The organism is Kitasatospora sp. NPDC042419, from assembly GCF_056437345.1.
On the sequence record NZ_JBWKAW010000001.1, the window covers coordinates 1 to 113,987 of the forward strand.

At 73.4% G+C, this 113,987-nt stretch carries 101 protein-coding genes and 2 pseudogenes (1 of these 103 running past the window's edge); 57 read left to right on the forward strand and 46 right to left on the reverse strand.

Annotated features, from left to right (window positions below; translation table 11 throughout):
• The coding region (locus tag AC067J_RS00005; RefSeq protein ID WP_478295642.1) for a reverse transcriptase/maturase family protein at positions 1-1,605 on the reverse strand (1,605 nt) is incomplete at its 3' end.
• A gap of 421 nt (positions 1,606-2,026) precedes the next feature.
• Complete coding sequence (locus tag AC067J_RS00010) at positions 2,027-2,617, reverse strand: ATP-binding protein (protein WP_478295643.1); 591 nt, start codon at positions 2,615-2,617, stop codon at positions 2,027-2,029.
• On the opposite strand from AC067J_RS00010, the gene AC067J_RS00015 reads away from it, so the two are divergent.
• A complete protein-coding gene (locus tag AC067J_RS00015; protein WP_478295644.1) occupies positions 2,549-2,746 on the forward strand; it encodes a Scr1 family TA system antitoxin-like transcriptional regulator in 198 nt (65 codons plus the stop codon). The genes AC067J_RS00010 and AC067J_RS00015 overlap by 69 nt on opposite strands.
• A 2-nt stretch (positions 2,747-2,748) precedes the next feature.
• Positions 2,749-2,988 carry a DUF397 domain-containing protein gene (locus AC067J_RS00020; RefSeq protein WP_478295645.1) on the forward strand — a complete coding sequence of 80 codons (240 nt, stop codon included), beginning with the start codon at positions 2,749-2,751 and terminating at the stop codon, positions 2,986-2,988.
• 66 nt (positions 2,989-3,054) lie between these two features.
• Here the strand turns inward: AC067J_RS00020 and AC067J_RS00025 are convergent, their stop codons facing one another.
• Together AC067J_RS00025 and AC067J_RS00030 are read right to left on the reverse strand one after the other, a co-directional pair.
• Positions 3,055-4,284: a GNAT family N-acetyltransferase gene (locus tag AC067J_RS00025; protein WP_478295646.1), complete on the reverse strand. Its 1,230-nt coding sequence runs from the start codon at positions 4,282-4,284 to the stop codon at positions 3,055-3,057.
• Positions 4,285-4,593: 309 nt separating this feature from the next.
• Positions 4,594-5,103, reverse strand: coding sequence for a hypothetical protein (locus tag AC067J_RS00030; protein WP_478295647.1), 510 nt, complete (start codon positions 5,101-5,103; stop codon positions 4,594-4,596).
• Positions 5,104-5,224: 121 nt separating this feature from the next.
• On the opposite strand from AC067J_RS00030, the gene AC067J_RS00035 reads away from it, so the two are divergent.
• On the forward strand, positions 5,225-5,665 hold the full coding sequence (locus AC067J_RS00035; RefSeq protein WP_478295648.1) for a hypothetical protein: 441 nt from the start codon (positions 5,225-5,227) through the stop codon (positions 5,663-5,665).
• A gap of 12 nt (positions 5,666-5,677) precedes the next feature.
• Here the strand turns inward: AC067J_RS00035 and AC067J_RS00040 are convergent, their stop codons facing one another.
• Positions 5,678-6,523, reverse strand: a complete 846-nt coding sequence (locus AC067J_RS00040) for an SDR family NAD(P)-dependent oxidoreductase (RefSeq protein WP_478295649.1) — start codon at positions 6,521-6,523, stop codon at positions 5,678-5,680.
• Between the two features lie 168 nt (positions 6,524-6,691).
• Here AC067J_RS00040 and AC067J_RS00045 point away from each other — a divergent pair, with 168 nt between their 5' ends.
• On the forward strand, positions 6,692-7,321 hold the full coding sequence (locus AC067J_RS00045; protein ID WP_478295650.1) for a TetR/AcrR family transcriptional regulator: 630 nt from the start codon (positions 6,692-6,694) through the stop codon (positions 7,319-7,321).
• Between the two features lie 28 nt (positions 7,322-7,349).
• Here the strand turns inward: AC067J_RS00045 and AC067J_RS00050 are convergent, their stop codons facing one another.
• Positions 7,350-8,051 (reverse strand): hypothetical protein, encoded by a 702-nt coding sequence (locus tag AC067J_RS00050; RefSeq protein WP_478295651.1) that lies wholly within the window; start codon positions 8,049-8,051, stop codon positions 7,350-7,352.
• A gap of 288 nt (positions 8,052-8,339) precedes the next feature.
• On the opposite strand from AC067J_RS00050, the gene AC067J_RS00055 reads away from it, so the two are divergent.
• The 4 genes from AC067J_RS00055 (at position 8,340) to AC067J_RS00070 (ending at position 12,209) form a co-directional block, all read left to right on the forward strand.
• Positions 8,340-9,545: a cytochrome P450 gene (locus AC067J_RS00055; protein WP_478295652.1), complete on the forward strand. Its 1,206-nt coding sequence runs from the start codon at positions 8,340-8,342 to the stop codon at positions 9,543-9,545.
• Positions 9,546-9,715: 170 nt separating this feature from the next.
• On the forward strand, positions 9,716-10,876 hold the full coding sequence (locus AC067J_RS00060) for a type III polyketide synthase (protein WP_478295653.1): 1,161 nt from the start codon (positions 9,716-9,718) through the stop codon (positions 10,874-10,876).
• Positions 10,873-11,622, forward strand: coding sequence for an NUDIX hydrolase (locus AC067J_RS00065; protein WP_478295654.1), 750 nt, complete (start codon positions 10,873-10,875; stop codon positions 11,620-11,622). Before AC067J_RS00060 ends, AC067J_RS00065 begins: the two co-directional genes overlap by 4 nt.
• Positions 11,623-11,792: 170 nt before the next feature.
• On the forward strand, positions 11,793-12,209 hold the full coding sequence (locus tag AC067J_RS00070) for an SHOCT domain-containing protein (protein ID WP_478295655.1): 417 nt from the start codon (positions 11,793-11,795) through the stop codon (positions 12,207-12,209).
• A gap of 120 nt (positions 12,210-12,329) precedes the next feature.
• Here AC067J_RS00070 and AC067J_RS00075 read toward each other — a convergent pair whose 3' ends face one another.
• On the reverse strand, positions 12,330-14,813 hold the full coding sequence (locus tag AC067J_RS00075; RefSeq protein ID WP_478295656.1) for a Tex family protein: 2,484 nt from the start codon (positions 14,811-14,813) through the stop codon (positions 12,330-12,332).
• A gap of 223 nt (positions 14,814-15,036) precedes the next feature.
• Positions 15,037-15,609, reverse strand: coding sequence for a hypothetical protein (locus tag AC067J_RS00080; RefSeq protein ID WP_478295657.1), 573 nt, complete (start codon positions 15,607-15,609; stop codon positions 15,037-15,039).
• A gap of 63 nt (positions 15,610-15,672) precedes the next feature.
• Between AC067J_RS00080 and AC067J_RS00085 the strand changes: the two genes are divergently transcribed.
• Positions 15,673-16,584 (forward strand): aminoglycoside phosphotransferase family protein, encoded by a 912-nt coding sequence (locus tag AC067J_RS00085; protein ID WP_478295658.1) that lies wholly within the window; start codon positions 15,673-15,675, stop codon positions 16,582-16,584.
• A 166-nt stretch (positions 16,585-16,750) separates the two neighbouring features.
• Here AC067J_RS00085 and AC067J_RS00090 read toward each other — a convergent pair whose 3' ends face one another.
• From AC067J_RS00090 to AC067J_RS00100, 3 genes are all read right to left on the reverse strand, one after another.
• A complete protein-coding gene (locus AC067J_RS00090) occupies positions 16,751-17,899 on the reverse strand; it encodes an FHA domain-containing protein (protein ID WP_478295659.1) in 1,149 nt (382 codons plus the stop codon).
• 101 nt (positions 17,900-18,000) lie between these two features.
• Positions 18,001-18,645, reverse strand: a complete 645-nt coding sequence (locus AC067J_RS00095; RefSeq protein WP_478295660.1) for a tetratricopeptide repeat protein — start codon at positions 18,643-18,645, stop codon at positions 18,001-18,003.
• A gap of 166 nt (positions 18,646-18,811) precedes the next feature.
• Complete coding sequence (locus AC067J_RS00100) at positions 18,812-19,828, reverse strand: zinc-dependent alcohol dehydrogenase family protein (RefSeq protein WP_478295661.1); 1,017 nt, start codon at positions 19,826-19,828, stop codon at positions 18,812-18,814.
• 145 nt (positions 19,829-19,973) lie between these two features.
• Between AC067J_RS00100 and AC067J_RS00105 the strand changes: the two genes are divergently transcribed.
• The 7 genes from AC067J_RS00105 (at position 19,974) to AC067J_RS00135 (ending at position 25,423) form a co-directional block, all read left to right on the forward strand.
• Positions 19,974-20,318 (forward strand): ArsR/SmtB family transcription factor, encoded by a 345-nt coding sequence (locus AC067J_RS00105; protein WP_478295662.1) that lies wholly within the window; start codon positions 19,974-19,976, stop codon positions 20,316-20,318.
• 154 nt (positions 20,319-20,472) lie between these two features.
• Positions 20,473-21,237 carry a tyrosine-protein phosphatase gene (locus tag AC067J_RS00110; protein WP_478295663.1) on the forward strand — a complete coding sequence of 255 codons (765 nt, stop codon included), beginning with the start codon at positions 20,473-20,475 and terminating at the stop codon, positions 21,235-21,237.
• Positions 21,238-21,564: 327 nt separating this feature from the next.
• On the forward strand, positions 21,565-21,966 hold the full coding sequence (locus tag AC067J_RS00115; protein WP_478295664.1) for a hypothetical protein: 402 nt from the start codon (positions 21,565-21,567) through the stop codon (positions 21,964-21,966).
• 224 nt (positions 21,967-22,190) lie between these two features.
• Positions 22,191-23,057, forward strand: coding sequence for an ATP-binding cassette domain-containing protein (locus AC067J_RS00120; RefSeq protein WP_478295665.1), 867 nt, complete (start codon positions 22,191-22,193; stop codon positions 23,055-23,057).
• Between the two features lies 1 nt (position 23,058).
• Entirely contained in the window at positions 23,059-24,402 is a 1,344-nt protein-coding gene (locus tag AC067J_RS00125) for a DUF7224 domain-containing protein (RefSeq protein ID WP_478295666.1), read from the forward strand.
• Complete coding sequence (locus AC067J_RS00130; protein WP_478295667.1) at positions 24,399-25,004, forward strand: hypothetical protein; 606 nt, start codon at positions 24,399-24,401, stop codon at positions 25,002-25,004. The genes AC067J_RS00125 and AC067J_RS00130 overlap by 4 nt, the downstream gene beginning before the upstream one ends.
• 128 nt (positions 25,005-25,132) lie before the next feature.
• Positions 25,133-25,423, forward strand: a complete 291-nt coding sequence (locus AC067J_RS00135; protein WP_478295668.1) for a hypothetical protein — start codon at positions 25,133-25,135, stop codon at positions 25,421-25,423.
• Between the two features lie 512 nt (positions 25,424-25,935).
• Here AC067J_RS00135 and AC067J_RS00140 read toward each other — a convergent pair.
• Positions 25,936-26,766, reverse strand: a pseudogene (locus AC067J_RS00140) (pentapeptide repeat-containing protein); the annotation flags it as partial.
• Between the two features lie 272 nt (positions 26,767-27,038).
• Here AC067J_RS00140 and AC067J_RS00145 point away from each other — a divergent pair.
• Entirely contained in the window at positions 27,039-28,667 is a 1,629-nt protein-coding gene (locus tag AC067J_RS00145; protein WP_478295669.1) for a DUF2079 domain-containing protein, read from the forward strand.
• Between the two features lie 102 nt (positions 28,668-28,769).
• Positions 28,770-29,288, forward strand: coding sequence for a MarR family winged helix-turn-helix transcriptional regulator (locus AC067J_RS00150; protein WP_478295670.1), 519 nt, complete (start codon positions 28,770-28,772; stop codon positions 29,286-29,288).
• 398 nt (positions 29,289-29,686) lie between these two features.
• On the opposite strand, the gene AC067J_RS00155 is transcribed toward AC067J_RS00150, so the two are convergent.
• Together AC067J_RS00155 and AC067J_RS00160 are read right to left on the reverse strand one after the other, a co-directional pair.
• Complete coding sequence (locus tag AC067J_RS00155) at positions 29,687-30,421, reverse strand: SGNH/GDSL hydrolase family protein (protein ID WP_478296336.1); 735 nt, start codon at positions 30,419-30,421, stop codon at positions 29,687-29,689.
• Positions 30,422-31,234: 813 nt separating this feature from the next.
• Positions 31,235-31,585 (reverse strand): annotated as a pseudogene (locus tag AC067J_RS00160) (winged helix-turn-helix transcriptional regulator); the annotation flags it as partial.
• A gap of 97 nt (positions 31,586-31,682) precedes the next feature.
• Here AC067J_RS00160 and AC067J_RS00165 point away from each other — a divergent pair.
• The 4 genes from AC067J_RS00165 (at position 31,683) to AC067J_RS00180 (ending at position 34,223) form a co-directional block, all read left to right on the forward strand.
• Complete coding sequence (locus tag AC067J_RS00165; RefSeq protein WP_478295671.1) at positions 31,683-32,897, forward strand: pyridoxal phosphate-dependent aminotransferase; 1,215 nt, start codon at positions 31,683-31,685, stop codon at positions 32,895-32,897.
• Between the two features lie 191 nt (positions 32,898-33,088).
• On the forward strand, positions 33,089-33,313 hold the full coding sequence (locus AC067J_RS00170) for a type II toxin-antitoxin system VapB family antitoxin (RefSeq protein ID WP_478295672.1): 225 nt from the start codon (positions 33,089-33,091) through the stop codon (positions 33,311-33,313).
• A 3-nt stretch (positions 33,314-33,316) separates the two neighbouring features.
• A complete protein-coding gene (locus AC067J_RS00175; RefSeq protein WP_478295673.1) occupies positions 33,317-33,742 on the forward strand; it encodes a PIN domain-containing protein in 426 nt (141 codons plus the stop codon).
• 148 nt (positions 33,743-33,890) lie between these two features.
• On the forward strand, positions 33,891-34,223 hold the full coding sequence (locus AC067J_RS00180; RefSeq protein ID WP_478295674.1) for a YnfA family protein: 333 nt from the start codon (positions 33,891-33,893) through the stop codon (positions 34,221-34,223).
• Here the strand turns inward: AC067J_RS00180 and AC067J_RS00185 are convergent.
• Positions 34,154-34,582: a hypothetical protein gene (locus AC067J_RS00185; RefSeq protein ID WP_478295675.1), complete on the reverse strand. Its 429-nt coding sequence runs from the start codon at positions 34,580-34,582 to the stop codon at positions 34,154-34,156. The genes AC067J_RS00180 and AC067J_RS00185 overlap by 70 nt on opposite strands.
• A 155-nt stretch (positions 34,583-34,737) precedes the next feature.
• Here AC067J_RS00185 and AC067J_RS00190 point away from each other — a divergent pair, with 155 nt between their 5' ends.
• Positions 34,738-35,397, forward strand: a complete 660-nt coding sequence (locus tag AC067J_RS00190) for a ThuA domain-containing protein (protein WP_478295676.1) — start codon at positions 34,738-34,740, stop codon at positions 35,395-35,397.
• A 181-nt stretch (positions 35,398-35,578) separates the two neighbouring features.
• Here the strand turns inward: AC067J_RS00190 and AC067J_RS00195 are convergent, their stop codons facing one another.
• From AC067J_RS00195 to AC067J_RS00210, 4 genes are all read right to left on the reverse strand, one after another.
• A complete protein-coding gene (locus AC067J_RS00195) occupies positions 35,579-39,019 on the reverse strand; it encodes a SpaA isopeptide-forming pilin-related protein (RefSeq protein WP_478295677.1) in 3,441 nt (1,146 codons plus the stop codon).
• Positions 39,020-39,223: 204 nt separating this feature from the next.
• Positions 39,224-39,475, reverse strand: coding sequence for a hypothetical protein (locus AC067J_RS00200; protein ID WP_327676138.1), 252 nt, complete (start codon positions 39,473-39,475; stop codon positions 39,224-39,226).
• 198 nt (positions 39,476-39,673) lie between these two features.
• Entirely contained in the window at positions 39,674-40,084 is a 411-nt protein-coding gene (locus tag AC067J_RS00205; RefSeq protein WP_478295678.1) for a (2Fe-2S) ferredoxin domain-containing protein, read from the reverse strand.
• Positions 40,081-42,114 (reverse strand): heavy metal translocating P-type ATPase, encoded by a 2,034-nt coding sequence (locus tag AC067J_RS00210; protein WP_478295679.1) that lies wholly within the window; start codon positions 42,112-42,114, stop codon positions 40,081-40,083. Before AC067J_RS00210 ends, AC067J_RS00205 begins: the two co-directional genes overlap by 4 nt.
• 91 nt (positions 42,115-42,205) lie before the next feature.
• Between AC067J_RS00210 and AC067J_RS00215 the strand changes: the two genes are divergently transcribed.
• Complete coding sequence (locus AC067J_RS00215) at positions 42,206-42,556, forward strand: ArsR/SmtB family transcription factor (RefSeq protein ID WP_478295680.1); 351 nt, start codon at positions 42,206-42,208, stop codon at positions 42,554-42,556.
• 81 nt (positions 42,557-42,637) lie between these two features.
• Here AC067J_RS00215 and AC067J_RS00220 read toward each other — a convergent pair whose 3' ends face one another.
• Positions 42,638-43,057, reverse strand: coding sequence for a winged helix-turn-helix transcriptional regulator (locus AC067J_RS00220; RefSeq protein ID WP_478295681.1), 420 nt, complete (start codon positions 43,055-43,057; stop codon positions 42,638-42,640).
• A gap of 112 nt (positions 43,058-43,169) precedes the next feature.
• Here AC067J_RS00220 and AC067J_RS00225 point away from each other — a divergent pair, with 112 nt between their 5' ends.
• Positions 43,170-43,826 carry an NADPH-dependent F420 reductase gene (locus AC067J_RS00225; RefSeq protein ID WP_478295682.1) on the forward strand — a complete coding sequence of 219 codons (657 nt, stop codon included), beginning with the start codon at positions 43,170-43,172 and terminating at the stop codon, positions 43,824-43,826.
• A gap of 183 nt (positions 43,827-44,009) precedes the next feature.
• On the opposite strand, the gene AC067J_RS00230 is transcribed toward AC067J_RS00225, so the two are convergent.
• Positions 44,010-45,665, reverse strand: a complete 1,656-nt coding sequence (locus AC067J_RS00230; protein ID WP_478295683.1) for an FAD-binding dehydrogenase — start codon at positions 45,663-45,665, stop codon at positions 44,010-44,012.
• 364 nt (positions 45,666-46,029) lie between these two features.
• Between AC067J_RS00230 and AC067J_RS00235 the strand changes: the two genes are divergently transcribed.
• Positions 46,030-46,974 carry an SGNH/GDSL hydrolase family protein gene (locus tag AC067J_RS00235; RefSeq protein ID WP_478295684.1) on the forward strand — a complete coding sequence of 315 codons (945 nt, stop codon included), beginning with the start codon at positions 46,030-46,032 and terminating at the stop codon, positions 46,972-46,974.
• Between the two features lie 159 nt (positions 46,975-47,133).
• Here AC067J_RS00235 and AC067J_RS00240 read toward each other — a convergent pair whose 3' ends face one another.
• Together AC067J_RS00240 and AC067J_RS00245 are read right to left on the reverse strand one after the other, a co-directional pair.
• Positions 47,134-49,557, reverse strand: coding sequence for an endonuclease/exonuclease/phosphatase family protein (locus AC067J_RS00240; protein ID WP_478295685.1), 2,424 nt, complete (start codon positions 49,555-49,557; stop codon positions 47,134-47,136).
• Between the two features lie 410 nt (positions 49,558-49,967).
• Positions 49,968-50,954, reverse strand: a complete 987-nt coding sequence (locus tag AC067J_RS00245; protein ID WP_478295686.1) for a helix-turn-helix transcriptional regulator — start codon at positions 50,952-50,954, stop codon at positions 49,968-49,970.
• 544 nt (positions 50,955-51,498) lie between these two features.
• Here AC067J_RS00245 and AC067J_RS00250 point away from each other — a divergent pair.
• From AC067J_RS00250 to AC067J_RS00260, 3 genes are all read left to right on the forward strand, one after another.
• Positions 51,499-51,711: a hypothetical protein gene (locus AC067J_RS00250; protein WP_478295687.1), complete on the forward strand. Its 213-nt coding sequence runs from the start codon at positions 51,499-51,501 to the stop codon at positions 51,709-51,711.
• Positions 51,712-51,718: 7 nt separating this feature from the next.
• Complete coding sequence (locus AC067J_RS00255) at positions 51,719-51,991, forward strand: hypothetical protein (RefSeq protein WP_478295688.1); 273 nt, start codon at positions 51,719-51,721, stop codon at positions 51,989-51,991.
• A 403-nt stretch (positions 51,992-52,394) separates the two neighbouring features.
• Complete coding sequence (locus AC067J_RS00260) at positions 52,395-58,637, forward strand: DNRLRE domain-containing protein (RefSeq protein WP_478295689.1); 6,243 nt, start codon at positions 52,395-52,397, stop codon at positions 58,635-58,637.
• 70 nt (positions 58,638-58,707) lie between these two features.
• Here the strand turns inward: AC067J_RS00260 and nicT are convergent, their stop codons facing one another.
• Positions 58,708-59,811: a Nickel transporter NicT gene (gene nicT, locus AC067J_RS00265; protein ID WP_478295690.1), complete on the reverse strand. Its 1,104-nt coding sequence runs from the start codon at positions 59,809-59,811 to the stop codon at positions 58,708-58,710.
• A gap of 270 nt (positions 59,812-60,081) precedes the next feature.
• Here nicT and AC067J_RS00270 point away from each other — a divergent pair, with 270 nt between their 5' ends.
• Positions 60,082-61,146, forward strand: a complete 1,065-nt coding sequence (locus AC067J_RS00270) for a hydrolase (protein ID WP_478295691.1) — start codon at positions 60,082-60,084, stop codon at positions 61,144-61,146.
• A 189-nt stretch (positions 61,147-61,335) separates the two neighbouring features.
• Entirely contained in the window at positions 61,336-63,195 is a 1,860-nt protein-coding gene (locus AC067J_RS00275; protein ID WP_478295692.1) for a CocE/NonD family hydrolase, read from the forward strand.
• A gap of 42 nt (positions 63,196-63,237) precedes the next feature.
• Here the strand turns inward: AC067J_RS00275 and AC067J_RS00280 are convergent, their stop codons facing one another.
• The 3 genes from AC067J_RS00280 to AC067J_RS00290 all read right to left on the reverse strand — a co-directional run bounded on the left by AC067J_RS00280 (position 63,238) and on the right by AC067J_RS00290 (position 66,141).
• Positions 63,238-64,212 carry a phosphotransferase family protein gene (locus AC067J_RS00280; RefSeq protein ID WP_478295693.1) on the reverse strand — a complete coding sequence of 325 codons (975 nt, stop codon included), beginning with the start codon at positions 64,210-64,212 and terminating at the stop codon, positions 63,238-63,240.
• A gap of 89 nt (positions 64,213-64,301) precedes the next feature.
• Positions 64,302-65,603 carry a hypothetical protein gene (locus AC067J_RS00285; RefSeq protein ID WP_478295694.1) on the reverse strand — a complete coding sequence of 434 codons (1,302 nt, stop codon included), beginning with the start codon at positions 65,601-65,603 and terminating at the stop codon, positions 64,302-64,304.
• A complete protein-coding gene (locus tag AC067J_RS00290; protein WP_478295695.1) occupies positions 65,593-66,141 on the reverse strand; it encodes a SigE family RNA polymerase sigma factor in 549 nt (182 codons plus the stop codon). Before AC067J_RS00290 ends, AC067J_RS00285 begins: the two co-directional genes overlap by 11 nt.
• 99 nt (positions 66,142-66,240) lie before the next feature.
• Here AC067J_RS00290 and AC067J_RS00295 point away from each other — a divergent pair, with 99 nt between their 5' ends.
• The gene (locus AC067J_RS00295; RefSeq protein ID WP_478295696.1) at positions 66,241-66,978 is read left to right on the forward strand and encodes a DUF6461 domain-containing protein; all 738 of its coding nucleotides are present in this window, start codon (positions 66,241-66,243) and stop codon (positions 66,976-66,978) included.
• Between the two features lie 7 nt (positions 66,979-66,985).
• Positions 66,986-67,456 (forward strand): SitI3 family protein, encoded by a 471-nt coding sequence (locus AC067J_RS00300; RefSeq protein WP_478295697.1) that lies wholly within the window; start codon positions 66,986-66,988, stop codon positions 67,454-67,456.
• Positions 67,457-67,753: 297 nt separating this feature from the next.
• Here AC067J_RS00300 and AC067J_RS00305 read toward each other — a convergent pair whose 3' ends face one another.
• The 4 genes from AC067J_RS00305 to AC067J_RS00320 form a co-directional block, all read right to left on the reverse strand.
• Positions 67,754-67,939 carry a hypothetical protein gene (locus AC067J_RS00305; RefSeq protein ID WP_478295698.1) on the reverse strand — a complete coding sequence of 62 codons (186 nt, stop codon included), beginning with the start codon at positions 67,937-67,939 and terminating at the stop codon, positions 67,754-67,756.
• Entirely contained in the window at positions 67,927-68,196 is a 270-nt protein-coding gene (locus tag AC067J_RS00310; RefSeq protein ID WP_478295699.1) for a hypothetical protein, read from the reverse strand. The genes AC067J_RS00305 and AC067J_RS00310 overlap by 13 nt, the downstream gene beginning before the upstream one ends.
• 97 nt (positions 68,197-68,293) lie before the next feature.
• A complete protein-coding gene (locus tag AC067J_RS00315) occupies positions 68,294-70,123 on the reverse strand; it encodes a reverse transcriptase/maturase family protein (RefSeq protein ID WP_478295700.1) in 1,830 nt (609 codons plus the stop codon).
• Positions 70,124-70,544: 421 nt separating this feature from the next.
• Complete coding sequence (locus AC067J_RS00320; protein WP_478295701.1) at positions 70,545-71,003, reverse strand: ATP-binding protein; 459 nt, start codon at positions 71,001-71,003, stop codon at positions 70,545-70,547.
• Between the two features lie 318 nt (positions 71,004-71,321).
• On the opposite strand from AC067J_RS00320, the gene AC067J_RS00325 reads away from it, so the two are divergent.
• The 6 genes from AC067J_RS00325 to AC067J_RS00350 all read left to right on the forward strand — a co-directional run bounded on the left by AC067J_RS00325 (position 71,322) and on the right by AC067J_RS00350 (position 75,741).
• Positions 71,322-72,170, forward strand: a complete 849-nt coding sequence (locus AC067J_RS00325; RefSeq protein ID WP_478295702.1) for a helix-turn-helix domain-containing protein — start codon at positions 71,322-71,324, stop codon at positions 72,168-72,170.
• The gene (locus AC067J_RS00330) at positions 72,167-72,394 is read left to right on the forward strand and encodes a DUF397 domain-containing protein (protein ID WP_478295703.1); all 228 of its coding nucleotides are present in this window, start codon (positions 72,167-72,169) and stop codon (positions 72,392-72,394) included. Before AC067J_RS00325 ends, AC067J_RS00330 begins: the two co-directional genes overlap by 4 nt.
• Before the next feature lie 73 nt (positions 72,395-72,467).
• Entirely contained in the window at positions 72,468-72,692 is a 225-nt protein-coding gene (locus tag AC067J_RS00335) for a DUF397 domain-containing protein (protein ID WP_478295704.1), read from the forward strand.
• Between the two features lie 61 nt (positions 72,693-72,753).
• On the forward strand, positions 72,754-73,560 hold the full coding sequence (locus AC067J_RS00340; protein ID WP_478295705.1) for a class I SAM-dependent methyltransferase: 807 nt from the start codon (positions 72,754-72,756) through the stop codon (positions 73,558-73,560).
• A gap of 103 nt (positions 73,561-73,663) precedes the next feature.
• Positions 73,664-74,200 carry a hypothetical protein gene (locus tag AC067J_RS00345; protein ID WP_478295706.1) on the forward strand — a complete coding sequence of 179 codons (537 nt, stop codon included), beginning with the start codon at positions 73,664-73,666 and terminating at the stop codon, positions 74,198-74,200.
• Between the two features lie 332 nt (positions 74,201-74,532).
• Positions 74,533-75,741: an FAD-dependent oxidoreductase gene (locus AC067J_RS00350; RefSeq protein WP_478295707.1), complete on the forward strand. Its 1,209-nt coding sequence runs from the start codon at positions 74,533-74,535 to the stop codon at positions 75,739-75,741.
• Positions 75,742-76,007: 266 nt separating this feature from the next.
• Here the strand turns inward: AC067J_RS00350 and AC067J_RS00355 are convergent, their stop codons facing one another.
• The gene (locus AC067J_RS00355; RefSeq protein ID WP_478295708.1) at positions 76,008-76,481 is read right to left on the reverse strand and encodes a carboxymuconolactone decarboxylase family protein; all 474 of its coding nucleotides are present in this window, start codon (positions 76,479-76,481) and stop codon (positions 76,008-76,010) included.
• 190 nt (positions 76,482-76,671) lie between these two features.
• Between AC067J_RS00355 and AC067J_RS00360 the strand changes: the two genes are divergently transcribed.
• Entirely contained in the window at positions 76,672-77,562 is an 891-nt protein-coding gene (locus AC067J_RS00360; protein WP_478295709.1) for a prohibitin family protein, read from the forward strand.
• A gap of 145 nt (positions 77,563-77,707) precedes the next feature.
• Here AC067J_RS00360 and AC067J_RS00365 read toward each other — a convergent pair whose 3' ends face one another.
• Entirely contained in the window at positions 77,708-78,478 is a 771-nt protein-coding gene (locus tag AC067J_RS00365; protein ID WP_478295710.1) for an alpha/beta fold hydrolase, read from the reverse strand.
• Positions 78,479-78,584: 106 nt separating this feature from the next.
• Positions 78,585-79,532, reverse strand: a complete 948-nt coding sequence (locus tag AC067J_RS00370) for a MerR family transcriptional regulator (protein ID WP_478295712.1) — start codon at positions 79,530-79,532, stop codon at positions 78,585-78,587.
• A gap of 72 nt (positions 79,533-79,604) precedes the next feature.
• Here AC067J_RS00370 and AC067J_RS00375 point away from each other — a divergent pair, with 72 nt between their 5' ends.
• Together AC067J_RS00375 and AC067J_RS00380 are read left to right on the forward strand one after the other, a co-directional pair.
• Positions 79,605-80,378: a maleylpyruvate isomerase family mycothiol-dependent enzyme gene (locus AC067J_RS00375; protein WP_478295713.1), complete on the forward strand. Its 774-nt coding sequence runs from the start codon at positions 79,605-79,607 to the stop codon at positions 80,376-80,378.
• A 634-nt stretch (positions 80,379-81,012) separates the two neighbouring features.
• Positions 81,013-81,603, forward strand: coding sequence for an NUDIX domain-containing protein (locus AC067J_RS00380; protein WP_478295714.1), 591 nt, complete (start codon positions 81,013-81,015; stop codon positions 81,601-81,603).
• Between the two features lie 150 nt (positions 81,604-81,753).
• Here the strand turns inward: AC067J_RS00380 and AC067J_RS00385 are convergent, their stop codons facing one another.
• Complete coding sequence (locus tag AC067J_RS00385; RefSeq protein WP_478295715.1) at positions 81,754-83,304, reverse strand: putative Ig domain-containing protein; 1,551 nt, start codon at positions 83,302-83,304, stop codon at positions 81,754-81,756.
• A gap of 497 nt (positions 83,305-83,801) precedes the next feature.
• On the opposite strand from AC067J_RS00385, the gene AC067J_RS00390 reads away from it, so the two are divergent.
• Positions 83,802-84,359: a Uma2 family endonuclease gene (locus AC067J_RS00390; protein WP_478296337.1), complete on the forward strand. Its 558-nt coding sequence runs from the start codon at positions 83,802-83,804 to the stop codon at positions 84,357-84,359.
• Between the two features lie 38 nt (positions 84,360-84,397).
• Here AC067J_RS00390 and AC067J_RS00395 read toward each other — a convergent pair whose 3' ends face one another.
• The 4 genes from AC067J_RS00395 to AC067J_RS00410 all read right to left on the reverse strand — a co-directional run bounded on the left by AC067J_RS00395 (position 84,398) and on the right by AC067J_RS00410 (position 87,715).
• Positions 84,398-85,210: a hypothetical protein gene (locus AC067J_RS00395; RefSeq protein WP_478295716.1), complete on the reverse strand. Its 813-nt coding sequence runs from the start codon at positions 85,208-85,210 to the stop codon at positions 84,398-84,400.
• 174 nt (positions 85,211-85,384) lie between these two features.
• Positions 85,385-86,152: a DUF2071 domain-containing protein gene (locus AC067J_RS00400; protein WP_478295717.1), complete on the reverse strand. Its 768-nt coding sequence runs from the start codon at positions 86,150-86,152 to the stop codon at positions 85,385-85,387.
• The gene (locus AC067J_RS00405; RefSeq protein ID WP_478295718.1) at positions 86,149-86,481 is read right to left on the reverse strand and encodes a metalloregulator ArsR/SmtB family transcription factor; all 333 of its coding nucleotides are present in this window, start codon (positions 86,479-86,481) and stop codon (positions 86,149-86,151) included. Before AC067J_RS00405 ends, AC067J_RS00400 begins: the two co-directional genes overlap by 4 nt.
• 253 nt (positions 86,482-86,734) lie before the next feature.
• A complete protein-coding gene (locus tag AC067J_RS00410; protein WP_478295719.1) occupies positions 86,735-87,715 on the reverse strand; it encodes a hypothetical protein in 981 nt (326 codons plus the stop codon).
• 203 nt (positions 87,716-87,918) lie between these two features.
• Here AC067J_RS00410 and AC067J_RS00415 point away from each other — a divergent pair, with 203 nt between their 5' ends.
• Together AC067J_RS00415 and AC067J_RS00420 are read left to right on the forward strand one after the other, a co-directional pair.
• A complete protein-coding gene (locus tag AC067J_RS00415) occupies positions 87,919-89,025 on the forward strand; it encodes an alpha/beta hydrolase (protein WP_478295720.1) in 1,107 nt (368 codons plus the stop codon).
• 279 nt (positions 89,026-89,304) lie between these two features.
• Positions 89,305-92,022, forward strand: a complete 2,718-nt coding sequence (locus AC067J_RS00420; RefSeq protein WP_478295721.1) for an ArnT family glycosyltransferase — start codon at positions 89,305-89,307, stop codon at positions 92,020-92,022.
• A 119-nt stretch (positions 92,023-92,141) separates the two neighbouring features.
• Here AC067J_RS00420 and AC067J_RS00425 read toward each other — a convergent pair whose 3' ends face one another.
• From AC067J_RS00425 to AC067J_RS00435, 3 genes are all read right to left on the reverse strand, one after another.
• A complete protein-coding gene (locus AC067J_RS00425) occupies positions 92,142-93,791 on the reverse strand; it encodes an alpha/beta hydrolase (RefSeq protein WP_478295722.1) in 1,650 nt (549 codons plus the stop codon).
• Positions 93,792-93,914: 123 nt separating this feature from the next.
• Positions 93,915-94,679, reverse strand: coding sequence for an HNH endonuclease family protein (locus tag AC067J_RS00430; protein ID WP_478295723.1), 765 nt, complete (start codon positions 94,677-94,679; stop codon positions 93,915-93,917).
• Between the two features lie 275 nt (positions 94,680-94,954).
• Positions 94,955-96,172 carry a GTP 3',8-cyclase MoaA gene (locus AC067J_RS00435; RefSeq protein WP_478295724.1) on the reverse strand — a complete coding sequence of 406 codons (1,218 nt, stop codon included), beginning with the start codon at positions 96,170-96,172 and terminating at the stop codon, positions 94,955-94,957.
• Between the two features lie 146 nt (positions 96,173-96,318).
• Between AC067J_RS00435 and AC067J_RS00440 the strand changes: the two genes are divergently transcribed.
• The 5 genes from AC067J_RS00440 (at position 96,319) to AC067J_RS00460 (ending at position 101,562) form a co-directional block, all read left to right on the forward strand.
• Positions 96,319-96,936, forward strand: coding sequence for a nucleotidyltransferase family protein (locus AC067J_RS00440; RefSeq protein ID WP_478295725.1), 618 nt, complete (start codon positions 96,319-96,321; stop codon positions 96,934-96,936).
• Between the two features lie 189 nt (positions 96,937-97,125).
• Entirely contained in the window at positions 97,126-97,995 is an 870-nt protein-coding gene (locus tag AC067J_RS00445; protein ID WP_478295726.1) for a hypothetical protein, read from the forward strand.
• A 197-nt stretch (positions 97,996-98,192) separates the two neighbouring features.
• Complete coding sequence (locus AC067J_RS00450; protein ID WP_478295727.1) at positions 98,193-99,023, forward strand: hypothetical protein; 831 nt, start codon at positions 98,193-98,195, stop codon at positions 99,021-99,023.
• A gap of 212 nt (positions 99,024-99,235) precedes the next feature.
• Complete coding sequence (locus AC067J_RS00455) at positions 99,236-100,273, forward strand: (2Fe-2S)-binding protein (RefSeq protein WP_478295728.1); 1,038 nt, start codon at positions 99,236-99,238, stop codon at positions 100,271-100,273.
• Between the two features lie 215 nt (positions 100,274-100,488).
• Positions 100,489-101,562 carry a DUF2637 domain-containing protein gene (locus AC067J_RS00460; protein WP_478295729.1) on the forward strand — a complete coding sequence of 358 codons (1,074 nt, stop codon included), beginning with the start codon at positions 100,489-100,491 and terminating at the stop codon, positions 101,560-101,562.
• Positions 101,563-101,696: 134 nt separating this feature from the next.
• On the opposite strand, the gene AC067J_RS00465 is transcribed toward AC067J_RS00460, so the two are convergent.
• Positions 101,697-103,973 carry an ATP-binding SpoIIE family protein phosphatase gene (locus AC067J_RS00465; protein WP_478295730.1) on the reverse strand — a complete coding sequence of 759 codons (2,277 nt, stop codon included), beginning with the start codon at positions 103,971-103,973 and terminating at the stop codon, positions 101,697-101,699.
• A gap of 261 nt (positions 103,974-104,234) precedes the next feature.
• Positions 104,235-104,732 carry an ATP-binding protein gene (locus AC067J_RS00470; protein ID WP_478295731.1) on the reverse strand — a complete coding sequence of 166 codons (498 nt, stop codon included), beginning with the start codon at positions 104,730-104,732 and terminating at the stop codon, positions 104,235-104,237.
• 502 nt (positions 104,733-105,234) lie between these two features.
• Between AC067J_RS00470 and AC067J_RS00475 the strand changes: the two genes are divergently transcribed.
• From AC067J_RS00475 to AC067J_RS00485, 3 genes are read left to right on the forward strand one after another with little or no spacing between them, the layout of a single operon-like run.
• Positions 105,235-105,945 (forward strand): urease subunit gamma, encoded by a 711-nt coding sequence (locus AC067J_RS00475; protein ID WP_478295732.1) that lies wholly within the window; start codon positions 105,235-105,237, stop codon positions 105,943-105,945.
• The gene (locus tag AC067J_RS00480) at positions 105,942-107,663 is read left to right on the forward strand and encodes an urease subunit alpha (RefSeq protein WP_478295733.1); all 1,722 of its coding nucleotides are present in this window, start codon (positions 105,942-105,944) and stop codon (positions 107,661-107,663) included. Before AC067J_RS00475 ends, AC067J_RS00480 begins: the two co-directional genes overlap by 4 nt.
• A gap of 32 nt (positions 107,664-107,695) precedes the next feature.
• The gene (locus AC067J_RS00485; RefSeq protein WP_478295734.1) at positions 107,696-108,739 is read left to right on the forward strand and encodes an agmatine deiminase family protein; all 1,044 of its coding nucleotides are present in this window, start codon (positions 107,696-107,698) and stop codon (positions 108,737-108,739) included.
• A 54-nt stretch (positions 108,740-108,793) separates the two neighbouring features.
• Here the strand turns inward: AC067J_RS00485 and AC067J_RS00490 are convergent, their stop codons facing one another.
• Positions 108,794-109,018, reverse strand: a complete 225-nt coding sequence (locus AC067J_RS00490) for a hypothetical protein (protein WP_478295735.1) — start codon at positions 109,016-109,018, stop codon at positions 108,794-108,796.
• A 210-nt stretch (positions 109,019-109,228) separates the two neighbouring features.
• Here AC067J_RS00490 and AC067J_RS00495 point away from each other — a divergent pair, with 210 nt between their 5' ends.
• Positions 109,229-109,837, forward strand: a complete 609-nt coding sequence (locus AC067J_RS00495; RefSeq protein ID WP_478295736.1) for a TetR/AcrR family transcriptional regulator — start codon at positions 109,229-109,231, stop codon at positions 109,835-109,837.
• Between the two features lie 34 nt (positions 109,838-109,871).
• Here the strand turns inward: AC067J_RS00495 and AC067J_RS00500 are convergent, their stop codons facing one another.
• On the reverse strand, positions 109,872-111,671 hold the full coding sequence (locus AC067J_RS00500) for a protein phosphatase 2C domain-containing protein (protein ID WP_478295737.1): 1,800 nt from the start codon (positions 111,669-111,671) through the stop codon (positions 109,872-109,874).
• A gap of 281 nt (positions 111,672-111,952) precedes the next feature.
• On the opposite strand from AC067J_RS00500, the gene AC067J_RS00505 reads away from it, so the two are divergent.
• The 3 genes from AC067J_RS00505 to AC067J_RS00515 all read left to right on the forward strand — a co-directional run.
• Positions 111,953-112,516 carry a hypothetical protein gene (locus AC067J_RS00505; protein ID WP_478295738.1) on the forward strand — a complete coding sequence of 188 codons (564 nt, stop codon included), beginning with the start codon at positions 111,953-111,955 and terminating at the stop codon, positions 112,514-112,516.
• Positions 112,517-112,658: 142 nt separating this feature from the next.
• A complete protein-coding gene (locus AC067J_RS00510) occupies positions 112,659-113,339 on the forward strand; it encodes a DUF3105 domain-containing protein (RefSeq protein WP_478295739.1) in 681 nt (226 codons plus the stop codon).
• Positions 113,336-113,987 carry the 5' portion of a DUF305 domain-containing protein gene (locus tag AC067J_RS00515; RefSeq protein ID WP_478295740.1) on the forward strand. Its footprint extends 59 nt past the window's final position, so the window shows 652 of its 711 coding nt (coding positions 1-652); it begins with the start codon at positions 113,336-113,338; the stop codon falls past the right edge of the window. Before AC067J_RS00510 ends, AC067J_RS00515 begins: the two co-directional genes overlap by 4 nt.

Consider the following 113,987-nt stretch of genomic DNA (forward strand, 5'->3'; position numbering starts at 1 on the left):
CCCGGCCAGCACCCGTCTTACCAACTCGCGTTGGCGTGGGTGGTGTTGGGTGGGGTCGCGGTCCAGGATGACCGCCCACTTCTGCCTCTTGAGCGGAATGCCGCCGAACTGTGCGACGAGCGGTCTCGTGCCTGCTGCCCGGATGATGCTTGCCTGGATGCACTTGCGAGGCCCGGCCGGTGTGTCGATGGTGGCTTTGTGCTTGCGGGCCATCTTCGACATGGTCGACCGGTGCTTGTTCGCAAGGGAGCACAGCAGCGAGGACTGCATCACCCAGTGCAGCCGGTTCAGTCGAAAGACGTCACTGGCCAGCAGGTAGTAGTTCACGATTCCGCGGTACCTGGCGCCGTAGATGTTGACGATGGTGTAGTCGTCGTATCTGAACATCGACGGCATTCGCGTGGGTCTCCCGCGTTCCATGTACGGTGCGCAGTGGGTTTTCACGACGTCTCTCGGGACGTGCAGTTGAACGATTCCGTTGACCGATCGGCGCTGCCGGCGGCTTCCCTTCTTCGGTTCTGATCTGCGGTCGTCCCGTCGGACGCTGATCTCGTAGCCGAGGAACCTCGCCCTGCCGGTCTTGGCGTGGGTGACGAGCGTTTTCTCCTGGGACAGTTCCAGCTTGAGGTCGTCATGGAGGAAGTTTCCCAGTCGCTGTTTGATTTCTTCGGCTTCCACTTTGGGTCCGGCGAATCCGATGAGGGTGTCGTCGGCGTATCTGATGTACCGCAGACGGCGGTACCCCGGGTCGTTCATGTCCTGACTCGGGAGTGAGCGCAGTTGTTTGCCCAGCGTGCGGGCTGCTGCGCGGTCGCCGCATTTGCGTGCACGTCGGATCGCAGTCGACATCCTGGTGTACTCGGGGTTCCTAGTCCTGAGTGCACCTCGGCTGTATTCCGGGATGAGGATCTTCTCGACGAAGGAGTCCAGCTTGTGCAGGTAGATGTTGGACAGGATCGGGGAGAGTACTCCGCCTTGTGGAGCGCCACTCAGGGTGGCGTTCCATTTCCAGTCCTCCAGGTATCCGGCTCGGAGCATGTTCCGCACGAGCCGCAGGAACCGGTTGTCGTGGATTTTCTCGCCCAGGATGTCGAGCATCACTCGATGGTCGAGCGAGTCGAAGCACTGGGCGATGTCCCCCTCGATGAACCAGGTCGTCCCCAACCACGTCTGAGCCACGTCGCGCAGGGCGGTGTGGCATCCGCGTCGGGGACGGAAACCGTGCGAGTGGTCGGAGAACTGGGGTTCGTAGTACGCCTCCAGCAGGAGCCGCATCACCTCGCCGACCAGTTTGTCCGTCCAGGACGGCAGGCCCAGCGGCCTACGCTTCCCGTTCTTCTTCGGGATGTAGGTCCGTTTGACGGGCCGGAATCGGAATCGCTCGTGGCGTAGCGCATCGGTGATGCGCCCGATTTTGGCCAGCGACATACCGTCGGCGGTTTCCCCTGTGACCCCGGGTGTCATCGCCCCCTTGTTGGAGTAGATGCGCCCGTAGGCCAGCAGATACATCTGCGGGTTGAACATCTGTCGATAGATCTCGTTGCACGGCAGACCGCGTCTGCCGCGTTCACGGAGGACACCAAGCACCGTTTCGGAACTCTGCATTTCGCATACCTCTCGGTCGGTTGATGTCTAGTCACCTGTGCCCCTTCGCCCTGTGGACGGCTTTCCCGCCCTCCCTGGCAGGTCGTTACTCCTGCGACTACTACGGGCACTCCGTCACCATGGGGCTCGCGCCCTTTAGGTGATCCTCTGTTCGTCCTGGCTGTACGTTCTAGCGCGACTTAGGTGCCCCACTCATCTCCTTGAATGTCCTCACTGGACATCGCTCCGCTCCCCGGAGGTGTGCCAACGGGCTGAAATCATCGACACAGGGACCGGCGCCGGTTTCGGGCATCTTTCCGACGGATTCGTCTTTTAATCGACTGGAGATTGGGATTCAGGCAATCCAGCTTTCACCGTATCGCGCGGGTCTCGCGGCACCCCGCCCCTAATGCCTGGGCCCGGTCGCCGCTTTTCTGGCATGCTACGGTCCCCTTTGTCTTTCGGCTCCGGGTAAGCCATTTGACCCAGGAATATCCTCCGAATTCCTCCCGGTTGCACCGGGAATACAGACAGGCGCTTCCAGAGCGCACTCGGCCCACACGGTCTTGGCGCCCGGCTCGCGGGGGACGCTGCCCCAGCGGTCGGCGAGGGCGTCGACCAGGGTCAGGCCACGACCGGACAGGGTGTCGGTCGGGCACTCGGCGACGGGGAGGACGGGGTGGCGGTCACCCCGGCAGTCGGAGACCTCGATCCGGAGCACGGAGGTGCGCGAACGGCGCACGGTGGTGAACGAGAGGGCGAGTTCGAACCCGCGCCCCGGCACGCGCCCGTGGATCAAGGCATTCGCCGCCAGCTCGGCGACGATCAGGAGCGCGGAGTGATAGGCCTCCTGAGAAAGGGAGTTGACTCCCCAGGAGGCGAACTGTTGTCTGGCGATCCGGCGCCCCGCATGCGTGGCCTGGAGCTCCAGGTGATGCCCTTGGGGCGGACACACCACGCCGGCATGGGGGGCTCGTTCATCCTCCTTACCCCCAAGGGGCGTTCCCAGATCGCCTTCGCCGAGGTTCAGCACGTCAATCGACTGATCACCGACCCCGAGGTGGTCCGTATCATGAACGGACGGTACAGCAGCATCAGGGCGCAGGCTCTGGATCTGACGGAGTCGCTTGCCTTGATCGAGACGATCTTGGGAGAGCGGTAGGCATGGCCGAGTTGACGTGGTTCAAGAGCAGCTACAGCGGCAACGAGGGCACGGCCTGCGTCGAGGTTGCTTGGCACAAGAGCAGCTACAGCACCAACGAAGGCGCTGCCTGCATCGAGGTCGCCGAGACCACCACTTCCGTCCTCGTCCGTGACTCCAAGGACAAGAGCGGCCCCCGCCTCACCTTCACCCCCGACAGCTGGCAGGCGTTCCTCACCTTCGCCGCCACCGCCGAGGTCTGAGCAGCAGAACGGCCCGCCGCTCCGGTCGACTCCGGAGCGGCGGGCCTTCCTCGTCCTGCCGTGCCGTCAGAACCAGTGCAGGCAGTGCGGCGGCTGCTCCGTGCGGAAGAGGGTGTCGGCGACCGCGGCCGCGCCGGGGCGGTGGGCCTGGATGCGGCCGGCGCGGACGAGGGTGCTCGGGGTGGTGCCGCCGAGGTAGACCGAGCCCAGGTCGCTCACGTCGAGGCTGAGATCCGGCTCACGGTCCGTCTCGACGCACTCCGCCTTGCCGTCCCGGACGGTCAGCAGGTACCGGTTGCGCTCACCGAGGAAGGTGTCGTCGACGTCGAGCACCAGCTCCCCGTCCGCGTACCACTCGCGTGCGGCCAGGGCGCGCGGGACGTCCAGCAGCCGCACCCAGAGCCAGTCGTCCTCGGCGCCCGTCTCGCCGGCGCGGATGTCCGCCAGCTGCCAGCGCAGCGGGTGCCAGGCCGGGACGTGCTTGAACACGACCTGGCCGATCAGGTCGTGGCCGAGCACGGCTTGGGCCAGTGCCGTGAACACGTGGTCGTCGAGGGCGATGACCTCGTCCACCGTCAGCGTGCTCGTCCTGTTCACCCGGTCGGGGTCGCCGAGCGCGTAGCTGGCGTAGCCGTCCGGGGTGCCGTCGGCGTCGCGGTGGACGACGACGTAGCGCGGCGCCGGGGAGATCGGGGCCTGTCCGGCCCGCAGGGCCCACCAGCGGTGCGGGCGGGAGAGCGCCCCGGGCTGGGTGCGGCGGTAGCGGTCGTAGAGGTCCTCCAGGATCTCCCGGCAGTCGTCGCTCCGCAGCAGTTCGACGGAGCCGGTGTCCTCGCCGCCGACCCTCGGGGTCGCGAGGGCGGCCCGGTGGCGCGGTACGGTCAGCCGGTTGGTGTACGTCGCCGGTCCGTAGCCGAACCGGCGGTAGATCACGGCCTCCGAGGCCAGCAGTACCGAGAGGAACTCGCCCCGCGCGCGGATGTCGGCGAGCTGGCGCCGCATCATCGCGGTGAGCGCGCCGCGCCGCCGGTGTGAGGGTGCGACACCGACGCCGGTGACGCCGGAGACCGGGACGACGGCGCCCCCGGGCAGGGTGAGTTCGAAGGAGTACGCAGTGGCGGTGCCGACGGGCCGCCCGTCGTCCGTCACCGCGAACAGGCCGCGGTCCAGCTCGAACGCCGACCACCAGGCCCCGCCGCCGTCCTCGGTGGTGGTACCGGGGAACAGCCCGAACGCCGAGTGCATCGTGGCGATGAACACCTCACGGTCCTGCTCGGTCGTGGCACGAATCTCCATCGGTTCTGCGGCCTCCCCTGATCGTCCGCGCCACCTCCCGTGGCGCCGCCACAGTCCAGCCGCGCCAACCGTCCAGGTCAAGCGAATTACACCTCCGGTCTCCCTCCCCTCATCCGGGCCTCAGGGGACCCGGGCGGCCTCGCGGAACCGGCCGTCCGGCCGCACCCGGACGGCTCCCGCCCTCTGCCCTCCCCCCTCCGCCCTCCGCCCTCCGTGCGCCGCTTCGACCTCGCCCCGCGGCCGACACGGCCCGTACAGGGGGATGGTGTACCAGCACTGGTGGCACCGGTGACACGGTGCCCCGCCGGGTCACGCGCGCCGGAGGACCGGGCGGGCGAGCAGGCCCAGCAGCGCGCCGAGGGCGAGGCCGAGCAGCGCCGCGAGGGCGTCGCGGGTGTCGCAGGGGTGGCCGAGGGCGGGGACGGCGTACTGCACGGCTTCCAGCCCGGCGGGCAGGAGGCCCGCTCCGAGGAGGAGGGCGGCGGCGCGGCCGCGGGAGCCGGTGAGGGCGGCGGCGAGGCCGATCGGGGCGAAGAGCAGGGGGCCGAGCCACTCGGCGGGCGGGCGCGGGCCGAGGCCGGCGAGGGTGCAGTGCCGGACTGCGTCCGCCCAGGGGAGGCCCTGCCAGAACGGGCGGGGGTGCTCGGGCAGCAGGGTCAGGGTCGCCACTCCGCCGAAGGCGAGCAGCAGGACGAAGCCGACCGCCCAGTGGGTGCGCAGCAAGCGCCCGACCTGGCGGTTCAGCAGGGCGGCCGGTACCAGGGAGGCGAACAGTCCGGGCCAGAACATCGGCAGCCCGTCCAACACACTTTTGATCACTTCCGCACGGACGCCGTCACCGGCCGCCCGGTTCTGCCCGGGGCCGAGTTCGCATCCGACCGATCCCCGACCTGACGAACCATTAGACTCGGCCGACGTGTTCGAGGAGGGGGATCGACCGATGAAGCACCGTCCGTTCGTGGCCGGGGCGGGCGCCGCGGCCGTCGCGCTGCTCGCCACCGCCTGCTGGCCGAACGTCGGAACCGGCCCGAAGGAGGCGCCGGAGCAGCCCGCGGCCCACGCACCCTCCGCGATGCCGGCGGCACCCGGGGTCGAGGACGGCGCGGCCGCCTTCGCCCGGTACGTCGAAGCGCACGGGACGGCGGAGCAGCGGGCGGCCGTCCTGGGCCACGTCACCCGGCTGAACCGCTCCGTACCGCAGGACGACCACGTCAACACCTACCTGGCCACCGACCACCCGGAGGCGGTGGACGCCCGGACCCGGGCCATCGTCCGCGCCTACCTGGACTGGGCCGGGCCGGGCGACCCGGCCCGGATGCTCGTCCTCTACAACGCCTCCGGCGCCGTCATGGGCGCGGTCCGCGTCGCCGACTGGCGCTGATCGCACCGCTCTTCAGGCCACCCGCTCGCCGCTCGGGTCGCGGCGGTCCGCCCCACTGCCCGCCCCGCCGCCCGCCATGGCGTCGCGGACGCCCCGCGAGAGGCGTTCGGCCATCGCCGCGACCATGGTGCGCGGGCGGCGCGGGGTCAGGTGGGCGCTGAGCTTGTTCGCGAGGCCGGGGACGACGTAGGAGCGGTCGGCGTCGAACGCCCGCAGCGCCGCCCGGACGACCGGTTCGGGGGTCGTGAAGCTGCCCGTGACGGCGGCCTTCCTCGTCCCGATGACGTTGAAGAACTCGGTCTCCACCGGCCCGGGGCAGAAGGCGAGGACGCGGATGCCGCGCCGCCGGTACTCCTGGCGCAGCGCGAGGCTGAAGTTGAGCACGAAGGTCTTCGAGGATCCGTAGACGGCGAAGTACGGGGTGGGCTGGAAGCCCGCCGTGGAGGCCACGTTGATCACCCCGCCGCGGCCGCGGGCGAGTATGCCGGGCAGCAGTTCGTGGGTGAGGTCGACGAGCGAGACGACGTTGACCATCAGCTGGTCGTGGTCGCGCCGCCCGTCGATCGTCTCGAACGGGCCGCAGGTGCCGAAGCCGGCGTTGTTGACCAGGAGGTCCACGGTCAGGCCCCGGTCGGCCAGTCCGGCGCCGACGCGGCGGGCGGCGTCCGGCTCGGCGAGGTCCTGGACGAGGACGTGGGCGGTGATCCCGTGGGCCTCGCCGAGCCGCTCGGCGAGGGCTTCGAGGCGGTCGGCGGAGCGGGCGACGAGGACGAGGTCGTGTCCGCGCGCGGCGAGCTGGGCGGCGAACTCCGCGCCGAGGCCGGAGGACGCGCCGGTGATCAAAGCGGTGGTGCGCACAGTGGTGCTCCTTCTCCCGTGGACCGTGCGGAGCCGGGTACGGCGCTCCGCTATCTGTGACACCACAGTATCGAATGAAGGCAGATCTGCAACACTGATGTGTCAGTTATTTGCGAAGCGGCTCCCCCGCTGTACCGTTTCGGGGTACGACCGAGCTGGAGGCAACAGATGAGCAAGACGGCCGGCCGCCCCCTGCGCGCCGACGCGGAGCGCAGCGTCCGCGCGATCCTGGCCGCCGCGGAGCGCGTCCTGGCCGAGAACCCCGGCGCGTCCATGGAGCAGATCGCGGAGGCCGCCGGGGTCACCCGGACCACCGTCCACCGGCGGTTCGCCAACCGGCAGGCGCTCGTGGACGCACTGGCCACCGAGGCGGCGGCGAAGCTCGCGGAGGCCATCGAGGACGGGCACCCCGAGACCGCGCCGCCGCTCGTCGCGCTGCACCGCGCCACCGCCAACGTGCTCCGGGTCAAGGGCGCCTGGGGCTTCGCCCTCGGGCCCGCGGCCGCCGAGAGCGAGCAGGCCGTCCGGACGCACCAGGAGATCGCGCGCCGCTGCACCGAACTGCTCGGCCGGCTCCGCTCCCAGGGCGTGATCGCCCCGGACGCCGACCTGGAGTGGGTCCGCCGGGTCTTCTACGCCCTCATCGGCGAAGTCCTGCACGGCGAGGCGCCGCACGGCGCGCACGCCGCCGACGCGGCCGCCGGCCCGGGCCCCGACGCGGCCGCCGACCCCGAGGCGCTCGCGGCCAGGATCGTCGACACCCTCCTCCACGGCGTCGGCCCGCGCACCCGCCACTGATCCCGGGGCGCACTCCGCCGAACTCCCGTCAGTGGCAGGCCTGCTGCGCCTGCTCGGCCCGCACCGTCTCCACCAACCGGGCCGCTGCGCGCTTCTGGGCGTCCAGGGCCGAGGCGTCGGGCCGCGGGGGATAGATGCTCAGATCCAGCATCACATTGACCAGGGCCACCCGGGTCGGATCCCCCTCGCAGAAGTCCATCACCGCGGCGCCGCCCGGATCCGCCACGACACCGCGCCCGGCCAGTTCACCGGCAGGAGTCTCGTCGGGCGAACCGGTGGCATCGGCCGACTCGCCCATCACCCGGACAGTGACGGCCTCCTCGCCGTCCACCTTGATCACACAGGTCCGCAGAACGCCCTCGCCCTCGCCTTCGCCGACCGGCGTCTCCCTCCGCTCCTCGGTGCCCGCACGGCCCTTCGGCAACAGGGCGTCGAGCGGGGTCCCGGCCTCCCGCTTCAGCCCGCAGAGCGTCTGCTTCACCACCGGCCCGTCGTCGGCACCGACCAGGACCACGCCGCCGGCCACCGCCGCGACCAGGGCGAGGGCACCGCCGCCGAGCACCCAGCGACGGGCCGTCGGACGACGACGCCCGCCGTCCGCCGACTCGACCACGTCCGCCGGCTCGACCACGCCGACCGGCCCGCTAACGTCCACCGACTCGCTCGCGTCCACCGCGTCGGCGGACCGCGCTATCGACCCGGTCTGCTCGACAACCGGTTCACGCTGCATGGGGGCACTCCCTCTCGCGCCGGGAACCCGCCCGCGCATCAGCCTTGATCAACAGTGAGGCGCAGGCTATCGGACCGACCCGACGCCCCGGGAAGCATTTCCGGGCCGGCTCGACCCCGGAGCCCGGGCGCCCAACTGCCAGCTGTCGCACGATAATCATTTATCTCCCTCAATCGAGGGAACTATCGCTCTTGTCCACATTTTCTCGGCCAGGTGGGGGAACATCAGCACGTCCGCGCCCGAACGATCCCCGGTCGGGCGGCAGCACCCCGGCCCCTGGATCAGCCCGTGACTACCTCCGCCCCCGTGTGGGACTGCCCCTTCAACCACACCGACGGCCTGGAGTTCGACCCCCTCCTCAAGCGCCTGCTCACCGAGGAGCCGATCGCCAGGATCCGCCTCCCGCACGGTGAGGGCGAGGCCTGGCTGGCCACCCGCTACGAGGACGTCCGCATCGTCACCACCGACCGCCGGTTCAGCCGCGCCGCCGGCATCGGCCGCGACCTGCCCCGGATGACGCCCGCCCCGATCGCCCAGGTCGAGTCGATCAACCTGATGGACCCGCCGGCCCACAACCGGCTCCGCCGGCTGGTCGCCAAGGGCTTCACCAACCGTCAGGTCGAGCGGATGCGCGCCCACACCCAGGGCGTCGTCGACGGCTACCTGGACGGCATGGAGGAGCACGGGGCACCCGCCGACCTGGTCCACCACCTCTCCAGCCGGCTCCCGCTCACCACCATCTGCGAGCTGCTGGAGATCCCCGAGCAGGACCGCGCCGAACTCCGCGGCCACGCCGTCGCGATGATGTCGATGGGCCCCGGCAGCGGGGCCGGCCAGGTCACCGCCAAGGCCGCCCTGCGCGCCTACTTCGCCGACCTCACCGCGGCCCGCCGGCGCGACCCGGGCGAGGACCTGATCAGCGCGCTCGCCACCGCCCGCGACGGCGCCGAACTGCTGGACGACGACGAACTCGCCGTCATGGCCATGGTCCTGCTCGTCACCGGCCACGACACCAGCACCTACCAGCTGTCCAACATCACCCACACCCTGCTCACCCACCCCGAGCAGCTCGCCAAGCTGCGCGCCGAGCCGGAGATGCTGCCGCGCGCCCTGGAGGAGCTGCTCCGCTTCATCCCGTTCCGGCAGGGCGTCGGCATCGCCCGGGTCGCCACCGAGGACGTCGAGCTGGGCGGCGTGCTGATCCGCGCCGGCGAGCCGGTGCACGTCTCCTACCTGGCCGCCAACCGGGACCCGGCGATGTTCGAGCGGCCCGACGAGCTGGACCTCGACCGCGGCAGCCCCAACCACATGACCTTCGGCTACGGCACCCACCACTGTCTCGGCGCCCACCTGGCCCGGATGGAACTCCAGGTCGCCATCGGCACCCTGCTGCGGCGCTTCCCCGGGCTGCGACTGGCCGTCCCGCCCGCCGAGCTGGACTGGCAGACCGGCTCGATCTGGCGCTACCCGCAGACCCTCCCGGTCGCCTGGTGACCGCCTCCCCACCACCGCACCACCCCGGCACCGACCCACGCCGCCGCCCGGGCGAGAGCCCCCGCGGCACCGCGCCGACCTGCCCGCGCGGCGGCGCCCGTCCGACGCATCCGTAGGCCACCGCCCGCGCCGACCCACCGCCCCGCCCGGGCCACCAGGGGAGTCCACCCATGGCAACACTCTGCCGACCCGCCATCGCCGTGCCCGAGCACGTCATCACCCTCGACGAGACCCTCGACCTGGCCCGCACCCTGCACGCCGACCACCCCCAACTCGGCCTCGCCCTACGGCTGATCGAGAACACGGGGGTGCGCACCAGGCACCTCGTCCAGCCCATCGAGAAGACCCTGGACCACCCGGGCTTCACCGTGCGCAACACCGTCTACGAGCGCGAGGCCAAGCGCCGCGTCCCCGAGGTGGTCGAGCGCGCGCTCGGCCACGCCGAACTCGCCGCCCGGGACATCGACCTGATCCTCTACGTCTCCTGCACGGGCTTCATGATGCCCTCGCTGACCGCGTGGCTGATCAACACCATGGGCTTCCGCTCCGACACCCGGCAGCTGCCGATCGCCCAGCTCGGCTGCGCGGCCGGCGGCGCAGCCGTGAACCGGGCGCACGACTTCTGCCGCGCCTACCCCGGCGCCAACGTGCTCATCGTGGCCTGCGAGTTCTGCTCGCTCTGCTACCAGCCCACCGACATCGGCGTCGGCTCGCTGCTCTCCAACGGCCTGTTCGGCGACGCGATCGCCGCCGCCGTGCTGCGCGGCCGCGGCGGCGCCGGCATCCACCTGGAGCGCAACGGCTCGCACCTCGTCCCCGACACCGAGAACTGGATCTCCTACGGGGTCAAGGACACCGGCTTCCACTTCCAGCTCGACAAGCGCGTCCCCGGCACCATGGAGATGCTCGCCCCCGCCCTGCGGGCGCTCGCCACCGACCACGCCTGGGACGTCTCCGGCCTCGGCTTCTACATCGTCCACGCCGGCGGCCCGCGCATCCTCGACGACCTCTGCCACTTCCTCAACCTGGAGCCGGCCGCCTTCCGGTTCTCCCGCGCGACCCTCACCGAGCGCGGCAACATCGCCAGCGCCGTCGTCTTCGACGCACTGGCCCGGCTCTTCGAGGAGGGCGAGGTCACCGAGGGCACCCAGGGGCTGATCGCCGGCTTCGGCCCGGGCATCACCGCCGAGATCTCGCTTGGCAGTTGGGTCGGCGCCCCGCTGGAGGCCGTGGTCCCGCGGCGGCCCCGCGCGATCGACGCCGCGGAGCTGACGCTGGCTCACCCGACGACCCCCCTGCTGCGCCCGGCCGGGACTACGATCACCGAATGACCGATACCACCGATACCACCGACCGCACCGACGCCACCGCCAGAGCCGACCGGAGCGCCCGGATCCCCCGGACCTCCGCCGCCGACCGAACCGCCGCAGCGACCGTCGCAGGGACCGCCGACGCCGACCCCGACGCCGACGCCGACCCCGTTGCCGACGCCGGTCCTGCCGCCGGGACGACCACCGGAACGGACCGGGCCGCCGAGCTGGCCGCCCTCTTCCCCGCACTGCACGCACCGCAGTACTGGACCTGGGGCCGCTACGACGCGCAGTTCTCGACGGCACTGCCCCCGGACGAGCTGGTCACCAACATCCACGTGGTGGGCTTCACCAACGACGGCCTGGTGGTGCTCTGCCGCGACGAGCGCGACCACTGGTTCCTGCCCGGCGGCACCCGCGAGGCCCGCGAGTCCGTCGAGTCCTGCCTGGTCCGCGAGCTGCGCGAGGAGGCCGGCGCCCGGCTGCTCGGCGAGCCGGTCTGGCTGGGCGCGCACCGCTGCGTGACCGAGGACGCCGAGCCGTACCGGCCGTGGCAGCCGCACCCCGAGAAGGCCTGGCTCTGGGGCTGGGCGGAGGTCGCGGTGGACTCCCAGCCGACCAACCCGGACGACGGCGAGCAGGTGGTCGAGGTCCGGGCGGTGGAGCCGGCCGAGGCGCAGCGGCTGCTGCTGGACGGACACGAAGCCTGGTGGGGCGAGCTGATCGGCCTGGCGGTGGAGCTGCGGGAGCGCCCGCCGACCCGCTGAGGATCCGCCCTCCGGGGGCCCTCCGAGGGGGGATCCCCCTCCCCGCCCGCATGACCGGCGATATTCCCGCAGAGCTCGAAGATCACCGGAATGGCTCAACAGCGGACCATGATGTCCGATATGCGGTGGTATGACTCAAGAGAACTCGGGTCTGCACCGACGGGAGCGTCATGGACAACTACCCGCTGCTCAATATCTTCTGGACGATGCTGGAGCTGTTCCTCTGGATCCTCTGGTTCTTCCTGCTGTTCAAGATCATCACCGACATCTTCCGCAGCCACGACATCGGTGGCTGGGCCAAGGCCGGCTGGCTGATCCTGGTGATCCTGCTGCCATTGATCGGCGTGCTCATCTACGTCATCGCACGCGGGAAGGGCATGGGCGAACGCGACGTCGCCCAGGCCCAGAAGTCCGAGGCCGCGTTCAAGAGCTACATCCGGGAGGCCGCCGCGGACGGCACGGCCCCGGGCGAGGGCCCGCCCGGCCGCAGCCACGTCGACGACCTGGCCAAACTGGCCGACCTCAAGTCCAGCGGGGCCATCTCGGACGAGGAGTACCAGAAGGCCAAGGAGAAACTCCTGGCGTGAGCGGGCCGGCGCGAGCGGACCGGTGTGAGCAGGCCGATTCACGGGCCGGCGTGAGCGGACCGACGGCCCCGGGCCGGCGGACGGGAGGACCCCGTCCGCCGGCCCGGGGCCGTCCGGACCTCAGCGCCTGCCGGAACGCCGGTCGCCCGACCCCCGGCCCTGCTGCTCACCGCCGGTCAGCCCGGCCCGGCGCAGCGCGTCCGCCATGGCACTGTTGCCCACCGGGGCCGGAGCGCCGGACCCGCCGGACGCGCCGCCCGACCCGCGCCGGTCCTGGCGCGGCGGCCGCCCGCCGCCGGCCTGCCGCTGGCGGCCGCCCTGCTCACCGGGGCCCCGGCGCTCGCCGCCGCGCTCGCCCCCGCGGTCGCCGCCGCGCTCCCCGGGCCCGCGCCCGACCTCGTCGTCCAGCCGCAGCGTGAGCCCGATCCGCTTGCGCGGCACGTCCACCGAGGTGACCCGGACGGTCACGATGTCGCCCGGCTTGACCACCTCGCGCGGGTCCTTGACGAAGTTCCGCGACAGCGCCGACACGTGCACCAGCCCGTCCTGGTGGACGCCCACGTCCACGAAGGCGCCGAACGCGGCGACGTTGGTCACCACGCCCTCCAGCACCATGCCGACCTCCAGGTCGCCGATCTTGTCGACGCCCTCCTTGAAGGTCGCGGTGCGGAACGCCGGGCGCGGGTCGCGGCCCGGCTTGTCCAGCTCGCCGAGGATGTCGGTGACGGTCGGGATGCCGAAGGTCGCGTCGGCGAAGTCGCCCGGCCGCAGGGCCCGCAGCCGGGTGCCGTTCCCGATCAGCTCGCGCAGCTCCCCGCCGGTCGCGGCGAGGATCCGCCGCACCACCGGGTACGCCTCGGGGTGGACGCTGGAGGCGTCCAGCGGGTCGTCGCCGTCCGGGATCCGCAGGAAGCCCGCGCACTGCTCGAAGGCCTTCGGGCCCAGCCGGGCCACGTCCTTCAGCGCCTTGCGGGTGCGGAACGGCCCGTTGGCGTCGCGGTGCGCCACGATGTTGTCGGCGAGCGTGCCGGTGATGCCCGAGACCCGGGTGAGCAACGGCGCGGAGGCGGTGTTGACGTCCACCCCGACCGCGTTCACGCAGTCCTCGACCACCGCGTCCAGCGAGCGGGAGAGCTTCACCTCGCTGAGGTCGTGCTGGTACTGGCCGACGCCGATCGACTTGGGGTCGATCTTGACCAGTTCGGCCAGCGGGTCCTGGAGCCGGCGGGCGATCGAGACCGCGCCGCGGATCGACACGTCCAGCTCGGGCAGCTCCTGGGAGGCGAACGCCGAGGCCGAGTAGACCGAGGCGCCGGCCTCGCTGACCATCGCCTTGGTGAGCTTCAGCTCCGGGTGGCGCTTGAGGAGGTCCTCGGCGAGCTTGTCCGTCTCGCGGGAGGCGGTGCCGTTGCCGATCGCGACCAGGTCGACGGAGTGCTTCTTCGCGAGCGCCGCCAGCGTGGCCAGTGCGGCGTCCCACTTGTTGGCCGGCTGGTGCGGGTGGATCGTGTCGTACGCGACCACCTTGCCGGTGGCGTCCACGACGGCGACCTTCACCCCGGTGCGGAAGCCCGGGTCCAGGCCCATGGTGGCGCGGGTGCCCGCCGGGGCGGCGAGCAGCAGGTCGCGCAGGTTGGCGGCGAAGACGCGCACCGCCTCGTCCTCGGCCTCCTGGCGCAGCCGGCCGCGCAGGTCGATGCCGAGGCGGACCAGGATGCGGGTGCGCCAGGCCCAGCGCACGGTGTCGCCGAGCCACTTGTCGGCCGGGCGGCCGTGGTCGGCGATCCCGAACCGGGCGGCGATCCGCTGCTCGTAGTCGCCCGCGCCGGGCAGGTCGCCCGTCTCCTCGCCGTCGTACGGGGAGAGGTCGAGGTCCAGCACCTCCTCCTTCTCACCGCGCAGCATCGCCAGGATGCGGTGCGAGGGGAGCCGGGTGAACGGCTCGGCGAAGTCGAAGTAGTCGGCGAACTTGGCGCCCTCCTGCTCCTTGCCCTCGCGGACGGTGGCGACCATCCGGCCCCGCGTCCACATCCGCTCGCGCAGCGAACCGACCAGGTCGGCGTCCTCGCCGAACCGCTCGACCAGGATCGCCCGGGCGCCCTCCAGGGCGGCGGGGGCGTCGGCGACGGCCTCGTTGAGGAACTGCGGGGCGAGCGCCGCCGGGTCCTGCGAGGGGTCGGCGAGCAGCGTGTCCGCGAGCGGCTCCAGCCCGGCCTCGCGGGCGATCTGCGCCTTGGTGCGCCGCTTCGGCTTGTACGGCAGGTAGATGTCCTCCAGCCGTGCCTTGGAGTCGGCGGCGAGGATCTGCGCGCGCAGCGCGTCGTCCAGCTTGCCCTGGGCCTCGATCGACTCCAGGACGGCGGTGCGGCGCTCCTCCAACTCGCGGAGGTAGCGCAGCCGCTCCTCCAGCGTGCGCAGCTGCGCGTCGTCCAGCGAGCCGGTGGCCTCCTTGCGGTAGCGGGCCACGAACGGGACCGTCGCACCGCCGTCCAGCAGGTCGACCGCCGACTTCACCTGCCCCTCGCGGACGCCCAGCTCCTCGGCGATCTTCCGCTCGATCGCCTGCTGGGCCTGTCGGGCCGCCTGTTCGACTGGCGTGGTCACGAAGCCGGTCACCTTCTTCAGAGTTGCTGTCCGTACCCCCGCATTCTGGCAGCTGCCGACGACACCCCGGCCCGCCCCCACCACCCCGGGCGTGGCGCGTGGGCGGCGGGGTCCGCGGGAGGAGAGGCGGCGGACGGACGGCGGAGCGGACGGCGGAGCGGGCGGCGGACGGAGAGCGGACGGAGAGCGGACGGACGGCGGAGCAGGCTCCGCTCCGGCGGGATCAGTACCCGTCGTCGACCGTGCGGTCGGGGCGCCCGCTCTCGGAGATCCGGATCAGGTGGCTCTCCGTCCCGGTCACCACGCGCAGTCGGTCCGCCGACTCCCAGGAGACCTCGCGCAGGGAGTTCCAGTCGCCGTTGACGAAGGCGACGTGCCAGCGGCGGGTGGCCAGGCCCGACCCCTCGTCGACGGAGACGTACCAGAGCGGGTCGATCATCGCGTGCCCCTCCTCGACCACCAGACGGCGGTCGGGGCGGCCCGGGGCCGGCTCGCTCCGGGTCTCGACGGGACCGTCGTCGGCCAGTATCCAGACCGGCACGGAGAGCAGCAGCAGGCAGCCCGCGACGCCGGCGAGGACGGTCCGGACCCACACGTTCCAACGCAGCAGCACCATCGCGACGAGGAACAGCACCAGCGCCGAGGTCATGAAGCCCAGCCCGTGGCCCAGCAGGTCCCGAAGCACCAGCAGCCCGCCGGAACGGTCGCTGAGCCGGCCGACGGCGGCGGCTCCGACCAGCACCACCGCACCACCGAGCGCCCCCCACGAAACCCAACGCTCCCACGAAGTCTTCACGATCCCACCCTAGTGTTCGAAAAGGGCGCGATCACCTGCCGGTCCAGGCGTACAGTGCCGGGCATGTGCGCAGCCGCCCGGACGCCCGACCGCATGCACGACGACGAACCCGACATCGACACCGGCCTGGTCCGACGGTTGATCTCCGCCCAGTTCCCGCAGTGGAAGGGGCTTCCGCTGCAGCGGGTCGCCTCCACCGGGACGGACAACGCGATGTTCCGGCTCGGCCCGGACCTCGCCGTCCGCCTCCCCCGGGCCGGTTGGGCCGCCGACGGCGTCACGCGCGAGCAGTACTGGCTCCCCCGCCTAGCCCGCCGCCTCCCGGTGCCCGTCCCCGAACCGCTCGGCCACGGCCGCCCCGCCTCGGGCTACCTCTGGAACTGGTCGGTGCTGCGCTGGCTGGACGGCGTCAACCCGACCGTCGGATCGATCGCCGAACCGGTCCAACTCGCCTACGACCTGGCCGGGTTCATCACCGCACTGCGCACCGTCGAGCCGACCTCCGACGCCCCGGCCGCCGCCCGGGGCACACCGCTCGCCACCCGCGACGCCGCCACCCGGGCGGCCATCGGCCGGTTACGCGGAATGATCGACACGGACGCCGCGACCACCCTGTGGGACAAGGCCCTTCGCATCCCCGACCGGTCCGGTCCGCCGGTCTGGATCCACGGCGACCTCTCCCCCGGCAACCTCCTGCTCCGCGGCCAACGCCTGAGCGCCGTCCTCGACTTCGGCCTGGCGGGGGTCGGCGATCCGACCGTCGACCTGACCGCCGCCTGGAACCTCCTCCCCGGCACCGCCCGCCCCGCCTTCCGCACGGCCCTCGCCGTCGACGACGCCGCCTGGGAACGCGGCCGCGCCCGGGCCCTGTCCATCGCGCTCGTCCAACTGCCGTACTACCGCACCACCAACCCTCCCCTCGCGGCCAACGCCCGCCACGTCATCCGGGAGGTGCTGGCGGACCGCAGCGTGTGAGCCGCGTCCGCCCGAGCGCACGAACCGGCCGACTCCCGGCCGGAGTTCGGGAGCACCGGGTGCCGCGTCCGCACCGGTCAGGCGCTCTGTGCGCGCGGACCGTGCGCACGGACCGCACGCACGGACCGCGCGAAAGGCCGGCGCGCACGGACCGCGCGAACGGGCCCTAGAAGATCCGGGTCGGCTCCGCCGCGCCCGGCGGGAGCGGCCGGCGAGCGGCCTCCGACCGCCAGGAACCGGCCAGTTCGGCGGGGAAGCGGCGGCCGCTGCGGGTCAGCACCAGCCCCGGCGCGAGTTCGACCTCGTCCCCCGGCCGGAACGGACGGTCGGCCTCGGGCGGCAACTGCTCCCAGGGGCCCAGCCGGCCGCGCCGGCCGGCCGCGCGCAGCCGGCTGCCGTACGTGCTGGTGTCCCGCACCACCACCGAGCCGCCGCGCACCGACACCACCACGTGCCGGCGGCTCACCCGGGCGGCGAGCGCGGGCGAGAGCAGGGCGTGCAGCGCGATGCCGTCGGCCGTCCCCGGCGCCCGCCCGACCACCGTCTGCGAGCCCTCGTCGAGCGTGTACCGGGCCACGCACTCCGCGTCGACGACCACCTTCAACTGTGCGGCGCCCGGCCGGACGCCGTCGTCGAGCAGCGGGGTGCCGTGCAGTTCGCAGGTGGGCACGCCCTGGCGCATGCGCGGGAGCATCACCCGGCCCCCGCTGTGGACGCTGTAGAGGGTGCAGCGCCGCTCGGGGCAGCGCCAGGCCCGGCCGACGACCTCGACCAGCGGCTTGCGGGCCGGGGTGAGCAGCCCCTGCTTCTTCAGCGCGGACAGCTCCATCTTCTTCGAGATCTCGGCGCCCGTCCGGTACCCCATGTCGAGCGGCACCAGCCGCACCGTGCCCCGCCGGGCCGGCTCGGGCTTCAGGAACTGCCAGGTGTTGCCCTGGATCCACGGGTGTTCGAGGCGGAAGTCGTCGTAGTAGTCGCCGGTGACGACCTGGATGCCGGTCATGCCGGCGAGCTCCAGGACGCGTTCGTCGGCGTCCGGCACCTCCTCCACCAGCCCGGCGGCGACCCACCGCCGGAGCGTCCGGACGTCCGCCTGGTCGGTGAACTCCCTCCGGCCGCCCAGCAGGCTGCGGTCCGCGACCAGGTAGACGGATACGCCCCGGTCCCCGGTGAGCCCCACCAGTGCCCGGACCACCAGGTGCAGCCGGTGCAGCGAACGCGGGGCGGGGCCGCCGAGATCGGTCCGGCAGGCGATGTTGGACAGTTCGACCAGGTAGTCGGCGCGATCGGCCGAGGTCGCGAGGTTGCGTTCCAAGGGACCTCCGTGGTCGCAGTGCTCACGGTCATCCGACGACACGTCCGAGGCGTCGTCACACCCGGTCCATCATGGCGCACCGCCCCCGCCGCGGGGAGACCTCAGCCCCGGCCGAGGGCTGCGCGGGCCTCGGCGACCGACTCCCGGACGGCCCCGGCGCCGGCCCCCGCGGCGAGGCCGTCCGCCTCGTCGAGGAGGGCGAGCCCGTCGGCGGGGCGGCCGTCGGCGGCGGCCAGGTAGGCGAGGCCGACGAGGTTGGCGGCGACCCCGGCCGGGAAGGCGAGTTCACGACGGAGGCGGGTCGACTCCTCCAACAGGGCGCGGGCGTCGTCGAGTTCACCGGCCGTGTGGGCGGCCGTGCCGAGGTGGCGGAGCGCGTAGGAGAGGGTGCGGCGGTCCCCCGCGGCGGTCGCGAGCTCGCGGGACCGGTGCAGGGCGGGCAGCGCGGCCTCCCCGTCGCCCCGGACCACCTGGTGGTAGACGCCGATCCAGAACCACGCCTCGCCCTCCCCGCGTTCGTCGCCGAGGGAACGGTAGAGCTCGGACGCCCGCCGGAAGTGGGCGAGTTCGCCCTCGTCAGCGGTGCGCTGCCGGAGGAAGCGGGCGTGCAGCACCTTCCCGCGGGCGAGTGCGAGGTCCGCCTCGACCCCGTCGAGCGCGAGCTCCGCCTCCGGCAGGACGTCCTCCTCCCCGCCGAAGGTGGCGCGGTCGCAGAGCTGTCGGACTTGATCGATTCGCGCGTCCATGCGGGCCAGCGTAGGCCCGGGGCCACCGGGGCGGGGCGCCGATCCCCGAACCCGCCCCCGCCCCCGCCCCGACGCCCTGCCGACGGCCCATCGACGCCCTCAGCGCCCCGCCGGCGCGCCGACGACGCCCCCAGCGCCCCGCCGACGGCCGGCTACCGGTCACCGGCTACCGGCCGCCCTCCGGCCGTCGGTGGTCGACCGTCACCACGATCTTGCCGACCTGGGTGCCCGCCTCCATGTAGCGGTGGGCGTCGGCGATCTCCTCCAGCGGGAAGACCCGGTCGACCACGGGCTGGAAGGCGCCGGTGCGCAGGCCGGAGGCGACGAAGGCCTCCGCGCGGCGCAGGCCCGCCGGGTCCTGCGTGGTCTCGTAGAGGGTGTAGCTGCGCATCGTCTTGCCGCGCATGTACGTCATCGAGGGGAACGGGGTGTCCTGGCCGCTCAGCGCGCCGTAGACGAAGAGGGTCCCGCCCCGGGCCAGGGCCTTGGCCAGCTCCACCACGCCGGGGCCGGCGACGGCGTCGAAGACGAACTCCGCGCCCCGGCCGCCGGTCAGCTCCAGCACGCGCTCCGCGACGTCCTCCTCGTCCGTGACGACCACCTCGGCCGCGCCCGCCTTCAGCAGCGCGTCCCGCTTCGCCGCCGTCCGGGTGGTGGCGACGGGCACCGCGCCCAGCCGGTCGGCGATCCGGATGGCGGCCAGGCCGACGCTGCTGGACGCGGCGGTGATCACCACCGTGTCGCCGGCCCGCATGCCGCCGGTCTCCACCAGTGCGCCGTACGCGGTCACGTAGGGCATCCAGACCGCCGCGCCGCCGACCGCGTCCAGCCCCTCCGGCCGGTGCAGGACGACGTCCGCCGGGACGACCGCCCGCTCCGCGTAGACGCTGTGGTCGTTCATCGAGAAGCCGGGCACCACGCTCACCGCGTCCCCCGCCGCGAAGCCCGTCACCCCCGGCCCGACCGCCTCGACCACGCCCGCCGCCTCGACGCCCAGCCGGCCCGGGAACTCCCGCACGTCCTCGATGTAGTGGCCGCTGCGGAACAGCACCTCGGCCCGGTTGACCCCGATCGCGTCGACGCGGATCAGCAGCTCGCCGGCGCCCGGTCCGGCGAGCGGCACCTCCTCCAGCCGCAGTACCTCCGGTCCGCCCAGCTCGTGAAAGCGCACAGTCCTGACCATCGCTCAACTTCCCTTCCCCATAGGTGGCGACGGCCTTCAGCCAAACGCAAAGTACGGTGCCTGTCAAACTTCGACGATCGTCGTACTTTGACCCCCGTCGTACTTCGACGGCTGTCGTACGATGACCGCGGGAGGTCCACCACCGATGACACGAGAAGCACCGCGCGGCACCACCCGGGACCGCGTCCCGCCCCACCCCGACATCCGCACGATCACGCTCCAGCAGGTGCTGGAGGCGCTCGTCGACCCGGTCCGGCGCCACATCGTCCGCGAGCTGCACGCGGCCGGCGAGGACCTCGCCTGCGGGGTGATCGAGCTGCCGGTCAGCAAGTCGACGGCCACCCACCACTTCCACGTGCTGCGCGAGGCCGGGCTCATCCGCCAGCACTACGTGGGGACTTCGCGTCTGAACGCGCTGCGCCGGGAGGAGTTCGACGAGGCCTTCCCGGGGCTGCTCCACGCGGTCGTCGCGGCACCCGAGGCCCACTGAGCGGAGCCCCCGGCGGCCGGTGACCGCCCTGCGGCGCGAGCGGCAGGGCGAGGGCGGCGCGCCCAGGGGGACGGGGAGGCGTGGGCCCCGGGGGCGCGGGAGGCACGGGGCCGACGCCGGGAACGGCGTTCGAGGCACCCGGTAGGGTGCGGACATGACACGCCATATCACTTTCGAAGGCCCGATCAACTTCCGTGACCTGGGCGGCTACCCGACCGCCGACGGCCGGTCCGTCCGCCGGGGGCGGCTCTACCGCTCCGCCTCGCTCGGGACGCTCACCTCCCCCGCCGACCTCGACCGGTTCCGGGCGCTGGACATCGGAACCGTGATCGACCTCCGCTACCCATGGGAGATCGAACGCCGGGGGCGGGTGCCGGAGCTGGACGGGGTCGCGTACCACAACCTCTCGATCGAGCACCGCCCTTACGACCAGGCCGAGATCGACCCGGGCGTGGACCCGTGGCGGTACCTGGCCGACCGGTTCGCCGAGGTCGCCGACGACGGGGCGGCGGAGATCCGGGAGGTGCTGGAGGTGATCGCCACGGCCGACCGGCCGGTGGTGTTCCACTGCGCCTCCGGCAAGGACCGCACCGGACTGATAGGCGCGCTGGTGCTGACCCTGCTCGGGGTCGGCGAGGACGACGTCGCCGCGGACTTCGCGCTCACCGAACTGGTGACCGCCCGGCTGGTGGCCGACTGGCGGGCCGCCAACCCGGGGCGCACGCTGCGCTGGCCGGCGTTCGGGCGCGCGCCGGAGGAGGTGATCCGGCTCGTGCTCGCCGACCTGACCGCCGCCCACGGATCGGTGCACGCCTATGCCACCGGCAAGGTCGGGCTCGACGAGGCGCTGATCGGCGAACTGCGCGCACGACTGCTCGCCGACCGGCCGGCCGACAGCGAGAACCAGCCAGGCCATTGATGGAATGACCATCACATAGAAGAGAAATCAATCGGCCCATCGCTCAAAAAGAGACAAGGCGGATCGATATTCACCAGGGCAACACCGCCCCAAGAATATTTCGGTGAATATCGATCACGCTCTTGCCAATCCCCCGCCCTTCGGCCTCACGCGTTTGAATGGCCGAAAAAAATGGTGCTGGCCACCTGTTCGTGCACGCTAATGTCATTCCCGCGGCGGCTCGGCCGATCGGGTGACCGTGACCGTTCCGGTCGAACCTCCGCTCGTTTCTTTTTGCCTGCATGACGCCGCCCGCGCGGCGGCGTCACCGAAAAGATCGGACGGAACATGCACGCAGAGAACCGCTCGCTCCTGCGCGGCGTTCTGGTGGCCGCCGCCCTGCTCGGGTTCGCCGGGGCCACGCCGGCCCTCGCCGAGGGCTCCTGGAGTTCGCACATCGGCAACTGGGGGCCCGGGTCGGAGTCCCGCCGCTGGGCGGACAGCGACCGCGACGACACCGTCACCACCGTCACCCTCCAGGGCTGCAACACCGACACCAACGACTTCAAGAACGCCGACCTCGCACTCTTCAAGGACGTGTTCGGCCCGGACAGGTCCTACGGCTACCGGCTCAACCACTGCGACACCTCCGCCTGGGGCGACCAGAGCGCCGGCGACTACTACTTCGCCCTGGAGGGCGTGCGCGGCGGCGGAAAGCTCTGGGTGGACACCGTGAGCACCAGGTACTGAACACCGACCGCCGGACTCCGACGGATTCCACGCACCGAACTTCACACACCGGACCCCACACACCGGACCCCACACACCGGACTCCACGCACCGGACTCCACGCACCGGACCCTTCCGATCCGACGACGTGCCGACGTGCCGAGGCGTGCCGACGGATGCCCCCGTCCGCCGGCACGCGCGGAAACGACGGCCCCATTCCCCGAGCGAAATGCGTCGACCCCGCCATGGCCCTTGAATTCCACCGCATCGAGTACCAGTACAACCGCAGGGCGAGCCTCTTCACCGGCCTCGACCTGAGGATCGACAACCCGGCCACCGTCCTGCTCGGCCCCAACGGCGCCGGGAAGTCCACCCTGCTGGCCCTCGCCGCCTCCCAGCTGGCCCCGCACCGGGGATCCGTCAGCTGGCACGGCGTCAACCCGGCGACCGGCGGCGGCGACCGGGCCGCCTACCGGCGCGCGGTCGCCTGGCTGCCCCAGCAGGTCACCCCGGTCCCGGGGCTCAGCGTGCGCGAGCAGGTCGCGTACAGCGGCTGGCTGAAGGGCATGTCGCGCACCGCCGCCTGGAAGGCCTCGGCCGGCGCGCTGGCCCGGGTCGGACTGGACCGGCTCGCCGACCGGGCCGGCCACCAGCTCTCCGGCGGCCAGCTCCGCCGGCTGGGCATCGCCGGCTGCCTGGCCCACCACAGCGAGCTGATCCTGATGGACGAGCCCACCGCCGGGCTCGACCCGGCCCAGCGGGCGGTGTTCCGCTCCCTGGTCGAGGAGTTGACCGAGGACGTCAGCGTGGTCGTCTCCACCCACCAGACCGAGGACCTCGCCGAGACCTACCGGCACGTGGTGGTGCTGGACCGGGGCCGGATCCGGTTCCAGGGCAGCACCGCGGCCTTCCACGCGCTGGCGGACGGCGCGGCCGTCGGCGCCACCGGTGGCGGCCCGCCCCGCAGCGACACCGGCACCGGCACCGGCATCGGCAGCGACACCGGCACCGGCACCATGGCCGGGCCCGCGGCCCCCGGCCCGGCGGTACCCGGCCCCGACACCCCGAGCGCCGAGGCCGCGTACGCCCGCCTGATCGAACGGGAGACGTGACATGCTGCTGCGCACCGTCCTCCGGGTCTCGGCCGGCACCCGCGTGCTGCCGTTCCTGCTCGGCTTCGTGCTGGTCGCGCTCGGCGACGACCTGACCTCCTGGGTCACCCCGGCCTACGGGCTCGCCGCCGCCGGACACGCCAGCCTCGCACTGCCGTTCGCCGGTGCCGCCTGCGCGGCCGCCGGAGCCTGGGAGGGCGGACGGCTGCACCGCGGCCGGGTCTTCGACCGCTCTCCGGTCCGGTCCCCGCTGACCATCACCGCACCGGCGCTCCTGCCCGTCGCGGTGATGGGCGGGCTCGGCATGGCGGCCGCGCTCGGCACCGCCGCGGTGGCGGGCGGCACGGCGGCCGGGGTGCAGCCGGGCGTGCTCGCCGTCTGGGCCGGGCTGCTGCTCGCCGACACCCTGGTCGGCTCGATCGTCGGACGGGTCCTGGCACCGGTGGTCGCCGTCCCGCTCGCACTGGTCGGCTGCTTCGTCCTGAACGCCTACCCGGCCTCGTTCGACACGTACTGGCCGCGGCACCTGGTCGGCGGCGGGCTCGCCGACTGCTGCGCGGTGGACCAGGTCCTGGACGGTCGGGCGGTGGCGTGTTCGCTGGTGTTCTCGACCGCGGTCTGCGCGGGCGCCGTCCTGCTGATCCGGTACCGGGGCGCGCCGCTCGCCCTCGCCGCCGCGCTGGCGGTGACGGCGGGCGGGACCGGGCTCGCCGCGTACACCGCCCGCGACCTCGGACCGGAGCCGGTCCGGACCAGGTCCGCCGGTGCCCTGGTCTGCGACCGCGAACGGCCGCGCGTCTGCCTCTGGCCGGAACTGGGCGCCGCACGATCGGCCCTGGTCCGTGCCGAGACCCGGCGGGTCGCCGACACCCTGGCCGGGCACGGCGTGCCGGTACCGGAGGTGTTCACCATGGCCGCCCGGCCCGGGCCCGGCGAGGCCGAGCTCGGCGTCCCGACCGACGCCCGGGTGCGGGACGTCGCACCCGCGGTGGTCAGCGGCCTGCTCCCCCGGGCCCCGGACTGTGCCAGGCGCGGCGACCCGTACCCGGCGGGTGCGGCGGCGGGCACGGCCGCCGCCTGGCTCACCGCGCGGGCGGTCCCGGACGGGGCCACGGTGCCACCGTCCGCCCGCGGACGGTTCGGCGAGGCGGACGCCGCCCGCGCCGAACAGCTGCTGCGACTGCCACCGGGCGCCCAACTCGACTGGTACCGGCGGGCGGTGGAGGCGCTCGGACGGTGCGGCACACCGCCGCCGGCCGCCGGACCGGCAGCCGCACCGGGTGAGCCTGGTGAACCGGGCGGACCGGACGGGCCGGGGACCGCCGGGGCGGGTGGTGTCCGGTGATCTGGTGGTGCAAGGCCCGCGCGGTGCCGGCCGTCGCGGTCGCACTCGCCGCGACGTTCGCCCTCGGCCTGCTGCTCGGGGACGGCGAACTGCCGGTGCCCGTGCTGCGCGGCCAGGCCGGGCACTTCCTGGTCGCGCACGTGATCACCCTGTTCCCGGCGGTCCTCCTGCTGCACGGGCTGGGCCGGGGAGACCTGCGGACCGAGGCCGTCGCCGGGAGGTTCCTGCGCGGCCTGGACGTCGCCCTCGCCCTCGCCGTCGCGGCCACCGGCGCGGTGGCCGGCGGCCTCGCCCACGCGGCCGGGCAGGGCGGCCTCCCCCTCGTCCTCGCCCGCGACGTCGCCGGCTACCTGGGCCTGGCGCTGCTGCTCCACCCGCTGGTGGGCCACCGCCCGGCCGCCGCGGCACTGGCCGTGGTCCCGCTGCTCTGCTCGGCGACCGGCTGGTGTCCGGACGGCAGCCCCGAACCCTGGGCCTGGCCGCTCCACCCGGCCGACTCGGCGTACGCGCTCGCCGGGGTCGCGCTCACCGTGCTCGCCGGTTCGGCCTGCGCACTGCTCCGCAGGCGTCCGGCGGCCGCCCTGCGGATGTCGGCGGCCTGACCGACTCGCCGAACCGTCCCCGTTCGAGTGACACCGCGCCACTCGCCGTCGGATCGCATGCAGACTGCCCGCCGGGGCGGCCACCCGCCCCACCATCCGCACCACCCGCCGAACCGGAGACACCACCCATGCGACGTCTCACCACCGCCTGCGCCGCGCTCGCCGCGGCCGGAGCGCTCGCCCTCGCCCTGCCCGCCACCGCCTTCGCCGCCAACGGCGTGCTCACCGTCGGCAGCCACCGCTACGAGAACCCGAGCGGCTGCTACAACGGGGACTTCTGGCCCCTCGCGGTGAGCAACCACACCGACAGGCTCGTCCGCGTCTACACCCAGCAGAACTGCGAAGGCCAGGTGATCGCCCTCCTCGCGCCCGGCAGCGAGGGCCTGTACGAGTTCGGCGCGAGCGTGGACGTGCGCTGACCCACCAGGCCGCGCGAGTCCTCCGCGGCCACCGCCTGCACAGGAAGTCGGACCGGCCGACTTCCTGCGCAGGCGGATGTCACCGCCCCGAGCCGAGAGCGGAGCAGGGGCGGCGGCGGGCCGGCCCACCGCGCCCGCACCGGGGTGGGCGGCACGTCCGGAAAGGCGCCCGGAAGGGCGCCCGGCCAGGAGTCCGGCCGGGCCTCCGACGATCCGACGGGGCCTCAGCGGGGGCGCGACCCGCCCTGCCGTCCACCACCGCCGCCACCGCCCCGACGCCCACCACCCTGACCGGTCTGATTGCCCTGGCCGCTGCGTCCCTGACCGCCCTGAGCCTGACCGCCCTGGCCCTGACCGCTCCGGCCTTGCTCCTTGCCCTTGCCCTGGCTCCGGCCCTGGCCCTGGCCTTGTCCCTGCCCGCCCTGACGCCGGCCGCCGTCACGCTGCCCGCCGGGCTGCGCCCCGCGGCCGCCACCGCCTCGCCCGGCCGGTCCGGCGGGAGCCGTCTCCGGCCAGTGCCCCGGGCGCTTCAGCGCCTCCGGCAGACGGGTCGTCGCGTCACCGCGCGCCGCGTTGAGCTGGGCCTGGGTGAGGAAGAGCACGTCGGTGAGATCGGCACCGGCCAGATCGGCGTCCCGCAGGTCCGCGCCGATCAGGTCGGCGAGCCGCAGGTCCGCGCCGGACAGGTCGGCCGCGACCAGCAGCGCCCCGCGCAGATTGGCCCCGCGCAGGTCCGCACCGCGCAGGCGGGCACCGAACAGGTCCGCGCCCCGGTGCTCGCGACGGCGCGGGACGGCGGCCCGGACCAGCTCGCTCGCCTTCAGCAGCAGCTCGGCCACGCTCTGCCGGTGCGCGGGCACGTCGACCGCGAGGATCTCCTCGGGCGTGCCGCCGGCGAGCCGGCCGGTCTCCTCCAGCGCCGCGCGCAGTTCGGCGTGGACCGGGCGGGCGGGGGCGAAGGCGAGCGCCTCGGTGAGGTACCAGAGCAGCTCGTGCAGCTGCCGCACCACCGGGAACACCTCGAACATCCGCCCGCCGGTCTCCGGAGCCTCCCGCCAGCTGCGCCCGCCGAAGGTGACCTGCGACACGTGCTGGCCCGCTCCGAAGCAGTCGTAGACCGTGCAGCCGGGGAAGCCGGTGTCGCGCAGCCGCTCGTGGATGCCGCAGGTGAAGTCGGTCTGCAGGTTGCGGCACGGGCTGCCGGCGGACTTGTTCACGGCGAAGTCGGTGCCGGCGGCGAACGGCAGCGCGACGCAGCACAGCCCGAAGCAGCTCCCGCAGTCGGAGACGAGGTCGAGGCTCGGGATGGTCACGGTGCTGTCGTTCCTCCGGTCGGGTGCGATGGGTGCGCTGTAGAGCGTACCGACAGGCCCGAACGGCGGTCGGTTAGTGTGGTCGGCCGGTGTCGGTTCGGCCAGGACGAGACGGTCAGGGCGGAAGGACGGCGGAAGCAGGACGGAACCGACGCGGATCCGGACGGCTCCGCGGACGCCGGACAGGGGAAAGGCAGCACCGCGCAGCACGGCACCGCCGCGCACCGCGCAGCGCGCTGCAGTGCACCCGGCACGGCGCAGCACAGCACTTCGAGCAGCACAGCACAGTGGAGGAACCAGGCATGTCCCGGCACGACGTGGCGCCGTACCCGGACACCGACGGAACCGGGGGCGCCGTAGCCACCGGGGCCACCAGCCGGACCTCCGCCCTCCGCCTCCCCCCGCGCGCCCGCACGATCGCGTTCACCGTGCTCTGCTTCGCCGTCTGCCTGGCCATCGGCGCCCAGCAGTGGACCACCGCCCAGCTGGGCGGCTTCGACCTCGGCATCTTCGACCAGGGCGTGCGCGGCTACGCGCACCTCGGGCTGCCGGTGTCGACGCTGAAGAGCTACCACCACGAGTTCCCGCCCGGCTTCTCGCTCCTCGGCGACCACTTCTCCCCGGTGATCGCCCTGATGGCGCCGCTCTACTGGCTCTGGGACGACCCGCGCTCCCTCCTCCTCGGCCAGGCGCTCTGCTTCGCGGCCGGTGTGCCGCTGATCCGCCGGGTCGCCGACCACTGCTTCGCCGCTGCCGACCCGCGCACCGCCCGCCGTGCCGCCGACCTGGCCGCGCTCGCGTACGGGCTGGGCTGGCCGCTGCTGGTGGCCTCGCGCGGCGGCTTCCACGAGGTGGCCTTCGCGGTGCCGCTCACCCTGCTGACGCTGGAGCGCGGGCTGGCCCGCCGCTACGGCACCGCCGCACTCGCCGCGCTGCTGCTCTGCTGCACCAAGGAGGACATGGGGCTGGCGGTCGGCGCGTACGGGCTGGTGCTGCCGCTGCGGGCCCGCCGGGACGCGGACCCCGCGAGGCGCCGGCAGACCGTCCGCTGGGGCGCCGGCCTGCTGGTCGGCGGACCGCTCGCCTCGGCCGTCGCGATCGCCTGGCTGGTCCCGGCGATGGGCGGGGTGCCCGGCTACTACTGGAACTACCAGGCGCTCGGCGAGGACGGCGGCTCGGCCGTGGCCAACGTGCTGTCCGACCCGACCCGGCTCGTCTCCGCCTTCGTCGACGCGCCGCTGAAGCCGCTGCTGCTGCTCTGGATCTTCGGCACGCTGTTCCTCCTCCCGCTGCGCTCGGCGACGATCCTGTGCGCCCTGCCGCTGCTCGCCGAGCGGGTGCTGTCCAGCAACCCGAACCACTGGTCGATCGCCCGGCACTACGACGCGTTCCTCTGGCCGATCCTGCTGGTCGCCGCCCTGGAGGTGCTGGGCCGCCACCACGACCGGGTCCTGACCCGGCGCCTCGGCGTGGCGGCCGCGGCCGTCACCGTCGCGGTGGCGCTGCCGCTCGGGGTCGCGAACCTGTTCGTGCCCGCCTACTGGCAGCCGAAGGCGAGCGAGGCCGCGCTGCTGCGCGGTGCCGAACGGATCCCGGACGGTGCCTCCGTCGAGGCCGACAACCAGGCCGCGCCCCGGCTGACGGCCCGGACCGACGTGGTCCTGGTGGACGAGAAGCCGCGCGGGCGCGAGTACGTGCTGATCCGCGCCGACAAGCGGTCCTTCCCGTTCCGGACCGACCGCGAGCAGGCGGCCAGGATCGAGCTGCTGCTGGCGCACGGCTACCGGACGCTCTGGTCGGAGGACGGTGTCGTCCTGCTGCACCGCGAGGGCACCGAGCCGATCCCCGGCGAGCACGTGCCCGGCCCGGACAGCACCCCGTACCAGGACGAGGTGCCGTCAGACGTCGGCCACAACCTCTTCCGGGGCTGACCGGACCGGGCGGACCGAACGGACCGACCGGACCGGGCGCATCACCCCGGCACCCGGGGGCCGAGGGCCGGGGGCCCGGCGGTGGCTTGTAGCGTCGTGATCATGGAACAGCCGCCCGGAACCACCACCGAGACGCTCATCGACCGGACGCCGACCGACCAGGCTCCGGCCGATCCGGCCGCCTCCGACGACGCGCTGGCCACCCAGCCCGTCGGCTACTGGAGCGGCCTGGCCCACGCGGCCGTCACCCGGCACCTCCGCGACGCCATGGCCAGGATCGACGTCACCCAGCCCCAGTACTGGGTGCTCAACCGCGTGAACGGTGGGCCTGGGGCGCCGAGCCGCGAGGAGGTCGTCGCCCAGCTGTCGCCGCTCGCGGACGGGCCGCACGAGATCGGCCGGGTCGTCGACCAGCTGCTCCACCGCGGCTGGCTCCGCGCCGACGCCGGGCGGCTCCTGCACCTCACCGACGCCGGGGAGGCCGCCCGACTGAGGCTGCGCGAGCTGGTGACCGAGCTGCGCGCCGTGGTCCACCAGGGCATCGACGACGAGGAGTACGCCGCCGCCCTCCGGGTGCTGCGCCGGATGATCGCCAACGTCGAGGGAGCCGAGCAGCCCTGAGAAGTCTTTGCAAAGTCCCACTTTGCAAAGTCCCACCGGGTCCGCGACACCGGGAATCCTCCCCCAGCCTCCGGCCGGGAGGTACCCCCACCCCAGCCTCCCGGCCGGGAGGTACCCCCACCCCAGCCTCCGGCCGGGAGGTACCCCACCACCGCAGCGTCCACCGGGAGGTACTCCCACCGCCGTGGCCTCCCACCAGGAGGTATCCCCACCACCCCGGTCTCCCATCAGGAGGTATCCCCACCACCCCGACCTCCCACCAGGAGGTACCCCCACCGCCGGAACCTCCCGCCGGGCGGTGCCCCACCGCCCCAGCCTGGTCCGACGGGACTTTGCAAAGACACCCTGCGGCTGGCCTGACGTCCGTCCCACACCTGCCGACTGCCGCCTGACGGCTGCTACGCCTCGCACTCCTCGAACGGCAGCAGCTCCGGGCGCTTCGGCGGGCGGCCGTCGCCGGAGGAGCGGCCGGTGAGCCGGCGGCCGACCCACGGGCCCAGGTGGGTCCGGGCCCAGCGGGCGTCGGCGGCCAGCTTCTCGGTGCGGCGCGGCGGGGCGGCGGGCGGCAGCGGAGCGCGCCAGTCGAAGGCCGCGGGGCGGCCGAGCGCCTCCAGCACGGCCTCGGCGACCCGGCGGTGACCCTCCGGCGACAGGTGCAGCCGGTCCTCGGCCCAGAGCCGGCGGTCGTCGAAGCAGGGCGCGGAGAAGAGGTCGACCACGGCGATGCCCGGGTCCTGGGCGAGCTCGTGGACGAAGCCCTTCATCCGCAGGATGGCCGGGAGCAGCCGGGCCGAGCCGGCCATCCGCCGGGTCGGGTCGGTGCTGGTGAACATGACCACGGTGGCGCCGGTGGCGCGCAGCACGGTGGCGGAGCGGCCGAGGAGTTCCTCGACGCGGGCGACGTCGCAGCGCGGCCTCAGCACATCGTTGAGGCCGCCGGCGAGGGTGACCAGTTCGGCGCCCATCGCGGCGGCGGTGCCGAGCTGCTCGTCGTGGATCTGGCCGATGAGCTTGCCGCGGACGGCGAGGTTGGCGTAGCGGAAGCCGCCGGCCGGGCGCTCGGCGGCGAGGCGGTCGGCGAGGCGATCCGCCCAGCCGCGGTAGTGACCGTCGGGAAGCAGCTCGTCGCACATGCCCTCGGTGAAGGAGTCTCCGACGGCGACGTAACTGCTGTAGGTGGTGGGCGCGTGGCGCACGGCGTTCTCCGCAGTCTTCTCGATGGCCCGACGATCGTACGCGCAGCGCCGTTGGCCCTTCCGGCGGCACCCCCGCCCCATCGCTCGGCCGGGGCGGGCGACAAGCGGATGCCGATCCGCCGTTTATCGCCGCCCGGCAGAGTGGTGCAGGTCGGGAGGGACGGCCGCGAGCAGTGCGGGCCGTCTGCGCGGATCGACGGCCGGTATCGGGGGATCCGGACGCGGCGGCGACTCCCGGCACCACCGGGCCGCGGGTGCGGCGCCTCCCACACGGGCGCCCCCGCGGCCGGGTCGCGTTCGCCAGACATCCGGCGCGGCACGGCGCGGCACGGCACACCCAACCCGCCCGGCCCGGATCACGGGACGCCCCGCACGCACACGGCACGCATCCGCATCCACCCGGACAGGCCGTCAGGCCGTCAGGCCGTCACCGGACGGACGCTGGGTGTGTCTTGTGGATCAGGTCGGACGAGCCCGCGGCGTCTGGGTGCGTGCATCGCAAGGCGGAGGATGGGGGCGCCTACCGGCCGAAGGCTGGGGCCATCGGCGACCGACGGCAACGCGGCGTGGGGGTACCTCCCGGCCGAAGGCTGGGGGACTGCGCACCCAGACGCCGCGGACCCGGACTGATCCACAGGACGCGCCCTAGCCCGCGAGCACCGCGTCGTCCGCCGGCTCTCCCACCGCGCCCCCGGGGCTTCCGGGGCTCTCCGGGCTCCCGCCCGCCTCCCCGCCCGCCGTCCCGGTGACCCAGTGCGAGCGCACCGCGTCGGTCGGCCGCTGCTCGCCGAGCGCCGGGAGGCCCCAGGTGCCGAGCGCGTCGACGACCGGGCGGAGGGCGGCCCCGCGGTCGGTCAGCTCGTAGACGGTGGCGTTGGCCGGCCGCTCCAGCCGCCGCCGTTCCACCAGCCCCTCGCCCTCCAGCTGCTTGAGGCGCGCGGCGAGGATGTCGGTGGAGACGCCGGGCAGGTCGGCGTGCAGGTCGGTGTAGCGGCGCGGGCCGGCGAGGAGTTCACGGACGATCAGGAGGCTCCAGCGCTCCCCCACCGCGTCCAGGGCGCGGGCGACGGCGCAGTACTGGTCGTAGCTTCGGCGTGACATGTGGATCAGCATAGCCAAAAGGTTGGACTTTCCAAGTGCTTACTTGGTAGAACAAAGCGACCAGGATCGATGCGGTGTGACGGTCGGGAGGCCGCAGATGGAGTTTCGTCAGTCCAGCAAGCTGAATGACGTGTGCTACGAGATCCGCGGCCCGGTGGTCGACCAGGCCAACGCGCTGGAGGAGGCCGGGCACAGCGTGCTCCGGCTGAACACCGGCAACCCGGCCACGTTCGGCTTCGAGGCGCCCGAGGAGATCATCCAGGACATCATCCGCAATCTCCCCAACGCCCACGGCTACAGCGACTCGCGCGGCATCCTGCCCGCCCGGCGCGCCGTCGTGCAGTACTACCAGCAGCGCGGCGTCAGCGGCGTCACCGTCAACGACGTCTACCTCGGCAACGGCGTCTCCGAGCTGATCCAGATGGCCGTCACCGCGCTGGTGGACGACGGCGACGAGGTGCTCGTCCCGATGCCGGACTACCCGCTCTGGACCGCCGTGATCCGACTGGCCGGCGGCAAGGCGGTGCACTACGTCTGCGACGAGGAGGCGGAGTGGTACCCCGACCTCGACGACATCGCCTCCAAGATCACCGCCCGCACCAAGGCGATCGTCGTCATCAACCCCAACAACCCCACCGGCGCCGTCTACCCGAAGGAACTGCTGGAGGGCATCCTCGACCTCGCCCGCCGGCACCACCTGATGGTCCTCGCCGACGAGATCTACGACAAGATCCTCTACGACGGCACCGAGCACCACTGCCTGGCCGCGCTCGCCGACGACGTCCTCACCCTCACCTTCAACGGCCTCTCCAAGTCCTACCGGGTGGCCGGCTTCCGCAGCGGCTGGCTGGTCGTCTCCGGGCCCAAGCAGCACGCGTCCGACTACCTGGAGGGCCTCACCATGCTCTCCGGCATGCGGCTCTGCCCCAACGTCCCGGCCCAGTACGCCGTCCAGGCCGCACTCGGCGGCCACCAGTCCATCAACGACCTGGTCCTGCCCACCGGCCGCCTCGCCGAGCAGCGCGACGTCGCCCACCGGGCGCTCAACGAGATCCCCGGCGTCAGCTGCGTCCGCCCCAAGGGCGCGCTGTACGCCTTCGCCAAGCTGGACCCCGCCGTCCACCGGATCGTCGACGACGAGCGCTTCGTCCTGGACCTGCTGCTCCGCGAGAAGATCCACGTCGTCCAGGGCACCGGCTTCAACTGGCCCCGCCCCGACCACTTCCGCTTCGTCACCCTCCCCCGGGCCGACGACCTGGAGACCGCGATCAACCGGATCGGCCGCTTCCTGGCCACCTACCGGCAGGTCTAGGCCCTCTCTTTCGAATCTCGCCGGGCCGCCACCGCCCGGGCCGGAGCCCCGCCACCGGCCCGGCCCCGGTGCGGCGCGCCAACTCTGCTCCGCTCTGCTCAATCGGGACATTTCTTCTTGTGAGGGCCCAGCCCCGCCACTGCCGTGGATGATGTGGACAGGTCTGCCACGCCATCAACGAAGGGGGAAAGATGAGCATGACCAACGTCGACGTCGACGACGTGATCCTCGCGGAGGCGATGCGCTTGATGGGGACCAGCACGAAGAAGGACACCATCAACGGAGCCCTCGCCGACTACGTCAACCGGCTGAAGCGGCTGGGGGCTCTGGAGAGACTGTCCGCGCGCACGTCCCGCGGGGAGTTCGACCCGACGGAGAGGATCCATCGGGCCCGGAAGGCGGGTCGGGAGGACTGACCCATGCCCGAACTGGGCTACCTGATCGACACCTCGGGGTTCGTGCACCTGATGCGTGAACCCGCGGCGCTGAACCAGTGGAAGGCCCCGCTGGAGTCCGGACTCCTCAGAATCGCCAAGGTGACCAAGGCCGAGATCCTCTTCTCCGCGACCGGCCCGGCTCACCGCGACGAGTTGGAGGAAGAGCTGGACGACTTGTTCGGCCCGGCGCTCGGACTCCCCACGGGCGGCGAGGACTGGGCTCTGAACGCGCGGTACAAGCTCACGCAGAAGGGCCGGCAGCGGTCGGCCGGCGCGGTCGACCTGTTGCTCTGCTCGATCGCCGTGCACCACGACTACGCGGTGCTCCACGTGGACAACGACTTCGTCGCCGTCTCCCGGGTGATCACCGAGCTGAGGGAGCGCGACATCCGCCGGCCCCTGGGCTGACCGGCGCCGACCGCCCTGCCCCCGCAGGTCCGGGAGCGGGACGCGAGCAGGACCGGGAGCAGGACCGGGAGCAGGGCCGCGAGCAGGTCGCGAGAAGGCCCGGGAACAGGCCCGGGGGCAGGTCGGCGAGCACCTAGGCTGGGCTTCCATGACCGTTCTGCGCTCCGTCGTCCTCTTCGCCCTCGCCGCGGTCGCCGAGATCGGCGGCTGCTGGCTGATCTGGCAGAGCGTGCGCGAGGGCCGGCCGTGGTGGCTGGCCGGCCTGGGGGTCGTCGTGCTCGGCGGATACGGATTCGTCGCCGCGCTCCAGCCCGACGCGGACTTCGGGCGGGTGCTGGCCGCGTACGGCGGGGTGTTCGTGGCCGGCTCGCTGCTCTGGGGAGTGGCCGTGGACGGCTTCCGGCCCACCCGCTACGACGTGCTCGGCGCGCTGGTCTGCCTCGCCGGCGTCGCCGTGATCATGTACGGGCCCCGGCGCTGAGCACCGGGGCCCGTGGCGGCCGCCCGACGAGCGGCGGACCGAGCAGCGGACCGAGCGGCGAACCGAGCGGCCGACTGGGCGTCCGGCCCGGGCCCGAACGCCAGGTGACGGCCTATCGGGGCGACCAGCGAGCCGTCGATGCCGGCCGCCGTGCCTCCCGTCAGCAGCTGCGGGGAGGCCGGCGCGGCAGTGGCGGTGCCGCTGCCCGGGGCACCGCCCACCGCCAGCGCGCCCACCGAGACGGCGCCGGTGCGCAGCACCCGGCGGCGGGAGAACCGGGCTCGCAGGTACTCGTGCTGCTCGGCCGTGCTCATGCGGTCGGCGAGCTTCGCGGGCACGCCCATGTTCGGAGTTCCCATGGGCGGGACTCTTCCAGCGGCGCGTTGACCGCGCACGGCCACCCGTTGAACGAGCTCCGGCGCACCGGTCAGTCGGACGCCAATGTTCTGCCATGCCCCGGCAAAGGCCCCTCGGGACCGGCCGCCACCCCGCCCACCTGGCAGGATCATCCACCATGGCACGGATCCTGATCTACCGTCGCAACCTCCGCTTCCCGCACGCCTCGGCCCTGGACGGCACCCGGGCGCTGGACGAGCTCGGCGAGCGGCACGGCTTCACCGCCGACGCCACCGAGGACCCGGCCGTCTTCCGGCCCGACACCCTGCGCCGGTACGCCGCCGTGGTCTTCCTCTCCACCGGCGGCGAGGTGCTCGACGAGGCCGGACAGGACGCGCTGCGTGCCCACCTGACCGCCGGTCACGGCTGGCTGGGCGTGCACGCGGCGTCCACCACCGCGTACGCGTGGCCGTGGTTCGAGGGCCTGGTGGGTGCCCGGTTCGACCGGCACCCCCCGATCCAGACGGCGCCCGTCCGGGTCGCCGACGCCGGCCACCCGGCCACCGCCCACCTCCCGGCCCGCTGGGAGTGGACCGACGAGTGGTACGACTTCCGTTCCGACCCGCGCGAACGCGGCGCCCGCGTGCTGCTCACCGTCGACGAGGCCGACTACCGGGGCGCCGCGATGGGGCTCGCCGACCGCCACCCCGTCGCCTGGTGCGGCGAGCACGACGGCGTCCCCACCTTCTACACCTCCCTCGGCCACGCCCCCGAGGCGTACGCGGACCCGGCCTTCCGCACCCACCTGCTCGGGGGCCTGCGGCACGTCCTGGCCTGACCGGCACCTCGTGGGGCCGGGCGGCGCGCACGGGCTCCGCACACGGGTTCCGAGAGCGGGCGCCGAGCACGGGTTCAGAGCGCGGGTTCAGAGCGCGCCGGACCCGCCCGGAGCGCGTGGCTCCGGGCGGGTCCGGCGTTCCTGCGGTCAGCTGTTCCCGTGTTCCTGTGCTCCTGCGTTCCTAGCAGTCGTCGTCGTGCTTCCTGTTGGTCAGCACGACGGTGACGCAGTCATCGTCGTCGACGGTGTAGGGGCAGGTCACCGGGTTGTGCGGAAGGTCGTAGCCGGGGGGCGCGACGGTCTCCCGCAGGTAGTACTGGCCTGCCGACAGGTGCCTGAAGTCGCACCCGCCGTCCGCCTTGGTGGTGCAGGACGCGCCGGTCCGGGTGTCGGGGTTCGCGCCGGAGGTCTGGAGACCGGGGATGCCGTTGGTCTCCTTCCACAGCTCGAACACCGCACCGCCCAGCGGCTTGCCCGTCTCGGCGTCCTTCTTGGTGAGGTGGATCGAGCCGTCGCCCGGCGGCCTCGGCGACGGGCAGTCGCGCGCCGTGATCTGCACGCCCTGCTGGGCGTTCTCCGGGGTCAGGACCAGGGGGCCGAACACCGGGTTGGCCGGAAGCTGGTACCCGGGCGGGGCCGCGGTCTCACGCCAGTAGTAGCCGCCCACCTCGACCGTCCGGGTGCACAGGCCATTGGCGCCGGTGGTGCACGGTGTACCGACCTGGGTGTCCGGGTTCACGCCCGTCGTCTGCAGACCCGGAACCCCGTTGGTCTCCTCCCACAGCTCGAACACGGCACCGGCCAGCACCGCGCCCGTGTTCGCGTCCTTCTTGAGGACCCGCACCTCACCTGTCACCGGAGCCTGCGGCTGATCGCCGGCGGTGATCTGCACACCGGTCGACGCGTTCGCCGGGGTCAGCACCAGCGGCCCGAAGACAGGGTTCGCCGGAAGCTGGTACCCGGGCGGGGCGGCGGTCTCACGCCAGTAGTAGGTACCGACCTCGACCGTCCGGGTGCACAGGCCATTGGCGCCGGTGGTGCACGGTGTACCCACCTGGGTGTCCGGGTTCACGCCCGTCGTCTGCAGACCCGGAACCCCGTTGGTCTCCTCCCACAGCTCGAACACGGCACCGGCCAGCACCGCGCCCGTGTTCGCATCCGTCTTCAGGACCCGCACCTCACCTGTCACCGGAGCCTGCGGCTGATCGCCGGCGGTGATCTGCACACCGGTCGACGCGTTCGCCGGGGTCAGCACCAGCGGCCCGAACACCGGGTTCGCCGGAAGCTGGTACCCGGCCGGGGCGGCGGTCTCACGCCAGTAGTAGGTACCGACCTCGACCGTCCGGGTGCACAGGCCATTGGCGCCGGTGGTGCACGGTGTACCGACCTGGGTGTCCGGGTTCACGCCCGTCGTCTGCAGACCGGGAACCCCGTTGGTCTCCTCCCACAGCTCGAACACACCACCGGCAAGCACCGCGCCCGTGTTCGCATCCGTCTTCAGCACCCGCACCTCACCCGTCACCGGAGCCTGCGGCTGATCGGCAGCGGTGACCTGCACACCGGTCGACGCGTTCGCCGGGGTCAGCACCAGCGGCCCGAACACCGGGTTCGCCGGAAGCTGATATCCGGCCGGGGCGGCGGTCTCACGCCAGTAGTAGGTACCGACCTCCACCGTCCGGGTGCACAGGCCATTGGCGCCGGTGGTGCACGGTGTACCGACCTGGGTGTCCGGGTTCACGCCCGTCGTCTGCAGACCCGGAACCCCGTTGGTCTCCTCCCACAGCTCGAACACACCACCGGCAAGCACCGCGCCCGTGTTCGCATCCGTCTTCAGCACCCGCACCTCACCCGTCACCGGAGCCTGCGGCTGATCGGCAGCGGTGACCTGCACACCCTGCGAAGCGTTCTCCGGAGTCAACACCAACGGACCGAAGACAGGATTCGCCGGAAGCTGATATCCGGCCGGGGCAGCAGTCTCACGCCAGTAATAGGTACCGACCTCCACCGTCCGCGTACACAGACCATTCGCACCGGTGGTGCACGACGTACCCACCTGGGTGTCCGGGTTCGCACCCGTCGTCTGCAGACCGGGAACCCCGTTGGTCTCCTCCCACAGCTCGAACACACCACCGGCAAGCGGAGCCGCCGTGTTCGCATCCGTCTTCAGCACCCGCACCTCACCCGTCACCGGAGCCTGCGGCTGATCGGGAGCAGTGACCTGCACACCGGTCGGCGCGTTCGCCGGGGTCAGGACCAGAGGGCCGAACACCGGATTCGCCGGCAACTGATACCCCGGCGGAGCAGCAGTCTCACGCCAGTAGTAGGTACCGACCTCCACCGTCCGGGTGCACAGGCCATCAGCACCCGTCGTGCACGACGAACCGACCTGGGTGTCCGGGTCCGCACCGGAGGTCTGGAGACCCGGAACCCCGTTGGTCTCCTCCCACAGCTCGAACACACCACCGGCGAGCGGCGCGTCAGTGTTCGCGTCCGTCTTCAGGACCCGCACCTCACCCGTCACCGGGGTGGTGCCGCAGTCGGGAAGGCTGCCGTTGAAGGGCCAGGCGTGGAACTCCTGGCCGCCGCCCCCGGTGGCCAGGCTGGTGTGGTTGAGCGAGCCGGCCGTGAAGAACCGGCCGTTGACCCCGGCGAGGGTCACCGTGCTCAGCGAGGCCTGCTCGCCGATCAGGAAGCTGCCCTGGAACTGGCCGGTCCCGCCGAGGCTGACGACGGCGGCGTCGGGGAAGTTCCACAGCAGGTGGTCGCGGTAGGCGTTGAGCGGGTCGTCGCTGTCGTTGATGCCGCCGCTGAAGGTGTTCAGGGCCCGGGTGGCTCCGGTCACGTTGACCAGGATCGTCGCGCCCGCGGGGATGTTCGCGAAGACGATGCCCTGCTGGCCGCCGGTCGGGCCGGTGAGGTCGAAGTCGACGTTGAACACCTGGAGGGCCGAGCTGCCGTCACCGGTGAACAGGGTCTGCCCGCCCTGGTTCACCGCGGTGCCGGTCGGGGTGCGGGGCGTGCCGTTGACCCGGGCGTAGCAGTCGGAGGCGGCGCTGAGCTGGTCGCGCAGGCCGCTGTAGGGCTGGACGGCGTTGGGGTCGGTGACCAGGGTGCCGGTCACCGTGCCGGTGACCGGGCCGGCGTGCCGGACGACGCCGCCCTCGGCGACCAGGGTCTGGCCGGGGGCTACGGTGACGCTGCCGCCGGTGGTGAGGAAGTCGGCCCCGTCCGGCGGGGGGACGCGGGAGCCGACGCCGGCGATGCCGACGTTGTAGATGGAGCTGACCCCCAGCTCCTTGGCCTGGCTGAAGTTGTTGAGGACGACGACGCGTCCCTCGGCCTCGGCGGCGCGGGCGGTGACCAGGAAGTCGCCGCCGACGAAGACGTTGATGCCGTTGTCCCGGCCGGCGAACGGACCGTTGTTGATCGAGCTCGGGTAGGGGTCCGGGCAGCTGCCCGGGACACACGGCCCCAAGCCGCCGGGGAGCGGTGCGGCGACGGCCGTGACCGCCCCGGGGCCGAGGGCGAGCACCGGGACGAGGGCCGAGATGACGGTACATGGGATGGCGAGTGCTCCGGCGCGTCTGCGGACGCGGGAGAGCAGCCGGTTGAAGGAAGCCATAGTCGTAGCGTCCGGCAGCTTGTACGAATCGGGTCACCGGTGGGGTGGCCATCTACGCTGATGCGGTGACCCGGCGTACCCGCTCAGACCAACCGTCACCCAGGCGGCGGGCAGGGTCGGCGGGCGGGATCGGCGGGCAGGGTCGGCGGGCACGGTCCCGGACGCGGCCTCGGCCAGGCGGTGCGCCCGGCCGACCGGCTCCGCTCAGGCGGACTCGTCCCAGGGCGAGGGGGCCCGGTTGCCGGTGCCGTCGCAGGTGCGGCAGATCTCGTCGCGGTAGGCGTGCTTGGCGCCGGTGGCGTCGACCCGGTAGCGCACGTAGACGCCGGTGCCGTCGCAGAGGAAGCAGTTGCCGCCGCCTCCGCCGACCTCGGTGGTGCCGGTCCCCTGGCAGGTCCGACAGCTGAGGCCGGCGGTGCGGCCGGTGCCCGCGCAGATGCGGCAGACCGTGGTCATCGTCTTCCTCCCGGGTCGGAACCAAGGTCATGCTAGGCCCTGTCATCCCCCGGAAACCCCGGCCCGTCCGCTTCGGCCCGCTTTCGCCGGGGCCGCCGGCACTGTTCACCGCCCGTTCACCCGGGGGGCGGGACGTCCGGGTCCGTCGACGGCACCGGGCCCGCCGGCCGATTCCCGGGTGGCCCCGGCGGGGAGCGGTCAGCCCGACAGTCCCTCGCGGACCCGGCGGGAGACGGCGATCTGCTGGAGGTCGAGCATCCCCGGCGGGTCGGCGAGGCCGGGGCCGCCGGCCTGCACCCACTCGGCGATCTCCTCGATCATGTCGTCGGCCAGGACCCAGCCGAGCCAGACCGGCCGGCCGCCGGCCGCGCGGCCCTCGCTGGACGGGCCGACCACCACGACGTTCGAGTGCGCGCAGGTGTCGAGGCACTTGACGGCCCGGACCCGGCCGGCCTCGCCGACCGCGGTGCGCAGCCGCTCGTACTGGCCGGCGTGGTCTATGCCCGGGTGCTTCTGTTCCGTGCCGCAGCAGCAGCCCCGGCAGACGGTGACCGTCACGGGGGACGCCGGGCCCTGCTTGCCGGGGCGCTCGCGGTCTCGGCGGCTCATCGTGTCTCAGCTCTCCTCACGGCGCGGGGCCTCACGGCGCGCGGCCTCGCGGCGCGGGCCCCGTGGCGCGCCTCGTCCTCCAGGGCCCGCCGCCACGCACGTTCGCGCAGCAGCCGAAGGCCGTTGAGGCCGACGATCACGGTGGAGCCCTCGTGCCCGGCGACGCCGAGCGGCAGGGGCAGCGTACCTGCCAGGTCCCAGACGACCAGGAGGGTGATGAACGTCCCCGCGATCACCAGGTTCTGCACCACCAGCCGGCGGGCCCGCCGGGAGAGCGCCACCACGGCCGGGACGGCGGTCAGTTCGTCGCGGACGACGACCGCGTCGGCGGTCTCCAGGGCGAGGTCCGAGCCGGCCCGGCCCATCGCCACCCCGGTGTGCGCGGCGGCCAGCGCGGGGGCGTCGTTGACGCCGTCGCCGACCATCAGCACCCGCCGGCCGGCCTCGGCCAGCTCGCGGACGGCCGCGACCTTCTCCTGGGGCAGCAGCCCGCCCCGGACGTCGGTCAGCCCGACCTCGCGGGCCAGGTGGTCGGCCGCTTGCGGGTTGTCGCCGGTGAGCAGCACGGGCGGGCGGCCGGTCAGCGCGGTGAGTGCCCGGACGGCGGCGGCGGCCTGCTCGCGGGGGCGGTCGGCGAGGCCGAGCACGCCGACCGGCTCGCCGTCGCGGAGCACCAGGACGGCGGTGCGGCCGGCCGCCTCCAGTGCGGTGACCTCGGCGTGGTCCCGGTAGGGGCCGGGGGCTCCGACGGCGACGACCGCGCCGTCCACCACCGCGCGGACGCCGACGCCCGGGGTGGCGGTGAAGTCGGTGGCCGCCGGGACGGTGATGCCGCGTTCGCGGGCGGCGGTGACGACGGCGCGGGCGAGCGGGTGCTCGCTGGGGTGCTCGACGGCTGCCGCGAGCCTCAGCAGCTCGTGTCCGGTGACGTCGCCGAGCGGGCGGAGTTCGGTGACCCGGGGCGTGCCCTCGGTGAGGGTGCCGGTCTTGTCGAGGGCGACGCTGTCGATCCGGCCGAGCCGTTCCATCACCACGGCGGACTTGACCAGCACACCGTGCCGGCCGGCGTTGGCGATGGCGGAGAGCAGGGGCGGCATGGTGGCGAGCACCACGGCGCACGGCGAGGCGACGATCATGAAGGTCATGGCGCGCAGCAGGGTGCCGGACAGGTCGGCCCCGAGGGCGAGCGGGACGGCGAAGAGCAGCAGGGTGGCGGTCACCAGGCCGGCGGCGTAGCGCTGTTCGACCTTCTCGATGAAGAGCTGGGTGGGTGCCTTGGTCTCGGAGGCCTCGGTGACCATGGCGACGATCCGGGCGATCACGGTGTCGGCGGCGTCGCGTTCGACCCGGACGCGCAGCGCGCCGGCGCCGTTGAGGGTGCCCGCGTAGACCTCGTCGCCGGTGCTCTTCGGGACGGGGAGCGGCTCGCCGGTGATGGTGGCCTGGTCGACGTCGCTCGCGCCGTCGAGGACGCGGCCGTCGGCGCCGATCCGCTCGCCGGGGCGGACCAGCACGGTGTCGCCGACGGCGAGTTCGGCGGTGGGGACGGTCTCCTCGCCCTCCGTCGTCCCGGTGCCGGCGCCGTGCTCGCGGAGCCGGGTCGCGGTGGCGGGGGCGAGGTCGAGCAGGCCGCGGACGGAGTCGGCTGTGCGGGCGGTGGCCAGGGCTTCGAGGGCGCCGCTGGTCGCGAAGATGACGATCAGCAGGGCGCCGTCGAGGACCTCGCCGATGGCGGCGGCGCCGAGGGCGGCGACGACCATCAGCAGGTCGACGTCGAGGGTCCGTTCGCGCAGTGCCCGCAGTCCGGCCCAGGCCGGCTCCCATCCGCCGGCCAGGTAGGCGACGGCGTACAGCGTGCCGGACGCCCACCCGGGGCCGCCGGGCAGTTGGACGGCGAGGGCGGCCAGGAAGGCGAGCAGGCCGGCGGCCGCCCAGCGCGTCTCCGGCAGGTCGAGTGCCCGGGTGCGGTGGGGCTGCGGCACGGCGGGCGGGGCGGGAGCTGGTGGCCGGGTGAGCACGGTGGCGGACATGGGCGTCACGATACAGGAACACATGAACACACCTTCATGTGTTCATATGGACGGCTGCCCGGCCCGCGGACCGGGCCCGTAGGATTCCCCCATGGGACACTCCGCCGCCGAGAACGCCGTGCCGCAGATGCGCCTGGACGCGTCCAACGCGGCCAAGGTGGCCAGTACGCTCCAGGCCCTCGCCACCCCGTCCCGCCTGCTGATACTCGCCCAGCTCCGCGAGGGCCCCCGGGCCGCCACCGAACTCGCCGACGCCGTCGGCATGGAGCAGTCCGCCTGCTCCCACCAGCTCCGCCTGCTCCGCAACCTCGGCCTGGTGGTCGGCGAGCGGCGCGGCCGCTCCGTCGTCTACTCCCTCCACGACGACCACGTCGCCGCCCTCCTCGACCAGGCCGTCTACCACGTCGACCACCTCCGCCTCGGCCTCACCGACGACCGCTGAGACCCCGGAGCCCGTCCCCCGCGTCCCCCGTCTCCCTCGCCTCCCCCGCCTTCCCGTCCGCGCACGACGCCGCCCCGCGACTCAGGCCCCCCTCTCCTCGGGCACGGACGGCGCCGACGCCGTCGACTCAGCGCGCCCGGAGGACTCCTCCGCGCGGTCCTGGGCGTCCAGGACGGCGTCCCCGTGGCGGAACCCCCAGTCGCCCAGGGCCTCCAGGGCCGGGAGGAGGGTGCGACCGAGCGGGGTGAGCGCGTACTCGACGCGGGGCGGGGAGCCGGGGTGGCTCCGCCGCTCCACCAGGCCGTTGTGCTCCAGGCGGCGCAGCGCCTCGGTGAGCACCTTGGCGCTGATCCCGCCGATCCGGGTGCGCAGCGCGCCGGGGCGCTGCGGGGCGTCGCGCAACGCCCAGAGCAGTACCGGGCTCCAGGTGTTGGCGAGCAGGTCGAAGGCCGCCCGGGCCCGGCAGTCGGCCAGATAGGTCTCGCCCGGAATCTCGTCCATCGCTCCCCCGTACCTCGTCGGTCACGCACCGATCGGTAACCGCGGGCGCTCCTAGTGTCATCCCGATTCGGTCGAACGGGGCCGAACAGGACCGGCAGGCAGGAGACTTCGCATGCGGATCGGCATCATCGGGGCGGGGGGAATGGCGCGGGCGCTCGGCGGGCGGTGGGCCCGGGCCGGGCACGAGGTGGTGTTCGGCGCGCGGTCGGCGGCGCGGGCCGCCGAGGCGGCACGGGAGGCGGGCGCGGGGGCGCGGGCGGTGGCCGACCCGGCGGCGGCCGCGGAGTTCGGCGAGGCGGTGCTGCTCGCCGTTCCGGCCGACGTGGTGGAGCGGGTGGTCGCGGCGGCCGCCCCGCCGGCCGGGCGGGTGCTGGTCGACTGCACCAACCCGATCGCCCCCGGCCCCTTCGGCCTCGCCCTCACCACCGTCGGCGGCCCGTCGATGGCCGAGCGGATCGCCGCCGCCGCGCCCGGCACCCGGGTGGTGAAGGCGTTCAACACCTGCCACGTGAGCGTCTGGCGGCTGACCCCGCCGGTGTTCGACGGCCGCCCGCTCGCGGTGCCGCTCTGCGGGGACGATCCCGCGGCGCTCGCCCTGGTCGCCGGCCTCACCGACGACCTCGGCGCCGCACCGCTGACGGCCGGCCCGCTGGCCCACGCCGGGCTGCTGGAGGCGGCGACCGCGTTCGCCATCGGCCTCTGGTTCGCCGGCCACGACGCGCAGGCCGTCCTCCCGCCCAGGCAGTACTCGGGCGTGCCGGCCGCCTGAGCCGGGGCGGGTCGGGGTGGCCCGGGGGCGGGGTCGGGGCCGCACAGGGGACGGCCCCGCCCCCACCCCGGGTCACCCCCGCCCCCGGGTCACCCCGGGCACACCTCCGCCTGCCGCGCCGAGCCGCACCGCCCGGCCCGCACCTCCCGGCCCGCACCTCCCGGCCTGCCCGGCCCGCCGTCGCTACGCGGTCGCCTCCGCCGCCGCGCGGCCGGCGGTGCGACCGGAGAAGAGGCAGCCGCCGAGGAAGGTGCCCTCCAGCGAGCGGTAGCCGTGGACACCGCCGCCCCCGAACCCGGCCGCCTCGCCCGCCGCGTAGACGCCGTCCAGCACCGAGCCGTCCGGCCGCAGGACGCGGGCCGAGAGGTCCGTCTCCAGGCCGCCGAGCGACTTGCGGGTGAGGATGCTCAGCCGCACGGCGATCAGCGGGGCGGCGGCCGGGTCGAGGATGCGGTGCGGGGCGGCGGTGCGGATCAGCTTGTCGCCGAGGTAGCGGCGGGCGCCGTGGATCGCGGTGACCTGGAGGTCCTTGGCGAAGGGGTTGGCGAGCTGGCGGTCGCGGGCCTCGACGACGCGGCGCAGTTCGGCGGGGTCGATGAGCCGGGCGCGCGCCTTGGCGTTCATCGCGCGGGCGAGGTCGTGGAGGTTCCCGGCGACGACGAAGTCGGGCCCGTGGTCGAGGTGGGCCCGGACGGGACCGGGGGCGCCGGGCAGGGCGCGGGCGAGGACACCGCGCACGGAACGGCCGGTGAGGTCGGGGTTCTGTTCGGAGCCGGAGAGGGTGAACTCCTTCTCGATGATCCGCCGGTTGAGCACGAACCAGGTGTGGTCGTGCCCGGTGGTGCGGATGTGTTCGAGCGTGCCGAGGGTGTCGAAGCCGGGGAAGAGCGGGACGGGCAGCCGGCGGCCGAGGGCGTCGAGCCAGAGCGAGGACGGTCCGGGCAGGATGCGGATGCCGTGCCGGGCCCAGATCGGGTCCCAGTTGGCGATGCCCTCGGTGTAGTGCCACATCCGGTCGCCGTTGATCAGGTGGCCCCCGGCGTCGCCGGTGATGCCGAGCATCAGGCCGTCGACGTGCGCGGGGACGCCGGAGAGCATCCGGTCGGGCGGGGTGCCGAGCCGGGCCGGCCAGGCCTTGCGGACCAGGTCGTGGTTGCCGCCGATGCCGCCGGAGGTGACGATCACGGCCTGGGCGCGCAGCTCGAAGTGGCCGGCGACCTCCCGTGAGCTGGCCTCGCCGCGGGCGGCGCCGCTCGGGACGAGCACCTCGCCGGTCACCGTGTCGACGGCGCCGGCGCTCCCCGACAGGCCGGTGACCCGGTGGCGGGAGCGGATCTCGACCAGTCCGCGCGCGGCGGCTTCGCGGACCCGGCGGACGAAGGGTTCGAGCAGTCCGGGGCCGGTGCCCCAGGTGATGTGGAAGCGGGGGACGGAGTTCCCGGGACCGTCGGCGAGCAGTCCGCCGCGCTCGGCCCAGCCGACCACGGGGAAGAACCGGACGCCCATCGCGTGCAGCCAGGCCCGCTTCTCGCCCGACGCGAAGTCGACGTAGGCCTCGGCCCAGCGGCGCGGCCAGGCGTCCTCGGGGCGGTCGAAGCCCGCGGTGCCGAGCCAGTCCTGCCAGGCGAGGGCGGGCGAGTCGCGGATCCGCATGCGGCGCTGCTCGGGCGAGTCGACCAGGAAGAGGCCGCCGAAGGACCAGTGCGCCTGGCCGCCGAACGAGGCCGCGGGCTCCTGGTCGAGCAGGATCACCTTCCGTCCGGCGTCGGCGAGTTCGGCCGTCGCGGCGAGGCCCGCGAGTCCGGCTCCGATGACGATGACGTCGGCGTCCAGGGCCATGCGGGCTCCTCCATCGGTGCTCCGGCGGTGCGGGTGCGCGGCGGCGGCGCCCGGGGCACGGGGTGCGGGGGCGGTGCGCGTGCGCCCGATACTGCGGCCTGCACCGGGGTCCGTCAACCGGCCGGGGAGCAGCCGGGAAGCGGCCGGCCCGGTGACGAACGGCAGCACGAATTCCGCTCCACTCCGTTTCGGAAATACCTTCGATACACCGTGGAGCGAAATTCGAAATACTCCTGACGGGTTTTCGGGAAATTCCGCGCAAAGCATGGACGGGTACGAAACCCGGAAGTAACTTACCTTCCAGTAGCTGTGGCCAGGCTCGCACGACCCCCACCCCGTCCGTTTCTCTCCCCCAGGAGGAACCGTGCTCCGCCCTGCCCGGAAACGCGGCACGACCCGTGCCTCCCGGAAGTCCGCCCTGCTCGGCGCCGCCGCGCTGGGCGCCGCCCTCGCCCTGACCTCCACCAGCGCCCAGGCCGCCACCCCGGCCCCCCGCCACTACGTGGCCCTCGGCGACTCCTACGCCGCCGGCGCGGGCGTCCCCGGCCAGTCGGCCGGCCTGTGCCTGCGCTCCGACCGCAACTACGGCCACCTGGTCGCCGCCGCCCTGCACGCCGCCGCCTACACCGACGTCACCTGCGCGGCCGCCAAGGTGAAGGCGATGACGCAGCCGCAGTACGACGCCTTCATCCGGGTCAACGACCCGCAGCTGAACGCGGTGACCGCCGACACCGACCTGGTCACCCTCGGGATCGGCGGCAACGACCTGGGCATCAGCGACCTCGGGATCGGCGAGGTGGTCGGCGCCTGCATCGCCGGCGCGGTGGTCAACCCGCTCGGCACGCCGTGCAAGGACCTCTACCACCACGGCCACTGGGACTGGTCCAGCTGGTCCTGGCAGTACGGCAACGACGACCTCGCCGACCGGGTCGCCGCGGCGGCCCCGCAGGTCGCGGACACCCTGAAGCGCATCCGCGCCAAGGCCCCGAAGGCCCGGATCCTGGTGGTCGGCTACCCGTCCGTGCTGCCCGCCGACGGCTCGGACTGCATCCTCCGCCAGCCCATCGCCCCGCGCGACATCCCGTACCTGAACGGCGTCCTCGGCAGGCTCAACGCGATGCTGAAGTCCGCCTCCGCCGCCAACGGCGCCACCTACGTGGACACCGCCACGCCCACCGCCGGGCACGACGTCTGCTCGGACGACCGCTGGATCGAGGGCGCGCTGCCCGGCTCCCCGGCCGTCCCGTTCCACCCGAACGCCACCGGCGAGCGGGTGATGGCGGACGCCGTCCTCGCCGCGCTGAAGTAACGCGGTACGAGGCGGCACGGGAAACCCCGAGGCGTCACGGAACGGGGCCGCGCGTAACGAGGCCGCGCGTAACGGGGCCGCGTGGAAACCCCGAGGGGGCGGTGACCGGAACCCGGTCACCGCCCCCTCGCCCGTGCCGCGGAGCACCGCGGCGCCGGGTCACGGCTTGATGCGGACCACCTGCGGGTCGTGGTCGCTCGCCTGCTGCGCGAACTCGGCGTTGATGTGCACGATGTCGTACTTCGCGTACCCGACCTCGGGGCTGACCAGGATGTGGTCCAGCACCTGCGAGTTGCCCTGGTAGACGTACGAGTACTGCTCCTTCTCGGGCAGCTCGTTCACCAGGGAGCGCAGCACGCCGTCCTTGGTCAGCGCGGCCAGCGCGGGCGAGAACTGGTAGTCGTTGAAGTCACCGAGGGAGACCACCTTGGCCTCCTTGTCGGCGGCCAGCAGCTTGGCGACGAAGGCCTGCTCGACGGTGGCCTGCTTGGTCCGCTGCACCTCGGAGGAGCGGGTCGGGGCCTGGAAGCGACTGTCGATGCCCTGGTCGCCGCCCTTGCTGTTGAAGTGGTTGGCGATGACGAAGACCTTCTTGCCGCGGAAGGAGAACTGGCCCGCCAGCGGCTTGCGGCTGTTGGCCCAGGCCTCGTCGGCCGGCGCGATCCGGCCGGGCGAGGCGGTCAGCGCGGCGCCGGCGCCGGTGCCGGCCACGTCGACGGCGGTGGTGGCGGTGCCGCCGGGGATGTCCGTGAAGGAGACCCGCTGCGGGTTGAAGAGGAAGACCTGGCGGATGTTGCCGCCGGGCTCGCCGCCGTCCTTGCCGTTCTCCGGGTCGACCGAGCGCCAGTCGTACGCCGGGCCGCCGGCCGCCTTGACCGCGGCGACGAACTTGGCGAGGGTCTCGCTCGCGTCGACGGTGCCGTCGTTCTTGGCGCCGTTGTTGTCCTGGATCTCCTCCAGGGCGAGGATGTCGGGCGAGCGCAGGTTGGTGACGACGGCCTGGGCCAGCTCGGCGAACTTGGCGTCGGGGTTGGTGGCGGCCAGGTTCTCCACGTTGTAGGTGGCGATGGAGAGCTCGCGGTCGGCGGCCGGGGTGGTCACCTCGCGCTGGAGGTGGTTGTCCCGGAGGGCGCCGAGGGTGCCCGCGACGAGGGTGTAGCCGCCGAACGAGTTGTAGTCCAGCGGGCCGGTGGTCTCGCCGGTCAGCACGTCGCCGACGTTGGCGACCGGGAAGGGCTGCTGGGCGACCGGCGCCTGCTGCTGCACCATCAGGCGGCCGACGTTCGGCTCGGCGTAGGACTCGTAGAGGACGCCGCCGCGCTTGCTCTTCTGGTCCTGCTTGTCCGCGGCGACCCACAGCTCGTTGTACTTGTCGGTCGCCTGGATCACCCGGACGTCCTTGACCTGGACGAGCATGCCCTCCAGCGACTCGTAGAAGTCGAGGGTGTACTTCTCCGGGTTCAGGGTGACGCCGTTGACGGTGCCGTCGGCGCCGGCCTGCGGGCTGTAGGTGCCGGGGATGTTGCGGGTGTCCACCACGACCGGCGCGGGCAGCGGGTTGCCGGAGGAGACCACGGTGACGGCCGGGTTGGTCAGCTGGGTGAGCGACTGCGAGCCGCCGTTGAAGTTGGGGTAGTACTCCGTCACCTTGCCGGTGACCAGCACCGAGTCGCCGACCTTGACGGTCGGGTTGGCGGAGCCGGTGTAGACGAAGACGCCCTCGCTGGTGGCCGGGTCGGCGTCCGGGTTCGGGTCCTGGATCCAGAAGCCCTTGGAGCCGTAGGCGCGCACGCCGGTGACGATGCCGGGCACGCCGGCGACGGTCTTGCCGGTGCGGTCCGACAGGCGGGTGGTGCCCTGGAGGTCGTGGATCCGGACGGCGCCCGGCTCGGTCGGACCGGTCGGGGTGCCGCCCTCGGCGACCTCGCCCTTGCTGTTGGTGGGCGTCGGGGCGCCGGCCGCGAGGTCGGCCGCGTTGTCGTCGGTGTCGGGGAGACCGGCCCGGCGGGCCACCGAGGCGGTGTTGGAGGCGCCGGCCACCGAGGCCGAGCCCTCGTGGACCACCGCGGTGCCGAAGCCGACGAGGTCGCGCACCCGCGGGTCGGCGGCGCAGTCGGCGGCGGTCTTGCAGGTCAGCGGGTCGGTGCCGCGGACGAAGGCGACGGTGCCGCTGGTGCCGGAGAGCGCGAGCGAGCCCGCCGCGTCCGGGGTCGGCAGGTCGACGGTGCCCGCCGCGCCGGCCGCCTCGGCCACCAGGTAGCGCCCGCCGGGGGCGATCGCGCCGGTCAGCGGGGTGACGCCCCACTGGGAGTTGGCGCCGGGCGTGCCGGATATGTACTGGACGCTCCAGCCGTCCAGGCCGAAGGCGGCGCCGCCCTTGTTGGCCAGCTCGACGAAGTCGTTCTTCAGCGTGGCGCCCGAGTTGCCGCCGCCGCCGTACACCTCGGCGATCACCGCGTCGGCCGAGGGCGCGGCCACGGCGGCCGGCAGCGGGACGAGCACCAGCGAGGCGGCCAGGCCGGCCGGGAGGAGGGTGGCTCGGAGCAGTGCGCGGCGCGAGCGGGGAGCGGTGGGCGTGGTCACCGGGACGGGACTCCTAAGCTCTGCCGGGCCCGCGGCGGCGCGGCACGGCAGTCGGGGGTGGCAGGTGTGCCGGGCGGCGTGGGGCCGGCCGGACGGTGAGGGCGGGTCGGCCGGGCGCACACCGCGCGCTCCCGCTACCCGCGTAGAAAGCCGTGCGGAAGCCGGTAACCGCCCCCCGCAGCGCCCAAAGATACGCGCGTAGAAAATGACCCGACAAGACCCCGGGGGTGAACTTCTCCGGTACGCCGAGGAATTGCTACCTCGAAGCTGTGACCCCCGCTACAGGCCGCCCGCCGGACGTGCCGGGCGCCCCCTCCACCGGCCGGAGGAGCCGCGCCGGACGAGCCCGGCCGGACACGCGGTCCGGCCGGTGCGGGCGGCCCGCGCCCGGCGGCCCGCCCCTCCGCGCGCTACAGCCAGCCGCGCTGAGCCGCCTTCAGCCCGGCCTCGAAGCGGCTCGCCGCCTCCAGCCGCTCCATCAGCGCGGCCATCTGCCGGCGCACCGTCCGCACCGAGACGCCGAGCCGCTTGGCCGCCGCGTCGTCGGTGAGCCCGGTGGAGAGCAGCCGCAACAACTCGCGCTCGCCGGCGCTCAGGCCGGTCCCGGTGTCCTCGGGGCGGTCGTCGCCGAGCGGGACGGCCGTCTCCCAGGTCTGCTCGAACAGCGCGACCAGCGAGGCGACGATGCCCGGCTCCTCGGTGCACAGGGCGCCGGCCCTGGTGTTCTCCGGGTCGATCGGCACCACGGCGGTGGTCCCGTCGAAGACCAGCATCCGGGGCGGCAGCACCGGCGCGGTGCGGACCCGGCCGCCGAGGCCGGTCATCCACTGGGCGTAGGCGAAGGTCTCCGGGTCGTTGCGGACGCTGTCCTGGTAGATGGTGCGCAGGACGACGCCGCGCCGCAGGGCGTCCTCGTCGAGCGGGCGGGAGGCGGCCAGGCTGGCGGCCGACTGCGCGCCGCCGGGCATCACGGCCAGGCACTCCCCGGCCAGCCGGGCGGTCAGCACCTCCAGCTTGGACTGGATGGCGTCGAGACCGACCAGCCGTTCGCCGCCGTCCACCAGGGTCGCCGAGCGGAGCGTCGCGTACTCCGCGACGGCCCGCGCGACGGCGGCCTTCGAGACGGCCAACTCCTGCTGCCGGCGGGCGAGTTCCTCCTCCTGGCGGCGGAGCAGCAGTTCCAGCCCGCGCTCCGGGCTGACCGGCCAGAGTGCGCCCGGGCGGTCCCGCGAGGCGCGCAGCAGGGTGAGGTCGGCGAGCCGGTCGAGGGCGGCCCGGACGGTGGGTTCGGGGATCCGCAGCCGGGCGCAGAGTTCGACCACCCCGCCCTCCGGGTCCGCCAGCATCTCGCGGTACACGGCCTCTGCGGTGCTGTCCAGGCCCAGCAGTTCCAACACGTCAACGACCCCTGAATCATCACATCAGCGCAAAGGGACATCCGGACGGTTCGCCGGATCCAGATCCTTCCCCCGGCGCTCCGGCCCCACAAGGCATGATCCGGTCAGGCGAACAGAATCGGACCATCCGGTCCGTTTTCCCGGCCGGCCGCCGAGGGCCCCGCCGCGGGCCTCGCACGCCCCAGCCGTACTTCGCCCGCACCCCGACCGCAGTCCCACCCGGCTCCGCCCGCAGTCCCGCCCGGCTCCGCCCGCACCCCGCGACGCCGTCCACGGTACGCCGGTTGACCCGCCGGGCTTGCAGCAAGCTGCCTGTCCTGATGCTGCCCGCCGCTCCCCCTCCCGCCGTCGGCCCGGCCCCGGAAGGATTCACTCTGCGCGCAGACCTCTCCCTCCGACCGACAGGAGCCCGGGCGACCGGGCCCCGAGCCCCCGACCCACGGGCGACCGGGCCCCCGGACCCCGGGCCGCCGAGCACCACGCCCCGAGCGACCAAGCCCCGAGCCACCACCTCTGAACCATCGTGCACAGAACAGGAATCGTCGTGCCGAAGTCCGTCCGGCTGCTCGCCGTCACCGCCCTCGCCCTCACCCTGGCCACCGCCGCCGCCCCCGCCTTCGCCTCCCCGGCCGCCCCGGCCGCCGCCGTCAGCGCGACCGCCGCCGGCGAGCCCGGCATCGGCTGGGACAACCCGTCCGCCGGGCCGATCGGCTGGGACACCGCGCCCGCCGGCACCCCGGGCATCGGCTGGGACTGAACGGGCGGTGTTCTCCGTCCATCTGACCCTCCTGGACGTCTCCGCCACGCCGGCCGGCGAGACCGGACCGGCTGACGTCCAGGCCGCCCTGTGGGCGAGCGCGGGCCCGGGCGACGGCCTGGAACACGTGCGCGCCCGCACCGTCCCCGGGGGCGTCGGCCTGGTCCTGTACGTCCGCGCCCCCGACCGCCCGGTGGCCGAGCTGCGGGCGCAGGCCCTGCTCGACCGGGCACTGGCGGGCGGCCCGGCCCGCCGCTTCGCGGTGGCCGCCCGGCCGTAGCGCCGTGCGCGCACGGCCGTAGCACCCGACCGCCGGTGCACCCCACGGCCGTGGGATGCCGCACGCCCGCGGGTCCGCCGCGCGCCCGGCGCGCCCGGCCCCGGCGCCCCGCGCCGTTCGCGGCCCCGGCGGCGGCGCCCCTCCGCGCCCTCGCCGCGCCCGCGCCGTCCCCCCTGCCACACGCGTCCCGTCCGAACCGCCGCCCCCGAGCGGCTCCCGGACGGCTCCTGAGTGCGCGCCGGAAGGTTCCTGACCATCCGTCCGCATTTCGCACACCCCTGACCGATCGCGACTCTGGCCGATTCATGCCCATGGCTCGACCGGTCCATTGCCGACGTATCCAGCCGAACACCCCAATCCAGCATGTCGACCCAAGACCGGGTCGTGACCGCCGAGGAGCTCCATGTCCCACCCGTCCGGCACACCACCCCGGCCCCGCGCCGGGGCCGCCGTGCCAGCCGCCCCCGCGTCACGCCGCCGCAACGGCGTGCTGCGCAACACCGCGGTCGCCCTCGCCGTGGTGCTCGCCGCCGAGGCCGCCGCCGTCATCATGACCACCGGCCAGGCCGTCGCCGTCGCCCCGGAGGCTCCGGCCCCCGAGCCGGCCCGGGCGCTGGGCGCCGCCGAGGCCAAGGACATCGCCACCGCGCACCTCAAGGCCCGGCTGGAGAACCGCCGGATCGAGGTGACCGGCGAGCGCACCGAGTCGACCACCACCTGGATCAACCCGGACGGCACCACCACCCTGGACACGGCCACCGGCCCGGTCCGGTACAAGGACAAGTCCGGCAGGCTCCAGCCGATCGACGTCTCGCTGGCCCGGCAGGAGGACGGCAGCGTCAAGGCCAAGGGCCACCCGCTCGGCCTCTCGCTGGCCGGCGCCACCCCGCCCGCCGCCGCCGCCAAGTTCAAGGCGGCCGGCGCCCCGGCCGGGGACCGGCAGGCCCCGGCGACGCCGCTGGTGTCGCTGGACAACGGCAGCGGCACCACCATGTCGCTCTCCTGGCGCGGCACCCTGCCGGCGCCCACCGTGGACGGCACCAGGGCCCGCTACGAGAACGCGCTCACCGCGACCGACCTGATCATCGAGTCCACCCGGACCGGCTTCGAGCAGTTCCTGGAGCTCAAGAACCGCTCGGCGGTCTCCGCCAACGGCAGCGTCACGCTCACCCTGGACGCGGCCGGCCTGCAGGCCCGCCACAACGCGGACGACTCGGTCTCCTTCCTCGACCCGAAGACCGGCGAGGAGAAGGGCCAGCTGCCCGCGCCGGTGATGTGGGACGCCCAGGTCGACGAGCGCAGCGGCGACCACACGCACACCGCACCGGTCGGCCTCAAGGTGACCCAGAACGGCAACGCCGTCGACCTGACGCTCACCCCGGACGCGGCGTTCCTCGACGACCCGAAGACCCGGTACCCGGTCACCATCGACCCGGCGGTCAACATCGGCGTCGGCTTCGACACCTTCGTCCAGCAGGGCTACGCCACCGACGTCTCCTCGCAGACCGAACTGAAGCTGGGCAACAACGGCTCCGGCCAGGTGGCCCGCTCCTTCCTGCAGTTCCCGATGGCCAAGATCAGCGGGAAGCAGATCACCAGCGGCAAGCTCAACCTGTGGAACTTCCACAGCTGGTCGTGCACCGCGAAGGGCTGGGAGGTCTGGGACACCGGCAGCGCGAGCACCGCCACCCGCTGGACGGCGCAGCCGGGCTGGAACCGCAAGTGGGCCACCTCCACGTCGACCAAGGGCTACTCCAGCTCCTGCAACGACGGCTGGGTCAACCAGGACATCACCGCGCTGGTCAAGGCGTGGGCGGGCAACGGCAACGCCAACAACACCCTGGGCATCCGGGCCACCGACGAGGGCGACCCGTACGGCTGGAAGAAGTTCAACTCCGGCAACGCGTCCTCCAACACGCCCTACCTGTCGGTGACCTACAACACCCCGCCGGCCGTCTCCACCCTGCTCGCCCCGGCCGACGGCGCGCTCACCGGCGACTCCACCCCGGCGCTCTCCGCCAAGGCGACCGACCCCGACGGCGGGAACGTCCTGCTGGACTTCGAGGTCTGGGCGTCCAACGGCACCGCCGCGCTGCAGACCGGCCACACCGCCTACGCGGCGTCCGGCTCGACGTTCAGCTGGACCCCGGGCGCCGCGCTGCCGGCCGGCAGCTACAAGTGGCGCTCCCGGTCCTGGGACGGCACCGCCAACAGCGCCTGGTCCGCCTTCCGTTCGTTCACCGTGGACACCACCGCGCCGGGCGCGACCACCATCGGCTCCGGCGACTTCCCGGCCGGCCAGTGGGCGGGCAGCCCGGGCGCCAACGGCGACTACAGCGGCAACTTCACCTTCACCCCGCCGACCGCCGACGTGAAGGACGTCCAGTACAAGCTGGACGGCGGCGCCTGGGTCACCGCGGCCACCACCGGCGCGCCGGTCACCGCGAAGCTCACCTTCAAGGCGGGCGCGCACACCGTCACCGCGCACAGCCGGGACGCGGCGGGCAACGTCTCCGCGGACCGGACGTACACCTTCTACGCCGGCAAGGGCGCGGCGCTGACGGCCCCGGGCGCCGGCGAGCGCGCCGCGCGCCGCACCACGCTGCTGGGCCAGGGCAACACCAACCACACCGGCGTGCGCTACCAGTTCCGCCGCGGCGAGACGGACACCTGGAAGGACGTGCCGGCCTCCGACGTCACCACCGCCGACGGCAAGGCCGTCACCGGCTGGCCGTTCGCCGCCCCGGCGGGCAAGCCGGCCCCGCTGACCTGGAACATCACCGACACCCTGGCCGCCGACGGCCCGGTGGACGTCCAGGCGGTCTTCACCGACGGCACCTCGGTCGCCGTCACCGAGCCGACCACCGTCACCGTCGACCGCAACGCGGGCACGGCGCCGGACACCGAGGTCGGGCCGGGCACGGTCAACACCCTCACCGGTGACTTCGGGCTGTCGGTGACCGACGCCGCCGGCTTCGGGCTGAGCAGCGAGCGCTCGTTCTCGTCCCGCCGCCCCGGCCTCGGCGCGGAGCGCGAGGGCCAGGCGGCGATCTTCGGCCCGCAGTGGAGTCCCGGCACGGTCACCGAACTGACCCAGTCCGACTGGGCCTACGTGCGGCAGACCTCGCCGACCTCGGTCGCCCTGGTCAGCGGCGAGGGTCAGGAGACCGGCTTCACCGCGACCACCGGCGGCGGCTGGAAGCCCGAGCCCGGCGCCGAGGAGTACACCCTCACCGGCACGCTCTCCGGCACCTTCACCCTGAGGACCACCGCCGGCGCGACCGTCACCTTCGGCAAGGTCGACCCGGCCGCCACCACCTGGCAGGTCACCGGCAGCTCCCTGCCGGCGGACAACTCCACCACCACGGTCGTGTCGGAGAAGGTCACGGCCGGCGGCAGGACGCTGGCCCGCCCGCGGTACCTGGTCTCGCCGACCTCGGCCACGGCCTCCGCGAACTGCGCGGCCGTCCCGTCGACCGCCGGCTGCCGCGTCCTGGAGTACGTCTACGCGGACGCCACCACCGCCACCACCGCCACCGTCGGCGACGTCGCCGGCCAGGTGAAGCAGATCCGGCTGTGGAGCACCGCCCCCGGCGACATCGTCGCCACCCCGGCCGTCGTCGCCGAGTACCGCTACGACGACATGACCCGCCTGCGCGAGGTCTGGGACCCGCGCGTCGGGCCGTCCGCGAAGACCACCTACGCCTACGACGCCGCGGGCCGGGTCGTCACCCTCACCCCGCCCGGTGAGCTGCCCTGGACCCTGACCTACGGCAAGGCCGGCAACGCCGCCACCGCCGGCGAGGGCATGCTGCTCGCGGTCTCGCGCCCCTCGCTGCAGCAGGGCAGCAAGGACGTCACCAACGGCACCGCCGCGACCAACCTGGTCTACGACGTGCCGCTGACCGGCACCGGCGCCCCGTACGCGATGGGTGTCGCCGACGTGGCCGGCTGGGGCCAGACCAACGCGCCCACCGACGCCACCGCGTTCTTCCCCGCCGACGCACCCCCGGCCAGCCACGACGGCCGGGCCCTCGGCGCGGGCGACTACGCCAAGGCCGCCGTCACCTACACCAACGCCTCGGGCCGCCAGGTCAACACCGCGCGGGCCGGTGGCGTGACCACCACCGAGTACGACGCGCTCGGCAACACCACCCGCGAACTGACCGCCGACAACCGGGCGCTGGCGCTGTCCACCGCCGGTGACGGGCTCACCAGGCTGCGGGCGCTGGGCCTGGACAAGGCCGGCACCGCCGACCGCGCCACGGCGCTGTCCACGCTCTCCGTGCACTCCGCCGACGGCCTGCGCCAGCTGGAGCAGACCGGCCCGCTGCACGTCGTGGCGCTGGAGCACGACCTGGCCGCCGCCGGCACCAGCCCGGCCCGCCCGGCCGGCGACGAGGTCCCGGCCCGCACCCACACCGTGACCGCCTACGACGAGGGCCGCCCGGCCGACGCCGTGGTGAGCAACCAGCCCACCTCGGCCACCGTCGGCGCCCGGATCGACGGCTACCCGGCCGACGCGGACGCCCGCACCACCGGCACCGGCTACGACTGGGCGAAGGGCCTGACCACCCGGGTGGTGGCGGACCCGACCGGTCTGGCGCTCACCAAGAACCTCGTCTACGACGCCCAGGGCCGTCCGGTCAAGCTGACCCAGCCCGAGTCGAACGGCAGCGACGTCGGCACCACGGTGACCGGCTACTGGTCCGCGACCGGCACCGGCGCCTGCGCGGGCCGCCCCGAGTGGGCCGACCTGCCCTGCTCCACCGGCCCGGCCGCCCCGGTCGCCGACGCCGGCGGCAACCCCGCGGAGATCCCGACCAGGACCACCGAGTACGACCGCTGGGGCAACCCGGCCGTCGTCAGGGAGACCGCCAACGGCGTCACCCGCACCACCACCACGACCTACGACGCCGCCGGCCGCGCGGTGAGGACCGCCGTCAGCGGTGGCACCGGCACCGCGGTCCCGGACACCACCACGACCTACGACGCCGTCACCGGCCGGGTCGTCTCGGTCTCCAACGGCAGCTCCACCGTCACCACCGGCTACGACCGGCTCGGCCGGCCGGTCGGCTACGACGACGGCAGCGGCAACGTCACCACGACCGAGTACGACATCGCCAACCGGATCGTCAAGGAGTCCGACTCCGCGCCGTCCACCACCACCTACACCTACGACTCGGCCGGCCGCCCGCAGTCGGTCACCGACTCGGTCGCCGGCACCCACAGCGCCGAGTACGACGCCGACGGCCGGATCGCCAGGCAGACCCTGCCCGGCGGCTACGTCCTCACCAACACCTACAACCCGCAGGGCGTGCCGACCGGCAAGGTGTACACGACCGCCGACGGCACCGTGGTCCTGGCCGACCTCGCGGACTACAACGTCCACGGCCAGCAGGCCGGCCACACCCAGAGCGCCGGCAGCGCCGTGGAGAGCACCTTCACCTACGACGCCGACGGCCGTCTCACCAAGGCCTCCGACAAGGCGCCGACCGGGTGCACCAGCCGCGGCTACGCCTTCGACAAGAACAGCAACCGCACCTCGCTGACCACCACCACGGAGGACTGCGACCCGGCCACCAACGACGTCACCAGCACCCTGGTGTCGTCCGACTACGACTCGGCCGACCGGCTCAAGGGCGCCGGCTACGACGCCTTCGGCCGGATCACCACGCACCCCCGGAACGGCGCCCGGTTCGACTACTACGCCACCGGCACGGCCCGGAGCGAGACCGTCGGCACCCAGCGCACCACCTGGGCGCTCGACGCGGCCGGCCGCCAGGCCTCCCGCACCGCCGAGACCCAGGCCGGCGACGGCACCTGGAGCATCACCGCCGGCGCCGTCAACCACTACGGCTGCGGCTGCGACAGCCCGACCTGGAGCAAGGGCGACGGCGGCGAGATCGTCCGGCTCGTCACCGACCTCACCGACACCCTGAGCGCCGTCACCGGCGCGACCGGCGGCACCGTCCTCCAGCTGACCAACCTGCACGGCGACGTGTCGGTCCAGCTGCCGCTCGACCCGGCCGAGTCGCTCGTCGTCCGCGCCTACGACGAGTACGGCAACCTGCTGGCCGACCTGAGCACCCCGGCCACCCCGGCCACCGGCTACGGCTGGATCGGCGGCCAGCAGCGCGACAGCGCCACCCTGAGCGGCGTCGTCCTGATGGGCTCGCGCCTGTACGACCCGGCCCTCGGCCGGTTCCTGCAGACGGACTCGGTGCTCGGCGGCAACGCCAACGCGTACGCCTACCCGACCGACCCGGTCAACATGTTCGACCTCGACGGGCGCTGGAGCTGGTCGAAGACCCGCTACTACTCCTGGGGCCGGGCGACCGTGTACGTCAGCGCCAGCATCGGATGGCACGGTCTGAAGTACAAGCTGGGCCTGAAGATCGTCTTCAACCGGTCCTACACGGCGAAGATCGGCCGCAGCGCCCACTACTTCTGGGGCCCCCTCGCGGCGGCCATGGCCCTGTTCGGTCCGGTCGGCGCCGCCCTCGGCGTGGTGACGGCGGCCAAGCTCGGCTGGATCCAGAAGACCGCGGCCAAGGCGAACCACTACCGGAAGTGCGTCGCCGTGAAGTTCGAGGCCCGCGGCCTGACGTTGGGACTCGGCGAGACCTGGGTCTCGTCCTGCTGATCCGATCCGCTGGTGCAGGACGGGAAGGGCCGGGCCCCGGGGGTGTTCCCCCGGGGCCCGGCCCTGTCCGCTACTCGCCCTTGTCCGCGGCCGCCGCCGCGAGCCCCGCCGACCACTTCTCCTCTACCCTGCCGAGCTTCCAGTAGGCGATCGCCGCCACCCAGGTGAGCACGAAGAGGCCGACGATGGCGTAGCCCACGAAGTCGAGGTCCAGCCCGCCGATCCAGGCGACCGGTCCGCTGGTGACGTCGAGCTTCTCGCCGAGCAGCCCGATCAGCTCGATCGAGCCGATGACCAGCGCGACCAGCACCGAGAGCCCGGTGACGGTCAGGTTGTAGTAGATCTTCCGGACCGGCTTGGAGAACGCCCACTCGTAGGCGAAGTTCATGAACGAGCCGTCGATGGTGTCCAGCAGGCTCATGCCCGCCGCGAACAGCACCGGCAGCACCAGCAGCGCATACCAGGGCAGCTGGAACGCCGCCGCGCCGCCGGCGAGCACCAGCAGCGACACCTCGGTGGCGGTGTCGAAGCCCAGGCCGAACAGCAGGCCGACCGGGTACATGTGCCAGGGCTTGGTGACGGCCCTGGTCACCCGGCCGAGGACGCGGTTCATCAGCCCGCGCTTCTCCAGCTGCTCCTCCAGCTCGGCCTCGTCGAACTCGCCCTCGCGCATCTTGCGGAACACCTTGAGGATCCCGTTGAAGGCCCCCAGGTTGATCAGGCCGAGCAGGAGCAGGAAGGTCCCGGAGACGGTGACGCCGATCAGGCCGGTCGCCTCGTGCAGGGAGGAGTCGTCCGACTCGACCTGCCCGGCGAGCGACTTGATGCCGAAGGCGAGCAGCGCGCAGAGGCCGAAGACGATCGAGGAGTGGCCCAGCGAGAACCAGAAGCCGACCGAGAGCGGCCGCTTGCCCTGGCCCATCAGCTTGCGGGTGGTGTTGTCGATGGCGGCGATGTGGTCCGCGTCGAAGGCGTGCCGCATGCCGAGGGTGTACGCGGTGAGGCCCATGCCGGCGCCGAACACCTGGCCGCCGACCTCGTAGTGCTCGGGGGCGATGACCGCGAGCAGGGTGAACCAGCCGATCACGTGCAGCGCGAGGATGAACCCGCCCATGCCTGCCAGGCGGATCCACTCCTCACGGGTGAGCCGGTCGCGCCAGCGGGGGCCGGTCATCGGTACGTCCTTTCGGGTGGGGGCGGAAAGCTGGGCCATCTTTCCTCCCGCGGGTTGTACATGCAAGCCATGCGCAAGTACGGACCGGCCGCCGGCGGCACGCACGCCCGGAGGTGCGACGACGGAGAGATGATGGTGGTAGGCCGTCATGGACGCCGGACAGGACGTCACGGACCGTACGGGCGGCCGTCACCCCTCGCGCCTCCCCACCGCCGTCCACGCGCGAACACCCGGGCGCCGACACCCCGACCCCCCACGGAGGTACGGCCCATGATCCGCATGCGAACACCCGTCGCACTCGCCGCCTCGGCCTTACTCTGCGCCGGCCTGACCGGCCTGACCGGCCCCGCTCCCGCCACCCCGCCCGGCACCGCCGGCGCGTCCGGCACGGCCAGCGCGTCCGGCGCCGCCACCGCCACCGCCACCCCGCCCTGTCCCTCCCCCACGCCCGGCACGCCCCCCGCGCCCGGCACGCCCCCTGCGCCCGGCACCGCCGGAGCCGCTGCCGCCCCTCACCGGGTGCTGTTCGACAACAGCAAGGCCGAGACCGCCGGCAGAGCAGACTGGATCATCTCCACCGCCCAACCCAACCCGCTCGTCCAGAACCCCGCCCCCACCACCGACAAGAGCTGGACCGGCGCGCTCTCCGCCTGGGGCGTCGCCCTCCAGCAGACCGGTCAGTACAGCCTCAGCACCCTCCCGCCCGGCTCCACCATCAGCTTCGGCACCGCCGCCCCCCTCGACCTCGCCAACTTCGACACCTTCGTCGTCCCCGAGCCGAACATCCGGTTCAGCCCCGCCGAGAAGGCCGCCCTGATCCGCTTCGTCCAGAACGGCGGCGGACTCTTCCTGATCTCCGACCACGCCATGAGCGACCGCAACAACGACGGCTGGGACTCCCCCGCGATCATCAACGACCTGATGACCGACAACGGCGTCGACAACAACGACCCGTTCGGGTTCAGCGTCGACATCGCGAACATCCGCAACGACAACCCGCGCGCGGTCGACGACGCCGCCGACCCCGTCCTGCACGGCCCGTTCGGCACCGTCACCGGCTCCATCCTGCGCGCCGGCACCACCTTCACCCTCAACCCCGCCCACAACCCGACGGTCAAGGGCCTCGTCCACCTCACCGGCTCCTCCGGCACCACCGGCGTGTTCTTCGCCACCAGCGGCTACGGCGCCGGCCGGGTCGCCGTCTGGGGCGACAGCTCCCCCGCCGACGACGGCACCGGACAGCCCAGGAACCGGCTCTTCGACGGCTGGAACGACCCCGCCGGCACCAACGCCGCCCTCGCCCTCAACGCCACCGCCTGGCTCAGCGGGGCCTGACCGCGCTCAGCGGGGTGACCGCGCTCAGCGGGGCCTGACCACGCTCACCGGGCGCGCGCCCGGTTCCTCCCCTACCGTCGGAGTACCGACGCCGCGCCGCGGGCCGGGTCCCGGTGGGCCCGCCGCGACGCCCGGCCTGCCGAACGGCCCGCCGACCGGCCCGCCGACCGGGACCCGATGGGAGCGGCCATGCCCTCGTACCCCTACCGCACCACCCGCGAGGACCTGCGCGTCCCACTCTCCGACGGCACCGCGCTGTACGCCCGCCTGTGGCGCCCGGTGACCGACGAGCCCGTCCCCGTCCTGCTGGAGTACTCCACCGGCCGCCTCACCGACTGGACCGCCACCGAGGACGCCCGCCGCCACCCCTGGTTCGCCGGCCACGGCTACGCCGTCGCCCGGGTCGACGCCCGCGGCCACGGCAACTCCGACGGGCTCCCCCCGTCCGACCCGGACCGCGCGACCGAGGACGGCGCCGAGGTCGTCCGCCGGCTCGCCGCACAGCCCTGGTGCAGCGGCCGGGCCGGCCTGCTCGGCACCGGATCCGCCGGCGCCGGCGCGCTGCTCCTCGCCGCCCGCGCCCCCGACGCCGTCCACGCCGTGGTCACCGCCTGCCCCGACGGCCCGCACCGCCTCGGCGGCGCCGTCCTCGCCGCCGACGGCCACACCCGCGCCACCGCCCACCTCGCCGACGCGGCCCGCCCACCGGACCCGCAGTACGTCGGCGACGACTGGCGGACGATGTGGCTCGCCCGGCTCGACGCCCTCGAACCTCCGCTCGCGGGCTGGCTGGCCGCCCCGCCGGACACCCCGGCCGCGGCCGCCGTCCCCACCCTCGCCGTGGCCGGCTGGTCCGACCCGTCCGCCTCCCGCCTGCTGGACCTGCTCACCACCGCCGGGACCGTCCCCGTCCGCGCCGTCCTCGGCCCCTGGGCGCACGGCCTGCCCGACGAAGTCCTCCCCGAAGCACTCCGCTGGTACGACCACTGGCTCCGCGACATCGACACCGGCGTCCTCCGGACCCCCGCCCTGCGGAGCTGGCTCTCCACCCGCTGGACCGCCGACGACCCCTGGCCCTCCCCCGACGTCCGCGACGTCCACTACGGACTCGACGGCCCGCTGCGCACCGCCGGTACCGCGTCCGACGACCGCTGGGTGCACGTCCGCTCCCCCCAGCACACCGGCCTGAACGCCGGCGCCTACACCCCGGCCGGCCGCACCGCCGACCAGCCGCCCGACCAGCGCGAGGAGGACGGCCGCTCCGTCTGCTTCGACTCCCGGCCGCTGCCCGAACCGGTCGAGCTCCTCGGCACCCCGGTCCTCTCCCTCCGGCTGCGTCCCGGCTCCGGCCGCACCCTGGTCGCCGCGCGCCTCTGCGCCGTCGCCCCCGACGGCACCTCCGTGCTCCTCACCCGCGGCCTCCTCAGCTCCGTCCTCGACGACGTGCTGCCGTTCGCCCTCCCGTTCGCCGCCGTCGGCCGCACCGTCCCGCCCGGCCACCGGCTGCGGCTCGCCCTCTCCTCCACGTACTGGCCGTGGGTGTGGCCCGGCCCCGAACCGGACGGCTTCGCGCTCGACCCGTCCCACTCCGTGCTGACCCTCCCGGTCCGCCACCTGGCCGCCGACCGCGACGGCGAACCGATCATCTTCGCCTCCCCCACCCTCCCGCTCCCGCCCCCGCTGCTCCTCACCGAACCGCTCACCGCCCGCCCCGAACGGGTCACCGTCCACGACATCGGCCGCCGCGAGTGGCGCACCGAGCTCTCCCCCGCCGACGACGGCACCCGCACCCACGCCGACGGCCTGGTCCGCGACGAGCGGACCGTCACCGCGTACCGCATCCTCACCGCCACCCCGCTCAGCGCCCGGGCGCGCACCGACCGCACCGTCCGGCTGGAGCGCCCCGCCATCGGCTGGGACGCCACCGTCCACGTCCGCACCGAACTCCGCTGCGACCCCACCCACTTGATCGCGCACACCCACCTGCGGGCCCTGGAGGGCGGGGACGTCGTCTTCAGCAAGGAGTGGCACGACCGCATCCCCCGCTGAAGCGCGGCGACCGGGCCGCACCGCCTCCCCCGGCCTCCCCCGTCAGGCCCGGTCGGCGAGGAGGGCCAGGGCCTCGCCGAGGTTGTGCTCGGCGATCCCCCGCATCACCTCGCGGTGCGGGAAGTCGCCGTCGAGCAGCCGCAGCGGGCCGGCGACGAGGGACAGCCGCATCGCCAACTCGTAGAACGCCAGCCGCCGTTCGTCCAGACCTTCGGCCGCCAGGTGCGGGTAGTGCTCGGCGAAGCGGATCCGCAGGAAGACGTGCTCCCACTCGACGTCGAAGGCCATCAGGCCCTCGATGTCGATCAGCACCGGCTCGCCCGCCGCGTCCACCAGCACGTGGTCCGGCCCGAGTTCACCGTGCACCAGCCCGTGGTTCGCCCTCGGGGTGACCGCCGCCGCCCGGGCGTGCAGCTCCTCCCGCAGCCGCTCCGACGCCGCCGCGATCCGCCCGTCCCGGACGGTCGCCTCGGCGAGGTCGGCGAGCGCCCGCTCCAGCACCAGCCCCTCACACGAACTCCCGTGCGACACGCCCCCGTTGTCGAGCAGTGCCACCTTCCCGTACCCGGCGCTCCCGCCGGCCCCGCGCAGCACGGCGAGCGCGTCGGCGAGGCGGGCCAGCACCGGCCGGGCGGCGTCCGGATCGCGGTCGAGCAGCGCTTCGAGGTTCTCGCCCGGCACGTCCTCCACCACCGCGACGTCCGCCGGGTGGTGCTCGCGGCTCCCGTCGAGCAGCCGGACGCGCGGCGTCCGCACCCCGAGCCCGGTGAGCCGCCGGTGCGCCGCCGCGAAGAGCGCGAGCCCGGAGGCGTGCGACAGCGGGTCCGCGTCGTCCGCCTGCTCCGCCGCGCCCGGCCAGTAGTTCTCCTCCGCGGCCCAGACGTACGCGATCGCCGTCCCGCCGTCGTCGAACGCCAGCCGGTACACGCCCTTCTTGCTGCCCCCGCGCAGCCGCTCGACCGCGTCGAGCCGCCTCCCGGCTCCGAAGGCCGCCCGTGCCACCCCGGCCAGTTCCATCGTCCGCCCCCTGTCCCGTCGCTCCCCTGTCCTGTCGCTCCCCCCGTGCGGAGCGACAGGACAGCTTAGGGGAGGTCGGCGGCAGCCCGTCAGTTCCGCCAGGCGGGCGCGGTGGCGACGGCCTTGAGCTGCTCCAACGAGAGTGCGGGCGTGCCGGGCCGGAAGGTGTAGCCGTTCTCGCCGTTCCACTCGCTGACGGTCACGCTCCGGCCGTCCGGGTAGTACACGGCCGCCAGCCAGTGCAGCACCGGGTCGACGGCGGTCTTGCCGTTGCCGAACCGGTTGGTGACGACGAGCGCGCCGTCGGCCCGCTTCTCCCGGACCTCCAGCGGGGTCGGCACGCCCTCCTCCGCGTACTTCCTGTCCTCCAGCCCGCGCGGTCCGGCCGGCTGGACCCGGACCGAGAGCATGCTGGTGCGGCCCTCGTACGTGACCAGGAGGGTGCCGTGCTCGGCGTCCTGCCCGGAGGCCTCCGCCCCTGGCGGAAGCGCCCCGGCCAGCGCCGCGACCAGCTCCGCCGGCGCCGGGGTGGAGTCGGCCGGCGCCGGGGTGGCGGCCGGTGCGCCGGGCGACGACGTGGCGGCCTGCGACGGCTTCCCCTTCGGTGCGTTCGGGTTGGCGGGCAGCGCCGCCACGACCCGGTCCCACTCCGGTGCGCTCAGCATCGTGCCGAGCTGCTGCTCGACCAGCGGCGGCGCCTCCCGGTTCGGGGTGGCCGGCTGGCCGTTGTACTCGGTGACCCGCACCACGGTGCCGTCCGGCCTCGCCAGGACGGCCTGCCACTTCCGCAGGTCGGTGACGTTGACGTCCCGCAGCTTGTCGATCACCGTCACGGAGCCGTCGGGGGCGACGGACCGGTCGCACTTCTCCTTCGGAGTGCTGAACGGGTCCATGCAGACGGCCGCCTCCTCCGGCTTCCGCGAACCGCGCTCGACGCTGTACGAGACGAGGCTCGCCCCCTTGCCGTCGTCGAACAGCAGCACGCCGAAGGTCTCGTGCGCGTTCCCCGACGGGCCCGCCACCCCGGGCGTCTCCGCGGTCATGACCGTCACCGAGCCGGGCGGCAGCAGCCCCGTCACCAGCCCCACGACCTCCTCGGAGGTCATCGGCCGCACCGGCTCCCCGGCCGGGCCGAACACGTCCGCCGCCGTACCGTCCGCGAGCAGCCCCAAGCTCCCGGCCGCCAGCACCACGGCCGCCAGCCCCCCGGCGAGCACCGCCCGCCGCCGGCCGCGCCGCCGCCGGCCGACCCGCTCGGCCCCGGCCGCCAGCGTGAACAGCGCCGCCTCCGGGGCGAGGGAGGCCGCGCCGCGCAGGGCCCGGGCGAACTCGCCCTCGAAACCGTCGACGCCGTCCGCGGACCCGTCGTGCGAATCGTTCTCAACCGGCATGGCGCAGTACCGCCTTCTCCGTCGTCTCGGCCCCCAGCTTGTCCCGCATCCGGGCCAGCGCCCGGCTGCTCCGCGAGCGCACGGCGGTGCTGCTGAGGCGCAGCACCGACGCCGTCTCCTCCACGCTCCGGTCCTCCCAGAACCGCAGCACCAGCACCGCCCGGTCCTGCGGCGGCAGCTCGCCGAGCGCGCGGAGCAGCGTCAGCCGCAGCGCCGGGTCCGGGTCGGCGACGGCGATGTCCGGCAGCACGTCGGTGACCCGCTCGCTGCTGCTCCGGCGGCGGCGGTGGGAGAGGAAGGTGTTCACCAGGACCGTCTGCGTGTACCCGCTCGGGTTGTCGAGGCGCGAGATCTTGCGCCACTTGACGAAGACCCGCCCGAGCGCCTCCTGCACGAGGTCCTCGGCGAGGTGCGCGTCACCCCCGGTCAGCAGGAACGCGGTGCGCAGCAGCTGCCGCCCGCGCGAGGCCACGAAGGCCGGGAAGTCGGGCGGCCCCGGCTCGGCCACCGGGTCCCCCTCCGTCGATATGTGCTCCATACCCATCCAACGCGGTCACCCGGCGGTCTTGTGGCACCGGCCGGAGGGGATCTTTCCACGGGCCTCCCGGAGGTCGGTGGTTGCTGGCAGGATTCAGCGGTGACCTCTACTCCCGCCCCCTCCGCCACGGCAGCCGACTACGGCTGGATCCGTTCCGTGCCCTCACTCTTCGGCCGCCTGCTGGACCTCGGGTACAGCATGGTGCTGGTGCGTGACGTCCTGCCCGAGCAGGTGGCCGGGATCGTGGGCGGATCGCCGTGGGGCAGCTGCCGGGGCGCCGGCGAACTGGTCGACGCGCACGGCGCCTTCCTGGAGGAGTGCGACCACGATCCCGAGTCCACGCTCCTCGGCGCGTCCGCCGTGCGGGACGCGGAGGGCCGCGACTGGGCGCTCGTCGTCGACCTCGGCGGCGACCTGGGCTTGCGACCCGGTCTCATGGCGGCGCTCTCCGCCGGCACCCGCGCCGTCGCGCACTACAGCAACGCGGGCAAGCCGATGGACTTCTTCCACTGGTACGAGGACGGGGAGCTGCGGACCACCTTCGAGCACCCCGCCCACCGGGACGGCACCACCCCCGACGAGCTGAACGGTCTGCTGCGCGAACTCGGCCTCGACCCGGACGGGGACGGCGATCCCGCGGTCGACCGCAAGGCGGCGGTCCTGGCGCTGACGGAGCGCCTGACGGGCGTGCGGGTCACGGCGGAGCTGCTGGAGGAGGCCGAGTACCTGGCGGCCGAGCTGCCGGAGGAGCCGGTCGACGGCTCGGCGGGCGTCCGCATCCACCTCGTGGACGAGCACGGTGCGCCGGTGGTGATCGAGTCCACCTGGGACCGGTGACCGTCCGGTGGCCGTCTCCCACGGCCTCGGCCTCGCCACCCCGTCGTCGGCCTCCGACGTGGCCGGGGTGCTGGCGCGGCTCGGGGCGGACCGCTCCTGGACCGCCGGACAGCTGGTCGGCGACGGCGCGCTGACCGCGCGCGGCACGTGGGTGCGGGTGTACGGGACCCGCACCCGTCCCTGGGATCCGACCGTCACGGACCTGGGGGTCTCGCCCACGGTGCGGGTGGCGTTCCGGCTCGCGAAGACCGACGACCTGGCCGGTCAGGAGGACGACCTCGTACGGCTGGTGGCGGCACTGCTGGCGCGGGTGGAGGGGGACGCCGTCCTCGACTTCCACCACGAGACGGTGTGGCTGCTGCGCCGGGGCGGGGAGTTGAGCCTGCACGAGCGGGAGGACCTGTGGCCGCCGCACCGGCTCACCGCGTTCGAGGGGGTGCCGTACCGCCGGGAGACGCACGCCTTCGCGGAGGAGTAGCGGAGGAGTAGGGCCTGCCGCCCTTGCGATCCTTGCCGGGGCACGGCACCGGGCTTCGCACGCCCCCGGCCCCCGGGCGGTTCACGATGCGCTGCGACGCCACGGCCGCAGGGGCCTTCGGACGCGCCCCGACACCGCAGGCTGGGGGTCTTCGACCGGGCCGCGCCGGCCGATCCGCCGGTGCGGCCTCGACGGCTTCGGTGCCGGGTATGCCGGCCCGCCCGGCTGCGCCGGCCTGCCACGCAAAGGGGGACGTGCCCCGGTGGGTCTGCCAGGGCACGTCTGGTCGGGGCGCCGTCAGGGGCGTGCGCCGCGAGTGGGGCCGCGCATGGAGTCGCTCTCGTGGTCGTCGTCCGGGCGGTGGGGCATCCGCAGGGTGGCGACCACGCCGAGGGCGACGGTGGCGAAGGCGAGGAGGAGGAGAAGGAGGAGGGCGACGCCGACGAAGGCGCGGGCGACGCCGGGGTGGGTCAGGAGTCCCACGACGGGGCCGCCCCGTCCCGGTCGCGGAGGAGGGCGAACAGGTTGAGGAGGTTGAGGACGGTCGCGGTCGAGGCGTTGCCGAAGCGGACGAGGACGCGGCCGTCGACGATGCTGTCGGTGGTGGCGGAGGGCCAGATGATGCCCAACGGGCGGCCTCGTTCGTGGAGTTCGGCGAGGAGCGCGGCGACCTCGATTTCGGTGTAGGTGCGCAGCCGGGGGTCGTCCGGCGCGATCGGCGGCTCGGGCCGGGCGCTCACGCGGCGGAGTCCAGCGTGAGGTGGGCCGCCGGGCGAGGTTCCAGCCCGTGGGCTGGTCCTTTTCCCAGCGGCCTCCTCCCGAACCCGTCGTGCGGCGTTAACCGCAACGGGCTCTCCAGTGATTTCCGTGAGGTGTGCTTTCGCAGTCAACGTGGATGCCGCTGTGGCAGGTTGGGCAGACGAGTAGGGTTACTCGTCTCCTTCTGGCCATGTCGGCGGCCCAGTTGGGTTGTTCCTGTCCGAAGAGGTCGAGATCGGCAAGCTTGCGGATCTGGTGGACCGCGATGTTCTCGGTCGCTCCGCACAGCTCGCAGATCCCGGCCAACAGCCTTCTGACCAACTCGCGTTGGCGTGGCGCGGAGACTGCCTGGACAGGATCGCGGTCCTTGAGAACCGCGCTCTTTCTACGCTGGAGTGGGATTCCGCCGAACCGGGCGACCAGTGGTTTGCTGCTGGGGGCACGGGTGATGCTGACCTGGAGGCACTTGCGTGGCCCGGCCGGTGTGTCGATGGTGGCCTTGTACTTGCGGGCCATCTTCGACACGGTCGAGCGGTGCTTGTCCGCCAGGGAGCACAGCAGCGAGGACTGCATGACCCAGTGCAACCGGTTCAGTCGGTGGACGTCGCCGGCCAGCAGGTAGTACTGGACGACCCCGCGATACCTGGCACCGAAGATGCCGACGAGGTTGTAATCGTCGTGTTTGTACATCGACGGCTGGTGCGCGGGTTTCCCGCGCGCCAGATAGGGAGCGCATCTGGCTTTGATCACGTCTTTCGGAACGTGGAGGGCGATGGTTCCGTTCACCGAGCGGCGGAGCCGCCGGTTTCCCTTCTTCCGCTCGGACCTTCCGTCGTCCCGTTGAGTCCTGATCTCGTAGCCGAGGAATCTGGCAGCCTGTGTTCTGGCATGGGTGACCAGGGTTTTCTCCCCGGACAGTTCCAGTTTGAGGTCGTCGCGCAGGAACTGTGCGAGGCGCTGTTTGATCTCGTCGGCTTCGGCCTTGGGTCCGGCGAACCCGAAGAGGGTGTCGTCGGCGTACCTCACATAATGCAAGCGGCGGTATCCCGGGTCGTTCATGTCCTGACTCGGGAGAGAATGAAGCAGCTTGCGCAAGGCGCGCACGGCGGTGCGGTCACCACGCCTTCGTGCACGCTGAACGGAGCCCTCAACTCTGCGGTACTCAGGATTCCTCGCCCTGAGTCCGCCTCGGGTGTACTCCGGCACAAGAACTTTCTCGACGAAGGTGTCCAGCCGGTGCAGGTAGATGTTGGACAGGATGGGCGACAGGACACCGCCCTGCGGAGCGCCACTCAATGTGGCGTTCCAGTTCCAGTCCTCCAGGTATCCGGCTTCGAGCATGTTGCGCACAAGCCGCAGGAACCGGTTGTCGTGGATATTCTCGGCCAGTGTTTCGAGCATCACCCGATGGTCGAGTGCGTCGAAGCACCGGGCGATGTCACCCTCGATGAACCAGGTCGTCCCGGTCCAGGAACGGGCCACGTGTCGCAGTGCGGTGTGGCAGCCCCGGTGGGGACGGAAACCGTGGGAACGGTCGGAGAACTGCGGTTCGTAGTACGCCTCCAACAGGAGACGCATCACCTCGCCGACCAGCTTGTCCGACCATGACGGCAGGCCCAGCGGCCTTCGTTTCCCGTTCTTCTTCGGGATGAAGACCCGCTTGACCGGCACGAACCGGTGACGCTCGTGGCGCATCGCGTCAATGACGCGTCCGATCTTTGCCAGCGACATGCCGTCTGCGGTTTCCCCTGTCACCCCGGGCGTCATCGCCCCTTTGTTGGAGTAGATGCGCCCGTAGGCCATGAGATACAACTGCGGGTTGAACATCTGCCGATAGAGCTCGTTGCACGGCAGGCCGCGCCTGCCGCGTTCACGGAGGATATCAAGTACCGATTCGGCGCTCTGCATTACGCATACCTCCTGGTTCCGTTGATATCCGGTCACCTGTGTCCCTTGGCCCTGTGGGCGGCTTTCCCGCCCTCCCTGGCAGGTCGTTACTCCTGCGACTACTACGGACACTCCGTCACCATGGGGCTCGCGCCCTTTAGGTGATCCCCTGTTCGTCCTGGTTGTACGTGCTAGCGCGACTTAGGCGCCCCGTTCATCTCCTTGAATGTCCTCGCTGGACATCGCCCCGCTCCCCGGAGCTGCATCGGCGTTCGAGGGACCTGATGCAGGGAGTGGCGCCGGTTTCGGATATCTTTCCGGCGGATCTGTCTTTGGATCGACTGGAGACTGGGGTTCAGGCAATCCAGCTTTCGCCGTATCGCACGGGTCTCGCGGCGCACCGTCCCTGATATCTGGACCCGGCCGCCGCTTCACTGGCATGCTACGGTCCCCTTTGCCTTTCAGCGCAAGGTAAGCCATTGGACCCAGGAATAACCTCCGAATTCCTCCCGGCTATACCGGGGATACAACCAGGCGCTTTCAGGGCGCACTCGAACCAGACGGACTTGCCTCGCTTGCGGGCGGCGGCGCCGAACCGGTGGGTGAGCGAGCGGACGAGGTGGAGGCCGCGGCCGGAGGTCGCGTAGGGGTCGGTGGAGGCGGGGGGTTCGGGGAGGTCCGGGCTGCCGTCGCTGACGGAGACGCGGAGGAGGCCGTCGAGGAGGACGACCACGACGAGCGGAGCCGGCGAGCCGCCGTGCTTCCAGGCGTTGACGAAGAGTTCGTGGAGCGCCAACTCCGCGTCGGAGACGGTGTCGAGCGGCCACCCGGCGCGCGCGAGCGCCTCGCGCAACTCCTCACGCGCGGCCGACCAGTCAGGGGGGAGGTTGAGGGGGAACACGAAGAGACCTCCGTGAGGGATGAAGGGGATGTCACCTCGCGAACCTGAGCATCCATCGTCATATGACGATCATTCGGATCTGGATGCAGGCAAGCCCAGCGCAGGCATGAGCAAGCTCTCGCAATCGATGCCTACACAGCGCATGCGGTCCGCTACGCTCAGCATGGCGCTCATGTGGCATGAAGCGCAACTCATGCGCCTCAACTCGCATCTATGCATATCGAACCTGGATTCGGCTGCCTAGACTGGCAGTTGTTGGTAGCGCGGATGCCCGCAGCGCGGGCAGACTGGTCAACTGACAGGTCAGGAGGGGTCTACATGGCGGTCTCGACTGTTCGCCGACGGAGGCTTGGCGGCGAACTGCGAAAGCTCCGCGAGCAACGGAAGCTCACAGCCGAAGTGGTGGCCGAGGCCACGGGGATGAGCCAACCCAAGCTGACACGGATCGAGAACGCCCATACCGCAGCCAAGATCGAGGATGTGCACAAGCTCCTCGACTACTACGGCTGCGACGACGAGGAGTTCCGCGCCGGCCTCATCGCCATCACCAAGGACGGCAGCAAGCGCGGCTGGTGGCTGAGCTACCGGGATGTCATCAACGCAACCGCGAACGACCTCATCCTGCTCGAAACCGACGCCTCGACCTACAAGACCTACGAGCCGGCCTTCATTCCGGGCCTGTTCCAGACGCCCGAGTACGCCCGCATTGTCATCGATAGACTCCGCGTACGATCGGGCGGAACCGTCGACGACCTGGTTCAGGTCCGCATGGCGCGCCAACACATCCTGACTCGACCGAACCCGGTCCAAGTCTGGGCCGTGATCCATGAAACCGCCCTCTGCTCGAACGCGAACCGCCCGGACGTCATGGCACCGCAGTTGGACCGCCTCTTGACTCTCAGTCGGCTGTCCAACGTCAATATCCAAGTCATGCCGACGGGCGCCGCGATCCACCCGGGAATGAGCGGCGCGATGGCGCTCATGGGCTTCCCACAGCGGCAGGATCTCGATGTGGTTCTGGTCGAAGGGCTGATGAGCAGTCTCTGGGTCGAGGATCCGGCCGATGTAGAGCTGTATCGAGCAAAGTTCCAAGAGATCACGGCAGAGGCGCTGTCCGTAGATTCATCGCTTGAGTTCATCACCGCACAGAGAGACAAGATCAAGTGACCAACTCCCACTCTGACGCTTCCAACACCGAGTTGAATTTCAGGAAGTCCAGTTACAGCGGCGGCGATGACAACTGCGTCGAGATCGCCGTACCGGGCGGCCTTGTCTCCTACGTTCGCGACTCAAAGGACCCCTCCGGCCCCACCCTGACTGTCACCGCCACCGCCCACTCGGCGTTCATCACGGCCGTGGCCAACGGTGAGTTCGACTTCGGCCTCCTCTGACCGCGCAGGCCAACCCACCGGCCCGGCGCGCCGCAGGAGCGCCGGGCCGCCTCTTCGACGAGGAGCGAGCACATTGCCGAGCATCCCGAACGCAGGCACCATCAAGGCGACCTGGCACAAGTCGTCCAGGAGCAACGATTCAGGTAACTGTGTCGAGGTTGCCATGCCTGGCGGCCTCGTCACCTATGTCCGTGACTCGAAGAATCCTTCCGGCCCGGCCCTCCTCTTCACCGCCGCCGCTCACGCCGCCTTCATCGCCGCCACCGCCGACGGTGAGTTCGACTTCGGTCTCCTCTGACCGCATCGGCACAGCCCACCGTCACCGAAAGGCACCCATGACCTCCTCCCAGCCTCTCGACATGGCTCTCAGCCGGGTGTTCGGCGAGGTGGCCGAGACGTACCACGCCGCCCGCCCCGGGTACCCCGACGCCCTCATAACCGAGGTGCTCTCCTACGCCTCCCTCACCGGCCCCGCCGGCCTCCCCGCCGTCGAGATCGGGGCCGGAACCGGGAAGGCCACCCTCCCGTTCGCCGCGCTCGGCACTCCGATGCTCTGCGTCGAGCCCGACTCCCGCATGGCCGAGGTCCTCCGCCGCAACACCGCCGCCTTCCCCGACGTCCGGGTCGAGGTGAGCACCTTCGAGGACTGGCGGCCCGACGACACCCGGTTCGGCCTGCTCCTCGCCGCCACCTCCTGGCACTGGACCGACCCTGCGACCCGCTGGGACCAGGTCCACGACGCCCTCGCCCCCGGCGGCGCCGTCGCCCTCTTCTGGAACCCCATGGGCGTCGTCGACCCCGCCCTGCACGCCGCCCTCGCCGAGGTCGACCTCCGGCACGGGCTCACCCTCTCCTCGCACGCCGGTCTCGCCTCCTCCTACGGCGACACCCCCGGCCACTGGCCCGGGATGCTCGGCCACTGGCCGGACGAGGAGTGTCGCCGCGACGGCCGGTTCACGGACCTCCGCTCACTGCGCATCCCCGAGCGGGTCCGCTACGACACCGACCGCTACCTCGGGCACCTCTCCTCCGTCTCCCTCTACCGCGCCCTGCCCGACGACCGCCGCGACCGCGTGCTCGCCGACACCGCCGCCGTCCTCGACGCCCACGGCGGCGGCATCGACGTCGAACACCTCCACGACCTCTTCCTCGCCCGCCGGTCCTGATGCCCCTCCTGCGCAGGAAGTCGGCGGATCCGACTTCCTGCGCAGGCACCGGCGCCGCGAAGCCCGCCACCGGTCGTTCAACCGACCTGACTACGATCGCCCGGTGATCGAACTCCTGCACAACATCGACCTGTTGACCAGGCGACACCTCGACCTGTCGACCTTGGAGGTCGGTGGCATCGCCTTCGGCGCGCCCGCGAGCAGCATCTCGCGCCGGCGTGTCGTCCGCGCCGACTCACCCATCGTCGCCAGAAGCACGCTCAGGGACGGCGAGCTCAAGCCCTACGACCGCGACGGACGGCTGGTGACGGCGGACGAGATCCTCGACGCCGCCGTCCGTTCCGACGGCTCCCTGGCGCTCGCCGACCGGATCGGCTGCAAGATCCGGGGCGGGGCGGTGGTCGGCTTCAGCATCGACAAGGCTCTTCTGTCGCCGTTCGAGGGGATCTCCTCCTACGAGGAACTCCTCACCGTCCTCGGCGAGCCGGACCAGGTCACGACGCACGACGAGCCGGGCGGGCCGCCGTATCTGTACTTCAACCGCTACTGGGACTCGCAGAAGTGCGTGGTGTGGAGCGACTGGGACCACGCGGTGCTCTTCGCCAACCTGGGCGACTTCGAAGGCAACCGCCGCCCGTGATCCACGGCTCAAGGCCCTGCCGCGCGCAGGAAGTCGGACCCGCCGACTTCCTGCGCGAGCACCGGCCCGGCATGCAGCTTCCCCGATCGGCGGGTGGCGCCCCCTCGGTTCCCTGCAACCGACCTCCGAATGCTTCCGGTTGACCGTACGTCTTTCCGGAAGGCGGCCGCCTCTGCCGTTCCCGAGTGCGCCCGGCCTGCGGTGTCGGTCGGCCGTGAGAGGGCTGCCGGTCGGCTGCCGGTCGGACGTGAGCCGGCTGCCGGCGGGGTCTGCGACCTTTCGGGAGACGGCCGTCCGGGGCCCACCGGGCGGCTCGATCGCGAGGAGTCATCATGGACAACCACGTCACGATCCTCGGCGCCGGACTGGGCGGGCTCACACTCGCCCGCGTCCTGCACGTTCACGGAATCCCGGCCACGGTCTACGAGGCCGAGCCCTACCCGTCGGCGCGTGCGCAGGGCGGACTGCTCGACATCCACGACTACAACGGGCAGCTCGCCCTTGAGGCGGCCGGCCTGATGGACGAGTTCCGTGCCGTCGTCCTGGAGGGCCGCCAGGCGTTGCGCGTCCTCGCCCCGGACGGCACCGTCCTGCTCGACAAGGCCGACGACGGCACGGGCGGACGCCCCGAGGTCCAGCGCGGGGACCTCCGTCAGGTCCTGCTCGACTCGCTGCCCGCCGGTACCGTCCGGTGGGGACGCAAGGTCACCGGCGTCCGGGCTCTCGACGGTGGCCGCCACGAGGTGGCGTTCGGTGACGGCGAGACGGTCGTGACGGGCGTGCTGGTCGGCGCGGACGGGGCCTGGTCGCGGGTGCGGCCGCTGCTGTCGGCCGCCGTGCCCGAGTACGCCGGCACCTCGTCCGTCGAGACGTACCTGTTCGAGGCCGACACCCGGCACCCGGCCGCGGCGAAAGCGGTCGGCGGCGGGTCGATGATCGCGTCCGCGCCCGCGCCCGCATCCGCGTCCGAACCGGGCACGGAGATCTTCGCCCACCGCGAGAGCGGTGACACCCTGCACACCTACGTGCTGCTGACCAGGCCCCAGGGCTGGTTCGACGCGATCGACTTCACCGACGCCGCCGCCGCGACCGCGCGGATCGCGCGGGAGTTCGACGGGTGGGCGCCGGAACTGACCGCCCTGATCACCGACGGCGACACCGCGCCGGCCCTGCGCCCCCACTACACCCTGCCCGTCGGGCGCCGGTGGGACCGGGTGCCCGGAGTGACCCTGATCGGCGACGCCGCCCACCTCATCCCGCCGAACGGCGAGGGCGCCAACCTGGCGATGCTCGACGGTGCCGAACTCGGCCGGGCTCTCGCCGCGCACCCCGACGACGTCGAGGCCGCGTTCACCGCGTACGAGCTGGCCTTGTTCCCCCGTAGCGCCGCGTTCGCGGCTCACGACCACTTGGAGGGCATCGGGACGGACCTCCGCGACGCCCCGCCGCACGGCCCGGCCGACACGCTCGGCCCTGGCGGCCCGGTCGGCCCGGCGGAGACGTTCGACGTACTCGGCACGCTCGCCGAGGAGGGCCGCTGAGCCGCGAACCGTCCCGGGGCGGCGACCGACGCCCGCCGCCGGCCCGGTGAACCTTCCCGGCCACAGCGCCCGCGGCACTCACAGCCTGCGCAGGAAGTCGGCGGGTCCGACTTCCTGCGCAGGCCGCGCGCGGAGGCCACGCCGTCGACCGCCCGGTCCCCGGTACCGGACGGGCGCACCGCCCTCGGGCAGCGCGGCCGCCGCGCGGCGGCCTGCCGTCCGGGGCGAGCGGACCGGGCCCGCTCGCCCCGGACGGCAGCGGCCGATCAGCCGAACTGGCCGGGCTGGTAGTCGCCGGCGGGCATCTGGAGGATGACGTTGCCCCGGTTGAAGGCGTTGATGACGGTGATGACGCCCACCAGGGCGCCGAGCTGGTCCTCGTCATAGTGCTTGGCGGCGTTCTCCCAGACCGCGTCCGGGACGCCACCGGCCGCGTCCGCGATGCGGGTGGCCTCCTCCGCCAGCTCCAGCGCCGCGCGCTCGGCGTCGGTGAACACCGTCGCCTCCCGCCACGCCGCGACCAGGTTGAGGCGCTCGGCGGACTCACCGGCGTGCACGGCGTCCTTGAAGTGCATGTCGGTACAGAAGCCGCAGCCGTTGATCTGGCTGGCACGGAGCTTCACCAGCTCCTGGGTCGCGGCCGGCAGGGTCGAACCCTCCAGTGCCTTGCTCGCGGCGATGATGTGCTTGTACACCTTGCCGAGGACCGGGTTGGTGAAGGGGTTCAGGCGGGCTTCCATGATGTGCTCCGTTGTCGTCGTCCGGTCGGTTGCACATCTTTGACGGTGCAGCCCGGCTCCTTGTGACAGGACTCCGCCGTGACGCGCGTCACAGCCTCCCCGGGGGCGCCGGAAAACATCCGCCGTCGATGACGTGAACATCGGTCGAACCGGATCGCACCCGCGTTCGACACGCCCCTACGCTGCGGCCGTGCTGATCATTTCACTGCTCTTCCTCATCGCCGGGCTCGTTCTGATCGTGCTCCGCTGGCGCCGCGTGCTCGACAGCCTCGCCGCCCTGCTCGGCGGCATCGCCTCGGCCCTCCTCGGCGCACTGCTCGGGCTCACCACCGTCGTCTACGTGGTCGAACCGTACGAGGTGGCCGTCCCGACCAGGCTCGGGAAGATCGGCGGCACGTGGCAGCCCGGCCTGCACCTCAAGTCCCCGCTGACCGACGTCACCGCGTTCTCCACCCGCCCCTCCGACCTCAACCTGACGGGCGACAGCACCGTCGAGGTCCGTTCCTCCGAGGGCGGGGTGCTGTTCGCCGACCTCACCGTGAAGTGGTCGATCGACCCGAAGCACACCGTCGACCTCTACAAGCTGGCCGGCGACTCCGACGCGGTCCAGGAGCGCCTGGTCCTCCCGGACAGCCGGGAGATCGTCCGCAACGTCTTCGCCAAGCACACCAGCGTCGAGGGCTACAGCTCGCAGCGCGAGGCGATCGCCGGCGAGATCGACAAGCTGGTCACCGCCAGGCTCGCGCCGCGCGGCATCCTCGTCAACGGGGTCAACCTCCGCAACGTCCGGCCCAGCGACGACCTGCAGAAGGCGATCGACGCGAAGATCGCCCAGGACCAGACCACCGCCCAGGCCGAAGCGGCCGTCCGCACCGCGAAGGCGGAGGCCGAGAAGCGCAAGATCGACTCGGAGAGCCAGGCCGCGGCCAACGCGGCGATCGCCAACTCGCTCACCGACAAGATCCTGATGAGCCAGTGCATCGAGGCGTTCAAGGCCGCCGCCGAGAAGAACGCGGTCTACGCGAGCCCGTGCGGCAACGGCAACGGCACCCCGGTGATCGTGGACGGCACCAAGCGCTGAGGCCGCCGTTCGCGCGGACGGGGGCGGGTGATCGCCGCCCCCGCCCGCGCGAAGGCCCCGACCCCGGGCGCGGCCACCGCGCGCCGCCACCGGCACCGCGCACCGGCACCGCGTACCATCCTGGGGCGCTGCCCGCGCCCCGGGCCTACGCGGCGGCGGCCTCCGCCAGGAACTCCCGCAGCAGGGCGGTGATCTCCGCCGGACGCTCCAGCGAGGGCAGGTGCCCGGCCCACGGGAGCTCCAGGTAGCGCGCGTTCGGGAGCACACCGGCCAGCTCGGCCACGATCCGCCGGAAGTCCGCCAGGTCGTGCGAGCCCGACACCACCAGGGTGCGGACCGTCAGTGCGGACAGCTCGACCTCCGGCTCGGGAAGCTCGAAGTCCCCGGCGCCCTCGGCGAGGCCCGCCTCGAAGTTGCGGCGCTGCATCCGCCCCACCAGCTCCGCGACCTCCTCCGCGGCCTCGGGCCCGAGCCAGGTGCGGACGTTGAGCGCGGCCGCGCCGTCCAGGTCACCGGCCTCCAGCAGCTCGTCCTCCGCGGCACCGAACGCCCGCATCTCCGGCCCAGGCACCTGGCCGGGGCGCGCCGGGCAGAGCAGCGCCAGCGCGGAGACCCGCTCCGGGCGGAACCCGGCGACGCCCAGCGCGACCCGGCCGCCGTACGAGGAGCCGACCAGGGCAGCCCGCCCGATGCCCAGGTGGTTCAGCAGGTCGACCACGTCGCCGACGTCGGAGTACGGCGCCGTCCCGGCCGGGGACTCGCCGCAGGTGCGGAAGTCGGCGCGGACCACCCGGTACCCGGCCTCGACCAGCGGCTTCCACTGCGGGTCCCACATCCGGCGGTCGCAGATGGACGAGTGCAGGAGGACCACGGCCGGTGCGCCCTCGGGCCCGTCCACATCGTGAGAAATGATCATCCGGTCATTCTGCCGCAGCTCCGGGCTCCCGTCTCTGCTCCGCCCCCGCGCCGATCAGCGGTCGGCCCTCCCCGATCCCCCGATCCCCGATCCCCGATCCGCCAGGTCAGCCGGGTCGGCCGCCATCCCCCTCCGCGCCCACCGCACCCACCGCGCACGCCAGGGAGTCGGTCAGCCACAGGTGGGACGCACCGAGCGTGACCGGATCGCCGCCGGCCTCGGCCACCAGCCGCCAGTAGCGGCGCATCCGCGGATCGCGGTCGGCGGCCACGTGGTCCAGCAGCTCACCCCTGAACCGCAGGGAGTCACGACGCCCCCGCACCGAGGCGTGCACCGCCACGAACCGGTCGAGCTCAGGCCCCCCGCGCGGAGCCTCGCCCGCCCGCACCACGGGCTGGGCCAGCGCGCAGGCCTCGCCGATCCCCTTCATCAACTCGGCCTCGTCGGAGACCAGTTCGGCATTGGACCGGGCCATGGCTAGCAGCTCCCGCGTCAGCCCGCGGTCACCGGCCAGCGCGAACAGCTCGGCGAACGCGAGGACTTGCAGCGGCGTCGGGTCGGCGGGCGGCTCCGGTACGGCCATCGCCACGAACACGTCGAGCATCGCCTCGGCCGCCGACGCGACCATCGTGCGCCGCCAGAAGCCGATCAGCGCCTCGCGGGCGGCGCCGCCGTCCTGAACGGCGGCGAGCAGTTCCAGCCGACCGGCCCGCTCGGCCGGTCCGGCCTCCTCGACCGCGCGCAACGAGGCCCGCCGCCAGGCCAGCTCCGCGAGCCGGCCGTCCAGCGTGGCCCGCTCGACCGCGACCACCTCGGCCACCGAGCGCTCCCCGTCCAGCACCTGCCTGACGGAGGACAGTCCCAACCCGAGCCCGCGCAGCCGCCTCACCAGGCCGAGCCGCTCCACCGCCGCCCGGTCGAACCGGCGGTGCCCGCCCGTGCTGCGCGCCGAGTCGACGATGCCCTCGTCGCAGTAGAAGCGGATCGTCCGCACCGGCACACCGGTCAGCCGCGCCAGGTCGCCGATCCCGAAGGTCTCGTCGAGAAAGGGCACTTGAACCTCCACCTGACTGGAACTCCTACGGTACCGGCATCACCCCGCACCACCGGCAGAGGAGCCTCCACCATGACACCGACACCCGACGCAGCACGGCTCGCGGAGGGGCTGCGCGAGCAGACCGGACGGATCGCCCGCGCGGTCGCCGGCCGGGCCCCGGACACCCGGGTGCCCACCTGCCCGGACTGGCCGCTGCGCACCCTCGTCGGCCACATCGGCCAGGAGCACCGATGGGCGGCCGAACTCGTCCGCAGCCGCACGCAGTTGCCCGTCCCCGACCCGCACCGGGCCGATCCCGGCACCCCGGACGAATGGGCGGGGTGGCTCCACGAAGGCGCGGAGGCGCTCATCACCGCCGTCCAGGAGACCGGCGCGGAGACCGAGTCGGCGACCTTCGCCGGACCGAAGCCGGCCGCCTTCTGGCTGCGCCGGATGCTCGGCGACACGTGCGTCCACCACTACGACGCGGCGTTCGCGACGGACACCGCGTTCGAGATCGCCGACGACCTCGCGGCCGAGGTGATCGGCGAGAACCTGGACCTGCTGTCCCTGCCGGCCTTCGCAGCCTTCAGGCCTGCGGTGGCCGAACTGCACGGCCGGGGCGAACGGCTCGGGCTCCGCCCGACGTCCGCGCCGGGCTGGGTGGTCACCCGGACGCCCGGGGCACTGCGCTGGGAACGCGGGCCGGTCGAGGCCGCCGGAGCCGCCGACGTGGTGGTGTCGGGGGAGGTGGCCGACCTCATGCTGGTGCTCGCCCGCCGCCTCCCCCCGGAGAACGACCGGGTGACGGTGACGGGCGACCTCGCACTGCTGGACCACTGGCTGGCACACAGCGCACTCTGAGGCCGGCCCGACAGGTGATCACAGCCGGCCACCATCCGGGGCACCCCCGACGACCCGTCGGAGCGCCGGGGGCGCGAACGCGGAACCACGATCGATCAGGCTTCTTCCATCGCAGGATCATCCCCGCGTGTGCGGGGAGCAGTGGGCGCTCCAGCAGCGCGGAGGCTGGTACCAGGGACCATCCCCGCGTGTGCGGGGAGCAGATCTGGCCGGTGTCGTAGATGCGGGCGGGGATGGGACCATCCCCGCGTGTGCGGGGAGCAGACTCCGTGACCAGCGGGTCTGTGCAGGCCACCGATAAGTCTTCACCACTTGCCGAGATTCCGGCATCGCGAACATTCCGGACAGCCCCTTGGAAGCCCGACGGTACCCACCGGCCCTGCCGAGGTCAATCCACTCCCGGTCGCCTTCGAGGGCACGCACCGCTGTGCGCACTGCGCGAAGGGCCGGAGCACCCGGCTTCCCCTCACCTCATCACCATCGGCAGCTGCTTGATCCTGATTCGACCGAAGTATGAGTGACCTTCGACCGTGCGAATCCGCGCGGCAGGGCGGTCCCCCGCATGGGTCTACCTCGTTGGCGATGCTCGCGGTGCCGGCGACCGGCCGGACGGGCGGTCGGCTAACGTCCCCGCATGGATTCCGACACCTCCCGCCCCGCCCTGCCTCGGCACGAACTGGTGGCCACCGCCAGCACCGTCGTCTACGAGAACCGCTGGATGACGGTCCGCGAGGACCGGACCCTGCGGCACGACGGTGCCGAGGGGATCTACGGCGTGGTGGAGAAGCCCGACTTCGCGCTCGTCGTGCCCTACGCCGACGGCGGCTTCCACCTGGTCGAGCAGTACCGGTACCCCGTGAAGGCCCGCTACTGGGAGTTCCCCCAGGGCACCTGGGAGGAGCGGCCCGACGCCGACCCACTCGACCTGGCACGCGGTGAACTCGCGGAGGAGACGGGGCTGACCGCCGGGACGATGACACCGCTCGGCCACCTCTTCGAGGCGTACGGCTTCTCCGACCAGGACTTCCACGTCGTCCTCGCGACCGACCTCACCGCGGGTGAGGCGGATCTCGACGAGGAGGAGGCAGGCCTGATCAGCCGCTGGTTCTCCGAGGACGAGGTGTGGCAGCTCATCGCCGAGGGCCGTTTCAAGGACGCACCCTCCCTGGCCGCCCTCTGCCTCTTCCAACGCCACCGCGCCCAGCACGCCCAGCACGCCCGCTAGCCGAAGGCCCTGCACAGGAAGTCGGAGCCGCCGACTTCCTGTGCAGGGAGCATGTGGCGACGAGCCCGCGCCCGCCGCCCGTCGGCCGCCCGCTCACCGGCCGCCCGGACGGTGGTCCGGGCGGCCGGCGGTCGGGCTACCGGCGCCGGGTCAGCTCGTGGCGATCGCGGTGTCGTCGATCACGAAGCTGGTCTGCAGCGAGGAGTCCTCGGTGCCGGTGAACTTGAGGGTCACCGACTGGCCCGCGTAGGCCGAGAGGTCGAAGGTGCGCAGCTGGTAGCCGGCGGCCGCGTCGGCGTTCGAGTACGTCTTCAGCGTCGTGCCGTTCGCCGCGACGGTCAGCTTGTCGTACGCGGTCGTGCCGGACTCACCGGTGTCGATGTGCAGGTAGAAGCTGAGCGTGGCCTTGCAGCCCGCCGGGATGGACACCGTCTGGGACAGGTTGTCCGAGTGGGTGGAGCCGTAGCCGTTCAGCCACGCCTTCCAGGTGCCGCCGTGCGGGGCCTGCGAGGCGGACTTGTCGACGACGCCGCTGGAGGAGGTCCACGGCGCGGCGGTGCCCGTCTCGAAGCCCGCGTTGCCGAGCAGCTGCGCCGGCGTGCACGTGCCGCCGCCACCGCTGACGGTCCAGCCGAAGCTCGTGCTGCCGGTCTTGTTCGCCGAGTCCTTCGCGGTCACGGTCACGTTGTACGTGCCCGCGGTCGTCGCGGTGCCGCTGATCACGCCGGTGGAGGCGTTGATCGACAGGCCGGCCGGGAGGCCGGTGGCGGTGTAGGTGTACGGGGTCGAACCGCCGCTCGCCTGGATCTGCAGGTTCGCCGAACCGCCCACCGCCGTGGACTGGTTGCCCGGGTTGGCCACCGAGACGGTGCCGCTGCCCGCGGGCTTCGTCAGCAGGCATCCGCTGACGTTGAGGTCGATGACCCGCCCGTTGCCGAGGCAGGTGGTGAACCAGTACGTCTCCTGCCCGTAACTCTGGCCCTTGACGGCCTTGGTGGTGCCGTCGGCCGCCACCTCGCACGGGTTGTTGATGGTGCACATCTGGCCGTCGTCGTTGCCGGTGTTGTTGATGCCGACGACCTTCTTGGTCGCGGCGTCGACGATCGGCGAACCGGACGTGCCGTGCGTGGTGTTGCAGCCGGAGCTGTAGCGGATCGAGTCGCGCCAGGTCCACTCGTCCTCGCGCAGCGTGCCGACGAACCCGTTGATGGAGCAGTTCCACGTCTGCTTCCAGTACGAGGACGGTATGAACATCGCCGAACCGTCGACCGGGTGCGTGTCGCTGATGGTCAGCGCCGTCGCACCGAACTTCGAGGTGATCGACCCGAAGGTGTCGGTGAGCTGGTACAGCGCGACGTCCGTGCCGGTCATCGTCGCGTACAGGATCCTGTCCGCCTGCACGGTGCCGAGCGAGCCGCCGGAGGCGTTGAGCAGCGTGCCGCTGCGGCTGGCGCTCTGGTTCTGGATGACCTGGCCGGCGGACGGCATGGTCGGCAGGCAGTGGCCGTTGGTGAGCATGAGGGCCCGGTCGGCGTCGACCGAGGAGGGGTAACGCACCAGCGAGGCCGAACAGTTGCTCAGCGCGATCGTGGACGTCAGGTCACCGGCCTGCACCGCCTGCGCGGGGGCGGCAGTTACGCAGGTCAGGACCCCTGCGACGACTGCGCTCGCGGCGGACGCGGCGGCAAGTCTCTTGAACATGGCTCTCCTTGTGGGGGATGCGGGGCGTACGACCGGTTGCGGACGCCCGCGCCGCACGAAAGTGCCATGGCCACTTCAATCGGTCAACCATGCGTACCGAATTCGCCCACCGATTCCGCCGGGTGGCACGGCAGGTGCGGTCCTGTGACAGGCGAGTCCGTGACGGCCGGTCAACTTCCGTCGCACCGCGTGCACTCGGACACCGGGGAGTCGCGGCCCGCCCCACACCCCCCACCGAAGGGCCCCAACGCCCGACCCCGGACAAGCAGCGGATTCCCGGTCCGTGCTCCCCGTGCGGACGGGCCCGTCCGCTTAGGCTGTCCGTGATCGTGGACAGCCTCTCGTGGGCTCCCCGCACCCGCGGGGATGAACGCCGGAACCCCGTGTCGCCGCGAGCCTCGAAGAGGGGCCTTCGCCGTGGACCGGCCAGGTTCCGGCGGACGTGCGCCTCGCGCACCTGGCTTCGATGGAAGGGAGTACAGCAGAACGTGAGTGCAGTGCACGCAAGGCCGGGCGACTACAGCCGAGTACCCAATCCCGAACAGGCTCTGAAGTACGCGATCCAGCACATTGCCGGTGAGCGCGTCGAGATCGTCGAAGGAGTCATCACTCCGGTGTCACCGTCCTGGGCCCACGAGACCGCCGTCGACCTGATCCGGGAGCAGATCGGACCCCGGATGCGTGAGCTGGGGCTGCGCGCGGGGTCGGGGAATCTCGATCTGCCCGGGACGGAGAACTTCTACGTGCCCGATCTCGCCGTGGTGCCCGCCGAGCTGGCGAAGACCGAAGGCGCGCTGGTGCCGGACCAGACGGTGCTGGTGGTGGAGGTGACGTCGCCGTCGAACGCGGAGACGGACCGCACGTCGAAGCGCCGCCGTTACTCGCAGTACCACGCACCCGTGTACCTCCTGGTGGACCGGCAGGAGCGCACCTGCACGCTGTTCTCCCAGCCCGGCGAACTCGGCTACACGCTGGTCGAGGGGCCCCATCCCTTCGGCACTCCGGTGCGGTTGCCGGCGCCGCTCGGGCTGGTGCTGGACACCACCGACTTCTGATCCGGCCGGAGCGGCCGGAGCGGGCCGACCGGGGGAGGTCACCGCAGGTCGAGGACCGGTCTGGTGGAGAGTTCGTCGCCCATGCCCGGGTCGTCCGGCCCGTACACGAGCGCGGCCATCTCCGGGTTCCGGTTGGCCGTGGCGAGGGGCAGCCACTCCAGGACGATGCCGTACCCGCCGCAGACCGACTCGCCGCCGTCGCCGCCGTGGATCGCGCCCGGGTCGCTGGTCATCTCGGACCGGTAGGTGTCGTAGGCGATCCGGAGCCCGAAGGCGTTCGGACGGGTGTGCGGGCCGGTGTCGTCCTGGTAGGGGCCCCGGTCGAGCGGGCACTGGTCGCCCCAGTGGAAGAGCGTCCCGGCGCCGGCGCCGCACGCGTGCTCCCACTCGTCGGGGTGCGGCAGCCGCAGCCCCTCCGCGGCCAGGGCCGCCGGCATGTCGGCGGGCGATTCGGTGATGTCCTCGTCCTCGACGGCCATCAGCAGCGTCGGCACGGTGACGGTCCGGTGCGGGCTGAGGTAGCGGGCGAGGTGCACACGCAGGTCGTCGTCGAAGCCGTAGCCCTGGCTCAGGCTCTCCTCCCGGTAGCAGTCGAGGAGTTCGGCCGAAGGCTCCCACGCCGCCAGGTCGAACCCGACCGTGACCCGGCCGCCCGGTATCAGCGCGAACAGCCGGTCGCCGCGCTCGACCAGCACCCGGTGCAGCGGCGAGCCCAGGTGTTCGACCGTCTCGACCCGCTCCAGCCGCCCGCCCGCGGCGTCGGCCGCGTGCGCGGCGACGCGGGTGGCGGTAGCGAGGTCGAGCCGGCGCCACGTGGCGAGGGTGAGGGAGGTGAGCGGTTCGAGGGCCATGCGCGGAGTCTGGCACAGGGCACTGACAACGGAGCCGGGTCAGGACCTCACGGGCCGTGAGGTCACCGGCCGGCGCGACCGGGCGCGTCGGCCGGTACGAGCGGGCCGCGTGAATGGACGGCGCGAGCGGACCGCACGCGCGCACGGCGCGAGCCGACGGCACGCGCGGACGGCTCACCCGGCGAGCCGGGCGCTCCGGTCGACCGGCCGGGCGCTCCTGGCGTCGGCCGTGCTCGGGAGCGGCCGCCAGCCGGCGGGGACGTTGCGCATGACCAGGGCGCTGTCCAGGACGGCGCTCCCGGGCGGGAATCGGACCGGGTCGTCGAAGAAGGACGAGGCGGCGGAGCCCACCCGGCAGGCCTCCACGTGCCAGGCGTCGGTGTGCAGTTCCATGCCGTCCATGCGGTGGCCGGACCTGGTGGCGGAGTAGCCCTTCGCCCCGTCCTGGAAGAACCGGGAGGCCTCGGCGAGGTCGGCGAAGAGCTCGCTGCCCCGCAGTTCGTCGGACAGTTCGGCGGTGACGTCCACCCGGGTGTCGCCGTCCCGGGTGGCGAAGGCGACGCGCATCCGGTCGGGTGTCTCGTGCACCTCGAAGTCGGCGCGGCCGTGTTCGCCGGGGAAGAGCCGGCCGCCGGCCCAGGCGTTGAGCCGTGAGGCGGTGTCGCGGCGCGGGATGTAGACGCCGGTCTCGACGCCGTCCGGTCCGTCCCATTCGACGGAGATCCGGTGGGCCGCGTTCTCGCTCCGCAGCCCGAACGCCTTGGGCGCCCAGCTCGGCCGGACGCTGCCCAGGCGCAGGAGGCAGATGCCCGCGACCGCGTGGCCGTGCACCAGTTGCGGGCGCAGCGACTCGGGGAGCAGGCGGGTCACGGCGTCCGGGGCGACCCGGTAGTTCACCAGCAGCCGCCGTTCGACGACGCTGGACAGGCGTGGCTGCCTCATGATCCCTCGCTCTGCGTGTCGGGGCGCCATTTGGTGTGGCGCAGGACGATCTGCTCGGGGCAGACGGTGCTGAGGAAGCGGCCGATGGTGGTGGCCAGGCGTTCCTCGGCCAGCGTGTAGAGGATCCGGTTGCCGTCCCGGCGCTCGGTGACCAGTCCGGCTCCCTTGAGCACGCCGAGGTGCCGTGAGATGGACGGGCCGCTGATCGCGAACCTGCTCGCGATCTCGCCCGCGGCGAGTTCGCCGCCTCGGAGGTCTTCGAGGATCTGGCGCCTCGTCGGATCGGCGAGCGCGCGGAAGACTCCCGCCTCGTCCTGGGCTTCTGTCATGGCAGATATTTAGCACATTAGCTAAATATCTAAAAGGAGACGCCTCCCGGAAGCGGGGGCGTCAGCGGTGGAGCGGGCCCGGACAGAAGGAGCGGGCCCGGTCGAAGCGAGCGGGCAGCCGCGTGGACGGCCGGAGCGGGGACCGCCGGGCAGGAGTCCGGTGCCCGGCCGGGCAGCCGAGGGCGCGCGCACGCAGAAGCGCCCCAGCCGGTCGGCTGGGGCGCTTCACGACCTCTCGGGGTCCCGGCCTCGACTACGGCTGCGGGAAGGCCTCCTCGTCCACGTCGCTGGTCTTCGCGTTCCCGCCGACCTTCGCGGTCAGCGTGATGGACCAGGTGACGGCCGTGCGGCCGGTCTCGAAGTCGAGGGTGTCGTCGAACTTCGTGTAGGAGCAGTTCTGGGTGAACATCTTCAGCGACGGGTCCCAGTCGACACCGTCGGAGAAGAAGACGTCGTACGTGCCGTCCTCGATGCCGTCGATCGACGCCTTCTTCCCCTTGCCGACGTACAGCGAGTGGACGGCCTTGTTGTTCTGGGAGAGCGACACGACCGAGTCGGAGCTGCCGCCCGTGTTGTCGACCTCCAGCCCGCCCTGGCCGCGCAGCCGGCCCTTGCGGATCAGGGTGCCGTTGTCGAGCGAGCGGGCCTGCAGCGGCGGGGTCTGCGGGACGGCGAAGGTGGTGGGGTAGCCGGCGGCCGCCATCTGGGCGAGCGCGGGGGGCACCGCCTTGAGCCCCTCGGAGAGCCCGACCTCGGCGAAGGCCGAGGACGTGGTGCAGACGCCCTTCGACTTGATGTCGGTGCGGACCTTGGTGAGGTCGGTGGAGAGCTGGGAGAGCGCGGTCGCCAGCTGGCGGCGGACGGTGGTGACGGTGTCCGGCTCGCCGGCCAGGGCCAGCCCGCTGCTGGCGGAGTTGGCCGCGGTCGCCGCCTCCTGGAGCGCGGTGGCGAAGTTGTCGATGCTCCCGGCCGGGTTGAGCTTGGCCAGCGCGGCGCTCACCGGGTCGACGTAGCCGGCCAGCACCGGGCCGTACGGGGGCTTGGTGGGCGTCGGCGTCGGGGTGGGCGTGGGGGTCGGCGTGGGCGTGGCCGCGGCCGTGGACGCCGGGGCGCTGTCGGTCCGGCCGCCGGAGGCGTCCGTGCTCCCGGAACTTCCTCCGGAACACGCCGTCAGCAGCAAGGCCGTCGTACCGACCGCCAGGCCGACCTTGCCGACCTTGGTGAAGGACTTCATGCCGCTCCCCCGGAACTCTTCTCGGTGCTCTCTCGTGCACGCTCCGTGCACTCTGCAATCCCCGCGCACATGATCCCGACCCGGCGAGACGCGGTCAACAGGGCGCACAATAGGCGCATTGGATCATATGAGGGGCGCGCAGGGAGCGCGCAGACCGGGTCCGGGGGTCAACTACGATCGGGCTCGTGTTGAGCCTCACGGGAATGCCCCTCCAGATCATCGCCTCCGTCGTCGCGATCGGCGTCTTCGCCGCCACGATGTGGCTCTGGCCGAGATTCGGCGGGCGCGGCTGGAAGGCCTGGTCGGGGCGGCTCGGGGCGTTCTTCGCCACCCAGGTCACGGTACTGGCCGCCATGGGGCTGATCGCCAACGGCTACTTCGGCTTCTACAGCTCCTGGAGCGACCTGCTCGGCACCAACGGGAAGCCCGGCACGGTCGTCGACCACCAGCCGAACGCCGCCGCGTCCCTGTCGGTCACCGGCGAGAAGAACATGTACTCGGCGCAGGGATCGGCCCGTGACCGCTCCGGGCTGATCCAGGAGGTCGCCGTCAAGGGGTCGGCGAGCGGCCTGAGCAGCGACGCGTACGTCTACCTGCCGCCGCAGTACTTCCAGCCGGAGTACGCGCAGCAGAAGTTCCCGATGGCACTGGTGCTGGCCGGCTACCCGGGCTCGGCGGAGAAGCTCATCTCGCTGATGCAGTACCCGGCGTCCGCCCTCACCGCGATCGAGGAGAAGAAGCTGCCGCCGACCGTCCTGGTGCTGATGCGCCCGACGCTGGTCGGCAACCGCGACACCGAGTGCATGGACGTCCCCGGCGGACCGCAGGTGGAGACCTTCTTCACCAGCGACCTGCCGAAGGCGCTGGCCGGCAGCTACCGGATCGGCACCGACCCGACGAACCGGGCGGTGATCGGCAACTCGACCGGTGGCTACTGCGCGCTCAAGTTCGCGCTGCGCAAGCCCGACGCCTACCGGGCGGCGATCTCGCTCTCCGGCTACTACACCGCGCCGATCGACGAGACCACCGGCGACCTGTTCGGCGGCAACAACCAACTGAAGCAGGAGAACGACCTGGTCTGGCGGCTGAAGAACAAGCCCGCCGAGCCCGTCGCCCTGCTGCTCGCCACCAGCTACGACGAGAACAACTACGACGGCACCCGGGCGATGGTCGACTCCTTCAAGGCGCCGACCAAGCTCTCCACCATCACCCTGGACACCGGCGGCCACAACTTCCACACCTGGACCAGGGAGATCCCGCCCGCCCTGGAGTGGCTGGGCAAGCACCTGACGATGCCCCAGTCCGCCTGACGGAGGCGGCACGCGCGGAGCCGCCGGCAGGGCCGCACCGAACCGCAGGGCCGCGCAGGGCCACACCGGACCGCACCGCCGCGCAGGGCCGCACCGGACCGCACCGCCGCGCAGGGCCGCACCGGACGCCACGGGCACCCGCGCGCGCACCCACAGCGCCCCCAGCGCCCACGGGCGGCAGGCCGGGCCCTGAGCCGTCCGAGTGGTCCGCCGAGGATCACAGGCGGCTCACACCCCCGTCTCACGCTTCTCTCAGCCGGGCGCCCGAACGTATCGCCCATGACCACGACCAGCTTCTCCCCGCCGGCCGGCGAACCCTGGCCGGAGGCCGCGAACTACCCGCCGCCGCAACTGCCGCCCGCCGGGCCGCCGGGGCCGGCCGGCCCCGCCGCCGACGCCCCGGAGGCGCGGCCCGCCGAGCCGCCGCTCTTCCCGGAGGTCCCGCTGCCGCCCGCCGGCCCGAAGGGCCCGGCGTCCTGGGCCGGCCGGCTGCGCACCCTGCCGACACGGACCTGGCGCGGGCGCGCGGAGGACCCGCGCTGGGTCCGGCCCGCGCTGCTCGCGCTGCTGGCCGCGACCGCCGTCCTCTACCTCTGGGGCCTGTCGGCCTCCGGCTGGGCCAACGCGTTCTACTCGGCCGCCGTGCAGGCCGGCAGCGAGAGCTGGAAGGCCTTCTTCTACGGCTCCTCCGACGCCGGGAACTTCATCACCGTCGACAAACCGCCGCTCGCGCTGTGGCCGATGGCGCTCTCGGCCCGGATCTTCGGGCTCTCCTCCTGGTCGGTGCTGGCCCCTCAGGCGCTGATGGCCGTGGCCACCGTCGCCACGCTGTACGCGACGGTGCGCCGCCGCTTCTCCCCGATGGCCGGGCTGCTGGCGGGCGTCGCACTGGCGCTGACCCCGGTGGCGGCGCTGATGTTCCGCTTCAACAACCCGGACGCGCTGCTGGTGCTGCTGCTCACCCTGGCCGCGTACGGGCTGGTGCGGGCGACCGAGGCGGCGAGCACCCGGTGGCTGGTGTTCACCGGGGCGATGTTCGGGCTGGCCTTCCTCACCAAGACGCTGCAGGCGTTCCTGGTGCTGCCCGCCTTCGCGGTGGTCTACCTGGTGGTGGCGCCGACCGGGCTCTGGCGGCGGGTCCGGCAACTGCTGGCCGCCGGGCTGGCGATGGTGGTCGCGGGCGGCTGGTGGGTGGCGGTGGTCGAACTGGTTCCGGCCTCGGCCCGCCCGTACGTCGGCGGCTCGCAGGACAACAGCTTCCTCTCCCTCACCTTCGGCTACAACGGCCTCGGCCGGCTCAACGGCAACGAGACCGGCAGCGTCGGCGGGGGCGGCAACCGGGCCAGGTTCCCGGCCGGGATGGAGGCACCCGCGGGCATGGAGGCGCCCGCGGGCGGGGTCCCGACCATGCGCGGCGGGGGCGGCTGGGGCGAGACCGGCATCACCCGGATGTTCGACGGCAACATCGGCGGGCAGATCGCCTGGCTGATGCCGGCCGCGCTGATCCTGCTGCTGGTCGGCCTCTGGGCGACCCGCAGGTACGCCCGGACGGACACCGCGCGGTCGGCGTTCCTGGTCTGGGGCGGCTGGCTGGTCTGCACGGCGCTGACCTTCAGCTTCATGTCGGGGATCTTCCACGAGTACTACACGGTGGCGCTGGCCCCGGCGGTCGCGGCGCTGGTCGGCATGGGCGTGGACGGGCTCTGGCGGGCCCGGCACCGGCTGCCGTACGCGGCGGTGCTGGCCGGGACGCTGGCGGTGACGGTGTCCTGGGCGTTCGTGCTGCTCGGACGGAGCTCCGACTTCCTGCCCTGGCTGCGCTGGACGGTGCTGGTCGGCGGGCTGGTGTCGGCGGTCGCACTGGCGGTGGCCGGGCCGCTGGCCGCACGGCTCGCGCGCCGCGAGAACGTACCCGGCGCCGACGTGCCCGCCGAGAACGGCGCGAACGACGCGAACGACGCGAACGACGCGGACAATGCGGCCGCTGACGCGCACGGCGCGACCGGTCTGCCTGCGGGCGGCGTCCGGGGCCACCGGCTTTCCGGGCGGCTGACCGCCGTGGCGGGTCTGGCGGGCGCGGCGGCGGCGCTGGGCGGTCCGGCGGCGTACGCGGTCGACACCGTCAACACCCCGCACGGCGGCTCGATCGTGACGGCCGGCCCGGCGGTGATGGGCGGGTCCGGGCCGGGCTTCACCCGACACGGCGGCCCCGGTGGCGGACCGGGCGGTGAGCCGGTGTTCTTCTTCAACGGCCGGCAGGTCTCGCCCCCGCCGGGCGGTGTGCAGGGCTTCCCGCCGCCGGGCGGCCAGGGCGGGCGCCCCGGTGCCGCGCAGGGTCCCGGCGGCGGCACGCCGGGCGGCGCCGGGCCGAGCGTCTACGGTGTCATGGGCGGCCCCGCCGGCATGGGCGGGCTGCTCAACGGGGCCAAGGTGAGCGACGAGGCCGCCGCCCTGCTGGAGCGGGACGCCGACCGCTACCGCTGGGCCGCCGCGACCAGCGGCTCGCAGAACGCCGCCAGTTACCAACTCGCCTCCGGTGCACCGGTGATGGCGCTCGGCGGCTTCAACAGCACCGACCCGTCGCTCAGCCTGAGCGCCTTCCAGCAGTACGTGAAGGAGGGCAAGGTGCACTGGTTCATCGCCGGCAGCGGCGGCCCGGGCCGGACGGTCGGCAAGGCAGCGGGCGGTACGGGAACAGACGGCGCGGGGCAGAACGGCACAGGGCAGAACGGAACGGGCCAGGACGGCGGCTCGGTGGGCACGCCCCCGAACAGCGCCGACCCGAACGGCACCGACCTGAACAGCGCCGACCCCAACACCCCGTCCGCAGGCGGCGCGACGCCGGGCGGCGCGACCCCGAACGTCACCACCCCCGGCGGCGACGAGTCCGCGGAATCGATGACCGCGCAGATCGAGGCCTGGGTGACGAGCCACTACACCGCGCAGACGGTCGGCGGCTCGACGTTCTACGACCTCACCCAGCCGCCCACCTCCTGACCCCGTGAAGCGCCGGACGACACCGGACGGCGCCGACGGGACACGGCGGGAACGCGACAGGGGCGCGCCACGGCTCTCGGACTCCCGAGCCGCCGCGGCGCGCACCTCCCGCGTCCGGATCACCCCTCGGCGTCGGTCGCGCACCGCGTCCCGGCGGCCGGCACGGTGCCGTCGAGCAGGAAGGCGTCCACCGAGGTGCGGATGCACGCGCTCCAGCCGTAGCCGGTGTGCCCGTCGCCCTCGCGGGTGAGCAGGACGGCGTTGCCGAGCTGGGCGGCGAGCTTCTCGGCCGAGGCGTACGGCGTGGCCGCGTCGCCGGTGGAGCCGACCACGACGATGGTGGCCGCGCTCTTCGAGGTGACCGGGTGCGCCTTCTCGGCCGAACGGAAGGGCCAGGCTCGGCAGTCGGGGTCGAACAGCGCCGAGCCCGGCTCGTGCCGGGTGATCAGCGGGGCCTTGGCGGCCAGGTCGGTGTACGCGGCCTCCAGCTCCGCGCCGGCGGGCACGCCGGTGGCGCCGTCGGCGCAGTGGATGGCCGTGTAGGCGTCGGCGGAGACGGTGTAGTGCCCCTGCTTGTCACGGCGGTTGGAGCTGTCGGCGCGCGCGAGCAGGTAGTCGCCCTTGCTGCGGACCATCGCCCAGCCGACGTCGTTGCGCAGCGAGTCCCAGCCGGGCTCGCCGCCGTAGAGGCCGTCGATGATGCCGACCCAGGCCGCGTTGGCGGTGAGGGTTCGGCCGCTCGTCGTGGTGAGCGGCTTCTCCTTGAGCCCGTCGAGGTAGTCGGCGAGCTTGTCGGCCGCCTTCGCCGGGTCCTTGCCCATCGGGCACTGGTCCTTCTTGGCGCACCAGGCCGCGAAGTCCTTGAAGGAGCGTTCGAAGGCCGCGTACTGCTCGATGTTGTGCTGGAGCAGCGGCATCGACGGGTCCACCGCGCCGTCGAGGACGAGCCGGCCGACGCGGTCCGGGAACTCCTCGGCGTAGAGGGTGCCGACGTAGGTGCCGTAGGAGAGCCCGAAGTAGGTCAGCTTCCGGTCGCCGAGCACGGCGCGCAGCACGTCCATGTCGCGGACGGTGTTGCGGGTTCCGATGAAGGGCAGCACCTTGCCGTACTTGGCCTGGCAGGCGTCGGCGAGGACCTTGCCGTGGTCGGCGCCGAGGGCGTCGGTGGTGGCCCAGTCGTCGCGGGTCCGGTCGTCGAGGCAGTTGACCGGGACGGTGAGGCCGACGCCGCGCGGGTCGAAGCTGACGGTGTCGTAGCGGTCGCCGACCGCACCCTGGAACTGCTTGGGGTTGCGCTGGAGGAAGCCGACGCCGGAGCCGCCCGGGCCGCCGGGGTTGACGAGGACGGAGCCGATCCGCTGGTCGGGCTTGGCGGCGGGGCTGCGGACGAGCCCGACGTCGATGGTGTCGCCGGCCGGCGCGGCGTAGTCGAGCGGCACCTTGAGGGTGGCGCACTGCACCGCCGACTCGTCGAGCTTGTCGGTCTTCGGGTCGTCCTTGCACGCGGCCCAGGCGAGTTGCTGGCCGTAGAAGGCCTGGAGCGCCGGGTCCGCCTGGCCGGTCGGCTTGACCGTCGGGGTCGGGGTCGGCGTGCTGGTGGGGGTGGCGCCGGGGGTGGCCGTCGGCTCCGCCGTGGCGGTCGCGGAGGTCGCGGCGGGGGACGGCGTACCGGAGGCGGCGGTGGTGGATCCGGCCGAACTGGTGCAGCCTGCCAGCAGGGCGGCTGCGGTCGCGACGGGCAGGGCGCCGCGCGAGAACCGGGTGATCATCGAGTGCACCGCACACGAATACCACCTGGTCATCACACTGTTCGCCGCGCCCCTGCCCTCCGGCACCGGCGGGACCGGGACAAAGCCCGGCGAACGCAGAGGAATCGTTTCCTCAACTGATCATCAGCCGCCGCACTGTTGCAGCATGGCCTTCTTGTCCGCCTCGGTGACGGGCAGTTGGTACTTGAGCGAGACCTGCGCGAACCGCACCGCGTACGCGCAGCGGATCTCCTGGGCGGCGGGCAGCCAGGCGGACGGCCCGGAGTCACCCTTGGAGGCGTTCTGCGAGCCGTCGGCCGGGATCAGGTTGAGCGGGTCGTTGGCGATCTGCACGCGCTTCGCCTTGTCCCACTTGGCCGCGCCCATCTGCCAGTCGTAGGAGAGCGGCATCACGTGGTCGATCTGTATCTTCGAGGCCTGCTGCTTGGACCACTGCACCGTCCGGCCGGTGTACGGGTCGTGGATGGTCATCGAGGTGACCACGCAGGAGGACCCGTCCTTGCGCTCGACGGCCGTACCGTCCCTGGCCAGCAGGTCGTTGCGGGTGTCGCAGTTGTTGTGGCCGCCCGGGACGCCGTCCACGTTGTCGGTCCAGGCCGGGCCGAACTCGTTGCGGTCGTAGCCGTCCTTCGGGCCGGTGCGGGCGGTGGCGACCCGGGCTATCAGCTCGCGCCCGGCCGCCAGTTCCTCGGGCGAAGTCAGCGGCGCCAGACCGGGCTTGGTGCCGTCGGGGTTCTGCAGCGGGCTGGTGGCCGGGCCGGCGGCGCCCGCCGCCCCGGACGGGGCCGCGTCGCCGGCCCGCTTCCCGGCGCCGGAACAACCGGTCAGCGCCAGGGCGGGTATCAGGAAGACGGTGGCGGCGGACAGGGCGGTGCGGCGGGCGGGCACGGAGGACTCCCCTGGTGGCGGGCGGCTGACGGCGCACCAGCAGACCAGTCGCCCCACACCCGGTCAAGGGGGCACAACACGGACCATTTCGATCATGGCGAAGGTCACACCCGGACCGCTCCCACCGCCCGCCCGGGGGCGTCGGCGCGGCGACGGCCCCGGACCGCTCCCACGGCCCCCGAACCTCCGGTCCCGCCGCCACCGGCCGGCGGCCGGCCGTGCCGCGCGCTCCCGCCCCGTCAACGGCCGCTCCCCAACCGGCCGTCGGCCGCTCCTCAGCCGCCGATCGCCGACATCGGCCGGGCCGGCCGGACGAACCCGGCCGCGCCGATCTCGTGGCCCGGCCCCTTCCGGGCGATCGTGGCGCGCCACGCGGCCTCGATGCGGGCGTCGTCGGCACCGCCGCGGAGCAGCGCGCGCAGGTCCGACTCCTCGGTGGCGAAGAGGCAGTTGCGCAGTTGGCCGTCGGCGGTGAGCCGGACGCGGTCGCAGCCGCCGCAGAACGGGCGGGTCACCGAGGCGATCACGCCGACCACGGTGTCCGTCCCGGCGATCCGCCACTCCTCCGCCGGCGCCGTGCCCCGCCCCGCGGACCGGGTGCGCGCCCGTGCCACCGCGCCGACCCGCCCGGCGGACCCGGCGCCCCGCTCCGCCCCTGCCGGCCCGGCGGCCCCTTCCGGCCCGCCCGCACGTTCCACCCCGGCACCCGACTCGGCCTCACCGAACCGTTCCGCCCCGGCACCCCGATCCGCCTCGCCGACCCGCTCCACCCCGACGGACCCGGCGGACCCGGCGGGCCCGGCGGGCCCGGTGACCGGGAGCAGCTCCCAGCGGGCGCCGAGCACGGCGAGGATCTCGTCGGCGGTGACCATCCGGGTGCGGTCCCAGGCGCCCTGGGCGTCCAGCGGCATGGACTCGATGAACCGCATCCGGTAGCCGTGCTCGGCGGCGAACTCCACCAGCGGGACGAGTTCGTCGTCGTTGACGCCGCGCACCGGCACCGCGTTGACCTTGACCGGGCCGAGGCCGGCGGCCCGTGCGGCGGCCAGGCCCGCGAACACGTCGGCGATCCGGTCCCGGCGGGTGATCGCGGCGTACCGCTCGGGGCGCAGGGTGTCCAGGCTGACGTTGACCCGGTGCAGCCCGGCCGCCTTCAACTCGCCGGCGGTGCGGGCCAGTCCGATGCCGTTGGTGGTCAGGGACACCTCGGGGCCGAGCGCGGCGATCCGCCGGACGAGGCCGGGCAGGCCGCGCCGGAGCAGCGGTTCGCCGCCGGTGAGGCGGACGGAGCCGATCCCGAGCCGCTGCACCGCGATCCGCACCAGCCGGACCACCTCGTCGTCACCGAGCGCCTCGTCCTTGGGCAGCCAGGAGAGTCCCTCGGCCGGCATGCAGTAGGTGCAGCGCAGGTTGCAGCGGTCGGTGAGCGAGACCCGCAGGTCGGTGTGGACCCTGCCGAAGCGGTCCACCAGCGGGTGCGGTGCGGTGTTCATCGGCCCAGTACAGGGGCGTCGGCGCGGAAACTCCAGCGGCCGAACCGCCGGGCCGCGGGCGCTCCCCGCCGGGCCGGGTTGTGGCTTCGTCCAAGGACTGCCGGCCGGGGCTGCGGTGCGCCCGGCCGGGCGGGCAGGCTGGGCCCATGCAGAACGCGGGGCCCGTGCAGGGCGAGGACGCGGTCGCCGCGCTGGTGCTGGCCGCCGGCGGCGGGCGGCGGCTGGGCGGGCGGCCGAAGGCGCTGGTGCCGTACCGGGGCCGGCCGCTGGTGGAGCACGCGGTGGCGGCGGTGCGGGCCGGCGGCTGCCGGGAGGTGACGGTGGTGGTGGGCGCGGCCCGGGACCGGGTCCGGTCGGTGGCGCACCTGCCGGGCTGCCGGCTGGTGGCCAACCCGGACTGGGAGTCCGGCATGGGCTCCTCGCTGCGGGCCGGGCTGGCCGCGCTGCCGTCGAGGACGGGGGCGGTGCTGGTGATGCTGGTGGACACGCCCGGGGTGGGTGCGGCGGCGGTGGCCCGGTTGCTGGCGGCGCACCGGGCGGGCGCGGAGCTGGCCGCGGCGGCGTACGGGGGGCGGCGGGGGCACCCGGTGCTGATCGGGGCCCGGCACTTCGCCGAGGCGGCGGCGGGGGCGGTCGGGGACGCGGGCGCGCGGGCACTGCTGGCGGCGCACGCCTCGGAGATCACGCTGGTCGAGTGCGCCGACATCGCCACCCCGGACGACCTGGACACCCCCTCCGACCTCGCGCGCTGGGGCGCGGGGTGACGCGGGCGCCGCGCGTCCTCGAACGGATCCCCCTCGGGGGTGGAACCGCCCTCCTCCTCCCCGCCGAGGAATCGAGCGCACACCCCTGATTCCTCCCTGAGGATTGCCGCATTCCGCGCCGCGGCCCGCACGTTTCGGGGAGCATGGGACACGTCCTTCCTCCCCCGATTCGAACGGACGGTGCCCGCGATGGCCGGACTGCCCGACGACTTCACCGGACACGACCCGGCCGGGCGCGGCCCGGGGGCGGGGGGTGGCGCCCGGGCGATCCGCTGCCCCGCGTGCCGACGCGAGCACCTGTACGAGCCGCCGTCGCTGCCCTGCCCGTGCGGTGCCTCGCTGAAGGTGCCGCTGCTGCGCGGGGGCGTGCCGGTGCAGGTCCGGTTCCGGTCCTGGGAGGACTCCTGGCTGAGCATGCGCTGCCCGCACTGCGGCCGCTCCGACCAGTGGCCGCAGCCCGAGTTCACCTGCAACTGCGGTGCCACCGTCCGGCTCCCGGTGGACCGCACCACCCGGCTGGGAAGCGGCTCGGCCTCCGGGGCGCTGGGCGCCGCCGCGGGACCGCGCGCCTCCCACCCGTACCCGGCGCGGCCGGCCCAGCCGCTGGACGCCCCGCCGGTCCCGGCGCCGCCGTCCGGCTCCGGCGGCCAGGCCACGCCGTGGCGGCGGCGGGCGCCGTTCCGTCCGCACCCGGTGCGGACCTCGCAGGACGCGGTGTTCACCGCCGCCCGCTACCTGGAGTGGCTGGGCTTCGACGACCTGGAGCTGACCGAGGCTCAGGAGCGGGACGGGGTGACCCTGCTGGGCAGCCGGATGGTCGCCCAGGTGGACACCTGGACCGAACCGGCGGACGTGAAGTCGGTGGAGTGCCTCTGGCTGCAGACCCTGCACGCCGAGGAGATGGCCGCCGCGATGTTCACTCTTGCGGGCTATTCGCACCAGGCCACGGTGCGCGGCGAGCAGCTGCTGGTGGCCCTGTTCAGCCTGGACCTGGCCGGGGTGCCGCAGCCCGCCAACGGTGCCGCCGAGGCCCTGATGGAGACCGGCTGGACGTCCTGAGGCACCGTTCGGACCCGACCGGCCGACCGCTGATCGTTTAGACGAAAACCCGCCCGAGCGCAACAACCTCCGCTCGTGATCTGGTGCACAAGCTCGCCCCCGTGTTGAATTGCCGCCACAACGCGGGCCCGGGGGCGTGTCTTGCCACGAGGGGAAGGGTCCGCGTCCTGCTGGATGGCGCGCACAAGGAGGTGGCGTTGTCGGAGCACGGATGGGGCCCGAGCGGCCGGGACGGGCGGGGGCGGGCGACCACAGACACCGTGTGGCGGCTGCGGTCCCGGGCGTGCTGGCGGGAGGCCGCGGAGCTGCTGCGCCCGGCCGCCGAACGAGATCCGACAGCGGCCCTGGTACGGGCCGAACTCCTGATCGAGCAGTGCCTGTTCACCGCCGCGAACTGGGCCCAGGCGGAACAGGCGCTCCGGCTCGCCGAGGCGGGGTCGACCTCCACCGAACAGCGTGCGGCGGCGGCCTGCGCGCGCGGCTTCCTGGCGTACGTGGCCAGCGTGCTGGGCGCGCGCGACCGGCTCGACGAGGCGCAGGCGGCGCTCGGCCGCACCTCGGCGCTGCTGCCGCCGGACGCACCGGGGCGACCGCTACTGGACTTCCGCCGGGGGCTGGTCGCGGAGAACCTGCTGCGCGACCCCACCGCGGCCTGGATCGCCTACCGCCGGGCACACGACGGCGCGGACGAGCGGGGGGACGAGCTGCTGCGCTCCTCCACCTGGCGTCACCTGGCCGCGCTCGCCCTGGCGGCCGGTGACCGCGAGCGGGCCCGCGAGGGGTTCGAGGCCTCGCTGCGGCTGCGCGAGCAGCTGGGCTTCACGGTCGGGGTGGCGCCCGCGCTGGCGGCACTGGCGGAGGTCGCCGAACCGGCCGAGGCCGCCCGGCTTCGGGCCGAGGCGGCGCGGCTGGTGAAGGCGCTCGGAGGCGTCCCGGTCTGGCTCGCGCGCCAGCTGAGCGCGGTGCGCGCGCCGGGCGCTCCCCCGGACGGACGCATCGGGAGGCAGACCCAGGGGCCGATCAGCTAAGGTGACCCTAACTTGGCCGGGTCGAGCAGTGACCCGGCCAAGTTCGCCTTGCCGTTCCCGGGCTCCGCCAGGCCCCCGTCGGCCGGGCCCGGACGTACGGTGCGGCGACGGCGAGGCACACCCCCGGGTGCGCCGGGCGACGGATGCCCCCGGCCGGGCGCGGGGCCGGGCGGTCCGGCACGGGCTCCGGTCGACCCGATGGGGCTCGCACCATGACCGTGAGCAGCACCCGGCCCGGCCCCGCGCCGCACGCCACCGCCGCCGCCACCACCGCCGGAGCGGCACTCGCCCCACCGCCTTCACGGCCCGCCGCCGTCAGCACCGTCAGCACCGCCACCGCCACCGCCGCGCCGGGCGCCGCCGCGTACCGGCGGCTCGGCGAACTCCTGCCCGGCCTCCGGGTGCACTGCGCCCCGCCGCGCACCGGCCGGGGCTGGATCGCCGGGGCCGACCTGCAGACCCGCCCGGAGGCCCTGCGCGAACTGATCTCCCACGACGCCCGGCAGGGCCTGGCCCGCTACGGGCAGCCGCTGCGCCCGGACGTGGCGGCCGGGTTCGGCCTGCACCGGTTCGTCTGGCCGGTCTCGCTGCTGTTCACCCTGCCGTGGTTCCTGGAGCGTCGGGTCCCGCTGCTCACCCCGGCCGACGTCTCGATCCGGCGCCGCACCGGCGAGCTGACGGTCCGCCCGGGTGCCTTCGTCTGCCTGCCGGACGACCCGGCCGCCGCACCGGCGACCACCGCGGCGGCCACCCCGCCGGGCGCACGGCCGGAAGCACGGCCGGAAGCACGGCTGGACGCACGACCGGATGCACGGCCGGAAACACTGCCGGGCGCACCGGCCGCCGCCCGTACGGTGCCCGACGAGCTGGCGCTCGCCCGCGAACTGCGCACCGCGCTGGCCGACTTCCTGACCCCGGTGCTGACCGCCTTCCGACCGGAGGTACGGCGCGGCCCGCGCACGCTCTGGGCGATGGCGACGGACGCGGCGGTCGAGGGCCTCTGGCACGCCGCCGGACTGCTCGGCGAGGAGGAGCGCGCCCGCACGGAGCTGTCCGCGCTGCTCGCGCCGGGCCTGGACGACGCGCGCCCGGCGCCGGATTGCGCGCCCTTCACGCCGGGCGCTGGATTCACCACCCCCGCGTCCGGCTCCCCGTTGCACTCCGACCGCTGCCGGGCCAGCTGCTGCCTCGTGTACACCGTCCAGGCCGAGGCGATGTGTGCGGGCTGTCCCCGCGTCACGCGAGGTTGACGACGGTCCCCCCGGTACGACGCGGGGCGGGCCCGATGTTCCGGGAAATACCCGCCCCAAATTAATAAGACGATGCGACTTATCCCCCGCCAGAAATCCCTCTCGTCAGCGCATTGACAGCGAATCAGCCATTCTCCGGCCGAGCATCAGTCATGATGGTCCCCGCCATCACGACGCAGGAATTGCGACGCAGGAAAGCGAGGCTGGTCCAGGCGATGAAATTGTCCGACATACCGCTTGGTTGGGCCGTCACCGGCGTTGCGGTGCTGCTGGTCAGCGCCCTGCTGGTGGCCCTGGCCCGGAGCCGGGGATCCGCCACCGGATCGGGTGGTCCGGATTCCTGGGAGCGTTCCGAGGAGCGCCGCCGCCGCAAGGAGTCCCTGTACGGCGGGGCCTCGTACACGCTGCTGTTCTGCTGCGCGGCCGTCGCCGCCGCGCTCTCCTTCCACGGGCTGGTCGGTTTCGGGGTGCAGAACCTCAACCTCTCCGGCGGCTGGGAGTACCTCGTCCCGTTCGGCCTCGACGGGGCGGCGATGTTCTGCTCCGTGCTCGCCGTCCGCGAGGCCAGCCACGGCGACGCCGCGCTCGGCTCCCGGCTGCTGGTCTGGCTCTTCGCCGGTGCCTCGGCCTGGTTCAACTGGGTGCACGCCCCGCGCGGCCTCGGCCACGCCGGCGCCCCGCAGTTCTTCGCGGGGATGTCGCTCTCGGCCGCCGTGCTGTTCGACCGGGCACTGAAGCAGACCCGCCGGGCCGCCCTGCGCGAACAGGGGCTGGTCCCCCGCCCGCTGCCGCAGATCCGGATCGTCCGCTGGATGCGCGCCCCGCGCGAGACCTACGCGGCTTGGTCGCTGATGCTGCTGGAGGGCGTGCGCAGCCTGGACGAGGCGGTCGACGAGGTCCGCGAGGACAAGCGCGAGAAGGCCCTGGAGAAGGAGCGGCGCAAGCTGGCCGGGCGCCGCGAGCGGGCCGAGATCCGGGCGATCAACCGCACCCACAGCGTCTGGCGCCAGCGCGGCGGCGGCTCGTCGGGGGGCACCCGGCAGCTGGAGCCCGGCCCGGAGTCCGCCATAGCGGGCGGCCCCGGCGGACCCGGGGCCGTCGACGGCGCACCCGCCGAGGGGGCGGCCGTCGAGGGGGCGGCGATCGAGGGGACGCCGGCGCAGCCGGGCCTGCCGGCCCGCCCGGAGCTGCGCACCATCGACCTCACCGCGGAGGAGGACACCGTGGCGCTGCCCCGGCTGGACTCGCTGGAGCGCAAGCTGAAGGACCTGGAGCAGCAGTTCGGCTGAGGCCGGGCCCGCCGGCCCGGTGCCGGAGCGGGCCCGGGCCGCTCAGCCGGACGACGCGGCCCGGAACCAGGAGCCCGGGGCCTGAGGCGTGAGGCTCCGGCGTCCGAACGGGCCCCGTTCGGACGCCGGGCCGGTCAGCCCTCGGCCGCGGCGGCGGTGGTCGCGGCGGCGGCAGTCGCGGTGATCTCGAACCACATCCGCTTGCCAGAGCCCCGCGGCTCCACGCCCCAGCCGTCGGCCAGCGCCTCGACCAGCATCAGCCCGCGTCCGGAGGAGGCCTGCTCCCCCGGTGTGCGGCGGGTCGGCCAGAGGTCCGACTCGTCCTCCACCTCGACCCGCAGCCGGGCCCGGCCGCCGTCCGCGGCCGGCTCCCGGTAGAGCCGGGCGGTGAACATCGCGTCCCGGTCGGTGTGCCGGATCGCGTTGGTGACCAGCTCCGAGGAGAGCAGTTCGGCCGTGTCGATCAGCTCGGACACCCCCCAGCGGCGCAGCGCGTCGCGCAGCTCGGCGCGGACCTCGGAGATCCGGGCGAGGTCGGCCTGGCCGATCCGGCGGCGCAGCTGCTGGGCGGCCAGACCGCCTTCGGGGCCGTCCCAGCGCAGCAGCAGGAGCGCTATGTCGTCCTCGCGCTCGCTGGAGTCGGCGGCCTGGGAGGCGATCCGGTCGGCCAGCACCTCCAGCGGGTCGCGGCCGGCCCGCACCGGGTCGGCGAGCGGCTCGGCGAGCACCGAGGTGAGCCGGGCCACGCCCTCGTCGAGGTCCATGCCGCGCGACTCGACCAGGCCGTCGGTGCAGAGCACCACCGTCTCGCCCGGGTCGAGGCTGAACCGGGTGACCCGGTACTCCTCGTCCGGGGCGATGCCCAGCGGCAGCCCGCCGGCGACCGGGACGCTGGTCGCGGTGCCGTCCGCGCGCCGGACCACCGGATCGAGGTGGCCGGCCCGGACCGCGTAGACGACGCCGTAGTCGACGTTGACCTCGGCGTAGGTGCAGGTCGCGAAGTGGTCGGTGTCGAGGTCGGCGAGGAACCGGGAGGCCCGGGCCATCACCGCGGCGGGCGGGTGCCCCTCGGCGGCGTAGGCGCGCAGGGCGATCCGCAGCTGGCCCATGATGCCGGCCGCGTGCACGTCGTGGCCCTGGACGTCGCCGATCACCAGGCCGACGTGGCCGCCGGGCAGCGGGACGACGTCGTACCAGTCGCCGCCGATCTGCAGGCCGGAGCCGGCCGCCAGGTACCGGACGGCGGTGGTGACACCGGGCACGGAGGGGACGGTGCGCGGCAGCATGACCCGCTGGAGGCCGGCCGCCAGCTCGTGCTCGGCGTCGTGCAGCCGGGCCCGGGCGAGCGACTGGGCGACCAGCCCGCCGAGGGTGGAGAGCAGGGTGCGCTCGTCGGCGTCCAGCTGGCGGTCGTCGTCGAAGCTGACCACGCAGACGCCGATGGCCCGGCCGCTGGCCACCAGCGGCAGGAACGCCCAGGAGCTGCGGCTGGTCCGGCGGGTCTGCTCCCAGACGTCCGGGTAGCGCTCGCGGTACTCCTCGCGGCTGGCGCAGAAGACCGGCGCACGGTTGCGCAGCGACTCGGCGGCCGGGTGGGTCTGCGGCAGCACCGAGCGGTCGTAGCCGGCCAGCTCCTCGGCGCGGTAGCCGGAGGCGCCGAGGATCTGCACCCGGCCGGCCTCGAAGGAGGCCAGCACCAGGCCGTCGGGCGGCAGGCCGGGCAGCGGCAGTTCGGTGAACACCCGGGCGACGTCACGGACGGTGACGGCCTCGGAGAGGGCGCGGGCGGCCTCCTTGATGAAGCGGGAGCGCTCCTCGCGCAGCAGGGCCATCCGGTCGGCGCGGTCGCGCTTGTGCAGCTCGACGGTGGCGTCCCAGACGAAGCCGACCATCCGGGAGGCGCGGCCGAAGGCGTCGGCGAGGACCCGGCCGCGGAACCGGACGGCCCGCATGGCGCCGTTCGGGCCGACCGTGCGGTAGTAGGCGCCGCACTGGCCCAGCTCGGCGACGGCGCGCTCGACCCGGCGCCGCACCACGGGGGCGTCCTCGGGGTGGAGCAGGGCCAGGAAGGAGGCGGAGGTGCGGTCGAAGCGGTTCTTGTCCGCCGTGTCCAGGCCGACGATGGTGCAGGCCCGCTGGTCGCCCTCCAGCACGTCGCGGCGGATGTCCCAGTCGAAGGAGCCGATGCCGTTGGCGGCCATCGCCGGTTCCAGCCAGTCCGGTGTGGAGTCGCCCTGGGCGACCGGCAGGCCACCGGAGAGCATCGGCGCCAGCCGGCCGGCGGCCAGGCCGGGAGCGGTGCGCAGCGCGTGCCGCCGGGCCGTCTGGGCGGGGGGCCTGGTCCGCCCCGACCCGGTCGTGGACGGGCCGGGCGGGAGGGCTGGCCCCGGTGACTCGGGCTCTGTGGGCATGCTGCTCCTACCGCTGCCGTGGCGGACCGCGCCGACCGTCCGGACGGGCCGCGTGGCGGTGTGATGGGTGGTGCTCGGTGGGTCGGTGCCGACGGACGATGGTCAGTCGAGGTGAGCTTTCCCCGCCGCTTCTCGCACGTGGACACACATTTCCACCATCCTGGCCAATGTTCGGCCCAGCGGCAATGGCAACGGGCCGGAAATCTTGGCTTCGGCCTTCGGTTTCGGGCATCGTTCGACGGCGAACGGTGTTCCGGTGGGTCAGGCCGCGGCCGAGGCCAGCTCGAACCAGGTGACCTTGCCGTCGCCGCGGAGCTGGACGCCCCAGGAGTCGGCCAGTGCCTCGACCAGCATCAGCCCGCGGCCCGAGGTGGCGTACTCGGCGTCGTCGCGCCGGCGCCCGGGCAGCCGGGCGGTGCCGTCCTGGACCTCGATCCGCAACCGCAGGTCGGCGCTGAGCACCGCGTCGAAGACCGCTCCCTGACCAGTGTGCTGCAACGCGTTGGTGACCAGCTCGGAGGAGAGCAGCTCGGCCGTGTCGGCCAGCTCCGGGACGCCCCAGTGGCCGAGGGCCGCCCGCAGCCGCCGGCGGACCGCGGCGACGGCGACCAGGTCGGCCGCCTCCACCGCGAGGTGGAGCCGGCGGTGCAGTGCGCACCCCGGTGCCGGTACGCCCTGACGGGCGGCGCCGGTGGCGCCCGCCGTACCGGTGGTGCCCGTCGTGGCCGCCGTGCCGCCCTGACCCGTGGGCCGGAACACGCCCCCCGAACCCGTCCGCTGCCGCGGGAATCGCGACTGTCCGTCCATCACCCCTGCCCCCGCCCTCGCTCCGGGCCCCCGGGCCGGATCCCCCGCCGGCCGGGTGGCCCCCCTCGTTCTGACCACCCATCCTCATGCCCACCTTTCGGCATTTGGAACAGTGCACGGGCGATCACCTGGGGTGAAAGGGGCACGGGGCCGTTGGCGTGATCCAACTACCGCCGCCGGACAGGTTTGCGAAGCATACGAGCCGTTTTCGAGGCCCGCCCTCCGGCCGCGCCGGCGACACGCCCGGCCCATTGGCGGCTCCCGGCGAGCCGAACGACGCCGGAGCCGCAACGCTGGACAGGGCGGCCGGGTCCGGGTTCAATGGCCGAGGATGTTTGAACGGCGTTCTAACTTGATCCGGACGCCCGCCCCACCGGCACCACCCCACCGGCACCACCCGGAGCACCCCCGGCCACCACCCCCACCTCTCCCCGGCGACCGCGAGCGAGGAACCGTGCGACTGACCCCCACCGAGCGGGACCGGCTGCTGATCTTCACAGCAGCCGAGCTGGCCCGCGCCCGCCGCGCCCGAGGCCTGCGCCTGAACATCCCCGAGGCCACCGCGCTGATCGCGGACACCGTCTGCGAGGCCGCCCGCGACGGCAGGCGGCTGGCCGAGGCCATCGAGGCCGGCCGCTCGGTGCTCGGCGCGGACGACGTGCTGCCCGGCGTGCCCGACGTGGTCACCGTGGTCCAGGTCGAGGCGGTCTTCGACGACGGCACCCGCCTGGCCGTGGTCAACGACCCGTTCCAGGGCGCCGGCTCGCTCGGCGACGAAGCCCCCGGCGGAGCGCTGATCGGCGACGGAGCGGGCTACGACCCCGTCGAGGAGACGGTCGTGCTGCCCGTCCACAACACCTCCGGGGTGCCGATCTCGGTCACCTCGCACTTCCACTTCTTCGAGGCCAACCCCCGGCTGGCCTTCGACCGCGCCGCCGCCTACGGCACCCACCTCGCGGTGCCGGCCGGCTCCTCGGTCCGCTTCGACCCGGGCGCCACCGTCGAGGTCGGCCTCGTCCCGATCGGCGGCGGTCGGGTGGCGATCGGCTTCGCGGGCCTGGTGGACGGCCCGCTGGACGCGCCCGGCGCCAAGGAGGCCGCGCTGGCCAAGGCCCGCGCCACCGGATACCTGACCGGCTTCGACGACGCGGAGGTCGAGTCGTGACCGCCATCACCCCGCACGACTACATCTCGGTGCACGGCCCCCGGGCCGGCGACCGGATCCGGCTCGGCGACTCCGGCCTGATCGTCCGGGTCGAGTCCGACTCGCAGGCGCCGGGCGACGAGTTCCTGGCCGGCTTCGGCAAGACCGCCCGCGACGGCCTGCACCTCAAGCCCGCCGCCGTCCGCGACACCTGCGACGTGGTGATCAGCAACGTCCTGGTGATCGACGCGGTCCTGGGCGTCCGGAAGACCTCGATCGGCCTGATCGACGGCCGGATCGCCTCCATCGGCCGGGCCGGCAACCCGGACACCCTGGACGGCGTGGACGTGGTGGTCGGCACCGGCACGACGATCGTCTCCGGCGAGGGCATGATCGCCACCGCGGGCGCCATCGACACCCACGTGCACCTGCTCTCACCGCGGATCATGGAGGCCTCCCTGGCCTCCGGCGTCACCACGATCATCGGCCAGGAGTTCGGCCCGGTCTGGGGCGTGGGCGTCAACTCGCCCTGGGCGCTGCGGCACGCCTTCAACGCCTTCGACGCCTGGCCGGTCAACATCGGCTTCCTCGGCCGGGGCTCGTCCTCCGACCCGGCCCCGCTGGTCGAGGCCCTCGCCGAGGGCGGCGCCTCCGGTTTCAAGGTGCACGAGGACATGGGCGCGCACACCCGCGCGCTGGACACCGCGCTGCGGGTCGCCGAGGAGTACGACGTCCAGGTCGCCCTGCACACCGACGGCCTCAACGAGTGCCTCTCCGTCGAGGACACCCTCAAGGTGCTGGAAGGCCGCACCATCCACGCCTTCCACATCGAGGGCTGCGGCGGCGGTCACGTCCCCAACGTCCTCAAGATGGCCGGCGTCCCGAACGTCATCGGCTCCTCCACCAACCCGACCCTGCCCTTCGGCCGCGACGCGCTCGGCGAGCACTTCGGCATGATCGTCTCGGCCCACGACCTCAAGGTCGACCTCCCCGGCGACGCCGCCATGGCCCGCGACCGCATCCGCGCCGGCACCATGGGCGCCGAGGACGTCCTGCACGACCTCGGGGTCATCGGCATCACCTCCTCCGACGCCCAGGGCATGGGCCGCGCCGGCGAGACCGTCCGCCGCACCTTCGCCATGGCCGGCAAGATGAAGGCCGAACTCGGCCCCCTCGACGGCGCCGGCTCCTACGGCACCACCGACGGCGGCGACGACAACGAGCGCGTCCTGCGCTACATCGCCAAACTCACCATCAATCCCGCCATCGCCCACGGCCTGGCCCACGAGGTCGGCTCCATCGAGGTCGGCAAGCTCGCCGACATCGTGCTGTGGCGCCCCGACCACTTCGGCGCCAAGCCCCAGCTCGTCCTCAAGTCCGGCTTCCCCGCCTACGGCGTCGTCGGCGACCCCAACGCCTCCACCGACCGCTGCGAACCCCTCGTCCTGGGACCGCAGTTCGGCGCCCACGGCGCCACCGCCGCCGACATCTCGGTCGCCTTCGTCTCGCAGGCCGCCGCCGACGGCGCCTACCTCGACCGGGCCGCCGACGGCCTGCCCACCCGCCGCCGACGCGTCGGCGTCCGGGGCACCCGCGGCATCGGCCCCGCCGACATGGTCCGCAACGCCCGGATCGGCCGCGTCGACGTCACCGAGACCGGCCTGGTCTCGCTGGACGGCTCGCCGCTGCGCTCCGAACCCGCCGACAGCGTGTCGCTCAGCCGCCTCTACTTCCTCTGACCCTCGCCCGCTTTCCTCCCAAGGACACGAAGATGACCACCCCCACCCCCGCCTCCCTCGGCTACCGGATGCCCGCCGAGTGGCACCCGCACGACCGCACCTGGATGGCCTTCCCCACCGACAACCCGACCTTCGACACCCCCGAGCACCTGCACGCGGCGCGCGAGGCCTGGGCCGCGGTCGCCAACACCATCGTGCGGTACGAGCCGGTGACCCTGGTCGTCAACACCGGCGGGACGGCGGAGGCGCGCAAGTACGTCGCCGAGCAGGTCGAGATCGTCGAGCGCCCGCTGGACGACGCCTGGATGCGCGACATCGGCCCGTCCTTCCTGATCGACGGCGAGGGCGGCCTGGCCGCCGCCGACTGGATCTTCAACGGCTGGGGCGCGCAGTCCTGGGCGCGCTGGGAGAACGACCGGCACATCGCCGAGCACGTCAGCGGGCTGACCGGCGTCCGGCGGTTCGCCTCGCGGCTCATCAACGAGGGCGGCGGCATCCACGTCGACGGCGAGGGCACCGTGCTGGTCACCGAGACCGTCCAGCTCGGCGAGGGCCGCAACTCCGACTGGACCAAGGAGGAGGTCGAGGCCGAGCTGCACGCCTTCCTCGGCACCACCAAGGCCGTCTGGCTGCCGCGCGGACTCACCCGCGACTACGACGAGTTCGGCACCCGCGGCCACATCGACATCGTCGCCTCCTTCGTCCGCCCGGGCGTCGTGGTCGCCCACGTCCAGCCGGACCCGGCGCACCCCGACCACGAGGTGTGCAAGGAGCTGGTGGAGATCCTGCGCGCCTCCACGGACGCCCGCGGCCGGCAGCTGGAGGTCATCGAACTCCCCGCCCCCACCGTCCTGCTGGACGAGGACGGCGAGCCGGTCGACTACTCCTACATCAACCACTACGTCGCCAACGGCGCCGTCGTGCTCTGCGCCTTCGACGACCCCCGCGACGAGGAGGCCGCCGCGATCCTCCGCGAGGCCTACCCCGGCCGCACGGTCGAACTGGTCGACGCCCGCGAGATCTTCGCCAACGGCGGCGGCATCCACTGCATCACCCAGCAGCAGCCGAAGGCCTGACCCCGGCACCGGGGTGGCACCCGCCGGGAGCGGCGGGTGCCACCCCGGTGGTGCCTAATGGTGGTACCTCCCCAGGTCGTCGGTGGTGAGGCCGTGCGTGCTGTGCATCGCGATCGAGCTGTAGGAGGAGCGGAGGGCCCGCAGCTGGGCCAGCCGCTCCTGCTCGGCGAGGACGCCGTCGAGGTTCTCGGTGGGGCCACTGCTCCGGCGGTGCAGGTGGACCGCCAGTACGGTCACGATCACCGCGAGCCCCGCGAACAGGGCGATCAGTGCGGCCATGGACACCCCCTCGGGTCGGGGTCGTGCTGTTGATCGGAATGATTGGTACGTACCCGTAGGACCATGTCCCGAACCGGCCGGAGTCCCGCTCCGTGGTTCCTCCGACACAGCCGGTGTCGTCAGGGCCCCGTAGGCTCCCACGGATCCCCCGGGCCCCACGGGTCCCGGAGGTCCCGCGCACACCCCAGAGCTTCCGGAGGAACAGGACAGATGGCGGACGCCCGCCCGCGCCGACCGGCGCGCCCCCGCGAGGAGGTCTTCGCCACCGCGCGGACCGCGATCGCCGAACACGGGCTGGCCAAGCTCACCATGGCCGGCCTCGGCAAGCAGCTCCAGATGAGCGCGGGCCACCTGCTCTACTACTTCGGCAGCAAGGACCAGCTCCTGCTGGAGACCCTCCGCTGGAGCGAGGAGCAACTCGGCGCCCGCCGCCACGAGGTGCTCACCGACGGCGGCCGGGACACCTGGCAGCGGCTCGCCGGGTACGCCGCGCTCTACCTGCCCGAGGGTCCGGGTGACCCGCGCTGGATCCTCTGGGTCGAGGTGTGGGGCCGCTCCCCCGCCAGCGAGGAACTGCGGCAGGGCCAGCTGGAGATCGAGGCCCCCTGGCAGGCCGACCTGGTCGCCCTGATCGAGGAGGGCACCGCAGCCGGCCGCTTCGGCCCCGGTGACGCCACCGAACGCGCCAGCCAGATCCGCGCCCTGCTCGACGGCCTCGCCGTCCCGCTGGCCCTCGGCCTCCCCGGTGCCCGCCGCACCCGCGCCCTCCACCTCGCCGAGTCCGCCTGCGGCACCCTGCTGGGCGCGGCGCCCGCCTGAGCGGGCACGGGCCGGACCCGGCGGCCGGGCCCGGCTACTCCGTCCAGACCGCGGCGGCGGTGCGGTCGTCGGCGTAGCCCTTGGCCCGGACCTGGACCTGGCGCAGGAAGTCCACCGTGCCCGGCGGGTGCGGGTGCGCCCAGTGGGAGGCCAGGAAGTGCGCGACCGCGGGCTCGTCGGCGACCGGACGGGCCAGCCCCGGGGTGCAGAGCAGCAGGATGTCGCCCGGCGTCGCCGGGACCATCCGGAAGCGGAACGGACGCGGACCCGTCGCCTGCCCCTCGGGCACCGGCGGCTGGCCGTCCGGGTGGTGCAGCAGACGGGCCGCGTACGCGTCGATCCAGTGCCCCGAACGCAGCAGGTACAGCCCGCCCGGGCCGACCCCGAACGCCGCGCGGTACCCCGCCGCCGGGTCGAGCGAGAGCAGCATGCAGTGCAGCGAGACGGGGGACGGCTCGGCCTCCGCGTCCGGCCCGGCGCCGGGCTCCTGGGCCGGGACGAGCGCGCGCAGCGGGGCCGCCGCGCTGGTGGCGAGCCGCTGGAGGCCGTAGCGGAGCCGGTCCCGGGCACCGTCGCGCAGGTCGGCGGCGAGGCCCGGCCGGCTGCGGCCGATCGCTCCGGCGAGCTGTCGGCAGGACTCGGCGGCGGCGGTGGCGACCTCCTCCGGGGTGGGTCCGCCGGCCGGGCCGGGCCGGTCGAAGCCGCCGAGAACGGCGAGCAGCAGACCGTCGGCCCCCGTACCGAAACGGGTCACCAGCAGGGCGTCGCTCCGGGGCTCGCCCCGGTAGCGGGCCGAGTCGCCGCGGACGGAGGTGGCGCGCAGGGTGGTGGCGGCGTACTGGGCGCCCTCCAGCACGGTGTCGGCGACGACGGAGCCCAGCGCGCCCGGGTCCGCCTCCGGCACGGCGGTCGGCTCGGGCCCGTAGGTGGGCGGCCGCTCGCCGACGTGCGGGACGGCGGGCGCGGTACCGGCCCGCCCGACGCGGACGGCGGAGCGGGGCGCGGGGGCGGTAGCCGGCGCCGGGGCGGGCTCAGGGGCCGGGGTGGGCTCGGGGGTGGGCTCGGGGGTGGGCTCAGGGGCCGGGGCAGGAGCCGGGCGCTCCGCGACGACCGGCTCGGGCTCGGGCACGGACTCGGGGGCAGGCACGGGGGCCGGCTCGGGCCGCTCGGCAACGGCCGGTGCCGGCTCGGACACCGGCTCCGGTGCCGGTTCCGCAGTCGGTTCCGCAGTCGGTTCTGCGGTCGGCTCCGCCACGGGAACCGGCTCCTCGGCGACCGCCGGTTCGGGCACCGGCTTGGGCCGGGGTTCCGGTACGCGGGCCACCGCAGGGTCCGGCTTCCCCGGACCGCCCCGCTCCGCCGCCGACTCCCGGCCCTCCACCGGCTCCCGCTCCAGCACCCCGGGCCGCTCGGCCGGCGCGTCGTCCGCCCAGGGAGGGGCCGGGAAACGGTGGGTCTCGGCCGGGTCCGACCGCTGCGGGCTGATCACGCCGACGGCCGTGTCGAACCAGTCGTCGATGCTGTCCCGCTCCAGCACCTGGGTGTCGGCCGCCGGATCCGCCGCCGGCTGCGCGCCGGGCTCCGCCCCGACCTCCGGACCGACCTCCCGACCGGCCTCCACCACGGCCTCCGGAGCGACCGCCGGCCCTGCCGGGTCCCCGCTCCGCTGGTGCCCGATCAGTCCGGCCGCCGTCTCGAACCAGTCGTCGACGCTGCCCTCCCCCGGGGTCGCGTCCGGGGTGTCGGGGAGGGTGCCCGCCGGGCCCGCGTAGACCGCGTCCCACCAGCCGTCGTCCGGCCGGGGCTGCTGCGCGGGTGCACCCTGCTTGGTCATCTGGCGGCTCCTGGTCACTCCGTGGTCGCGCCGCCCCCGGCGGGCCGGGCTCGACGTCATTGTCTCCAAGGGCAACGACGCTGTCCGGGTTTCGACGACAACCGCACCCACATCGGCCGATAACGATCACCGGGTTAGCCGTCCGTTTCGTTTCCGTTCCTCCCGTGCTCGCCCGAACCGCCCCGAGCAGGGTGTTTCCGGGGGATTCCGGCCCGTCGACCGCCGAAAGTGAGAGACCAGGAGGGGGCTCGCTTCACTCGTTCGGCTGATTAAATGTGCGCATGACCGCGTCGGCCCCCAGCACCTCCCGACCGGGGAGGGCCGTACTCACGGGCCACCCGGTCGGCGCGCTGTGGGTCCTGCTGCTGGCCGGACTGCTGACGGCGCTCCCGTGCGCGGGCCACGCCAGGGCGGTCGCGACCGAGCGGCCGGGTGCACCGGCGGCCGTCCCGATCGGCCCGCCGACCGGCCTCCTCGACGCACCGGCCACCGCCGCACCGGCGCCCGGCCAGGACCAGGGGACCGGCCACGGGGTAGCCCACCGCACCACCACCGGCCCGGCCGACACTCCGCAGACCGTCGGCGACCGCGTCCGCGCGGAGAGCCACCGGCACTGGACGTGGTGCTCGGTCGACGGCGACCCGCCGCACCGCAACAACGGCTGCTCCGGTCACCCGTACTGCGCCCAGGACGCCCAGCTCCCCAACCCGCCGCCGCACCCGCAACCCGCCGCGGCACCCCTGACGGAAGCCCCCGAGGCGCTGCCCCGGGTGGTGCCCGCCGGGCTGCTGGTCGGCCCGCACCCCGCGCCCGACCTGCACGAACTCCAAGTACACCGGTCCTGAGCGGAACCCGCCGCCGGCCCTCCCCCGCCTCCCGCCCGCGCTCCCGCGCGGTCCGGTGGACGGACGGGACCGACGGATCCGCCCCCTCCCGCCACCTCTTCAGACCGCCGCGCCCGATGCGCGGTGGGGACAAGGACACCACATGGGTTCCGCCTCCAAGCAGTCCGGCAAGGCACAGTCGAGCAAGCCGGGCGGCAAGCAGGGCAACCTCGACCGCCGCGCCCGGATCGCCGAGCTGCGCGCCGCCGAGCAGCGCCGCGACCGCCGCAACAAGGTCGTCGCCGGGTCGATCGCGGGCGTGCTGGTGATCGCCGCGATAGCCACCGGCACCTGGATCGTGGTCGACGCCAACAACGACAAGAAGGCCAAGGAGGCCGCCGCCAGCGCCCCGATCGACGGCGTGCAGACCTTCGGCGAGCTGAGCCGCACCCACGTCAAGGAGAAGGTCACCTACCCGCAGACCCCGCCGGTCGGCGGCGACCACAACGCGATCTGGCTGGACTGCATGGGCACCGTCTACGACCAGCCGGTCGAGAACGAGCGCGCCGTCCACTCGCTGGAGCACGGCGCGGTCTGGGTGACCTACAACGGCAAGGCCACCCCGGAGGACATCAAGGCCCTCTCGGACAAGGTGAAGGCCACCCCGTACTCGCTGATGAGCCCGTACCCGGACGAGCAGGGCACCATCACCCTGAACGCCTGGTCCACCCAGCTGGTCGTGGACAGCGCCTCCGACCCGCGCGTGGAGAAGTTCTTCACCAAGTACGTCCAGGGCAAGCAGACCCAGGAGCCCGGGGCCTCCTGCACCATGGGGGCGATGTGACCGCCCCCGGCGTCACACCCGGCGGGGAGGACACCGAGGACGACGACGTCCCCGCGGCGGCCTCGCGCAAGCGGGTCTGGTGGCCGGCCGCACTGGCCGCCGCCCTCGCGCTCGCGCTCGGCGTGCCGGCCCTGGTGGCCGGCGGGACGTCGGCCTCCGGCTCCTCCTCGCTCTCCGCACCGGCGGACGACTCCCCGGAGGCCGGGTTCGCCCGCGACATGGCGACCCACCACCAGCAGGCGGTGGACCTGTCGTTCATCGTCCGCGACCGGACCTCGGACGAGCACACCCGCACGCTCGCCTTCGACATCATCAACACCCAGGCCAACCAGCGCGGCATGATGATGGGCTGGCTCGACCAGTGGGGGCTCTCGCAGCACTCGCCGGCCAAGCCGATGGCGTGGATGGGCATGAAGCACGGCTACGAGGCGCACGACGGCTCGCTGATGCCCGGCATGGCCACCAACACCCAGCTCGCCAAGCTCCGTTCGCTGAGCGGGCGGGACGCCGAGGTGCTCTTCCTGCAGCTGATGCTGGAGCACCACAAGGGCGGCGTGGAGATGGCCCAGGGCTACGTCGACCTGGCGAAGAACGAGAGCGAGAAGCGGCTCGCCCAGTCGATGGTGGCCGGGCAGACGTCGGAGATCC

Coding starts and splice junctions, on each gene's coding strand:
- AC067J_RS00015 (WP_478295644.1), top strand. CDS start 2,549: ATGGGGGGCTCGTTCATCCTCCTTACCCCCAAGGGGCGTTCCCAGATC.
- AC067J_RS00020 (WP_478295645.1), top strand. CDS start 2,749: ATGGCCGAGTTGACGTGGTTCAAGAGCAGCTACAGCGGCAACGAGGGC.
- AC067J_RS00025 (WP_478295646.1), bottom strand. CDS start 4,284: ATGGAGATTCGTGCCACGACCGAGCAGGACCGTGAGGTGTTCATCGCC.
- AC067J_RS00035 (WP_478295648.1), top strand. CDS start 5,225: ATGAAGCACCGTCCGTTCGTGGCCGGGGCGGGCGCCGCGGCCGTCGCG.
- AC067J_RS00045 (WP_478295650.1), top strand. CDS start 6,692: ATGAGCAAGACGGCCGGCCGCCCCCTGCGCGCCGACGCGGAGCGCAGC.
- AC067J_RS00050 (WP_478295651.1), bottom strand. CDS start 8,051: ATGCAGCGTGAACCGGTTGTCGAGCAGACCGGGTCGATAGCGCGGTCC.
- AC067J_RS00060 (WP_478295653.1), top strand. CDS start 9,716: ATGGCAACACTCTGCCGACCCGCCATCGCCGTGCCCGAGCACGTCATC.
- AC067J_RS00065 (WP_478295654.1), top strand. CDS start 10,873: ATGACCGATACCACCGATACCACCGACCGCACCGACGCCACCGCCAGA.
- AC067J_RS00070 (WP_478295655.1), top strand. CDS start 11,793: ATGGACAACTACCCGCTGCTCAATATCTTCTGGACGATGCTGGAGCTG.
- AC067J_RS00085 (WP_478295658.1), top strand. CDS start 15,673: ATGTGCGCAGCCGCCCGGACGCCCGACCGCATGCACGACGACGAACCC.
- AC067J_RS00095 (WP_478295660.1), bottom strand. CDS start 18,645: ATGGACGCGCGAATCGATCAAGTCCGACAGCTCTGCGACCGCGCCACC.
- AC067J_RS00100 (WP_478295661.1), bottom strand. CDS start 19,828: ATGGTCAGGACTGTGCGCTTTCACGAGCTGGGCGGACCGGAGGTACTG.
- AC067J_RS00105 (WP_478295662.1), top strand. CDS start 19,974: ATGACACGAGAAGCACCGCGCGGCACCACCCGGGACCGCGTCCCGCCC.
- AC067J_RS00110 (WP_478295663.1), top strand. CDS start 20,473: ATGACACGCCATATCACTTTCGAAGGCCCGATCAACTTCCGTGACCTG.
- AC067J_RS00115 (WP_478295664.1), top strand. CDS start 21,565: ATGCACGCAGAGAACCGCTCGCTCCTGCGCGGCGTTCTGGTGGCCGCC.
- AC067J_RS00120 (WP_478295665.1), top strand. CDS start 22,191: ATGGCCCTTGAATTCCACCGCATCGAGTACCAGTACAACCGCAGGGCG.
- AC067J_RS00125 (WP_478295666.1), top strand. CDS start 23,059: ATGCTGCTGCGCACCGTCCTCCGGGTCTCGGCCGGCACCCGCGTGCTG.
- AC067J_RS00135 (WP_478295668.1), top strand. CDS start 25,133: ATGCGACGTCTCACCACCGCCTGCGCCGCGCTCGCCGCGGCCGGAGCG.
- AC067J_RS00145 (WP_478295669.1), top strand. CDS start 27,039: ATGTCCCGGCACGACGTGGCGCCGTACCCGGACACCGACGGAACCGGG.
- AC067J_RS00150 (WP_478295670.1), top strand. CDS start 28,770: ATGGAACAGCCGCCCGGAACCACCACCGAGACGCTCATCGACCGGACG.
- AC067J_RS00155 (WP_478296336.1), bottom strand. CDS start 30,421: ATGTGCGACGAGCTGCTTCCCGACGGTCACTACCGCGGCTGGGCGGAT.
- AC067J_RS00165 (WP_478295671.1), top strand. CDS start 31,683: ATGGAGTTTCGTCAGTCCAGCAAGCTGAATGACGTGTGCTACGAGATC.
- AC067J_RS00170 (WP_478295672.1), top strand. CDS start 33,089: ATGAGCATGACCAACGTCGACGTCGACGACGTGATCCTCGCGGAGGCG.
- AC067J_RS00175 (WP_478295673.1), top strand. CDS start 33,317: ATGCCCGAACTGGGCTACCTGATCGACACCTCGGGGTTCGTGCACCTG.
- AC067J_RS00180 (WP_478295674.1), top strand. CDS start 33,891: ATGACCGTTCTGCGCTCCGTCGTCCTCTTCGCCCTCGCCGCGGTCGCC.
- AC067J_RS00185 (WP_478295675.1), bottom strand. CDS start 34,582: ATGGGAACTCCGAACATGGGCGTGCCCGCGAAGCTCGCCGACCGCATG.
- AC067J_RS00190 (WP_478295676.1), top strand. CDS start 34,738: ATGGCACGGATCCTGATCTACCGTCGCAACCTCCGCTTCCCGCACGCC.
- AC067J_RS00195 (WP_478295677.1), bottom strand. CDS start 39,019: ATGGCTTCCTTCAACCGGCTGCTCTCCCGCGTCCGCAGACGCGCCGGA.
- AC067J_RS00200 (WP_327676138.1), bottom strand. CDS start 39,475: ATGACCACGGTCTGCCGCATCTGCGCGGGCACCGGCCGCACCGCCGGC.
- AC067J_RS00205 (WP_478295678.1), bottom strand. CDS start 40,084: ATGAGCCGCCGAGACCGCGAGCGCCCCGGCAAGCAGGGCCCGGCGTCC.
- AC067J_RS00210 (WP_478295679.1), bottom strand. CDS start 42,114: ATGTCCGCCACCGTGCTCACCCGGCCACCAGCTCCCGCCCCGCCCGCC.
- AC067J_RS00215 (WP_478295680.1), top strand. CDS start 42,206: ATGGGACACTCCGCCGCCGAGAACGCCGTGCCGCAGATGCGCCTGGAC.
- AC067J_RS00220 (WP_478295681.1), bottom strand. CDS start 43,057: ATGGACGAGATTCCGGGCGAGACCTATCTGGCCGACTGCCGGGCCCGG.
- AC067J_RS00225 (WP_478295682.1), top strand. CDS start 43,170: ATGCGGATCGGCATCATCGGGGCGGGGGGAATGGCGCGGGCGCTCGGC.
- AC067J_RS00230 (WP_478295683.1), bottom strand. CDS start 45,665: ATGGCCCTGGACGCCGACGTCATCGTCATCGGAGCCGGACTCGCGGGC.
- AC067J_RS00260 (WP_478295689.1), top strand. CDS start 52,395: ATGTCCCACCCGTCCGGCACACCACCCCGGCCCCGCGCCGGGGCCGCC.
- nicT (WP_478295690.1), bottom strand. CDS start 59,811: ATGACCGGCCCCCGCTGGCGCGACCGGCTCACCCGTGAGGAGTGGATC.
- AC067J_RS00270 (WP_478295691.1), top strand. CDS start 60,082: ATGATCCGCATGCGAACACCCGTCGCACTCGCCGCCTCGGCCTTACTC.
- AC067J_RS00275 (WP_478295692.1), top strand. CDS start 61,336: ATGCCCTCGTACCCCTACCGCACCACCCGCGAGGACCTGCGCGTCCCA.
- AC067J_RS00280 (WP_478295693.1), bottom strand. CDS start 64,212: ATGGAACTGGCCGGGGTGGCACGGGCGGCCTTCGGAGCCGGGAGGCGG.
- AC067J_RS00285 (WP_478295694.1), bottom strand. CDS start 65,603: ATGCCGGTTGAGAACGATTCGCACGACGGGTCCGCGGACGGCGTCGAC.
- AC067J_RS00290 (WP_478295695.1), bottom strand. CDS start 66,141: ATGGAGCACATATCGACGGAGGGGGACCCGGTGGCCGAGCCGGGGCCG.
- AC067J_RS00315 (WP_478295700.1), bottom strand. CDS start 70,123: ATGCAGAGCGCCGAATCGGTACTTGATATCCTCCGTGAACGCGGCAGG.
- AC067J_RS00325 (WP_478295702.1), top strand. CDS start 71,322: ATGGCGGTCTCGACTGTTCGCCGACGGAGGCTTGGCGGCGAACTGCGA.
- AC067J_RS00340 (WP_478295705.1), top strand. CDS start 72,754: ATGGCTCTCAGCCGGGTGTTCGGCGAGGTGGCCGAGACGTACCACGCC.
- AC067J_RS00350 (WP_478295707.1), top strand. CDS start 74,533: ATGGACAACCACGTCACGATCCTCGGCGCCGGACTGGGCGGGCTCACA.
- AC067J_RS00355 (WP_478295708.1), bottom strand. CDS start 76,481: ATGGAAGCCCGCCTGAACCCCTTCACCAACCCGGTCCTCGGCAAGGTG.
- AC067J_RS00365 (WP_478295710.1), bottom strand. CDS start 78,478: ATGATCATTTCTCACGATGTGGACGGGCCCGAGGGCGCACCGGCCGTG.
- AC067J_RS00375 (WP_478295713.1), top strand. CDS start 79,605: ATGACACCGACACCCGACGCAGCACGGCTCGCGGAGGGGCTGCGCGAG.
- AC067J_RS00380 (WP_478295714.1), top strand. CDS start 81,013: ATGGATTCCGACACCTCCCGCCCCGCCCTGCCTCGGCACGAACTGGTG.
- AC067J_RS00385 (WP_478295715.1), bottom strand. CDS start 83,304: ATGTTCAAGAGACTTGCCGCCGCGTCCGCCGCGAGCGCAGTCGTCGCA.
- AC067J_RS00395 (WP_478295716.1), bottom strand. CDS start 85,210: ATGGCCCTCGAACCGCTCACCTCCCTCACCCTCGCCACGTGGCGCCGG.
- AC067J_RS00400 (WP_478295717.1), bottom strand. CDS start 86,152: ATGAGGCAGCCACGCCTGTCCAGCGTCGTCGAACGGCGGCTGCTGGTG.
- AC067J_RS00405 (WP_478295718.1), bottom strand. CDS start 86,481: ATGACAGAAGCCCAGGACGAGGCGGGAGTCTTCCGCGCGCTCGCCGAT.
- AC067J_RS00410 (WP_478295719.1), bottom strand. CDS start 87,715: ATGAAGTCCTTCACCAAGGTCGGCAAGGTCGGCCTGGCGGTCGGTACG.
- AC067J_RS00415 (WP_478295720.1), top strand. CDS start 87,919: ATGCCCCTCCAGATCATCGCCTCCGTCGTCGCGATCGGCGTCTTCGCC.
- AC067J_RS00420 (WP_478295721.1), top strand. CDS start 89,305: ATGACCACGACCAGCTTCTCCCCGCCGGCCGGCGAACCCTGGCCGGAG.
- AC067J_RS00425 (WP_478295722.1), bottom strand. CDS start 93,791: ATGATCACCCGGTTCTCGCGCGGCGCCCTGCCCGTCGCGACCGCAGCC.
- AC067J_RS00435 (WP_478295724.1), bottom strand. CDS start 96,172: ATGAACACCGCACCGCACCCGCTGGTGGACCGCTTCGGCAGGGTCCAC.
- AC067J_RS00440 (WP_478295725.1), top strand. CDS start 96,319: ATGCAGAACGCGGGGCCCGTGCAGGGCGAGGACGCGGTCGCCGCGCTG.
- AC067J_RS00445 (WP_478295726.1), top strand. CDS start 97,126: ATGGCCGGACTGCCCGACGACTTCACCGGACACGACCCGGCCGGGCGC.
- AC067J_RS00455 (WP_478295728.1), top strand. CDS start 99,236: ATGACCGTGAGCAGCACCCGGCCCGGCCCCGCGCCGCACGCCACCGCC.
- AC067J_RS00460 (WP_478295729.1), top strand. CDS start 100,489: ATGAAATTGTCCGACATACCGCTTGGTTGGGCCGTCACCGGCGTTGCG.
- AC067J_RS00465 (WP_478295730.1), bottom strand. CDS start 103,973: ATGCCCACAGAGCCCGAGTCACCGGGGCCAGCCCTCCCGCCCGGCCCG.
- AC067J_RS00485 (WP_478295734.1), top strand. CDS start 107,696: ATGACCACCCCCACCCCCGCCTCCCTCGGCTACCGGATGCCCGCCGAG.
- AC067J_RS00490 (WP_478295735.1), bottom strand. CDS start 109,018: ATGGCCGCACTGATCGCCCTGTTCGCGGGGCTCGCGGTGATCGTGACC.
- AC067J_RS00495 (WP_478295736.1), top strand. CDS start 109,229: ATGGCGGACGCCCGCCCGCGCCGACCGGCGCGCCCCCGCGAGGAGGTC.
- AC067J_RS00500 (WP_478295737.1), bottom strand. CDS start 111,671: ATGACCAAGCAGGGTGCACCCGCGCAGCAGCCCCGGCCGGACGACGGC.
- AC067J_RS00505 (WP_478295738.1), top strand. CDS start 111,953: ATGACCGCGTCGGCCCCCAGCACCTCCCGACCGGGGAGGGCCGTACTC.
- AC067J_RS00510 (WP_478295739.1), top strand. CDS start 112,659: ATGGGTTCCGCCTCCAAGCAGTCCGGCAAGGCACAGTCGAGCAAGCCG.